The sequence below is a fragment of the Thioalkalivibrio sp. AKL12 genome, from assembly GCF_000377925.1.
Lineage (GTDB): Bacteria > Pseudomonadota > Gammaproteobacteria > Ectothiorhodospirales > Ectothiorhodospiraceae > Thioalkalivibrio > Thioalkalivibrio versutus.
The window spans coordinates 20,001-132,981 of the sequence record NZ_KB898896.1; the positions used below are offsets into that span (position 1 = coordinate 20,001).

General features: G+C 66.6%; 108 protein-coding genes, 1 tRNA gene, 1 other RNA gene and 3 pseudogenes (2 of these 113 only partly in view). 50 read left to right on the forward strand and 63 right to left on the reverse strand.

Translation table 11 applies throughout. From position 1 onward, the window contains the following. On the reverse strand, positions 1-282 hold the beginning of the coding sequence (tyrS, locus tag D579_RS0107725; RefSeq protein WP_018951617.1) for a tyrosine--tRNA ligase. 924 nt of this gene lie to the left of the window's left edge; the window shows 282 of its 1,206 coding nt (coding positions 1-282); the start codon lies at positions 280-282; its stop codon lies beyond the left edge, outside the window. A 141-nt stretch (positions 283-423) separates the two neighbouring features. On the opposite strand from tyrS, the gene D579_RS0107730 reads away from it, so the two are divergent. Further along, a complete protein-coding gene (locus tag D579_RS0107730; protein ID WP_018951618.1) occupies positions 424-1,560 on the forward strand; it encodes an anhydro-N-acetylmuramic acid kinase in 1,137 nt (378 codons plus the stop codon). Between the two features lie 89 nt (positions 1,561-1,649). Here D579_RS0107730 and erpA read toward each other — a convergent pair whose 3' ends face one another. The 4 genes from erpA to argC form a co-directional block, all read right to left on the reverse strand. Beyond that, complete coding sequence (gene erpA, locus D579_RS0107735; protein WP_018145294.1) at positions 1,650-2,024, reverse strand: iron-sulfur cluster insertion protein ErpA; 375 nt, start codon at positions 2,022-2,024, stop codon at positions 1,650-1,652. Between the two features lie 57 nt (positions 2,025-2,081). After that, on the reverse strand, positions 2,082-2,516 hold the full coding sequence (locus D579_RS0107740) for a polymer-forming cytoskeletal protein (protein ID WP_018937262.1): 435 nt from the start codon (positions 2,514-2,516) through the stop codon (positions 2,082-2,084). After that, entirely contained in the window at positions 2,513-3,175 is a 663-nt protein-coding gene (locus tag D579_RS0107745; RefSeq protein WP_018937263.1) for a DUF6776 family protein, read from the reverse strand. Before D579_RS0107745 ends, D579_RS0107740 begins: the two co-directional genes overlap by 4 nt. Positions 3,176-3,299: 124 nt before the next feature. Beyond that, complete coding sequence (gene argC / locus D579_RS0107750) at positions 3,300-4,355, reverse strand: N-acetyl-gamma-glutamyl-phosphate reductase (protein WP_018951619.1); 1,056 nt, start codon at positions 4,353-4,355, stop codon at positions 3,300-3,302. Positions 4,356-4,451: 96 nt separating this feature from the next. On the opposite strand from argC, the gene D579_RS0107755 reads away from it, so the two are divergent. Together D579_RS0107755 and D579_RS0107760 are read left to right on the forward strand one after the other, a co-directional pair. Further along, positions 4,452-4,967: a peroxiredoxin gene (locus D579_RS0107755; RefSeq protein WP_018145290.1), complete on the forward strand. Its 516-nt coding sequence runs from the start codon at positions 4,452-4,454 to the stop codon at positions 4,965-4,967. A 46-nt stretch (positions 4,968-5,013) separates the two neighbouring features. Then, entirely contained in the window at positions 5,014-5,526 is a 513-nt protein-coding gene (locus D579_RS0107760) for a CopD family protein (protein WP_018145289.1), read from the forward strand. A 36-nt stretch (positions 5,527-5,562) separates the two neighbouring features. Here the strand turns inward: D579_RS0107760 and ptsP are convergent, their stop codons facing one another. Next, positions 5,563-7,830, reverse strand: a complete 2,268-nt coding sequence (gene ptsP / locus D579_RS0107765) for a phosphoenolpyruvate--protein phosphotransferase (RefSeq protein WP_018951620.1) — start codon at positions 7,828-7,830, stop codon at positions 5,563-5,565. Between the two features lie 20 nt (positions 7,831-7,850). Then, positions 7,851-8,417, reverse strand: a complete 567-nt coding sequence (locus tag D579_RS0107770) for an RNA pyrophosphohydrolase (RefSeq protein ID WP_018951621.1) — start codon at positions 8,415-8,417, stop codon at positions 7,851-7,853. A 164-nt stretch (positions 8,418-8,581) separates the two neighbouring features. Here D579_RS0107770 and D579_RS0107775 point away from each other — a divergent pair, with 164 nt between their 5' ends. Beyond that, the gene (locus D579_RS0107775) at positions 8,582-9,247 is read left to right on the forward strand and encodes an HAD family phosphatase (protein ID WP_018145286.1); all 666 of its coding nucleotides are present in this window, start codon (positions 8,582-8,584) and stop codon (positions 9,245-9,247) included. Between the two features lie 10 nt (positions 9,248-9,257). On the opposite strand, the gene D579_RS0107780 is transcribed toward D579_RS0107775, so the two are convergent. Continuing rightward, on the reverse strand, positions 9,258-9,704 hold the full coding sequence (locus tag D579_RS0107780) for a hypothetical protein (RefSeq protein ID WP_018145285.1): 447 nt from the start codon (positions 9,702-9,704) through the stop codon (positions 9,258-9,260). Positions 9,705-9,787: 83 nt separating this feature from the next. On the opposite strand from D579_RS0107780, the gene thiD reads away from it, so the two are divergent. From thiD to D579_RS15310, 5 genes are all read left to right on the forward strand, one after another. Further along, positions 9,788-10,576 (forward strand): bifunctional hydroxymethylpyrimidine kinase/phosphomethylpyrimidine kinase, encoded by a 789-nt coding sequence (gene thiD, locus D579_RS0107785; protein ID WP_018145284.1) that lies wholly within the window; start codon positions 9,788-9,790, stop codon positions 10,574-10,576. Next, positions 10,566-11,210, forward strand: coding sequence for a thiamine phosphate synthase (gene thiE, locus D579_RS0107790; RefSeq protein WP_018951622.1), 645 nt, complete (start codon positions 10,566-10,568; stop codon positions 11,208-11,210). The genes thiD and thiE overlap by 11 nt, the downstream gene beginning before the upstream one ends. An 87-nt stretch (positions 11,211-11,297) precedes the next feature. Further along, entirely contained in the window at positions 11,298-12,575 is a 1,278-nt protein-coding gene (gene hemL / locus D579_RS0107795) for a glutamate-1-semialdehyde 2,1-aminomutase (RefSeq protein ID WP_018145282.1), read from the forward strand. 85 nt (positions 12,576-12,660) lie between these two features. Continuing rightward, positions 12,661-13,479 (forward strand): sulfite exporter TauE/SafE family protein, encoded by an 819-nt coding sequence (locus D579_RS0107800; protein ID WP_018951623.1) that lies wholly within the window; start codon positions 12,661-12,663, stop codon positions 13,477-13,479. Positions 13,480-13,882: 403 nt separating this feature from the next. After that, positions 13,883-14,089, forward strand: coding sequence for a hypothetical protein (locus D579_RS15310; RefSeq protein ID WP_155985605.1), 207 nt, complete (start codon positions 13,883-13,885; stop codon positions 14,087-14,089). A 238-nt stretch (positions 14,090-14,327) separates the two neighbouring features. On the opposite strand, the gene D579_RS0107805 is transcribed toward D579_RS15310, so the two are convergent. The 13 genes and pseudogenes from D579_RS0107805 to aceE all read right to left on the reverse strand — a co-directional run bounded on the left by D579_RS0107805 (position 14,328) and on the right by aceE (position 29,978). Then, positions 14,328-15,269 carry an AEC family transporter gene (locus D579_RS0107805; RefSeq protein WP_018951624.1) on the reverse strand — a complete coding sequence of 314 codons (942 nt, stop codon included), beginning with the start codon at positions 15,267-15,269 and terminating at the stop codon, positions 14,328-14,330. Between the two features lie 183 nt (positions 15,270-15,452). Next, entirely contained in the window at positions 15,453-15,839 is a 387-nt protein-coding gene (gene trxA, locus D579_RS0107810) for a thioredoxin (protein WP_018145279.1), read from the reverse strand. Between the two features lie 56 nt (positions 15,840-15,895). Further along, on the reverse strand, positions 15,896-16,498 hold the full coding sequence (locus D579_RS0107815) for an LON peptidase substrate-binding domain-containing protein (RefSeq protein WP_018145278.1): 603 nt from the start codon (positions 16,496-16,498) through the stop codon (positions 15,896-15,898). Further along, positions 16,495-17,130: a flavin prenyltransferase UbiX gene (locus tag D579_RS0107820; RefSeq protein WP_018937272.1), complete on the reverse strand. Its 636-nt coding sequence runs from the start codon at positions 17,128-17,130 to the stop codon at positions 16,495-16,497. The genes D579_RS0107815 and D579_RS0107820 overlap by 4 nt, the downstream gene beginning before the upstream one ends. Beyond that, complete coding sequence (gene mpl, locus D579_RS0107825) at positions 17,127-18,524, reverse strand: UDP-N-acetylmuramate:L-alanyl-gamma-D-glutamyl-meso-diaminopimelate ligase (protein ID WP_018951625.1); 1,398 nt, start codon at positions 18,522-18,524, stop codon at positions 17,127-17,129. Before mpl ends, D579_RS0107820 begins: the two co-directional genes overlap by 4 nt. Beyond that, on the reverse strand, positions 18,521-19,045 hold the full coding sequence (locus tag D579_RS0107830; RefSeq protein ID WP_018951626.1) for a hypothetical protein: 525 nt from the start codon (positions 19,043-19,045) through the stop codon (positions 18,521-18,523). Before D579_RS0107830 ends, mpl begins: the two co-directional genes overlap by 4 nt. Further along, entirely contained in the window at positions 19,042-19,830 is a 789-nt protein-coding gene (locus D579_RS0107835) for a VacJ family lipoprotein (RefSeq protein ID WP_038050279.1), read from the reverse strand. The genes D579_RS0107830 and D579_RS0107835 overlap by 4 nt, the downstream gene beginning before the upstream one ends. A gap of 42 nt (positions 19,831-19,872) precedes the next feature. Beyond that, entirely contained in the window at positions 19,873-21,828 is a 1,956-nt protein-coding gene (locus D579_RS0107840; RefSeq protein WP_018951628.1) for a diguanylate cyclase, read from the reverse strand. Between the two features lie 70 nt (positions 21,829-21,898). Then, on the reverse strand, positions 21,899-23,122 hold the full coding sequence (locus tag D579_RS0107845) for an argininosuccinate synthase (RefSeq protein WP_018169045.1): 1,224 nt from the start codon (positions 23,120-23,122) through the stop codon (positions 21,899-21,901). A gap of 57 nt (positions 23,123-23,179) precedes the next feature. Further along, complete coding sequence (locus tag D579_RS0107850) at positions 23,180-24,145, reverse strand: OmpA family protein (protein ID WP_026289471.1); 966 nt, start codon at positions 24,143-24,145, stop codon at positions 23,180-23,182. 6 nt (positions 24,146-24,151) lie between these two features. Continuing rightward, positions 24,152-25,939, reverse strand: a complete 1,788-nt coding sequence (gene lpdA, locus D579_RS0107855) for a dihydrolipoyl dehydrogenase (protein ID WP_018951630.1) — start codon at positions 25,937-25,939, stop codon at positions 24,152-24,154. 24 nt (positions 25,940-25,963) lie between these two features. Continuing rightward, positions 25,964-27,325 (reverse strand): annotated as a pseudogene (aceF, locus tag D579_RS0107860) (dihydrolipoyllysine-residue acetyltransferase); the annotation flags it as partial. Continuing rightward, on the reverse strand, positions 27,315-29,978 hold the full coding sequence (gene aceE, locus D579_RS0107865) for a pyruvate dehydrogenase (acetyl-transferring), homodimeric type (protein ID WP_018951632.1): 2,664 nt from the start codon (positions 29,976-29,978) through the stop codon (positions 27,315-27,317). The gene aceE and the pseudogene aceF, both read right to left, overlap by 11 nt. A gap of 297 nt (positions 29,979-30,275) precedes the next feature. On the opposite strand from aceE, the gene rnt reads away from it, so the two are divergent. Next, a complete protein-coding gene (rnt, locus tag D579_RS0107870; protein ID WP_018145268.1) occupies positions 30,276-30,962 on the forward strand; it encodes a ribonuclease T in 687 nt (228 codons plus the stop codon). 92 nt (positions 30,963-31,054) lie between these two features. Here the strand turns inward: rnt and grxD are convergent, their stop codons facing one another. The 10 genes from grxD to D579_RS0107915 form a co-directional block, all read right to left on the reverse strand. Then, positions 31,055-31,384 carry a Grx4 family monothiol glutaredoxin gene (gene grxD, locus D579_RS0107875; protein WP_018145267.1) on the reverse strand — a complete coding sequence of 110 codons (330 nt, stop codon included), beginning with the start codon at positions 31,382-31,384 and terminating at the stop codon, positions 31,055-31,057. A gap of 83 nt (positions 31,385-31,467) precedes the next feature. Further along, positions 31,468-32,562, reverse strand: a complete 1,095-nt coding sequence (gene ychF / locus D579_RS0107880; RefSeq protein ID WP_018937282.1) for a redox-regulated ATPase YchF — start codon at positions 32,560-32,562, stop codon at positions 31,468-31,470. Further along, positions 32,559-33,188 (reverse strand): aminoacyl-tRNA hydrolase, encoded by a 630-nt coding sequence (gene pth, locus D579_RS0107885; RefSeq protein ID WP_018951633.1) that lies wholly within the window; start codon positions 33,186-33,188, stop codon positions 32,559-32,561. Before pth ends, ychF begins: the two co-directional genes overlap by 4 nt. 24 nt (positions 33,189-33,212) lie before the next feature. Then, a complete protein-coding gene (locus D579_RS0107890; RefSeq protein ID WP_018951634.1) occupies positions 33,213-33,914 on the reverse strand; it encodes a 50S ribosomal protein L25/general stress protein Ctc in 702 nt (233 codons plus the stop codon). A gap of 139 nt (positions 33,915-34,053) precedes the next feature. Further along, a complete protein-coding gene (locus tag D579_RS0107895) occupies positions 34,054-34,992 on the reverse strand; it encodes a ribose-phosphate diphosphokinase (protein ID WP_196799408.1) in 939 nt (312 codons plus the stop codon). A 145-nt stretch (positions 34,993-35,137) separates the two neighbouring features. Further along, positions 35,138-35,262, reverse strand: a non-coding RNA gene (locus tag D579_RS14710) — RtT sRNA. Positions 35,263-35,295: 33 nt separating this feature from the next. After that, positions 35,296-35,370, reverse strand: a tRNA-Gln gene (locus D579_RS0107900). Positions 35,371-35,706: 336 nt separating this feature from the next. Continuing rightward, positions 35,707-36,561, reverse strand: coding sequence for a 4-(cytidine 5'-diphospho)-2-C-methyl-D-erythritol kinase (gene ispE / locus D579_RS0107905; RefSeq protein WP_051074770.1), 855 nt, complete (start codon positions 36,559-36,561; stop codon positions 35,707-35,709). Between the two features lie 26 nt (positions 36,562-36,587). After that, the gene (gene lolB / locus D579_RS0107910) at positions 36,588-37,253 is read right to left on the reverse strand and encodes a lipoprotein insertase outer membrane protein LolB (protein ID WP_018951636.1); all 666 of its coding nucleotides are present in this window, start codon (positions 37,251-37,253) and stop codon (positions 36,588-36,590) included. Then, positions 37,250-38,995 carry a tetratricopeptide repeat protein gene (locus D579_RS0107915; protein WP_018951637.1) on the reverse strand — a complete coding sequence of 582 codons (1,746 nt, stop codon included), beginning with the start codon at positions 38,993-38,995 and terminating at the stop codon, positions 37,250-37,252. Before D579_RS0107915 ends, lolB begins: the two co-directional genes overlap by 4 nt. A gap of 170 nt (positions 38,996-39,165) precedes the next feature. Between D579_RS0107915 and hemA the strand changes: the two genes are divergently transcribed. Genes hemA through prmC form a run of 3 tightly spaced genes read left to right on the forward strand, consistent with a single transcriptional unit; the run spans position 39,166 to position 42,400 of the window. Further along, positions 39,166-40,464, forward strand: a complete 1,299-nt coding sequence (gene hemA / locus D579_RS0107920) for a glutamyl-tRNA reductase (RefSeq protein WP_018145259.1) — start codon at positions 39,166-39,168, stop codon at positions 40,462-40,464. Next, positions 40,461-41,546 (forward strand): peptide chain release factor 1, encoded by a 1,086-nt coding sequence (gene prfA, locus D579_RS0107925; protein ID WP_018951638.1) that lies wholly within the window; start codon positions 40,461-40,463, stop codon positions 41,544-41,546. Before hemA ends, prfA begins: the two co-directional genes overlap by 4 nt. Further along, complete coding sequence (gene prmC / locus D579_RS0107930; protein ID WP_018951639.1) at positions 41,546-42,400, forward strand: peptide chain release factor N(5)-glutamine methyltransferase; 855 nt, start codon at positions 41,546-41,548, stop codon at positions 42,398-42,400. The genes prfA and prmC overlap by 1 nt, the downstream gene beginning before the upstream one ends. An 87-nt stretch (positions 42,401-42,487) precedes the next feature. Here the strand turns inward: prmC and D579_RS0107935 are convergent, their stop codons facing one another. Beyond that, positions 42,488-42,838 (reverse strand): hypothetical protein, encoded by a 351-nt coding sequence (locus D579_RS0107935; protein ID WP_018951640.1) that lies wholly within the window; start codon positions 42,836-42,838, stop codon positions 42,488-42,490. 169 nt (positions 42,839-43,007) lie between these two features. Between D579_RS0107935 and D579_RS0107940 the strand changes: the two genes are divergently transcribed. Then, positions 43,008-43,763 carry a molybdopterin-synthase adenylyltransferase MoeB gene (locus D579_RS0107940; protein WP_018951641.1) on the forward strand — a complete coding sequence of 252 codons (756 nt, stop codon included), beginning with the start codon at positions 43,008-43,010 and terminating at the stop codon, positions 43,761-43,763. Between the two features lie 20 nt (positions 43,764-43,783). Here the strand turns inward: D579_RS0107940 and D579_RS0107945 are convergent, their stop codons facing one another. The 5 genes from D579_RS0107945 to gatC all read right to left on the reverse strand — a co-directional run bounded on the left by D579_RS0107945 (position 43,784) and on the right by gatC (position 48,542). After that, complete coding sequence (locus D579_RS0107945) at positions 43,784-44,200, reverse strand: hypothetical protein (RefSeq protein WP_018951642.1); 417 nt, start codon at positions 44,198-44,200, stop codon at positions 43,784-43,786. Between the two features lie 165 nt (positions 44,201-44,365). Beyond that, positions 44,366-45,262, reverse strand: coding sequence for an Hsp33 family molecular chaperone HslO (gene hslO, locus D579_RS0107950; RefSeq protein ID WP_018951643.1), 897 nt, complete (start codon positions 45,260-45,262; stop codon positions 44,366-44,368). A gap of 30 nt (positions 45,263-45,292) precedes the next feature. Further along, the gene (gene gatB / locus D579_RS0107955; protein ID WP_018951644.1) at positions 45,293-46,726 is read right to left on the reverse strand and encodes an Asp-tRNA(Asn)/Glu-tRNA(Gln) amidotransferase subunit GatB; all 1,434 of its coding nucleotides are present in this window, start codon (positions 46,724-46,726) and stop codon (positions 45,293-45,295) included. Positions 46,727-46,737: 11 nt separating this feature from the next. Further along, a complete protein-coding gene (gene gatA / locus D579_RS0107960; RefSeq protein ID WP_018951645.1) occupies positions 46,738-48,192 on the reverse strand; it encodes an Asp-tRNA(Asn)/Glu-tRNA(Gln) amidotransferase subunit GatA in 1,455 nt (484 codons plus the stop codon). Positions 48,193-48,254: 62 nt separating this feature from the next. Beyond that, positions 48,255-48,542, reverse strand: a complete 288-nt coding sequence (gatC, locus tag D579_RS0107965; RefSeq protein WP_018169027.1) for an Asp-tRNA(Asn)/Glu-tRNA(Gln) amidotransferase subunit GatC — start codon at positions 48,540-48,542, stop codon at positions 48,255-48,257. Positions 48,543-48,683: 141 nt separating this feature from the next. On the opposite strand from gatC, the gene D579_RS0107970 reads away from it, so the two are divergent. From D579_RS0107970 to rnd, 5 genes are all read left to right on the forward strand, one after another. Continuing rightward, positions 48,684-49,730, forward strand: coding sequence for a rod shape-determining protein (locus D579_RS0107970; RefSeq protein ID WP_018142132.1), 1,047 nt, complete (start codon positions 48,684-48,686; stop codon positions 49,728-49,730). Positions 49,731-49,841: 111 nt separating this feature from the next. Then, positions 49,842-50,792 carry a rod shape-determining protein MreC gene (gene mreC, locus D579_RS0107975; RefSeq protein WP_018937293.1) on the forward strand — a complete coding sequence of 317 codons (951 nt, stop codon included), beginning with the start codon at positions 49,842-49,844 and terminating at the stop codon, positions 50,790-50,792. Continuing rightward, entirely contained in the window at positions 50,789-51,280 is a 492-nt protein-coding gene (mreD, locus tag D579_RS0107980; RefSeq protein WP_018169025.1) for a rod shape-determining protein MreD, read from the forward strand. Before mreC ends, mreD begins: the two co-directional genes overlap by 4 nt. An 81-nt stretch (positions 51,281-51,361) precedes the next feature. Further along, the gene (locus D579_RS0107985; RefSeq protein WP_018169024.1) at positions 51,362-51,664 is read left to right on the forward strand and encodes a DUF1244 domain-containing protein; all 303 of its coding nucleotides are present in this window, start codon (positions 51,362-51,364) and stop codon (positions 51,662-51,664) included. Next, positions 51,657-52,805, forward strand: coding sequence for a ribonuclease D (gene rnd / locus D579_RS0107990; RefSeq protein ID WP_018951646.1), 1,149 nt, complete (start codon positions 51,657-51,659; stop codon positions 52,803-52,805). The genes D579_RS0107985 and rnd overlap by 8 nt, the downstream gene beginning before the upstream one ends. Positions 52,806-52,836: 31 nt before the next feature. On the opposite strand, the gene D579_RS0107995 is transcribed toward rnd, so the two are convergent. Further along, positions 52,837-53,277, reverse strand: coding sequence for a hypothetical protein (locus D579_RS0107995; protein WP_018145243.1), 441 nt, complete (start codon positions 53,275-53,277; stop codon positions 52,837-52,839). 215 nt (positions 53,278-53,492) lie between these two features. Between D579_RS0107995 and D579_RS14715 the strand changes: the two genes are divergently transcribed. After that, complete coding sequence (locus D579_RS14715) at positions 53,493-53,951, forward strand: SprT-like domain-containing protein (RefSeq protein WP_231376847.1); 459 nt, start codon at positions 53,493-53,495, stop codon at positions 53,949-53,951. On the opposite strand, the gene D579_RS0108000 is transcribed toward D579_RS14715, so the two are convergent. Next, on the reverse strand, positions 53,922-55,220 hold the full coding sequence (locus D579_RS0108000) for a 3-deoxy-D-manno-octulosonic acid transferase (protein WP_018175614.1): 1,299 nt from the start codon (positions 55,218-55,220) through the stop codon (positions 53,922-53,924). The two genes, D579_RS14715 and D579_RS0108000, sit on opposite strands and share 30 nt — an antisense overlap. A 20-nt stretch (positions 55,221-55,240) precedes the next feature. Here D579_RS0108000 and lpxL point away from each other — a divergent pair, with 20 nt between their 5' ends. Together lpxL and D579_RS0108010 are read left to right on the forward strand one after the other, a co-directional pair. Further along, on the forward strand, positions 55,241-56,170 hold the full coding sequence (gene lpxL / locus D579_RS0108005) for an LpxL/LpxP family Kdo(2)-lipid IV(A) lauroyl/palmitoleoyl acyltransferase (protein ID WP_255346793.1): 930 nt from the start codon (positions 55,241-55,243) through the stop codon (positions 56,168-56,170). A 170-nt stretch (positions 56,171-56,340) separates the two neighbouring features. After that, a complete protein-coding gene (locus tag D579_RS0108010) occupies positions 56,341-57,102 on the forward strand; it encodes an FkbM family methyltransferase (protein WP_231362658.1) in 762 nt (253 codons plus the stop codon). A gap of 161 nt (positions 57,103-57,263) precedes the next feature. Here D579_RS0108010 and D579_RS0108015 read toward each other — a convergent pair whose 3' ends face one another. Then, positions 57,264-58,256, reverse strand: coding sequence for a mitochondrial fission ELM1 family protein (locus D579_RS0108015; protein WP_018951648.1), 993 nt, complete (start codon positions 58,254-58,256; stop codon positions 57,264-57,266). A gap of 28 nt (positions 58,257-58,284) precedes the next feature. Continuing rightward, entirely contained in the window at positions 58,285-58,956 is a 672-nt protein-coding gene (locus D579_RS0108020) for a 2OG-Fe(II) oxygenase (protein ID WP_018649642.1), read from the reverse strand. Positions 58,957-59,223: 267 nt separating this feature from the next. Here D579_RS0108020 and D579_RS0108025 point away from each other — a divergent pair, with 267 nt between their 5' ends. After that, entirely contained in the window at positions 59,224-59,934 is a 711-nt protein-coding gene (locus D579_RS0108025) for an FkbM family methyltransferase (protein ID WP_018649641.1), read from the forward strand. A 66-nt stretch (positions 59,935-60,000) separates the two neighbouring features. After that, on the forward strand, positions 60,001-61,107 hold the full coding sequence (locus tag D579_RS0108030; protein WP_018951649.1) for a glycosyltransferase family 4 protein: 1,107 nt from the start codon (positions 60,001-60,003) through the stop codon (positions 61,105-61,107). A gap of 64 nt (positions 61,108-61,171) precedes the next feature. Here the strand turns inward: D579_RS0108030 and D579_RS0108035 are convergent, their stop codons facing one another. After that, entirely contained in the window at positions 61,172-62,419 is a 1,248-nt protein-coding gene (locus tag D579_RS0108035) for an O-antigen ligase (RefSeq protein WP_231376848.1), read from the reverse strand. A gap of 251 nt (positions 62,420-62,670) precedes the next feature. Between D579_RS0108035 and D579_RS0108040 the strand changes: the two genes are divergently transcribed. Then, positions 62,671-63,495, forward strand: coding sequence for a hypothetical protein (locus D579_RS0108040; protein WP_231376849.1), 825 nt, complete (start codon positions 62,671-62,673; stop codon positions 63,493-63,495). Between the two features lie 53 nt (positions 63,496-63,548). Here the strand turns inward: D579_RS0108040 and D579_RS0108045 are convergent, their stop codons facing one another. The 3 genes from D579_RS0108045 to glnE are packed head-to-tail and all read right to left on the reverse strand — an operon-like array spanning position 63,549 to position 67,673. Then, positions 63,549-63,773 carry a zinc-finger domain-containing protein gene (locus tag D579_RS0108045; protein ID WP_018145221.1) on the reverse strand — a complete coding sequence of 75 codons (225 nt, stop codon included), beginning with the start codon at positions 63,771-63,773 and terminating at the stop codon, positions 63,549-63,551. A gap of 39 nt (positions 63,774-63,812) precedes the next feature. Further along, entirely contained in the window at positions 63,813-64,733 is a 921-nt protein-coding gene (locus D579_RS0108050; RefSeq protein ID WP_018951651.1) for a branched-chain amino acid transaminase, read from the reverse strand. 12 nt (positions 64,734-64,745) lie between these two features. Further along, complete coding sequence (gene glnE / locus D579_RS0108055) at positions 64,746-67,673, reverse strand: bifunctional [glutamate--ammonia ligase]-adenylyl-L-tyrosine phosphorylase/[glutamate--ammonia-ligase] adenylyltransferase (RefSeq protein WP_018951652.1); 2,928 nt, start codon at positions 67,671-67,673, stop codon at positions 64,746-64,748. 149 nt (positions 67,674-67,822) lie between these two features. Between glnE and D579_RS0108060 the strand changes: the two genes are divergently transcribed. The 5 genes from D579_RS0108060 (at position 67,823) to D579_RS0108080 (ending at position 77,983) form a co-directional block, all read left to right on the forward strand. Continuing rightward, positions 67,823-68,860, forward strand: a complete 1,038-nt coding sequence (locus tag D579_RS0108060; protein WP_018951653.1) for a Fe(3+) ABC transporter substrate-binding protein — start codon at positions 67,823-67,825, stop codon at positions 68,858-68,860. Between the two features lie 203 nt (positions 68,861-69,063). After that, positions 69,064-70,830 (forward strand): iron ABC transporter permease, encoded by a 1,767-nt coding sequence (locus D579_RS0108065; protein WP_018145217.1) that lies wholly within the window; start codon positions 69,064-69,066, stop codon positions 70,828-70,830. Next, the gene (locus D579_RS0108070; RefSeq protein ID WP_018649635.1) at positions 70,827-71,936 is read left to right on the forward strand and encodes an ABC transporter ATP-binding protein; all 1,110 of its coding nucleotides are present in this window, start codon (positions 70,827-70,829) and stop codon (positions 71,934-71,936) included. The genes D579_RS0108065 and D579_RS0108070 overlap by 4 nt, the downstream gene beginning before the upstream one ends. 75 nt (positions 71,937-72,011) lie before the next feature. After that, a complete protein-coding gene (locus D579_RS0108075; protein ID WP_018951654.1) occupies positions 72,012-73,835 on the forward strand; it encodes an autotransporter assembly complex family protein in 1,824 nt (607 codons plus the stop codon). Positions 73,836-73,843: 8 nt separating this feature from the next. Further along, positions 73,844-77,983, forward strand: coding sequence for a translocation/assembly module TamB domain-containing protein (locus D579_RS0108080; protein WP_018951655.1), 4,140 nt, complete (start codon positions 73,844-73,846; stop codon positions 77,981-77,983). 464 nt (positions 77,984-78,447) lie between these two features. Here the strand turns inward: D579_RS0108080 and D579_RS0108085 are convergent, their stop codons facing one another. The 5 genes from D579_RS0108085 to D579_RS0108105 form a co-directional block, all read right to left on the reverse strand. Next, complete coding sequence (locus D579_RS0108085) at positions 78,448-78,957, reverse strand: thioredoxin fold domain-containing protein (protein ID WP_018937311.1); 510 nt, start codon at positions 78,955-78,957, stop codon at positions 78,448-78,450. A 201-nt stretch (positions 78,958-79,158) separates the two neighbouring features. Next, positions 79,159-79,800 (reverse strand): OmpA family protein, encoded by a 642-nt coding sequence (locus D579_RS0108090; RefSeq protein ID WP_018168992.1) that lies wholly within the window; start codon positions 79,798-79,800, stop codon positions 79,159-79,161. Between the two features lie 449 nt (positions 79,801-80,249). Then, positions 80,250-81,914, reverse strand: a complete 1,665-nt coding sequence (gene groL / locus D579_RS0108095) for a chaperonin GroEL (RefSeq protein ID WP_018175630.1) — start codon at positions 81,912-81,914, stop codon at positions 80,250-80,252. 51 nt (positions 81,915-81,965) lie between these two features. Then, positions 81,966-82,256 (reverse strand): co-chaperone GroES, encoded by a 291-nt coding sequence (gene groES, locus D579_RS0108100; RefSeq protein ID WP_018145210.1) that lies wholly within the window; start codon positions 82,254-82,256, stop codon positions 81,966-81,968. Between the two features lie 152 nt (positions 82,257-82,408). Then, positions 82,409-82,891 (reverse strand): FxsA family protein, encoded by a 483-nt coding sequence (locus tag D579_RS0108105; RefSeq protein ID WP_018145209.1) that lies wholly within the window; start codon positions 82,889-82,891, stop codon positions 82,409-82,411. Between the two features lie 208 nt (positions 82,892-83,099). Between D579_RS0108105 and D579_RS0108110 the strand changes: the two genes are divergently transcribed. The 7 genes from D579_RS0108110 to ubiA all read left to right on the forward strand — a co-directional run bounded on the left by D579_RS0108110 (position 83,100) and on the right by ubiA (position 90,059). Then, positions 83,100-83,639 carry a thioredoxin family protein gene (locus D579_RS0108110; RefSeq protein WP_018145208.1) on the forward strand — a complete coding sequence of 180 codons (540 nt, stop codon included), beginning with the start codon at positions 83,100-83,102 and terminating at the stop codon, positions 83,637-83,639. Positions 83,640-83,675: 36 nt separating this feature from the next. Continuing rightward, positions 83,676-85,052, forward strand: coding sequence for a TolC family protein (locus tag D579_RS0108115; protein ID WP_018951656.1), 1,377 nt, complete (start codon positions 83,676-83,678; stop codon positions 85,050-85,052). Positions 85,053-85,090: 38 nt separating this feature from the next. Next, the gene (locus tag D579_RS0108120; protein ID WP_018951657.1) at positions 85,091-85,888 is read left to right on the forward strand and encodes an efflux RND transporter periplasmic adaptor subunit; all 798 of its coding nucleotides are present in this window, start codon (positions 85,091-85,093) and stop codon (positions 85,886-85,888) included. Between the two features lie 3 nt (positions 85,889-85,891). Further along, a complete protein-coding gene (gene cutA / locus D579_RS0108125; protein WP_018951658.1) occupies positions 85,892-86,233 on the forward strand; it encodes a divalent-cation tolerance protein CutA in 342 nt (113 codons plus the stop codon). Continuing rightward, positions 86,221-88,539 (forward strand): protein-disulfide reductase DsbD, encoded by a 2,319-nt coding sequence (dsbD, locus tag D579_RS0108130; protein WP_018951659.1) that lies wholly within the window; start codon positions 86,221-86,223, stop codon positions 88,537-88,539. The genes cutA and dsbD overlap by 13 nt, the downstream gene beginning before the upstream one ends. After that, a complete protein-coding gene (locus tag D579_RS0108135) occupies positions 88,536-89,102 on the forward strand; it encodes a TlpA disulfide reductase family protein (RefSeq protein WP_018951660.1) in 567 nt (188 codons plus the stop codon). The genes dsbD and D579_RS0108135 overlap by 4 nt, the downstream gene beginning before the upstream one ends. A gap of 87 nt (positions 89,103-89,189) precedes the next feature. After that, complete coding sequence (gene ubiA, locus D579_RS0108140; RefSeq protein ID WP_018951661.1) at positions 89,190-90,059, forward strand: 4-hydroxybenzoate octaprenyltransferase; 870 nt, start codon at positions 89,190-89,192, stop codon at positions 90,057-90,059. A gap of 19 nt (positions 90,060-90,078) precedes the next feature. On the opposite strand, the gene D579_RS0108145 is transcribed toward ubiA, so the two are convergent. Further along, a complete protein-coding gene (locus D579_RS0108145; protein ID WP_018951662.1) occupies positions 90,079-90,633 on the reverse strand; it encodes a ComF family protein in 555 nt (184 codons plus the stop codon). A gap of 240 nt (positions 90,634-90,873) precedes the next feature. On the opposite strand from D579_RS0108145, the gene D579_RS0108150 reads away from it, so the two are divergent. From D579_RS0108150 to bioF, 4 genes are read left to right on the forward strand one after another with little or no spacing between them, the layout of a single operon-like run. Continuing rightward, positions 90,874-91,332: a hypothetical protein gene (locus D579_RS0108150; RefSeq protein ID WP_024327561.1), complete on the forward strand. Its 459-nt coding sequence runs from the start codon at positions 90,874-90,876 to the stop codon at positions 91,330-91,332. Next, positions 91,329-92,324 (forward strand): biotin synthase BioB, encoded by a 996-nt coding sequence (gene bioB / locus D579_RS0108155; protein ID WP_018937323.1) that lies wholly within the window; start codon positions 91,329-91,331, stop codon positions 92,322-92,324. The genes D579_RS0108150 and bioB overlap by 4 nt, the downstream gene beginning before the upstream one ends. Positions 92,325-92,336: 12 nt before the next feature. Beyond that, positions 92,337-93,089, forward strand: a complete 753-nt coding sequence (locus D579_RS0108160; RefSeq protein ID WP_018951663.1) for a class I SAM-dependent methyltransferase — start codon at positions 92,337-92,339, stop codon at positions 93,087-93,089. Then, positions 93,086-94,267: an 8-amino-7-oxononanoate synthase gene (gene bioF / locus D579_RS0108165; protein ID WP_018951664.1), complete on the forward strand. Its 1,182-nt coding sequence runs from the start codon at positions 93,086-93,088 to the stop codon at positions 94,265-94,267. Before D579_RS0108160 ends, bioF begins: the two co-directional genes overlap by 4 nt. 193 nt (positions 94,268-94,460) lie before the next feature. Here bioF and radC read toward each other — a convergent pair whose 3' ends face one another. Further along, positions 94,461-95,132, reverse strand: a complete 672-nt coding sequence (gene radC, locus D579_RS15085) for a DNA repair protein RadC (RefSeq protein WP_018951665.1) — start codon at positions 95,130-95,132, stop codon at positions 94,461-94,463. A 57-nt stretch (positions 95,133-95,189) separates the two neighbouring features. Next, entirely contained in the window at positions 95,190-97,043 is a 1,854-nt protein-coding gene (ilvD, locus tag D579_RS0108175; RefSeq protein ID WP_018951666.1) for a dihydroxy-acid dehydratase, read from the reverse strand. Between the two features lie 81 nt (positions 97,044-97,124). Here ilvD and D579_RS0108180 point away from each other — a divergent pair, with 81 nt between their 5' ends. From D579_RS0108180 to argA, 3 genes are all read left to right on the forward strand, one after another. Then, entirely contained in the window at positions 97,125-97,397 is a 273-nt protein-coding gene (locus D579_RS0108180; RefSeq protein ID WP_018145194.1) for a heavy-metal-associated domain-containing protein, read from the forward strand. A 2-nt stretch (positions 97,398-97,399) separates the two neighbouring features. After that, positions 97,400-97,873 carry a DUF192 domain-containing protein gene (locus D579_RS0108185; protein WP_018951667.1) on the forward strand — a complete coding sequence of 158 codons (474 nt, stop codon included), beginning with the start codon at positions 97,400-97,402 and terminating at the stop codon, positions 97,871-97,873. A gap of 137 nt (positions 97,874-98,010) precedes the next feature. Next, positions 98,011-99,378, forward strand: a complete 1,368-nt coding sequence (gene argA, locus D579_RS0108190; RefSeq protein WP_018951668.1) for an amino-acid N-acetyltransferase — start codon at positions 98,011-98,013, stop codon at positions 99,376-99,378. Positions 99,379-99,395: 17 nt separating this feature from the next. Here argA and dksA read toward each other — a convergent pair whose 3' ends face one another. After that, positions 99,396-99,818 carry an RNA polymerase-binding protein DksA gene (gene dksA, locus D579_RS0108195; protein WP_018951669.1) on the reverse strand — a complete coding sequence of 141 codons (423 nt, stop codon included), beginning with the start codon at positions 99,816-99,818 and terminating at the stop codon, positions 99,396-99,398. Positions 99,819-99,981: 163 nt separating this feature from the next. On the opposite strand from dksA, the gene D579_RS0108200 reads away from it, so the two are divergent. The 3 genes from D579_RS0108200 to murU are packed head-to-tail and all read left to right on the forward strand — an operon-like array spanning position 99,982 to position 102,431. Then, positions 99,982-100,761: a metallophosphoesterase gene (locus D579_RS0108200; protein ID WP_018951670.1), complete on the forward strand. Its 780-nt coding sequence runs from the start codon at positions 99,982-99,984 to the stop codon at positions 100,759-100,761. After that, positions 100,758-101,753 carry an aminoglycoside phosphotransferase family protein gene (locus tag D579_RS0108205; protein ID WP_018951671.1) on the forward strand — a complete coding sequence of 332 codons (996 nt, stop codon included), beginning with the start codon at positions 100,758-100,760 and terminating at the stop codon, positions 101,751-101,753. The genes D579_RS0108200 and D579_RS0108205 overlap by 4 nt, the downstream gene beginning before the upstream one ends. A gap of 3 nt (positions 101,754-101,756) precedes the next feature. Beyond that, positions 101,757-102,431, forward strand: a complete 675-nt coding sequence (gene murU, locus D579_RS0108210) for an N-acetylmuramate alpha-1-phosphate uridylyltransferase MurU (protein WP_018951672.1) — start codon at positions 101,757-101,759, stop codon at positions 102,429-102,431. A 33-nt stretch (positions 102,432-102,464) separates the two neighbouring features. Here the strand turns inward: murU and D579_RS0108215 are convergent, their stop codons facing one another. Genes D579_RS0108215 through D579_RS0108225 form a run of 3 tightly spaced genes read right to left on the reverse strand, consistent with a single transcriptional unit; the run spans position 102,465 to position 104,355 of the window. Then, on the reverse strand, positions 102,465-102,953 hold the full coding sequence (locus D579_RS0108215) for a DsrE family protein (RefSeq protein WP_018175648.1): 489 nt from the start codon (positions 102,951-102,953) through the stop codon (positions 102,465-102,467). Between the two features lie 21 nt (positions 102,954-102,974). After that, positions 102,975-103,802: a hypothetical protein gene (locus tag D579_RS0108220; RefSeq protein ID WP_018175649.1), complete on the reverse strand. Its 828-nt coding sequence runs from the start codon at positions 103,800-103,802 to the stop codon at positions 102,975-102,977. Then, entirely contained in the window at positions 103,792-104,355 is a 564-nt protein-coding gene (locus tag D579_RS0108225) for an RNA polymerase sigma factor (protein WP_018175650.1), read from the reverse strand. The genes D579_RS0108220 and D579_RS0108225 overlap by 11 nt, the downstream gene beginning before the upstream one ends. A gap of 141 nt (positions 104,356-104,496) precedes the next feature. Here D579_RS0108225 and D579_RS0108230 point away from each other — a divergent pair, with 141 nt between their 5' ends. The 3 genes from D579_RS0108230 to D579_RS0108240 are packed head-to-tail and all read left to right on the forward strand — an operon-like array spanning position 104,497 to position 107,414. Beyond that, positions 104,497-104,952 carry a hypothetical protein gene (locus D579_RS0108230; RefSeq protein ID WP_018951673.1) on the forward strand — a complete coding sequence of 152 codons (456 nt, stop codon included), beginning with the start codon at positions 104,497-104,499 and terminating at the stop codon, positions 104,950-104,952. 3 nt (positions 104,953-104,955) lie between these two features. Further along, complete coding sequence (locus D579_RS0108235; RefSeq protein ID WP_018948106.1) at positions 104,956-106,395, forward strand: glutamate-cysteine ligase family protein; 1,440 nt, start codon at positions 104,956-104,958, stop codon at positions 106,393-106,395. An 8-nt stretch (positions 106,396-106,403) separates the two neighbouring features. Beyond that, complete coding sequence (locus D579_RS0108240) at positions 106,404-107,414, forward strand: M14 family metallopeptidase (protein WP_018951674.1); 1,011 nt, start codon at positions 106,404-106,406, stop codon at positions 107,412-107,414. 34 nt (positions 107,415-107,448) lie between these two features. Here D579_RS0108240 and D579_RS0108245 read toward each other — a convergent pair whose 3' ends face one another. The 6 genes and pseudogenes from D579_RS0108245 to atzF all read right to left on the reverse strand — a co-directional run. Next, positions 107,449-107,658, reverse strand: coding sequence for a hypothetical protein (locus tag D579_RS0108245; RefSeq protein ID WP_018168968.1), 210 nt, complete (start codon positions 107,656-107,658; stop codon positions 107,449-107,451). 94 nt (positions 107,659-107,752) lie between these two features. Further along, positions 107,753-108,454 (reverse strand): M15 family metallopeptidase, encoded by a 702-nt coding sequence (locus D579_RS0108250; protein ID WP_018951675.1) that lies wholly within the window; start codon positions 108,452-108,454, stop codon positions 107,753-107,755. Positions 108,455-108,929: 475 nt separating this feature from the next. Next, positions 108,930-109,247 (reverse strand): annotated as a pseudogene (locus D579_RS0108255) (transposase); the annotation flags it as partial. Positions 109,248-109,417: 170 nt separating this feature from the next. Next, positions 109,418-110,347: pseudogene (locus D579_RS14210) on the reverse strand (nucleotidyl transferase AbiEii/AbiGii toxin family protein). Continuing rightward, a complete protein-coding gene (locus tag D579_RS0108265; protein ID WP_155985606.1) occupies positions 110,331-111,158 on the reverse strand; it encodes a type IV toxin-antitoxin system AbiEi family antitoxin domain-containing protein in 828 nt (275 codons plus the stop codon). Before D579_RS0108265 ends, D579_RS14210 begins: the two are co-directional and overlap by 17 nt. 432 nt (positions 111,159-111,590) lie before the next feature. Next, positions 111,591-112,981: the 3' portion of an allophanate hydrolase gene (atzF, locus tag D579_RS0108270; protein ID WP_018951680.1), read on the reverse strand. The gene runs 409 nt beyond the window's last position; only the last 1,391 of its 1,800 coding nucleotides appear in the window; the start codon falls outside the window, past its right edge; it ends in the stop codon at positions 111,591-111,593.

The following is a 112,981-nucleotide window of genomic DNA, read 5'->3' on the forward strand; positions in this document are numbered from 1 at the left end:
CTCGGCGGACAGCGGCGGACGCGTGGCGTTCTTGCCCGAGGGATCCCCAATACGGCCGGTGAAATCGCCAATCAGGAACAGGATGTGGTGCCCCAGGTCCTGGAGCTGGCGCAGCTTGTTGATCAGCACCGTGTGCCCCAGATGCAGGTCCGGGGCGGTGGGATCGAATCCCGCCTTCACCCGGAGGGGGCGGCCACTCTTGAGGCGCTCGACAAGATCGTCCTCGAGCAGGATTTCATCGGTGCCGCGACGAATAACGGCCAGCTGGTCTTCGAGTTCCATGACGCCCCTTGGTCGAGATCAGAGACCGGCCGGGCTGGCCGATCGCGCGCAAGGATACCGCGACCCCCGAACGGACGCGAAATGCCGCGGTGGTCCAGAATGGACGCCGACCCATGTAATGCGCGCGCGAGGATCACCACTATGACGGAACGCTTTATCGGGCTGATGTCCGGCACCAGCCGGGACGGCGTGGACGCCGTGCTGACAGAGATCCGCGAGACCGGGCCGGTACGCGTGGTGGATCACTGCCAGCTGGGGTACCCCGACGACCTCGCCCAGGAGCTGGCGACGGCGGCCACCACTGAAACCCTGCGCTACCGGCACCTGGGCGCGCTGGATGCGCGGCTCGGCATGCTGTTCGCCCGTACCGTGCAAGCCCTGCTGGACCAGACCGGTCTGGCGCCGACCGCGATCCGGGCGATCGGCAGTCACGGCCAGACCGTACACCACGCCCCCGACGCCGATCCGCCCTTCACCTGGCAGATCGGCGATCCCTTCCGCATCGCAGAGGCCACCGGCATCGACACCGTGGCGCAGTTCCGGCCGCGCGATATTGCTGCCGGCGGCGAGGGGGCACCACTGGCCTGCGGATTTCACGCTACGCAGTTCGGATCCACGGACGAGACCCGCGCGATCCTCAATCTAGGCGGCATCGCCAACATCACCTGGCTGCAGCCGGGTCAGCCCGTGATCGGCTTCGACTGCGGCCCGGCGAATACGCTGATGGACGACTGGAATCGGCGTCACCATCAGACGCCGTTCGATCATGACGGCGCATGGGCCCGCAGCGGCACGCCCGACCCCGAACTGCTGACCCGGCTGCTCCAGGATTCGTTCTTCCACCGCCCTCCGCCAAAGAGTACCGGGCCCGAATACTTTTCGCCGGCCTGGCTCCGTGCCGGGGCTGGCGACCGCCTGGACCGAGCCCGGCCCGAGGACATTCAGGCCACCCTGGCAGAACTGACCGTGGAGGGCGTGCGGCACGCGCTGGAGCATCTGCACATGCAGCCGCCCGCCCGCTTGCTGGTGTGCGGCGGCGGCGCGCACAACCGCCACCTGATGAAGCGCCTCGCCAAGGCCCTGCCCGCGACCCTGGTGGAGACCACCGAACGCCATGGGGTCCCCCCACAGCAGGTGGAGGGTGCCGCCTTTGCCTGGCTGGCCGCGCGAACCCTTGCCGGCGAGCCCGGCAACCTGCCGGAAGTGACCGGCGCGCGCGGCCCACGCGTACTTGGGTGCATCATCCCCGGTGGCCCCCGGGCACCCGGGGGCCACTAGCGCGGGCCGTTCGCCCCGACCCGAAACAAATAAGGGCCCGATCCGGAATCCCGGATCGGGCCCTTTCTTGACCGCTTTTCAGCGTCTCTCTAGACCGAGAAGCTGGAACCGCAGCCGCAGGTCGTGGTGGCATTCGGATTGCGGATCACGAACTGCGCGCCCTCAAGACCTTCGGAGTAGTCGATCTCGGCACCCGCCAGATACTGGAAGCTCATCGGGTCGATCAGCAGGGTCACCCCACCATTCTCCACGAGGGTGTCGCCATCGCCGACGGTCTCGTCGAAGGTAAAGCCGTACTGAAAGCCGGAACAACCGCCCCCGCTGACGAATACGCGCAGCTTGAGGTTGTCGTTGTTCTCTTCCTCGATCAGCCCCTTCACCTTGGTGGCCGCGGCATCGGTAAAGATCAACGGGCTGGGCATTTCGATGTCCAGTTCCGCTTCGGACGTCATGGGCTCGGACATTCGGGGCCTCCTGTAATAATCATTTTCATTCACGCTACGGAAGACTGAGCCCCGGAGTCAAGAATGCTCATCTTCCGTGGGATTGGCCAGGGCCTGGGTCTCGCTCGTCCCGTCCAGCTCGCCCTCGAGGGGATGCTCCACCCGTTTGAGCAAGCCGTCGATCTGCGCGCCCTCTGCCATCTGCAGCACGGTGTAGTAGAGGTTACCGGCCAGACGGGCCGTCTCGCCAAGCTCCACGTGCTCTCCCACATGGACATCGCCACGCACCTCGCCGTTCATCAGCAGGTGCGGAACCGCGACATGGCCCTCGACCACGCCCCCACCCGCGACCACCAGAACGGCCGACGAATCGGTCGCGGCCCGGATATCCCCGATCACGCGGCCTTCGATATGCAACCCGCCTCCAAACTCGATATCACCGTGGACCACTGTATGGCGCCCCACCAGGGTATCCACTTTCCGCGCGCGGCGGCCTCGTTTGCGTCCCATCATTGCGTACTCTCCAGCAGGCGATCCCAGTCGGCCCATTCCGAAACCGGTTCAAGATCCTCGTCGTTCGCGGCGCTCGCCCTCAGCGTCAACCCGACCGGCTCGAAGCCCTCCGGAAGATGGATCCGGGCGCGCTGATTGCGCAACAACCGAAACCCCTCGACCAGGCGATCGTTCTCCAGCCCCAGCGCATCGGTCTCCAGGGTGGACAGCGCCTCTTCCCCGGTCGCATAGCCTTCGACCTCCAGCGCCCAGCGCAAATCCACCGAACGACTCAACCCCGGGCGGTAGAGCTGGAACACGACATCAAACACGCCCGACTGCCCCGTGCGCTGCAACTGCAGCGACCGGATGCCCAGGGCATCTTCACCCGCGCCCTCCGCAAGCCGCCGATAAAACGCCAACTCCTCGCGCAACTCCAGCAACTCGGCCTCCTGGCGCTCGATGTCGCCGGAAAAGGCCGCGAGCTCCGCGGTCTTCATTTCCAGCTGCTGCTCGGCGTGGCGGCGCGCCTCCTCGGCAGCCTGGCGCGCGACGAGCGCCTGCTCCAGGTCATCCCGCAGGCCCTCGATACCGCGTTGCGCATCGACCGTGTCCCGTATGTCCTCGCGCCAGTTCTCGACCAGCCAGGCTCCGCCCGCCACCAACACCAGGATCAGCATCAGCAGCCCCGCGCGCCACCACCCGCCGCGGCGTCCCGACCCGCTGCGCCGCCGCGCGGGAATGCGCGGAATCCGGGGCAGACGTGGACGCGGGACACCCGTAGTCATGTGGCAGGCCAGGACATCAGGGGAAAACCGGCAGCCCGTCCATACCGGCTGTCTCGGCCTGGCCGAACATCAGGTTCATGTTCTGCACGGCCTGCCCGGCCGCGCCCTTCACCAGGTTGTCGATCACCGACAGCACCATCAGCCGTCCGGAGTGCGGCGGCTGCGCCAGCGCAATGCGACAAAGATTGGTGCCGCGCACGCTGGCCGTTTGCGGATGGGCCCCCGGCGGCATCACGTCCACGAACGGCTCGTCGCGATAGCGCTGCTCGAAACAGGCCTGCCAGTCCGCGTCCGCCACCTGCGGGCGCAGATAGAGCGTCGCGTGAATACCGCGCGTCATCGGCACCAGATGCGGCTGGAAGATCAGCCCGACCGACTGCCCGGCCACGCCACTGAGCGTCTGGTGGATCTCCGGCCAATGCCGATGCCCGCCACTGGCATAGGCGCGGAAATCTTCCTGCACCTCGGCGAAAAGCCCGCCGATCTGCGCCTTGCGCCCGGCCCCGCTGACACCGCTCTTGGCATCCGCGATCACGTCCGCGGGATCGACCAGACCGGCCTCCAGCAGAGGCAGCACCGCCAGCGACACCGCCGTGGGATAGCAACCCGGCACCGCGATCAGTCGCGCATCACGGATCTGCGCCCGGTTCAGTTCGGGCAGGCCGTACACGGCCTCGTCCAGATACTGCGGCGCACCATGCGCCTGTCCGTACCACCGCGCCCAGAGCTCGGGATCGCGGATGCGGAAATCCGCCGACAGGTCGATGATGCGCGTGCCCCGCTCAAGCAGCGGCGCGGCCAGGCCGTGGGCCACCCCGTGCGGGGTGGCGAAAAAGACCACGTCGCACTCGCCCAGGGTCGCCTCGTCCGGGGCCTGGAAGACGGCATCCACCGCGCCGCGCAGGCTGGGGAACAAATCCGCCACGGGCGTGCCCGCCTCGCCGCGCGAGGTCACCACCTGAAGATCGGCCGCGGGATGCCGCGCCAGCAGGCGCAGGAGTTCCACGCCGGTGTAGCCGGTGGCCCCGACAACCCCGATGCGGATGGGTTTGCTGTTGGTTGCATTCGTCATGCTGCGGCATGATACCGCCTTGGCCGGAACCACGGAACGCACGCGGTTTCGGCCAGTCCACAAATGCAGGCTATTCGATCAACGGATCACACCCCTATGAGCAAAGTCAGGATCGACCGCAAGGCCATCTTCGGAGGCATCTTCATCATCGCGCTGGTCGCCGTCGCCGCGACCATCTGGTTGACCGACGACGGCATGCGCCCGGCACCCGCCTTCGCCGCCACCACCCTGGACGGCGAGCCGGTGGCCCTGGAAGACTACGAGGGCCGGCCGGTGATGATCTCCTTCTGGGCAACCAACTGCCCGTCCTGCATCCGCGAGATCCCGGAACTGATCCACCTGCATGACACCTACGCCGACAAGGGCTTCGAGCTGCTGGCGGTCGCGCTGTCCTACGACCCGATCAACCGCGTGGAGGCCATGCGCGAGGACCGCGGGATGCCCTACAAGGTCATCCACGACAGCGACGATGCCTTCTCCCAGGCCTATGGCGGCGTGCGCCTGACGCCGACCACCTTCCTGATCTCGCCGAATGGCCGCATCGTCTACCAGAAGCTGGGCGACCCGGACTTCGAACAGATCGAACGCCACCTGGAACGCTGGCTCTCCTGAGCCGCCCCGCGCAGGGACATCGCACCCGTTTTCGAGAAGGACCTCCATGCAAGCCTATAACTGGTTCCTCAGCCTGCACGTGATCTTCATGGTCACCTGGTTCGCCGGGCTGTTCTATCTGCCGCGTCTGTTCGTCTATCACGCGATGACCGAGGACGCCCTCGGTCACGAGCGCTTCAAGGTGATGGAGCGCAAACTATTCTACGGGATCATGACCCCCGGCGCGCTAATCACCATCCTTTTCGGCGTGATCATGCTGGTGGATCGCTCGTTCTATCTGGCCGAGCCGTGGATGCACTTCAAGCTGACGCTGATTGCCGTCCTGGTCGCCTATCACGTCTGGTGCGGCAAGATCGTGCGCGACTTCCGCGATGACCTGAACCGGCGCGATCACACCTGGTATCGCTGGTTCAACGAGATCCCGGTCCCGATCCTGGTGGGCGTGGTCGTGCTGGTGGTCAACCGCTCTATCGTGGATGCGCTCATCGCCATCGGCGTGGTACTGGGGATCTTCCTGCTGAGTGCACTGATCGCGCTGTGGCGGGCACGCCGCACCTGAGCTGCGTCCCCTGCCGGCCACGGGTGAGCGCCGCGGTCAGGTCTTGCCGGCGCGCACCAGCCCGCCCAGGCCGGCCTGGACCAGGGCATTGTTCAGCAGCGACCGGATCTGATCGGCGTTCTCCAGCAGCCGGCACTGCGCCAGCAACGCCTCGGCGCGGTCAGTGGAGAAACTGCGGATCACCCACTTCACCCGCGGGATCGAGGACACGCTGACGCTCAGGCTGTCGATCCCCATCCCCAGCAGCAGGATCACCGCGGCCGGGTCGGCCGCCATCTCCCCGCAAACGCTGACCGGCTTGCCCGCGCGGTGCGAGCCGTCGGTAATCGTCTCCAGCGCGTGGATGCAGGCCGGGTGCAGGGTGTCGTAGAGATGCGCCACGCGGGCGTTGTTGCGGTCCACCGCCAGCAGGTACTGGACCAGGTCGTTGGTGCCCACGGACAGGAAGTCCACCCGCCGGGCAAGCATCTCCGACATGTACACCGCCGCCGGCACCTCGACCATCACCCCGATGCGCGGCATCGGGATGCGGAAACCCTCGTCCAGCAACTCTTCGCGCGCCCGGTTGAGCAGGGTCATCGCGCCCTTCAGCTCGTCCAGCGCCGAGATCATCGGGAACAGGATCTGCAGGTTGTCGTGGGAGCGACTCGCCTTGAGCATCGCCCGCAGCTGGGTCAGGAAGATCTCCGGGTGATCCAGCGAGATACGGATCCCGCGCCAGCCGAGGAACGGGTTGTCCTCCTTCACCGGGAAATATGGCAGGGCCTTGTCGCCGCCGATATCCAGGGTGCGCAGGGTCACCGGCATCGGATCGAAAGATGCCAGCACCTGCTCGTAGAGCTGGACCTGCTCCTCCTCGCCGGGGAAGCGGTCGCGGATCATGAACGGCACCTCGGTGCGGTACAGCCCGACCCCCTCGGCCCCGGACTCCAGCGACGGCTTGATATCCGCCAGCAACCCCGAGTTCGCGAGCACCGGCACCGCGACGCCATCGCGGGTCTCGGCCGGGTCCTTGGCCAGCGCGCGCAGGTCCTCCGCCAGCTCGCGCTCCTCGCGCACCAGGCGCTCGAACTCCACGCGCAGCTCGGCGTTGGGGTTCACGAACAGCCGCCCACGATAACCATCGACCAGGATTTCGCGCCCTTCCAGGCGCCCCACCGGGAGCTCGGACACGCCCATCACCGCCGGGATGTTGAGCGCCCGCGCCAGGATCGCGATGTGCGAAGAACCCGTCCCCTTGGCCGAGACCATGGCCCCCAACCGCTCGATCGGAACCTCTGCAAGATGCGAGGCGGTCAGGTCATCCCCGACCAGGATGCCACCATCGGGAAATTCGTCCTGACTGCGATCGGCCGGCAGCAGGTGCGACAGCACGCGGCGACCCAGATCGCGCACATCCGCCGCCCGCTCGCGCAGGTACGGGTCCTCCATGTCCTCGAATACCCGCACGCTCTCGCGCACCGTGTCGCGCAAAGCCGCCGGGGCCCACTGCCCATTACGGATGCGCGTCTGGGTCTTGTGCACCAGAGAGTCGGAACCCAGCAGCATCAGGTAGGCATCGAACAGCACCTGCTCGTCCGGCCCCAGGGCCTCGCCCATGCGCTGCTTCAGGTCCTCGATCTCGGTGCGGGTCTCCGCCACCGCCCGCCCGAAATGCTCCAGTTCGTGATCCACCCCGGCGCCTTCGCGATCCGGGATGGAGTCCATGTCCGCCAGGCGGTAGGCCACCACGGCCCGGCCAATGGCCACGCCCGGCGAACCGGCAATGCCGGTGGCCTCGACGTTCACATGCCCGATCAACGGGGTCTCGGAGGAGATCTCGTCGTTGAACTCGGCATAGGCGATCGCCCCGGCCAGCTGCGCCGCCAGGGTGATCAGGAAGGAGACATGCTCGTCATCGAACTTGCGCGCCTGGTGCTGCTGCACGACCAGTACGCCCAGCAGGCTGCGCTGGTGGATGATCGGGACCCCCAGAAACGCGAGGAAGTGTTCCTCGCCGGTCTCCGGGAAATAACGAAAACGCGGGTGGTCCTGAGCGCTGTCAAGGTTGACCGGCTCGGCCCGCGAGGCGACCAGACCCACCAGACCCTCCGACGGGTCCATCTCGACCTGCCCGATGGACTCCTCGCGCAGACCCTCCGAGGCCATCAGCACCAGGCGCCCCGACTGCGGCGACTTCAGGTAGATCGAACAGACATCAATCTCCAGCGCCGCCTTCACCCGCGTAACGATGATATGCAGCGCTTCGAAGAAATCCGCGGCACCGTTCACTTCCTGCACCACACGGCGCAGGACCTCGAGCATCGAGGGCTGCTTCGGGACCGTCAACGCGAGGACACCGGCGAACGGGGCTGGGGCTGGGGCTGGGCCGGGCCACGGCGGCCGGAACGTCGCGCGCGCGCCTGCTCGAGTTCCGGGAACATCAGCGGCACCAGCTCGCACAGCGCACGGCGATAGACCTGGCGCTTGAAGTGCACGACCTCGCGTGCCGGACGCCAGTAGTCGATCCAGCGCCAGTCATCGAATTCCGGGGTTTCCATCGCATCCAGCACCACGTCGCTCTCGTCTCCGACCATGCGCAGCAGGAACCAGCGCTGTTTCTGGCCGATGCAGACCGGGCGTTGATGGCGCCGGACCATGCGCTCCGGCAGGCGGTAGCGCAGCCAATGGCGGGTACTGCCCAGCACCTCGACGTGCCGGGGGAACAGGCCCGTCTCCTCGTGCAGCTCGCGAAACATCGCCTCCTCGGGCGTTTCTTCCGCATGCACGCCCCCCTGGGGAAACTGCCAGGCCGCCTGCCCGACCCGCTTGCCCCAGAACAGCTGCTGTTCCGCGTTGCACAGGATGATGCCTACGTTTGCGCGATACCCGTCACAATCAATCACTTGCATCAGCCAGACGCTTCTCTATTACTGGCATTGTTCCACAGCCGGTGCCCCGGCGGCAAAGCCCCTACCATGCCTCCGGTGCCGGCCCCAAAAGGGGCCTGTGGCTGCAGCCGACGACGCCCGCCGGTACACTCGCGTCCGATCCAAGCCAACCCGAGAGCACCCTCATGGCCCTGGCCCTGTTCGACCTCGACAACACCCTGCTCGCCGGCGACAGCGATCACGCCTGGAACGAGTTCCTGGCAGAGGTGGGCGCCGTCCACCCGACCTGTCACGCCGAGACCAATGACCGCTTCTACCAGGAGTATGTGGCGGGCACCCTCGACATCCACGAATTCTGCCGCTTCGCCTTCAGCCCGCTGGCCGAACACCCGCGCGCGCAGCTCGAGGCCTGGAGGGAGCGCTTCATCGACACGCTGATCCGGCCAATGATCGCCCCCGGCGCCCCGCCCCTGCTGGCCCGACACCGCGAGGCCGGTGACGAGCTGGTCATCATCACCGCGACCAACCAGTTCGTCACCCAGCCGATCGCCGACCTGCTGGGCGTGGACCACCTGATCGCGACCCTGGCGGAGGAAGGCGAGGACCGAGAATTTACCGGCGAACTGACCGGGGTGCCCTGCTTCCAGGAAGGCAAGATCGAACGCCTGCGCCAGTACCTCGCGGATCATCCGGATCCCGAGGACAGCATCGCGCAGGCCAGTTTCTACAGCGACTCGCGCAACGACATCCCGCTACTGGAACGTGTGGGGCACCCCGTCGCGGTGGACCCGGACCCGACCCTTGCCGCGCACGCTCACAACCAAGGCTGGCCAGTCATCTCGTTGCGCTAGGGAGACGGCGTCAGCTGAAGACGCTGGCGATCTCGGCAAGGCGCTGCCCCGCAGGGGTATCCGCCTTGCCGGCCGCCGCGACTGCATCGCGATAGCCGGCAACCAATTCCGGCACCACGGCCACCACCTGCTTGCGCCGCAGGCGCGCAGCACCGGTCACCGGCCAGGTCGCCCGGAAGTCGCAGTTGTCCAGCGCATCGCAGACCCACAGGCTCCATTCGTGGCGGGTCACATCGATCTCGTGCTGACGGATGACCAGCCGATAGACATGCTCGGCCTGCATGTCCGCCATGCCGACGGCGGGCCCCACGTATTCCACCTGCAACTCGCCGGCGAGCCGGTTCAACTCCTGCTCCAGCGCGGCCAGGGCCTGATCGACCTCTGCGTTCAGCGTGCCACCCGCTTCGGCGGCGGCGGCCAGGGGACGGAGGGACTCGACTTCGAACTCGCTGCTCATGCTGCGTACACTCCCGGGATGCGGAACAAGAACGCCCCGGGGGTGCCGGGGCGCGCGCAACCTTAGCACGGGAGCCCCCATTCATGAATCATCCCCCGATCGCGCTGACCATTGCCGGCTCCGACCCCGGTGGCGGCGCCGGCCTGCAGGCCGATCTGACCACCTTTACCCGCCTCGGCGTACACGGGGGTACGGCCGTGACCGCGATCACCGTGCAGGACACCCGCAACGTGTTGGACTTCAGCGTGCTGTCTGCGGAACAGCTGCGCGCCCAGATCGAGGTCACCCTGGCCGATCTTGCCGTCGCCGCAATCAAGATCGGCATGCTGGGCTCAGTGGAAAACGTCAAAATTGTCGCGGCGCTGCTGGCCGAGCACCCGCACATCCCGGTGGTGCTGGACCCGGTGATGGTCGCCGGCGGCGGCGGGGCGCTCGCGACCGAAGCCGTGGTGGACGCGACCCGCGAGGCCCTGCTGCCACGCGCCACCCTGATCACGCCCAACGGACCGGAGGCCGCGCGCCTGGCCCGAACCGACGATGCCACCCAGTGGGGCCAACGGCTGCGCGAACGGGGCGCGCGCAACGTCCTGATCACCGGCGGCCACGAAGGCGGCGATCAGGACCCCATCATCAACCGCCTGTACCGCGAGGACGGGCACATGCGCGCCTTCGAGCTGCCGCGCCATCCGGCCGGCTTCCACGGCTCCGGCTGCACCCTGGCTGCGGCGATCGCCGCCTTCCTGGCGCGCGGCCGTGACCTGGAGCCGGCGGTGATCGAGGCCCAGGCCTTCATGAACGACGCCGTCGCACGGGGCTACGCCCCCGGCCACGGCCAGCACGTCCCCAACCGGCTGTGCCCACATGGCGACTGAGCATACCCCCCGCCTGCGCGGGCTCTATTTCATCACCCCGGCGGTCCCGGAGGACGCGAACCCACGCGCCACACACCTCGCCAATGCCAAGGCGGCGCTGCGTGGCGGTGCGCGCCTGATCCAGTTTCGCGACAAGACCCTCGCAGGCGCCGCACGCGAGGCAATCGCCCGCGAACTGGTCGCCCTTGCGCATGCGCACGGCGCGCTGTGCATCATCAACGACGACACCGAGCTGGCCGCGGGCGTCGAGGCCGATGGCGTGCACCTCGGGCGTGACGACCCGGACCCGGTCGCGGCCCGCGCGCGGCTCGGCCCCGGCGCGGTGGTCGGCGTCTCCTGCTACAACGAGCTCGAACGAGCCCGCTCGGCACAGGTGGCCGGCGCGAGCTACGTGGCCTTCGGCTCCGTGTTCCCCTCCCCGACCAAGCCCGACGCGGCACGCGCGGATCTCGAACTACTGCGCGAGGCGCGCACCACACTGGAGCTGCCGATCTGTGCGATCGGCGGGATCACGGCGGCGAACGCCCCCGAGGTCGTCACGGCCGGGGCAGACCTGCTCGCCGTGATCCAGGGCATCAGCGCCGCGCCCGACCCCGAGGCCGCCGCGCGTCAGATAAGCGGACTGTTCGACTAATCCCTTTGCACCCGCCCGCAGCCGTCGCTATGGTTGCCAGGCTTCCCGAATTCATCGACCCGAATCTAACAATCACAGGACACCGTCATGCAGGAAACCGAGCGTCTGTTCGAGGCCGCCAAGCAGCACATCCCCGGCGGCGTGAATTCCCCCGTGCGCGCCTTCAAGGGCGTCGGCGGGACCCCGATCTTCATGGACCGCGCCAACGGCGCCTACATGTGGGACGCCGACGGCCAGCGCTATATCGACTACATCGGTTCCTGGGGCCCGATGGTGGCTGGCCACGCCCACCCCGAGGTGATCGAGGCGGTGCGCGAGGCCTGCAACAACGGCCTGTCCTTCGGCTGCCCCACGCGGCTAGAGAACGACATGGCCGCGAAGGTCTGCGAGCTGGTGCCGTCGATGGACATGGTGCGCATGACCAACTCGGGCTCCGAGGCGACCATGAGCGCGATCCGCCTGGCGCGTGGCTATACCGGCCGCGATCGCATCGTGAAGTTCGAGGGCAACTACCACGGCCACGGCGACTCGCTCCTGGTGAAGGCCGGTTCCGGGGCCCTGACCCTCGGCCAGCCGAGCTCCCCGGGCGTGCCCAAGGAACTGGCCGCGCTGACCAGCACCCTGACCTACAACGACCCGGACGGCGTGCGCGCGTTCTTTGCCGAGAAGGGTGACGAGGTCGCCTGCATCATCGTCGAGCCCATCGCGGGCAACATGAACTGCATCCCGCCCGAGCCCGGGTTCCTGGAGACCCTGCGCGAGGTCTGCGACCAGCACGGCGCGGTCCTGATCTTCGACGAGGTGATGACCGGCTTCCGGGTGTCGAAGAACTGCGCCCAGGGCTATCTGGGCGTGACCCCGGACCTGACCACGCTGGGCAAGATCATCGGTGGCGGCATGCCGGTCGGGGCCTTCGGCGGCAAGCACGCCATCATGGAACACCTCTCGCCGCTGGGCCCGGTCTACCAGGCCGGCACCCTGTCGGGGAACCCGATCGCGATGACCGCCGGGCTGAAGACCCTGGAGATCCTGTCGCGCCCGGGCTTCCACGACGAGCTGGAGACGCGCACGAAGAAGGTCGTCGCGGGCTTCGAGGATGCCGCGCGCGAGGCCGGCGTGGCCGTGACCACCAACCAGGTGCCGGGCATGTTCGGCCTGTTCTTTTCGGAGCAGAAGGTCACCGACTTCGCCGGCGCCACGGCCTGCGATACCGCCGCCTTCGGCCGCTTCTTCCACGCGATGCTGGGCGAGGGGATCTACCTGGCCCCCAGCGCCTTCGAGGCCGGCTTCATGTCCAACGCCCATTCGGACGCCGACATCGACGCGACCATCGAGGCCGCCCGCAAGTCCTTCAAGGCGCTCTGAGCGCGCCCTCGCCTCTCCTGCGCAGTGAACCGGCGACCCCAGCGGTCCGCCGGTCCGCTGGGCCCTGACTCGCCACTACGCACGAATGACCGAGACACTGATCCAGTCACCGCTGGCGCTGGGGCTTCTGTTTGTGGCGCTGGGCCTGGTCGCGGGCATCCCGGCTGGCATGTTCGGCATCGGCGGCGGGCTGATCCTGGTGCCAGTGTTCGTCGCCGTATTTAGTCTGCTGGCCTTCGACTCGGCCAGCCTGGTGCAGCTCGCGGTCGGCTCCTCGCTGGGCGCGATCGTCCCCACGGCGATCCTGTCGGCGCGCGCCCACCACCGCCGGGGCGGCGTGGACGGCGCGGCGGTACGCCGTCTCCTGCCGGGCATCATCGTCGGCGCACTGATCGGCGCCTGGCTGGCCACGCGCATCGACTCCGACCACCTGGGGCGTATCTTCGGCGCCTTCGAGGTGGCGATCGGCATCTGGATGCTCCTGAACATCCAGCCACCGGAGGCCCCGGTACCCCGGCGCAGCGTCTGGCTGGGCGGCGGGGCATTGATCGGTGCGATCTCCTCGCTGATCGGCATCGGCGGCGGCACGCTGACCACGCCGTTCCTGGTCAGTCAGGGGCTGGAGCTGCGCCGTGCGATCGGCTCGGCTGCCGCCCTTGGCGTGCCCATCGCCATCGGCGCCAGCCTAGTGTTCGCACTGCCGCAATGGACCGACCCGACCTACCAGGCGCCCGAGTGGGCCCTCGGCTATCTCTACCTGCCGGCCATCCTCGGCGTCGTGATCGGCACATCCATCAGCGTACGCGGGGGCGTATGGCTGACCCATCATCTGCCGGTCGCCCACCTCCGCCGCGGCTTCGCCGGCGTCCTGATCCTCGCCGGCCTCCTCATGCTCATCCGCTAGCACTCGCCCAGGCCCAGACAGGTCTTCATTCGTCACCCGTGTTTACGGTGCCTTCGGCCCACCGCCTGCCTGATTGTGGCTGGTCCCGGTTCATCATCTGGTGTTTACGTGCCTTCGTCCGGCCGCCTGCCACGCGCTCTCTCGCGAGCGCACCGCGAGGTACTTCTTTGCTCGTGCAAAGAAGTACCCAAGAAACACGCCCGACTGCCGCGACCCCGGCCCGCTGCGCGGACCGGGGTTTCCCTCGCTCCGAGGCTTTTCGCGGGCGGCGCTGAACTCGCTACGCCTGCGGCTCCGCTCAGACATCCAGCGCCTTTTCTCCCGCGAAAAGCCTCTCCACTCGGCGCGACGACAACGGGGAGGAAGGTCCAAACAACGGCGATCCCAGCGTTCTTGCCAGTGGATGATGGCTAGGTCTTCGAGCATCTTCGGCACGCTCGGCCTTCGGCCATGGCGTGCCGCGCCCGCGAAGCGGGCGCCGGGGGTGTTCGGGCGGCGATGCCTATGGTTAGGCAGAAGCGTGGGGATACGTTCGGTTTTGACCTTCCCCGCCCGTATGGAGCCCCTTGCGGAAGGGTGCTCGGGCCGGGAGAAGGCGCTGGATGTCTGAGCGAAGCGCAGCGTAGCGAGTTCAGCGCCGCCGGTCCGAGGGCCCTGGAGCAAGGTTCCCGGGCGGAATCCGGGGGCCCTTCTTTGGGTACTTTCTTGGGCAAGCAAGAAAGTACCTCGCGGTGCGCTCGCGAGAGAGCGCGTGGCAGGTGGCCGGACGAAGGCACCGTAAACTCCAGACGATGAACCAGGGCCAGCCTAGCGGACATGCGAAAACCGACCGCACGGAGCCTCAATGGTTAGGCGATGAGGCGGGTGGCGAGAGCGAACCACAGGGGCAGGGTGACCAACGACAGCGCCGTGGTCAGCGTGACCGCGGCCGCGTAGAGCCCGGTATCCAGGCGGAAGCGATCGCAGAACACCAGACCCAGGACCATCGCCGGCATCGCCGCCTCCAGCACCGATCCGACACCGGGCACACCCTCGAGGCCGGTCCACAGCACCAGCCCCAGCGCAAAGATGGGGGCCAGGATCAATTGCACAATGGCCACTACCGCCAGCGGCCGGGCATCGCGTCCACGAAAGCGATTGAATACGAGCGCCAGGCCCAGCGAGAACAGCATCAGTGGGGCCACGCTGTCCGCCAGGAAGCCGAGAAAGACGTCCAGCCAGTCGAGCAATGGGACCCCGGCGAGATTCAGCGCCACACCCACCACCGCCGCCCAGATCGACGGCACCGCCGCCAGCCCGCGCAGTGGACTCCCGCCCCCGTACAGGCGTACCGCCTCGGGATCGCCGTAGCGCCGCGCCAGCAGCACGCCCAGTGTCAGTACCAGCGGGAGGCAGGCAAAGAGGTCGTACTGGATCGCCACCGCGCGGCCAGGCTCGCCGAACAGGCTGTCGAGCACCGGGAGACCGAGATAGGTGGCATTGGGCCAGGCAGCCGCCAGCAGCATCGCGCCGATCGCCGCACGCTCCGCCATGCAGACGCGACAGGCCAGCAATGTGACCCCGACCATCGCCAGAACCGTGAGGCCCGCCACCAGGGCGATACGCAGGGAGTCGAGCCCCAGCGGGGCCACCCACAGCACCTGCAGGACCAGCGCCGGAAGCAACAGGTAGTAGACCAGGGTCGTAAGGACCCGGCGCGTCGTATCCGCATCCAGACCACCCGGCTGCAGGGCGCGCCAGACCACGCCCGCGACGATCAGCGCCCCCATCTGGGTCATCACGCTCAACATGGCAGGCGTCCGGCCTCGGGGAGCTGGGGCATGGTGACGGCATCCTTTCGCGCATGGCACAGGGGTTTGCGGTCATTCTACGATCCTGGCACGCGCCCCACACAAAAAAACCCGGCGGGGCGACGCCCCGGCCGGGTTCGGTCTCGCAGGCTTGGCTCGCGAGAAACCGTTGTCAGAGGCGGCTTACGCGCCCCCGGCCTGCTCCTGTTCCTGCTGCTGGCGCTCGACGTCGGCGCGCACCTGCTCCATGTCCAGCTCGCGCACCTTGCCCAGCACCTCGTCCAGCTGACCGGCGGACAGCACGCCCGGCTGGGAGAACACGATGATCTGCTCGCGGAAGATCATCAGGGTCGGGATGGAACGGATCTGGAAGGCGCCGGCGATGGCCTGCTCCTCGTCGGTATTCACCTTGGCAAAGACCACGTCGGAGTGCTTGCCGGAGGCCTCCTCGAAGGTCGGGGCGAACTGCTGGCACGGGCCACACCAGGGGGCCCAGAAGTCCATGATGACGATGTCATTCCCGGTAATAGTGGATTCGAACGTGTCCTGCGTGAGTTCCTGAACGGCCATGATGGCGGGCTCCGGTTAAAAATGTCCCCGAACCTTACCAGCCTCCGCGGCCGCTTTCAGGATTTCGATGCTGCGAGCATGGCCGCTCGCAGGCGTTCCAGACGCTCGATCGGGTCGTCGGCCTCCAGCAATTGCTGCTTGATTTCGAGGTCGATCGGGAGCAGTTCGGTCAGCCGCGCGGCAACCCAGGTCGAGTCGTCGAAGCGCCGTTCCAGGTGCGACCAGGGCGTGCCCAGCTGGTCCAGCAAGCGCTCCAGCAGATCGGCCAGCGAGGCATAATCCACCGGCAGACTCACCTCGGGATACTCCGGCAAGGGCTCCACATCACCCAGCCACAGACCGTCGTCGGCGTGCCGGGCATTGTGGATGACCCGCCGGCCCTCGCCCTTGACCAGGATCCCCAGCAGCCCGTCGGGGCGCTGGTCCCAGTCCACGATGACCGCCTCGGTGCCGACACTGTAGAAGCTCGCGGAGGGATCCGTCTCGGACGGGAGTTCACCGGATTCGCGTTCCGGTTCGGTCGCCACGATGACAAAGCGACCATCACCGCGCAGGCAGCGCCGCACCATATCCAGATAACGGGTCTCGAAGATCCGCAGCGGCAGCAACCCCTCGGGGAACAGCACCGTGTTCAGCGGAAACAGCGGCAGCGTGGTCATGCATCCTCTCCCGGCTCCGGGGCCGCGCCCCAGCGCGGCACCAGGGCGTGCTCGACGTCGAGGTGATCCAGCACCCGCGCCACCATGAAGTCGATCAGGTCATCGATGGACTGCGGACGGTGATAGAAGGCCGGATTCGCCGGCATCACCACCGCGCCCATGCGCGCCAGACGCAGCATGTTCTCCAGGTGGATCTCGGAGAACGGCGTCTCGCGCACCACCAGCAGGAGCTTGCGGCGTTCCTTGAGCACCACGTCGGCGGCGCGCTCGATCAGCCCGCGCGAGGCACCGGTCGCAATGGCCGACACGGTGGCGGTGGTGCAGGGGCAGACCACCATGGCCTCCGGCACGGCCGAGCCGCTGGCGACCGGGGCGGTCCATTGCTCGGGCCCGTAACAGTGGATCTGATCGGGGGCCGCCTGATAGCGCTCAGTGAAGTAGCGCGCAATCTCCACCGGGCGGCCGGGCAAATTCAGGTCCGTTTCCAGCCCGAGGACGACCTGGGCCGGCTTCGACAGCATCAGGTGCACCTGGACGCCGGACTCGACCAGGCACTGCAACAGCCGCAAACCATAGGGCGCACCGGAGGCGCCGGTCAGGGCCAGAGAGATGCTGCGCGGGCGTTCGGTCATGCGGGCGTCCCCTGCAGGGCGTCAATCAGGCGCAGGTGCAACCCGTCGAAGCCTCCGTTGCTCATGATCACCAGCGTATCGCCGGATCGAACGGTGGCAAGAATCCCCTGCAGCAGGGATTCGATATCGCGCGCCACGGACAGGTGCTCGCCGAGTTGCTGTTGCAGGCCCTCGGTGGACCAGTCGATCTCCGGGGCATGGTACAGATGCACTGCGTCGGCCTGCGCAAGCGCCGTACCCAGGGCCTCGGCGTGCACCCCCATGCGCATCGTGTTGGAGCGCGGCTCGAGGATCGCCACCAGACACCCACCCGGCGCCACCTGTCCGCGCAGCCCTTCGAGGGTCAGGCGGATCGCCGTGGGATGGTGGGCGAAGTCGTCGATCACCCGGATGCCATCGATCTCGGCGCGCAGCTCCTGGCGCCGACGAACGCCGCGAAACGCCGGCAACGCGGCCAGGCCCGTAGCCAGAGGAACGCCGGCATGCCGAGCGGCGGCCAGGGCCGCCAGGGCATTCGCCAGGTTGTGACGCCCGGTCAGCGACCATTCCACCCGCCCCTGTGCCACGCCATCGGCCAGCACCTCGAAGACCGAGGCCTCGGGGTTCAGGGCGCGCGCGGCCAGCGCGGGGGTCGCATTTCCAGTGTCGCCTTCAGGGTTGGTCGCGAGGCGCTCCACCGGCGTCCAGCACCCCATCTCCAGCACCCTCTCCAGTGCGGCATCACCGGCCGGCATCAGGATGCGCCCCTGCCCCGGCACCGTACGCACCAGGTGATGGAACTGGCGCTCGATCGCGGACAGGTCGGGGTAGATGTCGGCGTGGTCGAATTCGAGATTATTCAGGACCAGGGTGCGCGGGCGGTAATGGACGAACTTGGCGCGCTTGTCGAAGAACGCGCTGTCGTATTCGTCGGCCTCGATCACGAAAAACGGGGCATCCCCCAGGCGCGCACTGACCCCGAAATTGCCGGGGACCCCGCCGATCAGAAAGCCGGGGCTCATCCCCGCGTATTCAAGAATCCAGGCGAGCATGCTGGCGGTCGTGGTCTTGCCATGGGTACCGGCCACCGCCAGCACCCAGCGATCACGAAGGATGTGTTCGGCCAGCCACTGCGGGCCCGAGGTGTAGTCCAGCCCGCGATCCAGCAGGGCCTCGACGACGGGCATGCCGCGGCGCATTACATTACCGACCACGACGGGCCCCGCGTCGGGCAGCGTATCGGGGTCGTAGCCCTCGTGGTAGGCAATCCCGGCCTGTTCCAGCTGATCGCTCATGGGCGGGTACAGCTTCTGGTCGGAACCCGTGACCGCATACCCCTGCGCGCGCGCCAACTGGGCCAGTCCGCCCATGAAGGTCCCGCCAATGCCGAGGACGTGGAGCTGCCCGCCGGTCACTGGAACAGCCCGATCGCGGTCTGGGTGGCCACGCTGGAGACCACTATATAACCAAGCGCGATCAGCATTCCCACCAGACGCGAACCCAACCCCAGCGCCTGCTGCAGGATGTGACCAAAGACGAGCAGCAACCAGGCCAGGAGCACCAGCATCCCGAACACGACCCCGGTGGCGACCTCCTCCGGCTCGCGCGCCGGATCGGGTCCGCCCGCCAGCACCATCAGCAACGCCATCAACAAGCCCAGGACCGCGCCGGTCCCCGCCATCGCGGTGAAGGTCTGGCGCCAGCGATCCGCTACGCCCTGCATGTTCAGCAGGATGGCGACAAAGGCATACAGGACCACCAGGTCCATCACGTTCAGTGCCAGCGCCTGGCCGAAGCCGTACAGCGGGATCCCGATCACCATGCCGGCGATCAGGGCGATGCCGACCCAGAAGACCAGCGTGCCGTTATCCGCCGGCAGGTCCTGCGGCCCGGCGTGCAGGCGCAGGATGTTCAGCATCGCGGCAAGGCCGTTCAACGTTCGCTCTCCTCGGCCTCCATGGCCTCCAGCGCCTCGAGCTCATCCAGTTCGTCCAGCATGGCATCGGCCTCGCCATCCGGCCTGCCGCCCCGCACCAGGAAGTCCCGGCGCTGCAGGTAACCCTGGCGCATCGCGATGTAGGGGTCGTCGGACAGTTGCGCCAGCATGCGTTCGGTCGGGATCAAGCCGGCGCGCATGTCGACCACGTCCAGTGCGATCAGGCCGATCCACCACCCGGTGTGATCGTCGCGCAGGTTAGTGTGATAGAGCGGGCTGGTGTATCCATCCACCAGCCGCGCCGGGGCATCCCGTGCCGTGCTCGGTCCGAGGAAGGGCAGCTGGAGGTAGGGGCCTCGCGCCACGCCCCAGGCGCCCAGTGTCTGGCCGAAGTCCTCGTTGTTCTTGTCCAGCCCCATGGGCGAGGCGACGTCGATCAGCCCGAACAGCCCGAAGGTCGAATTGAACATGATTCGCCCGGTATCCGAGGCGGCGTTTTCCAGGTTGCCCTGCAACAAGTTGTTGAACAGGACCGTGAAGTCATTGAGGTTGGAAAAGAAGTTGCCCACCCCGGTCTGCACCGGTTGCGGCAGGCGCTGGTACTGCACTGCGGCCGGGCGCAGCAGCGACTCGTCGAAGTCCTGATTGATCTCGAACACCGCCCGGTTGTAGGACTCCCAGGGATCATCGGGGTGGCGGTCCTCGCTGGGCACCGTCGCGCAACCGGCCAGGCCAAGGAACATCAGGGCCAGCAGGCCCGGGCGCAAACAGGAGACAACAGACATGTGATTCCTTAATTTTTCGATCCGGCGCCGAGCCGGTTACGCTCAGGCCCCCGTGATCGGGTAGATGTCCGCCTTGCGGGCAACCCCGACCTGACCGCGGCCCTGATCCTTGGCTTGATAACAGGCGCGATCCGCTGCGACAAAGGCCTCGTCCACCCCCGGCACGTCCGGTCCCAGCTCGACCACGCCCACCGAGGCGCCAATGGTGACGTCCCGGGCCTCCACCTGCAACGGCCGGTCGGCAAGGGCCGAGCAGATCCGCTGACCAAGGATACGCCCATACTCCGCGTTCGTATCGCGCGCGATCACGGCGAACTCGTCACCCCCAATCCGGGCCACGGCATCGTGACCCCGGGTCAGCTGGCGCAGCACATGAGCAACCTGGCGCAGCAGTTCGTCGCCGACCCGATGGCCATGGCGGTCGTTCACGTCCTTGAAGTAGTCGAGGTCCACCAGCAGCAGGCTGGCCACCGCACGGTTGTCGCGGGCGGCATGCATGGCAATCTCCAGCTCGCGCTCGAAGGCGCGCCGGTTCAACAAGCCGGTGAGGCCATCGTGGCTCGCCTCGTGCACCAGCCGATCCACCAGCCTGCGTTCCTCGGAGACATCCGTCAGCACCAGCAGGGTCCGCACGGAACTACCGGCTACCGGGTCAAGCGCGGTACGGGCGATACGCACGATCAATTCGTGACCGTCACGCCGGACCAGGCGGGCATCCGAACGCTCGCCGAGGGCCTGGTTCAGCGCTTCGCCCCGGGCATCCGCCGGCAGCAGGGGGCGGCCGGTACCCAGTTCGCGCAAGTCGAGCAGTTGATCCAGGGAACAACCCAGAACCTGATCCCGGGTCAGGCCCGCCAGCTCGCGGGCCGCAGGGTTCACGTAGGAGATCCCGCCACGTGCATCCAGGGTGATCACCGCATCCGGGATCGCGTCCATGCTGCGCTCGAGGTTGCGCCCGGAGCGGCGCACCCGGGTGTGGACCCGCGAGACATACAGCAGCGCCAGGAGCGCGACCACGGCCAGCGCCGAGACCAGCCACAGGATGTTGTCACGCAGCCAGACCAGGATATCGAAGGGCTGCGGCGCATACAGGCCAACTCCCAGTTCGTACATCAGCCCGTGCACGTCCTCGTAGGACCGGGGTGCTGCCCAGCCGCCGATGCCGGCCGCCTGACTTGCCGAATGTTCCGCATCCAGCGACAGGGTCGCCAGCAGGATGGCATGCGCCAGCCCGGTATCCAGGTCACCACGCATCGCCAGCGGCCACTCGGGGTACAAACGGGTACTGGCGCGGTAAGTGAACGATGGGAAGGCGCGCTCGCCGACCACCCGAACCTGCTCCACCCGTGGATCGCCACGTGCCTCCAGGTCCTCCAGGATGCCGGTCCGGAAGGTCGCGGCATCGACCTCCCCCTGCAGCACCCAGTCGAGGCCGCGGCCGACCGGAAAGCCGGTAAATACCACCGACGCCAGATCACTCTCGACGTCCAGCCCGGCCGCCTGCAATTCGCGCCAGGTCATCCACCAGCCCCCAAAGGCATCAGGATGCACCGCGGACAAGCGCTGCCCCCGCAGATCGTCCAGCTCCACCAGGTCATCCCGATCGGCGCGGGCGATCACGACGGCCCCGAACCGGTCCTCGTCACGGCCCACCTGACGCGGCTGCATGGTCGCGATGCGCGATATCCCGTGCTGCTGCTCCAACATCACGTAGGAACCGCTGTTGGTCAGGATCAAATCGAAGCGCTGGTCTGCTACCGCCGCCTGCAACCCGTCGTTGTCCACCGGCTCCAGCACGAAACGGGCCCCGTCGATCTGCTCTGACAGGTACTCGACGAATGGCGTCCAGCGTTGGCGTGCCACATCGTCGCCGCGGTGGGCGAGCACCCCGAAGACCAGGCGCTGCTCGTCCACCGCCGCCGTTTCCTCCGCGAACAAGGGCGCCGAGGGATACAGCAACAGAAAACCCACCAGGAACACCGCCAGGCCACCAGACATCCACGCGTTTCCCGGGCGCCGGAGCGGGGCAACCCTCAATGAGGAGCGCTGGCGGCCCGCCCCGCTCATTTCATGTCGGCTTGCGGTTGCGGCTGGCGGCGATACGCAGGCGCAGCGCGTTCAGGCGGATGAAGCCCTCGGCGTCCTTCTGGTCGTAGGCGCCGGCGTCATCCTCGAAAGTGGCGATGGCATCGTCGAACAGGGTGTCCTCGGAGCGACGCCCCGCGACGATCACGTTGCCCTTGTACAGGCGCAGGCGCACCTCGCCGTTGACCACGCCCTGGGTGTCGTCAATCGCGGCCTGCAGCATGCGCCGCTCCGGGCTCCACCAGTAGCCGTTGTAGATGATGCTGGCGTAGCGCGGCATCAGCTCGTCCTTCAGGTGCGCGGCCTCGCGGTCCAGGGTGATGGATTCCAGCGCCCGGCGGGCACGCAAGAGGATCGTGCCACCCGGGGTCTCGTAGCAGCCGCGCGACTTCATGCCGACATAGCGGTTTTCGACGATATCCAGGCGGCCGACACCGTGGGCCCCGCCGCGCTCGTTGAGCTTCGCGAGCAACTCCGCCGCGCTCAGGCGCTCGCCGTTGATCGAGACCGGATCGCCCTTCTCGAAGCCGATGGTCAGGGTCTCGGATTCGTCCGGCGCGGCCTCCGGGGAGACCGACCAGCGCCACATGTCTTCCTCGGCCTCGGTCCACGGGTCCTCCAGCGGGCCACCTTCGTAGGAGATGTGCAGCAGGTTGGCATCCATGGAATACGGCGACTTGGTGCCCTGCTTCTTGTAGTCCACCGGGATGTTGTGCTGCTCGGCGTAGGCCATCAGGCGCTCGCGCGAGTTCAGGTCCCATTCGCGCCAGGGGGCGATCACCTTGATGCCCGGCTTCAGCGCATAGGCGCCCAGCTCGAAACGCACCTGGTCGTTGCCCTTGCCGGTGGCGCCGTGGGCGATCGCGTCGGCTCCGGTCTCCTCGGCGATCTCGACCAGGCGGCGTGCGATCAGCGGGCGCGCGATGGAGGTACCCAGCAGGTACTCGCCCTCGTAGATCGTGTTGGCGCGGAACATCGGGAACACGTAATCGCGCACGAAGGTTTCACGCAGATCCTCGATGTAGATCTGCTTCACCCCCAGGGCCTCGGCCTTGGCGCGGGCCGGCTCGACCTCCTCGCCCTGGCCCAGATCGGCGGTGAAGGTGATGACCTCGCAGCCGTATTGATCCTCCAGCCATTTGAGGATGACCGAGGTATCCAGACCGCCGGAGTATGCAAGGACGACGCGCTTGATCGAGGAGCTCATAAGAATTTCTATCCTTTTCCTAAGGTAAAGATATAGTCGTTTTCGTGACCGGCGTCACTACCACGCCGGGGTCGCGGAGGGTGCGGCCGGGTCCGGAACGGGGCCGGGGGCGCGGCCCTCGGACCCTTCCGTGTCGGCGACGGGGGCGTCACCCGCGTCCGCATCGCCGCTGTCCAGCCACCAGATATCACTGCGCCGCGAGGCCTGGCGCGCGCCATCGGCGGCCGGGTCGACACCCGGGGCCTCGATCTCGACACCCGCAGCCGGGAGACCCGCCTCCACCAGTGCCTGACGTACCACCTCCGCACGATTGCGGCTGAGGGGACGGTTGATCTCCAACGGCCCGGCGGCATCCGTCCAGCCAACGACCCGAACGCGCGGGGTCTCCGTAGCCGTCAGGATGCGGGCCGCGCGCTCCAGAACCTCGCGTGCCTCGGGATCCAGACGATGGCTACCGGTTTCGAAGTAAACGCTCCAGCGATCCAGCGCGCCCCCGTCCGGGCTCGCGGCAGGCGCGTCCTGCCCGCCATAACAGGCGCGGAAATCGCGCGCACGGAGGGCAAAACGAATGCCGCGAAAGTGCACCGAGTCGTCACCATCGGGAAAATCGATGCGCACGTCATGGCCTGCCAGCAGGCGGGCCTTCAGGAGTTGGGCCGATCCCTGTGGCACCCGGAACAAGCGATCGTCACGGGCCTGCAGCCGCAGATCCAGGGGCGACTGGGTCGCCGGACGCAGCCATTCCGGCGCGCCGGTGCGCAGCCGCGGCGCGACGCCCGCCGGCATCGCGTAGGGAGCCTGCCAGAAGACTGCGGTCAACAGGCCCGGCCGGGCCTCGAAACGCAGCGTACCGCCGTGACGCACGGTCTGCTGGATGCGACAGGTGGCTTCTTCCTCGGTCAGCTGCCAGTCACTACGCTCCAGCGGTTCGCTGTAGGGCGCAGCACCCGCCGTGGCCATACCCACCCCCAGCAGCACCATCCCCGGGAGTGCGCAACGCAGCCACTGGCGCAAGCGGGCCACGACCCGCTAGCGCTTTTTCGGCGGCAGGATATCGGTGATCGAGCCGTGCGCGACCTCGGCGGCGAAGGCCACCGTCTCGCTGAGCGTCGGGTGCGGGTGCACGGTCAGACCGATGTCTTCCATCTCGGCGCCCATCTCCAGCGCCAGCATCGCCTCGCCGATCAGGTCGCCCGCGGACGGGCCGACGATACCGGCTCCGATCACGCGGCCATCCGCGTCGAACAGCAGTTTGGTCAGGCCGTCCTCGGCACCCAGCGCGATCGCCCGCCCGGAGGCAGCCCAGGGGAACACGCCCTTGGTGTATTCGATGCCGTCGGCCTTGGCCTGCTCCTCGGTCACGCCCATCCAGGCGACCTCGGGATGGGTATAGGCCACCGACGGGATGGCGCGGGCGTCGAAGTGGACCTTGTGCCCGGCGATCACCTCGGCGGCGACCTTGCCCTCGTGAGTGGCCTTGTGCGCCAGCATCGGCTGGCCGACCACGTCGCCGATGGCGAAGATGTGCTCGACGTTGGTGCGCTGCTGGCTGTCGACCTCTATGAAGCCGCGCTCACTCACCTGCACGCCGGCCGCCTCGGCCTTGATCTTCGCCCCGTTCGGGCCGCGGCCCACGGCGACCAGCACGCGATCGAAGGTGTCCTCTTCCGGCAGGCCCTTGGCCTCGCCCTCGAACTGGCAGACGACCCCGGCCTTGGTTGCCTTGGCACCGGAGACCTTGCTCTTCAGGAAGATATTCTCGAAGCGTTTCTTCGCGCGCTTCTCGAACGGGCGCACGATGTCGCGGTCCGCGCCCGGCATCAGGGTGTCGGACAGCTCCACCACCGTGACCTTCGCACCCAGCGACTCGTACACGCAGGCCATCTCCAGACCGATGATGCCACCACCGACCACCAGCATGCGCTCGGGGATCTCGGCCAGGTCCAGCGCGTCGGTGGAATCCATCACCCGCTCGTCGTCCCAGGGGAAGCCGGGCAGCTTGATCGCCTGCGAACCGACCGCGATGATCGCGTGCTCGAAGCCGATCACCTCGCGGCCGTCATCGCCCTCCACTGCGATGCTGTTGGCGCCGGTGAATTCGCCGACGCCCTGGACCACGCGCACCTTGCGCTGTTTGCACAGCTGCTTGAGCCCGCCGGTCAGCTTCTTGACCGTGCCGCCCTTGTAGCCGCGCAGGCCCTCCAGATCGATCTCCGGTTCGCCGAACTTGATACCCAACGCGGCGAAACGCTCGGCCTCGTGCAGCACCTCGCCGGCATGCAGGAGCGCCTTGGACGGGATGCAGCCGACGTTCAGGCACACGCCGCCGATCTCCGGGTAGCGCTCGACCATCACCACGTCCAGGCCCAGATCCGCGGCGCGGAAGGCGGCGGTATAACCGCCGGGGCCGGAACCTAGAACCAGCACCTGGCACTGGCTGTCGGTGTTCGGGTCGGCGGCCGCCTTGGGGGCCGCCGCCTTTTTCGGCTCACTCGCGGCGCCGGACTCCGCCTTCGCGGATTCGGCTTTGGCATCACCGCCGGAGGCGCCCTGCTCCTCGGTGTCCGCAGCGTCGCTGCTGGCCTCGAGATCCAGGAGCTTGCTGCCCTTGGACACCTTGTCCCCGACCTTCACGTGCAGCTTCTTCACCGTGCCGGCCTCGGGGGCGGGCACGTCGATGGTCGCCTTGTCGGACTCCAGGGTGATCAACGGATCTTCCGGGGCGATCTCGCTGCCCGGCTGCACCAGGACCTCGATAATCTCGACGTCCTTGAAATCCCCGATGTCCGGGACCTCGATGGTCTTGGTCTGGCTCATCCAATCGCTCCGGTTCGAATTCGGTTACAGCAGCATGCGGCGCATGTCGGACAACAGCCCACTCAGCGTGGTAGCGAAGCGCGCGCCCAGGGCGCCGTCGATCACCCGGTGATCGTACGACAGCGCCAGCGGCAGGATCAGGCGCGGCTCGAACTCCTTGCCGTTCCAGACCGGCTTCATGCTGGAGCGCGACACGCCCAGGATCGCGACTTCGGGGGCATTCACGATCGGCGTGAACTGGGTGCCGCCGATCCCGCCGAGGCTGGAAATGGTCAGGCAGCCGCCCTGCATGTCCGCCGGTTTCAGCTTCTTGTCGCGGGCACGCTGGGACAGGTCCATCAGCTCGGAGGCGATATCGACCAGGCTCTTGCGGTCCACGTCGCGCACCACCGGGACGACCAGGCCGTCCGGGGTGTCCACCGCGATGCCGAGGTTGTAGTACTGCTTGATGATCAGGTTCTCGCCGGTCGCGTCCAGCGAGGCGTTGAAACGCGGGTACTGCTTGAGCGCGGAGACCACCGCCTTCATCAGGAACGGCAGGAAGGTGACCTTCACGCCCTTCTTTTCGTACTCGGCCTTCAGCGACTTGCGGAAGTCCTCGAGCTCGGTGATGTCGGCCTCGTCGAACTGGGTCACGTGCGGGACGGTGACCCAGTTGCGATGCAGGTTCTTGCCGGTGAGCTTGTTGATCTTCGACAGCGCCTGGGTCTCGGTCGGACCAAACTCGGAGAAGTCGATCTCCGGCATCGGCTCGACCCCCAGCCCGCCACCAGCGCCCTGGCTCAAGGCGCGCTTGACGAAGCCCTGCACGTCCTCGCGCAGGATGCGCCCCTTGCGCCCGGAGCCGTCGACCTTGCTCAGGTCGACGCCCAGCTCGCGCGCGAACTTGCGCACCACCGGCGAAGCATGCGCCTTGCGGAAGGCCGACTCGTCACGGATGTGCTCGGTGGGCGACGGGCGCGGGTCGGCCCGGTCGGCGGCCTTCGGCGCCTCGGAGGGCTGCGGCTTTTCGGCCTCGGGGGCCGATTCGGCTTTGGCATCCGAAGAGGATGCTTCCTGCTTCGGCGGCTCGTCTTTCGCGGACTTGTCCTCGGCGGCACCCTCGTCGGAGGGTTCCAGCTCCAGGATCGGATCGCCCTCGTTGACGCGGTCGCCGGCCTTTACCTTGACTGCTTTCACGGTCCCGCCCTGCGGGGCCGGGATCTCGATGGAGGCCTTGTCCGATTCCAGCGTGATCAACGGATCCTCCGGGGCGATGGTGTCCCCCGGGCTCACGATCACCTCGATGATCTCGACGTCCTTGAAGTCACCGATGTCCGGTACGTGCACGGTAGTCGTGTTGCTCATGTCTGCTCCTGCCTCGGTACCGGCGGCCTCAGGCCTGCAAGGGGTTGGGCCGTTCGACGTCGATCTTGTACTTCTTGATCGCGTCGGTGACGGTCTTGACCTCGACGGTCCCGGCGTCGGCCAGGGCCTTCAGGGCCGTGACCGCGATGTGGTAACGATCGACCTCGAAGTGCCGGCGCAGCGCCGCGCGGGTGTCCGAGCGGCCGAAGCCGTCGGTGCCCAGCACGCGATAGTCGGCCGGCACGAAGGCGCGGATCTGGTCGGCGTAGGCCTGGACGTAGTCGGTCGCGGCGATGACCGGGTCGTCCGAGCCACCCAGGCACTCCTCGACCCAGGACTTGCGTGGCTTGGCCTCCGGATTCAGGCGCGCATGGCGGTCGGCATCGCGGCCGTCGCGGGCCAGTTCATTGAAGCTGGTCGCGCTCCAGACCTCGGCGGCCACGCCGAAGTCCTTGTCCAGCAGTTCGGCGGCGGCGATGGCCTCGCGCAGGATGGTGCCGGAGCCCAGCAGGCGCACCTTCTTTTTCTTGCGCCCGCCCGCCTGGAAGCGATACAGCCCGCGGCGGATGCCTTCCTCGGCACCCTTCGGCATGGCCGGCTGCGGGTAGTTCTCGTTCATCACGGTGATGTAGTAGAAGACGCTTTGCTGCTCCGCGTACATGCGGCGCATGCCGTCCTGCACGATCACCGCCAGCTCGTAGGCGAAGGTCGGGTCGTAGGCGATGCAGTTGGGGACGTTGGCCGCCATCATCTGGCTGTGGCCGTCATCATGCTGCAGGCCTTCGCCGGCCAGCGTGGTGCGCCCGGCGGTCGCGCCCATCAGGAAGCCCCGGGCGCGCATGTCGCCGGCGGCCCAGATCAGGTCGCCGATACGCTGGAAGCCGAACATCGAGTAGAAGATGTAGAACGGCACCATCGCCACGCCGTGCGTGGAGTAGGAGGTCGCGGCCGCGATCCAGGAGGACATGGAACCGGCCTCGTTGATCCCTTCTTCCAGGATCTGGCCCTTCTTGTCCTCCTTGTAATACATCACCTGGTCCTTGTCCTGCGGCTCGTAGAGCTGACCGACCGAGGAGTAGATCCCCAGCTGACGGAACAACCCTTCCATGCCGAAGGTGCGGGCCTCGTCGGGCACGATCGGAACCACGTTCTTGCCGATCTTCTTGTCGCGGGCAAGCAGGGTCAGCAGCCGCACGAAGGCCATGGTGGTCGACATCTCGCGCTCGCCGGAGGCCTCCAGGAGGCCGTTAAACGCATCCAGCCCGGGCACTTCGAGCGGCGTGGCCAGCGGCCGGCGCACGGGCAGATGCCCGCCGAGGTCGTTGCGCCGCGCGTTCATGTACTTCATCTCTTCGGAGTCGGGGTCCGGCTTGATGTACTCGGCCTTCTCCACCTGCTCGTCGGACAGCGGGATATTGAAGCGGTCGCGGAACTGCTTCATGTCGTCCGAATCCATCTTCTTCTGGCTGTGGGTGCGGTTCTGGGCCTCGCCCGCCGCGCCCATGCCATAGCCCTTCACGGTGTGCGCGAGGATCACCGTCGGCTGCCCCGTGTGCTCGGCGGCCGCCTTGTAAGCCGCATAGACCTTGACCGGGTCGTGCCCGCCGCGATTCAGACGCCAGATGTCCTCGTCGGACATGTTGGCCACCATGCGCTGGAGTTCGGGATACTTGCCAAAGAAGTGTTCGCGCACGTAGGCGCCGTCGCGCGACTTGTAATTCTGATAGTCGCCATCGACCGCCTCCATCATGCGTTTTTGCAGCAGGCCGTCGGTGTCCTTGGCCAGCAGCGGATCCCAATAGCGGCCCCACAGGACCTTGACCACGTTCCAGCCGGCGCCGCGGAAGATGGCCTCCAGCTCCTGCACGATCTTGCCGTTGCCACGCACCGGGCCGTCCAGGCGCTGCAGGTTGCAGTTCACCACCCAGGTCAGGTTGTCCAGCTTCTCGCGCGAGGCGAGGGTGATCGCCCCCAGGGTCTCCGGCTCGTCCACCTCGCCGTCGCCGACAAAGCTCCACACGCGGCGGTTCTTGGTCTCCGCCAGGCCGCGATCCTGCAGGTAGCGCATGAAGCGCGCCTGGTAGATGCTCATGATCGGACCCAGGCCCATGGACACGGTCGGGAACTGCCAGAAGTCCGGCATCAGCCACGGGTGCGGATACGACGACAAGCCCTTGCCATCCACCTCGCGGCGGAAGTGGTCCAGCTGCTCCTCGCTCAGGCGTCCTTCCATGAACGCGCGGGCGTAGATGCCCGGCGAGGAATGCCCCTGGGCAAACAGCAAGTCACCGCCGTGGTCGTGCGCAGGGGCGTGCCAGAAGTGGTTGAAGCCGACGTCGTACAGCGTCGCGGCGGAGGCAAAGGTGGCGATATGCCCGCCCAGCTCGGCAGAGACCCGGTTGGCCTTCACCACCATCGCCATTGCGTTCCAGCGGATATAGGAACGAATGCGATGCTCCACCGCGCCATCGCCCGGATATTCCGGTTCGAGGTGGGTGGGGATCGTGTTCACATAGGCAGTGTTGGCGGAGTACGGGAGGTAGGCCCCGCTGCGGCGCGCCTTGTCGACCAGTCGCTCGAGGAGGGCATGGGCCCGCTCCGGGCCATCCGTCTCCAGCACGGAGGCCAGGGCGTCGATCCACTCCTGGGTCTCCTGCGGGTCGATATCGTGTTCGATCGCGTTCGGGTCCATGCGCTCTACCCCTGAAAACGGGTTGGGAATCGGGTTGCCACTACGGGGCCGGGCCACCGGGCAGGCGGGCATTTGCTACCATGCGCCGGTGTTGGGCGGGCATAAAAGGCGCAAGTATCCCGACTGTCCCGCCAACAGGTCAAGCGAAAGCCCGCTATGGCGCCGATCGTCGGGGAAATCTGCGGGAACGTGCCCAAAGTGCGCGCAACCCGCCTAAACAGCCGGAACGCGGGACAATCCCCCGCCCGGCGCCGCCGACATCCCGAACCACCGCCGCACCCGAAACCGAGTACCTCAATGCCCGAAACTCTGCAGCTGGACCCCAATCACCGCCCGATGGCGAACCGCTTCCGCGGCTTCCTGCCGGTGGTCGTCGACGTGGAGACCGGCGGCTTCGACTGCCACCGACATGCCTTGCTGCAGATCGCTGCGGTGTTTCTGCGCCGCGACGCGAACGACCACCTGGTGCGCGACCGCACGGTCAGCGTGCATGTGCGGCCGTTCGAGGGTTCGGAAATGGACCCGAAGTCGCTGGAGGTCAACGGCATCGACCCCTACCACCCGCTGCGCGCGGCCTACCCCGAGGATCAGGCGATGGGCAAGGTGTTCAGCGAGGTGCGCCGGGAGGTGAAGGTCAACCACTGCAAGCGCGCGGTGCTGGTGGGGCATAACGCCCACTTCGACCTGGGCTTCGTGCACGCGACGGCCGAGCGCTGCGGCATCAAGCGCAACCCGTTCCACCCGTTCAGCAGCCTGGACACGGTATCCCTAGCGGCACTGGCCTTCGGCCAGACCGTGCTGGCGCGCGCGGCGGACGCCGCAGGACTGGGCTGGGACACCGAGTCGGCGCACAGCGCGGCCTTCGATGCGGAAAAAACGGCGGACATCTTCTGCCAGATCACCAACCGCTGGCAGGACGGGATCGGGGTGCCGCAAAACGCCCTGCGCCTGCCCGACCCGGAGGAGCTCCCGCCCGGGAGTTGAACGCAAAAAAACCCGCCGCCCGAGCCGCCACAAGGGCGCCCGGGTGACGGGTTATATGCCGGACGACCGTATGGCCGCCGGACCAGTTCAGCCTAGCTGGCCGCGCGCTTGGCGTGGGCCTCGTCGACCATCTTCTTCAGCTCGCCGCTCTCGAACATCTCGAGGGTGATGTCGCAGCCCCCGACCAGTTCGCCGTCGATATAGACCTGCGGAAAAGTTGGCCAGTCGGCGAAGCGCGGAAGATTCTGCATGACTTCCTGATCCGCGATCACGTTCACGTAGCCAAATTCCTGGTCGCAGCGCTTGAGCGCCTCCACCGCACGGCTGGAGAACCCACACATGGGGAACTGCGGGGTGCCCTTCATGAAGATCACCACCGGATTGTCTTCCACCTGCTGGCGGATGCGATCCATTACGTCCATTACTGTACTCCCGAAATTTGGTGCCAAAACAGGGCGCAGCCGCGCATCGCGGCACGCCCCAAACTTATTTCCTAGTATAACGCTCAGACATTGAAGCGGAAATGTACCACGTCGCCTTCTCTCAGCACGTATTCCTTGCCTTCGAGGCGCCATTTCCCCGCGTCCTTCGCGCCCTGCTCGCCGTTGTATCCGACGAAGTCGTCGTACCCCACTACCTCGGCACGGATGAAACCGCGCTCGAAATCCGTGTGGATCGCCCCCGCCCCCTGCGGCGCAGTGGAGCCCTGGCGAACGGTCCAGGCACGCACCTCCTTCTCGCCCGCGGTGAAGAAGGTCTGCAGGTTCAACAGGCGGTAGGCCGTCCGGATCACCCGGTCCAGCCCCGGCTCCTCGAGACCCAGGTCGGCCAGGAACTCGGTACGCTCCTCGGGATCCAGCACCGCGATCTCGGCCTCGATGGCGGCGCAGACACTGACCACCTCGGCGCCCTCCTCGGCCGCCTTCGCCTGCACGGCCTCGACCATGGCATTGCCAGCGGACAGCGAGGCCTCGTCAACATTGGCAATGTACATCGCCGGCTTGAGGGTCAGAAGGTGCAGGTCGTACAGGGCCCGCCGCTCGTCCTCGTCCAGACCCTGCGCCCGTGCCGGAATGCCCTGATCAAGGCCCGCCGACACCTTCTCGGCCGCCTGCAACTGGGCGATGGCGGTCTTGTCCTGCGACTTGGCCGCACGTGCCAGACGGGAAAGCGCCTTGTTCACCGTCTCGAGGTCCGCCAGCATCAGCTCGGTGCTGATGGTCTCGATATCCGCCAGCGGATCGACCTTGCCGGCGACATGCACAATGTCGTCGTCCTCGAAACAGCGCACCACCTGGGCGATCGCATCCGTCTCGCGGATATGGGCGAGGAACTGGTTGCCCAGCCCCTCGCCCTGGGCGGCGCCCGCGACCAGACCGGCGATATCCACGAACTCGACCGTGGTCGGCAGCGTGCGCTGGGGCTTCACGATCTCGGCGAGCCGCGTCAGCCGCGGGTCCGGGACCTCCACCACGCCCACGTTTGGATCGATGGTGCAGAAGGGGTAGTTCTCCGCCGCGATGTCCGCGCGCGTGAGGGCATTGAACAGGGTGGACTTGCCGACATTCGGCAGGCCCACGATCCCGCATTTCAGACTCATCGGGCTTCCTCGGAGTTCTTGGGGCCGGCCGGCTTCGACCCACCCCCATGCAGATTGCGCACGGCCTCGTCCCAGCGCCCGGCCACCAGGGCCGGGATCTGGTCCAGGGCCGTATCGATGGCCTCCTCGATGGCCCGGGCATCATCCCGCCCAGGGCGATCGAGCACGAACGGCACCACGTCGTCGCGATGCCCCGGGTGGCCGATCCCGACCCGCAGCCGGGCGTAGTCCGGCCCGCCCATGTGGCGGTGCAGATCGCGCAGCCCGTTGTGTCCACCATGGCCGCCGCCCAGCTTCAGCCGCACTACGCCAGGATCGAGATCCAGCTCGTCATGCACGACCAGGATGGCCGCGGGCGGGATGCGGTAGAAATCCGCGCACTTGCGTACCGGCAGGCCACTCTTGTTCATGAAGCTCATGGGCTTGAGCAGCCAGCAGTCGCCGTCCGGCAGGGTCAGACGTGCCGCTTCACCATCGAAGCGACTCTCGGGGCGGAACTCCGTGCCATGGCGGCGGGCCAGGGTGTCCACAAACCAGAAACCCGCGTTATGCCGGGTTTCGGCATAACGCGGGCCCGGATTCCCCAGCCCGACCACGAGACGGATCGGTTCGGGTTGGATCGCCATCAGTCAGGCGGCAAGCCGCAAGGCTTACTCCTTGTCCCCGGACTCCGACTCGTCGCCGGAAGCGGCCTCGTCGCCACCCTCGGCTTCTGCGCCACCTTCGGCTTCCGCGGCTTCGCCGTCGAGCTCTTCCTCTTCCGCCTTCGCGGAACGCGGCAGCAGCACGCTGACCACGGCGTAGTCGTATTCCTCGCCGTGCATCAGGGCCACGCTCTGCACGCCCTCCGGCAGCTTCAACTCGGAGATGTGCACGGTGTCACCGACATCCAGCTCGATCACGTCGAGATCGATGGACTCAGGCAGGTCGCCCGGCAGACACTCGACCTCGAGCTCGTTGATCATGCGGCTGACCATACCACCGCCCAGCTTCACGCCCTTGCACTCTTCCTCGTTGTGGAAGTGCAGCGGCACGCTGACGCGGATCGGCTGATTGGCGCTCACGCGCATCAGGTCGACGTGGTAGATGGTCGGCTTGAACGGATGGCGCTGCACATCTCGCAGGATCGCCTTCTCGGTCTTGCCGCCCAGCTTCACGCTCAGGATGTGCGAATAGAACGCATCTTCCTTGAGGTTGTGGACCATCGCATTGTGATCCAGCGTGATGGCCACGGCGTCCTTGTCCGCTCCGTACAGGATGGCGGGCAGCTTGCCAGCGCGACGCAGGCGGCGGCTCGCACTCGAACCCTGTTCGTCACGCTTTTCGGCTTCAATGGTAAAGCTCATGCTCATTGCTACGGTCTCCAAAATGAAAGGCGCTTCACCCGAAGCGCCTTGAACACACCCCGCCCGCGACCAGGCGGGGCGCTGAATGGGAGGCAAGCCTCCCGAAATCGGTTATCGCCGGTCCACAGCTCCAGCCCACACGGGCCTAGTCCATGAACAACGAGCTGACGGACTCCTCGAGGTTGATGCGGCGGATGGTCTCCGCAAGCATCTCCGCGACCGACAACTGACGAATCTTTTCGCAGGCCTGCGCATTGGGCTGCAGGGCCAGGGTGTCGGTCACCACCAGCTCGTCAAGCGCCGAACCGTTTATATTATCAATTGCCGCGCCGGAAAGCACGGGGTGCGTGGCATAGGCCATCACCGAGTGCGCCCCGTGTGCCTTCAGGGCCTTCGCGGCCTGGCAGAGCGTACCGGCGGTATCCACCAGGTCGTCAATGATGATGCAGGACTTGCCGCGCACATCCCCGATGATGTGCATCACCTCGGACTCGTTGGCACGCGGGCGGCGCTTGTCGATGATCGCCAGATCGGCGTCATCCAGCCGCTTGGCGATGGCGCGGGCACGCACCACCCCGCCGACATCCGGCGACACCACGGTCAGATCGCCCGAGACATGCCGCCAGACATCGCCCAGCAGCACCGGCGAGGCATAGATGTTGTCCACCGGGACGTTGAAGAAACCCTGAACCTGGTCGGCGTGCACGTCGATGGTCAGCACGCGATCCGCGCCCACCGCCTCGATCATGTTGGCGACCACCTTGGCCGAGATCGGCACCCGCGCCGAGCGCACACGACGGTCCTGGCGCGCATAACCGAAATACGGGATCACCGTGGTGATGCGTCCGGCCGAGGCGCGGCGCAGCGCATCCACCATGATCACCAGCTCCATGATGTTTTCGTTGGTCGGCTGCCCCGTCGGCTGGATCAGGAAGACGTCGCGGCCGCGCACGTTCTCCAGCAACTCGACCTGCACCTCGCCATCGCTGAAACGCCCCACGATGGCCTTGCCCATCGGCAGCCCCAGGTGCTCCGCAACGGCCTGGGCGAGACGCGGGTTGGCATTGCCCGCGAAGATCATCATGCGATTCTTGTCGACCACGGTTCGTCCCGGTCTGGATGGAGTGGAGCGAGCGCGCTAGAACGCCCGAGCTCCAAATTATAGACCCCGGATCGGGACCGGGGTCTTGGTGGTTTTGCTTCGCGCCCTTCTGGCGCGAAGCGGTTGTTGGCTGGGCCGGCAGGATTACGGCGCTGCGCGCCGCCCTTCGGGCCGCCGCCTGTGGCGGCGTTCTCTCGCGGCGATGCCGCTCGAGTCGAACCCGGTTCTCATCCTGCCGTCCCGGCAGTTTGGGTGACCCGCGCCCGAGGCGCGGGTCTGATTGTATGGCTGGGCCGGCAGGATTCGAACCTGCGCATGGCGGGATCAAAACCCGCTGCCTTACCGCTTGGCTACGGCCCAATATCTCGCTGGACTCTAATTGTACTGCCTGGCCGGCACCGTGCCCGGCCTATCCCGCGGATCGGCGTTGCCGATCCGGGCCGGCAGGATGATGGCGCTGCGCGCCACCCTTACGGGCCGTCACCTTCGGCGACGGTCGGTCGCGGCTTCGCCGCTCGCGTCGAACCTGCGCATGGCGGGATCAAAACCCGCTGCCTTACCGCTTGGCTACGGCCCAATATCTCCCTGAACTCTATTGTACTTCCTGGCCGGCGCCGTGCCCGGCTCACCCCGCGAATCGGCAAGGCCGATTCGGGCCGGCAGGATGATGGCGCTGCGCGCCACCCTTGCGTGGACTTATTCTTTTTCGCTGTTACCGCCGCACGGCGGTAACCAGGCCTGCAAGGGTGACGTGTTCTGCAACGTCGTCACCCAGCTTTTCCACGGGGCGGGCTGCGCGGACTGCGCTGCCCGGGCCGCCCCCTCATCGGGAAACATCCCGAACACACAGCCACCACTCCCGCTCAAATGCGCCCGGGGGCTTTGATCCGCCAGCCAGGCCAGCGCGTGATCGACCTCCGGATAGCGCGCCCGAACGACCGGTTCGAACACGTTCACGAACCGCTCGGCATCGATCGCGGACGAAATTGTCTCGGTGGCGCAGTCGCGTGTCAATTCCGCACACCCGAACATGGCCCCCGTGGCAACCGAAACGCCCGGATCAATCAGCAGAATCCAGCCGGTATCCGGGGCCACCGGCGCAAGCCGCTCACCCACCCCCTCGGCCCAGGCGGCATGTCCGGCGACGAACACCGGCACATCGGCGCCCAGCTCCAGCCCGATCGCCGCCAGTTGCTCGACTGGACACCCCAGATCGAACAGGTAGTTCAGGGCCACCAGCGTGGTGGCGGCATCGGAGCTGCCGCCACCCAGGCCGCCCCCCACCGGGATCCGCTTTTCGAGGTGGATGCGCACGCCGAAGGACTTGTCCGCCACCTCGGCCAGGCGCCGGGCCGCCCGCAGGCAGAGGTTGTCCTGCCCATCGATGGCCTCGCAGGCCATCTCGAAGCGCCCCTCGGGCAGGGGATCGAAGCGCAGGCGGTCTTCCAGCCCGAGGAACTGAAACACCGTCTGCAGCTCATGATAACCATCCGGCCGGCGGCCGGTGATGTGCAGGAAACGGTTGATCTTGGCCGGGGCCGGAAACGGCATCCCGAAGCCCCCGCCCGTCGCCGCACTCACCACGTCTCGTCCGGCCCTAGCTGCCACCGGCCGATGCGCGCGCGCAGCTCGACCTCGTCGCGTTCGAGGACCATGGCAACCGGCATCGAAACGCCGTCAACCTCCTCGAACTCGGTGTATTCGATGGCCCAGCCGGACTGGAGGATCTTCAAGGGGCGGCCGTCCGCATCGATATCCAGCTGGTAGGAGGCTTCCGGGTGCAGCAGGCCACGCACCCAGTAGATCATCCCGCTGACCGGGATGGATTCGCCCAGCACCCGGGCCACCAGGGTATCCGGGTCCTGCGCCTGAAAGCGCTCGCCGGACCGCGTGACCAGCAGCGCGCGCCCGTTATCCGAGAGCGTCAGACGCCCGCCGCCGCGCCCCATCGGGCCGGACAGGTCCAGCACATGCCGGCCTTCCTGCACCCGCCAGTTGAGCTGGGCCGACCAGTATTCCTCCCCGGAGGCCAGCCCCAGACGTGCCACCAGCCGCCAGCTGTCCAGTGCCGCCAGCTGCTCGGTGCGCTCCTCGAAGGCCGCCTCGGCCGCTGGCGAGGTGTCCGCCTCGGGCAGAGGGGCAGCACAGCCCGCGAGCAACAGCCCCCAGCCACCCACCAGCCCGGCCAGCCACCCCGCGCCCCGGATCCGCCGCGACTGTCGCGTCGTCCCGTGCCCGTTCATTCGATCAGATCGTTGCGCACGCGCTGCAGGCGCTCATGCCCGGGCTCGCGGTCCAGCGCGGCCTCGAGGACCTCCCGGGCTTCTTCACGCTCGCCACGCTCCCACAACACCACCGCCAGGTTGCTGGCGATCTCGCCGTCGTCCGACAGCGAATAGGCACGCCGCAGCTGGGTCTCGGCCTCTTCGAGACGGCCCAGGCGGTACAGGACCCAGCCATAGCTGTCGATGATCGCGGCGTCATCCGGCTCCCGCTCGTAGGCGCGCAGGATCAATTCGTAGGCCTCGTCATAGCGATCGGTTCGATCCGCCAGGGTGTACCCCAGGGCATTCAGCGCGGCGACATTCTCCGGATCGGACTCGAGGATCGTGCGGAAATCGGCCTCGGCCGCCGCGATGTCGTCCTCGCGCTCGTGCACCAGTCCGCGCAGGTACAACAACTGCGTATTCCCTGGAAACTGCACCAGGCCGCGGCTCAACCGGCTGCGGGCGTCGGCATACTCGCCCAGCTCGCGCAGGGCGTTCGCCTCGGCCAAATAGGCGCGCCGGGCCAGATCCTCATCCACGCCTTGCTGCATGGGGTCGAAAAGGTCACGAGCGGCCTCGGCCCCGTCGTGTTTGAGTGTCAGGCGCGCGCTGCGCAGGCGGGCATCCTCGGCATGGTCACCGGCCTCCACGCGGGCGTAGGCGCCCAGGGCGGCCTCCGGCTCGTCGGCCATCTCGTGCAAGCGCCCCAGGTAGTACGCGACGTCGTTCTCGCGCTCGCCCAGGGCATCCAGGCGTTCGAGGTAATCCCGCGCGGGCCCCAGCTGCTCCGCCTCGAGATTCATCAACGCCAGCGCCAGCAGGAGCTGCGTATCCTCCGGCGCCATCTCCACCAGACGGTCCATCTCTTCGCGGGCGAAGACGTCATCCTCCATCTCGGTCAGGACCCGCGCGTATCCCAGACGGGCCTCGCGATTGTCCGGGTGCGCCTCCACGGTCGCGCGCAGGGTCTCGACCGCCGCATCGTCATGCCCGGCCTCGCTCTGAGCCCGTGCATGCAGCAAACGCAGCTGGACCGATTCCGGGAAGCGCTCGGCGGCCCGCTCGGTCACCGCAAGCACCTCCTCCCCTGGCTCGCCAAAGCGCAGCGCGGCCTCGGCCTGCACGCGATGCACGCCCACGTCGTCGCGGCGGCGCTCGGCCAGCAGGTGCATGGTCTCCATAGCCGCCTGCTGGTCCTGAGCCTGACCAATCACACCACCCAGGGTCGCGTAGGGGTCGCCGCCCTGCACCACGACGCGATTCATCAGCGAATCCAGCTGTTCGGCCGCCTGCCCGGCATCACCGGCGTTGATCCGCAGGACCGTCGAGACCTGGCTGGCATCGGTGCTCTCGGGGGCCAGACGCAGCCAACGGTCGGCCGAACGCTGTGCGTGTTCCGGCTCGCGCGCGAACAAGGCGATCCGGGTGGCACGCTCGGCGATGGCCGGATCGTCGCTCAGCAACGCCGCGGCTCCGTAATAGCGCGCCGCCTCGGCATGCTCGCCGGAGCGCACCGCGATCTCGGCGGCCAGGACGCTGAACATCAGCACAGCCTCCGGATCCTGGGTCTGCATCAAGGGCAGAACCTCGGGGCGATCCGACTCCGGCGGTTCGGAGGCGTCCAGCGGGGTATGCGCACAACCCACCAGGGAGAACACGGCGGTGAGCGCGAGCAGGCTTCGAATCATGTTGTGTCCAATCGGGATCATTGCGGCCATATCGGATGGGACGGGGCAGCGGCCCCCAGGGTTCCACAGCGCAGGTTCCACACAACGGGTATACGGAGACGTCCGGCCGGCGCGCGCCACCTCCTGCTAACCGTACAGCACAGTACACTATCGGGAAATTCGGCCACGCGCCCGCGTTTTCCGGCACAATACGCGCCAGCATGCTGTTCACACTCGGGATCAATCACAAGACGGCTCCGGTCGCCATTCGCGAACGGCTCTCCGTCAACGAGCACGAGCTCGGCGAGGCCCTGCACTCGCTGCGCTCAGGCGTGCTATTGCCGGAAACCGCGATCCTGTCCACCTGCAACCGCACCGAGGTGTACTTCCGCGAGGACGATCAGCAAAGCGAACAACGCGTCATCGACTGGATCGGCGGCTACCACGGCATCGACCGCGACGAGCTGAAACCCTACCTTTACCTGCACCACGACGGCTCTGCCGTGCGTCACACTCTGCGCGTGGCCAGCGGGCTGGACTCCATGGTCCTCGGCGAGCCGCAGATCCTGGGGCAGATGAAGACCGCCTACCAGCACGCCCACAACGCCGGCACGCTCGGGCGCTCGCTGGAGCGTCTGTTCCAGCACGCCTTCGCCACCGCCAAGGACGTGCGCACCCAGACCGCCATCGGTCAGAGCGCGGTCTCGGTCGCCTTCGCTGCGGTGTCACTGGCACGCCAGATCTTCGGCGACCTGAAGCCGCTGACCGCCCTGGTGATCGGCGCCGGCGAGACCATCGAACTGGCCCTGCAGCACCTCTCCGGGGGCGGCATCGGCAACGTCATCGTCGCCAACCGCACGGTGGAGCGCGCCCGCGCCGTGGCCGGACGCTTCGATGCCGAGGCCATCAGCCTCGACCAGCTCCCCGACCGCATGGCCGATGCCGACATCGTCATCTCCTCCACCGCCGCTCCCTTGCCGATCCTGGGCAAGGGCGCGGTGGAACGCGCCCTGCGCAAGCGCCGGCACAAGCCGATGTTCATGGTGGACATCGCCGTGCCGCGCGATATCGAGCCCGAGGTCGGCCAGCTCGAGGACGTCTACCTCTACACCGTGGACGACCTGCAGGAGGTCATCGACGAGAACATGGCCTCGCGCCAGGCCGCTGCCGAACAGGCCGAAGAGATCATCACCCAGCGCGCCGGCGAGTTCATGCGCTGGCTGCGCGCCCGCGACTCGGTGGACAGCATCCGCCAGCTGCGCCAGCGCGCCGACAGCGTGAAGGCCGAGGCGCTGGCCAAGGCCGAGGCCATGCTACGCGCCGGCAAGTCGCCCGAGGAGGCCATGCAGCTGCTGGCGCACAACCTGACCAACAAGCTGATGCACGCCCCCTGCAAGTCGCTGAACACCGCCGCGCACGAGGGCGACGCCCGCCTGCTGGAGGCCGCGCACCGGCTGTTCCAGCTGCCCGCCCCGGAAGACGACCCCGGCGACGATTCCGACTCCGGCGCCCGTTCGTGAAGGCCTCGTTCCGCACCAAGCTCGAGGGCCTGACTGAACGCCATGCCGAGATCGCGCAGCTGCTGGCCACCCCCGACGCCGCCGAAGACCCGGACCAGCTGCGCCGCCTGTCACAGGAATACAGCCAGCTGGAACCGGTGGCCGAGGCCTGGAAGGCCTGGCACGACAACCACGCGGCGCTGGAAGAGGCGCGCGCGATGCTCGAGGACGACGACGCCGATCTGCGCGCCATGGCCGAGGCCGAGATCGAATCCCTGACCGAACAGACGGAGGCGCTGGAGGCGGAGCTTTATCGCCACCTGATCCCGAGCGACCCGCACGACAACGCCAACGTGTTCCTGGAGATCCGCGCCGGGACCGGCGGTGACGAGGCCGCGATCTTCGCCGGCGACCTGCTGCGCATGTACACCCGCTACGCCGAAAACCAGCGCTGGAAGCTGGAGATCCTCAGCGCCAGCGAGGGCGAACACGGCGGTTATCGCGAGGTCATCGCGCGCCTGGCAGGGCAAGGCGCCTACTCGCGGCTCAAGTTCGAATCCGGCGCTCATCGCGTGCAGCGCGTCCCCGAGACCGAATCCCAGGGCCGCATCCATACCTCCGCCGCAACGGTCGCCATCCTGCCGGAACTGGAGGAGGTCGAGATGCCGGAGATCAACCCGGCCGACCTGCGGGTGGACACCTTCCGCGCCTCCGGCGCCGGCGGACAGCACATCAACAAGACCGACTCCGCCGTGCGCCTGACCCACCTGCCCACCGGCATCGTGGTCGAGTGCCAGGAAGAACGCTCGCAACACAAGAACCGGGCCAAGGCGCTCACCTACCTGGCGGCGCGCATCTTCGAGACCGAGCGCGAGGCCCAGGCGGCCGCGCAGAGCGCCGAACGCAAGGGTCTGGTCGGCAGCGGCGACCGCTCCGAGCGCATCCGCACCTACAACTTCCCGCAGGGCCGGGTGACCGACCATCGCATCAACCTGACCCTGTACAAGCTGGAACAGGTGATGGCCGGTGACCTCGACCCGGTCATCGACCCGCTGATCCACGAATACCAGGCCGAGCAGCTCGCCACCCTCGCGGAGGCGTAATGGAGGCCCCACCCACGCTGGATACCCTGTTGCAGGGCCTGCGTACCCGCCTTCAGCAGGCGGGCGTCGAGAGCCCGGGGCTGGAGGCGCGCATGCTCCTGAGTGCCACTACCGGCCTCGACACCGCGCAGCTGATCGCGCGCGGTAGCGACCCCGCCAGTACCGCACAGGCCGCCCACGCCGAAGCGCTTTGCCAGCGCCGTTGCGCCGGCGAGCCCATGGCGCACATCCTGGGTCGCCGCGCCTTCTGGACGCTGGAGCTGGGCGTCTCCCCCGTCTGCCTGATCCCACGCCCCGAGACCGAGCTGCTGGTGGAACAGGCGCTGGCCGTGATCGACGAGCTCGACACCGACGCACCCCGCGTACTCGATCTGGGCACCGGCCCCGGCACCATCATCCTGGCGCTGAAGAGCGAACGCCCGGACATCCAGGCCTTTGCCAGCGACCGCAGCGAGGGCGCCCTGCAGCAGGCGCAGACCAATGCGCACGCGCTGGGGCTCCCGGTTCAGCTCTGGCAGGGCGACTGGCTCGACGCACTGACCCCGCAGCCGCACTTCGACGTCATTACCTGCAACCCGCCCTACATCGACCCGGACGACCCGCACCTGACGCGCGGCGACCTGCGCTTCGAGCCACGCACCGCCCTGGCTGCGGCGGAACACGGCCTCGCCGACCTGCACCGGGTGATCGACAACGCCCGCCCCCACCTGAAGCCCGGCGGCTGGCTGCTCCTGGAACACGGCTTCGACCAGGGCGAACGCGTTCGACAACGGCTGCAGCAGGCAGGCTATCGGGACGTCCACACCCAGAAGGATCCCGCCGGCCACGAACGGACCAGCATGGGGAGACACTGAACGACATCAACGTGACCCGCATGCCCCGACCACAAAAAAGGCCCCGACCAGATGGCCGGGGCCCAGCGTGTGACAGTCTCTCTCGGGTCAGAACGGCAGACGCAGGTGCAGGTTGACCGAACCGGCGGGGGAAGACCGGTGGCGGTAGTGGCTCGAACGATGGTCGTAGTAGTGATAGTGATGATGCTCGTGACCACGTGAATGCTTTTGGTGGCCACGCCCACGACTCTTCGCACGCTTCGCCTGCTTGTGCCCCCGCGCGCCGGGATGGCCACGGTAGTCCTTGTGCCCGCTCGAATGGCCGTGACGCACGTGCTGCAGGGCACCCGCATCGAAGGTCGAGGCACCCGCCGCCGCGACCGGATGGGCCGCATGCGTCGGGGCGGACAGGGCGAATGCCAACAGCGCGGCCGGCGCCAGAATGGCGAGTCGTTTCATGAGGGATCCCTCCTTCCATGCAGGCCGCCTTGAGAGAGCATCGACGGCCCGGGGTTGTGGCAGGATTGCCAGGATCAAGCGTATGCAGCGTTCCTGAATGGCTCCTAACTGAGCCCGTCCACGAGCGTGACGCCGGTTACAATTTCGGCCTTACCCCGGAGATTGCCCCATGGATGACGACCAACTCCTGCGCTACAGCCGCCAGATCATGCTCCCCGGCGTGGGCATCGAAGGGCAGGAATCCCTGCAGCAGGCGCATGCAGTGATCATGGGGCTCGGCGGGCTGGGCTCCCCGGTGGCCGCCTACCTGGCCGCAGCCGGGGTGGGCCGGCTGACGCTGGTCGACCCGGATCATGTGGAGGTAACCAACCTTCAGCGCCAGATCCTGCATACCGATGCGGACATCGGCCGCGACAAGGTGGCCTCGGCCGCCGATCGCGTGGCGGCCATGAACCCCGGCTGCCAGGTGGAGACGCGCGCCGAGCGCCTGGATGACGCGGCGATGACCCGGCTGTTCGCCAGCGCCGACGTCGTGCTGGACGGGACGGACAACTTCGCCGCGCGCGGGGCCATCAGCCGCGCCGCACTGGCGGCCGGCACGCCGCTGGTCTCCGGGGCGGTAATCCGCTTCGAGGGACAACTGACCACCTTCGACTACCGCGATCCGGAGGCGGCCTGCTACCACTGCCTGTACGGCGAGGGGGGCGGCGACGAGGACACCTGCGCCGCCAACGGCGTGCTGGCCAGCCTGCCCGGTGTGGTCGGCAGCCTGCAGGCAACCGAGGCCCTGAAGCTGCTCATGGGTCTGCCGATCCTGAGCGGCCGGCTGCTGATCCTCGACGGGCTCGCCATGCAGTTCCGCGAGATCCGGCTGCGCCGCGACCCCGCCTGCCCGGCGTGCAGCCACCGCCACGCCCCGGCCTGAAGCGAACGGATACGCGCGGATCAGGCGCAGGAGCGGGGATGAAAGGGCAGGACCTTGCCGAGTGAGGGCGGTGGGGCAACTTCGGCAATCGCCGCGCTCAGCTCCGCCTCCATCGCAGACAGCGCGCGGTTCATCACCATGCTGGCCATGGCATGGAACAGCAACAGCTCGCAGGCGACCGGGCGATGCAGGCTGCGCCGACCACGGGAATGGAAGGCCGTCCAGGCAACCACCGGCATATCGTTCAGCACCCGGTCCACGACGATCCAGGCATCGCGCTGGAGGATCAGGTCCAGTTGTTTGAGCCCCGACGGCGACAGGCGGATCTCCGGTCCCAGCCGAGCCAGGGCGCGACGCACCTGGTTGAAATAGCGCGCCTCCACCAGCCAGCCGGGGCGGACATCCAGGGTCGGGATTTCGGTGTGCCGGGAATACATCGCGCCCTCGTCTGCAGACTGCTGCAAGGTCAGTCTGTTCTATAGCAAGGCCGGGGGACGATGGGGACCACGGGTCCCTGCGGCAGAGTTGCCGAACGTCACGACAGGCTAACGAGGGGAGTCCGGGAAAGGCTTCGGGATCGGGGGCACCCCGGAAAGCCCTGTCTACTGGCGGGTGTCCGGGATCGGCGGCTGGGCAACCTCGGGCGCACAAAGGGCCTCGGCGTCGACCGGATCGAAGTGGTAATGCGCGTTGCAGAACTCGCAGGTCACCTCCACCGCGCCCTGCTCCTCGATGATGCTGCGAATCTCGTCACGCCCCAGACTGCGCAGGGTTTCGGCGATGCGCTCGCGCGAGCAGGGGCAGTGGAAAGTCACCGGCGTGCCGTCGAACAGGCGCACCCGCTCTTCGGCGAACAGCCGGCCCAGCAGGGCACCAGCGTCCAGCTGCAGCAACTCGTCGGCGGTGGTGGTCTCGGCCAGGATCGTGGCGCGGTTCCACTCCTCCGAGTCGCGCGTCACCGCATTGCCACCCTCGGCCGGCAGCGCCTGCAACAGCAGACCGGCGGCGGCCTGCGCCCCGCTCGCCAGCCACAACCGGGTCGGCAGCTGTTCCGAACGCTCGAAGTAGACGTTCATCGCCTCCGCCAGCGAGTCGCCCTCCAGCTCCACGACGCCCTGATAGCGCTCGCTGCCGTCGCCCGGGTCCAGCGTCAGCATCAGCCGTGCGTCCTCGCCGGCGCATTCGGCCAGGGTCGCGCCCTCCGGCGGGGTCTCGCGAAAGCGCGCCAGGCCACGCAGCCGCCCCTGGCCATCGGCCTGGGCGACGATCATGTGCACCGGCCCGGGGCCGGTGATCTGCAGGATCAGCGAGCCGTCGAACTTGAGCGTGGCGGCGGTCAGGGCAACGGCCGCATAGGCCTGGCCCAGCAAGTCGCGCACCACGGGCGGGTACTCGTGCAATTCCAGCAGGGCCTGCCAGGAGGCGTCCAGGTGCACCCACTCGCCGCGTACCCCGGCCTCCTCCAGCATGAAGCGGTGGAGGGTATCGGTCTCACGCATGGTGGCAGGACTCCGAAATACGCAACGGCATCAACCGTCCAGCTTGGACTTGAGGCGCTCGTTGACCTGGGCCGGGTTGGCCTTGCCCTGGGTCGCCTTCATCACCTGGCCGACAAAGAAGCCGAACAGCTTGTCCTTGCCGCCGCGATACTGCTCGAGCTGCTGCGGGTTGTTGGCCATGACCTCGTCGATGATGGTATCGATCGCGCTGGTATCGGTGATCTGCTTGAGCCCCTTGGCCGCGATCACGGCGTCGGCGTCGCCTTCGCCGTTCCACATCGCCTCGAAGACTTCCTTGGCGATCTTGCCGGAGATGGTCTCGTCCTGAATGCGCGCGAGCAGGCCGGCCAGACCCTCGGCATTGACCGGGGCATCCGCCAGCTCGACCTCGGAGCGGTTCATCGCGGCGGAGAAGTCGCCCATCACCCAGTTGGCGGCCAGCTTGGGCGCGCCGCAACCGGCAGCCACGACCTCGTAGAAATCGCCCATGTCGCGCGCGGCGGTCAGTACGCCGGCGTCGTAGTCGGACAGGCCGTACTGTTCGACAAAGCGCGCCCGCTTGGCATCCGGCAGTTCCGGCAGCTTCTCGCGCACGGAGTCGATGAATGCGTTATCCACGACCAGCGGCAGCAGGTCCGGATCGGGGAAGTAGCGGTAGTCGTTCGCCTCTTCCTTGCTGCGCATGGAGCGCGTCTCATCGCGATCCGGGTCGTACAGGCGAGTCTCCTGCACCACCGAACCGCCGCCTTCGATCAGGTCGATCTGACGCTCGACCTCGAAGTTGATGGCGCGCTCGACGAAGCGGAAGGAGTTCAGGTTCTTCAGCTCCGCGCGGGTGCCGAACTCGGTCTGGCCCTTGGGCCGCACCGAGACGTTGGCGTCACAGCGGAAGCTGCCTTCCTGCATGTTGCCGTCGCAGATATCCAGATAGCGCACCAGCGAGTGCATCTTCTTCATGTAGGCGACGGCCTCCTTCGCGGAGCGCAGCTCCGGTTCGGAGACGATCTCGATCAGCGGGGTGCCGGCGCGGTTGAGGTCGATACCGGTCATCGCCTCGAAGCCCTCGTGCAGGCTCTTGCCAGCGTCCTCCTCGAGATGGGCGCGGGTCACCCCGACGCGCTTGATGGTGCCGTCTTCCAGTTCGATATCCAGATGCCCCAGGCCCACGATCGGCAGTTCGAACTGCGAGATCTGGTAGCCCTTGGGGAGGTCCGGATAGAAGTAGTTCTTGCGCGCGAACACCGAGCGCGGGGTGATCTCGGCATTGATCGCCAGCCCCAGCATCACGGCCCGCTCCACCGCACCCTGGTTCAGCACCGGCAGTACGCCGGGCATGCCCAGATCCACCGGGCAGGCCTGGCGGTTGGGCTCGGCGCCGTAGGCGGTGGGCGCCCCGGAGAAGATCTTGGAGACGGTATTGAGCTGGGCGTGAATCTCCAGCCCGATGACGGTTTCCCATTCCATGTGCAGGGCCCTCAGGCGAAGGCCGCCGGCACGCGCGCGTGCCAGTCGGTCTCTTGCTGATACTGGTGAGCAACGCCCAGCAGGCGCGCCTCGTCAAAGTAGTTGCCGATCAATTGCAGCCCGACCGGCAGGCCGTCGATCTCGCCGGCCGGCAGCGACATCGCCGGCAGCCCCGCGAGGTTCGCGGCGATGGTGTAGATATCCGACAGGTACATGCTGACCGGGTCGGCCTTGGCACCCAGCGCGAACGGCAGCTCCGGGGTGGTCGGCGCCAGCAGCACGTCGACGTCCTCGAAGGCGCGACGGAAGTCGTCGGCGATGATGCGCCGGACCTTCTGCGCCTTCAGGTAGTAGGCGTCGTAGTAGCCGGCGGACAGCACGTAGGTGCCGACCATGATGCGGCGCTTCACTTCGTCGCCAAAGCCCTCCCCGCGCGAGCGGGTGTAGAGGTCCATCAGGTCCTCGGGATTCTCGCAGCGGTAGCCGTAGCGCACGCCGTCGAAACGCGCGAGGTTGGAGGAGCACTCGGCCGGGGCGACCACGTAATAGGCCGGCACCGACAGGTGGCTGTTCGGCAGGCCGACCTCGCGCACCTCGGCGCCGCGGCCCTTGAGCACCTCGATGGCGGCGTCGATCACGCCGCGCACGCGCTCGTCCAGTCCGGCCTCGCCGAAGAATTCCGTCGGCAGGCCGATACGCAGGCCCTTCAGGTCCTGCTCCAGTCCGGCGGTGAAGTCCTCTTCCGGGCGCTCGACGCTGGTGGAGTCGCGTTCGTCGAAGCCGGCCATGGCGTTCAGCATCCGCCCGCAGTCCTCGGCGGTCGCGGCCATCGGGCCACCCTGGTCGAGACTGGAGGCGAAGGCGATCATGCCGTAGCGCGAGACGCGGCCGTAGGTCGGCTTGAGCCCGGTGATGCCGCAGAATGCGGCCGGCTGGCGGATCGAACCACCGGTGTCGGTACCCGTGGCGCCCGGCACCAGGCGCGCACCCACCGCGGCGGCGGAGCCGCCGGAGGAACCGCCCGGGACGCGCTCGGTGTCCCAGGGGTTGCGCACCGGGCCGTAGAAACTCGTCTCGTTGGACGAGCCCATCGCGAATTCGTCCATGTTGGTCTTGCCCAGCATCACCGCACCGGCGGCATTCATGCGCTCTACGACGGTGGCGTTGTAGGGCGAGACGAACGGATCCAGCATGCGCGAGCCGCAGGAGGTGCGCACGCCCTCGGTGCAGAAGATGTCCTTCTGCGCGACCGGCACGCCCAGCAGCGGGGTCTTTTCACCCTTCGCCAGGCGCGCATCGGCCGCATCGGCCTGCGCCAGCGCCTGCTCGGCGGTCACGGTGATGAAGCTGTTCAACTGCGGATCGAGACGCTCGATCCGGTCCAGATACAGCTGGGTCAATTCGCGCGAGCTGATCTCGCGGGCCTGGAGCTTGCGCACCCAGCCGGACAGGGTTTCCTGGGCCATGGTTTCGGGGACTCTTGCTGGCTAGAAGCGTGACGGGTTCAACAGAACGGCGACCGCGCGGATCATTCGATGACGCGCGGGACCAAGTACAGACCACCCTCGACAGCCGGGGCGATGGCCTGGAAGACCTCGCGCCGATCCGGCTCGGTCACCGCATCCGGGCGCAGGCGCTGCTCGGCGTCCAGCGGGTGGGCCATCGGCTCGACACCCTCGATGGCCGCACCATCCAGTTGTTCGACAAAGTCAAAGATGTCGCTCAGCCCACCCGCGAAATCCCGGGCCTGGTCATCGTTCATGGCCAGACGGGAGAGATGGGCGATGCGCCGGACTTCGGAGGTATCGACGGACATGGCGGCGTGGGTCCTGTAGCGTTCGGATTCATTGGGCGAAACGGAGCGCAAACTTACCACAAAGCCGTTGTTGCCCAAACCCCGGGCGCTTGCTAGAGTCGACGGCTTTCCCGCCCGCCCACTCAAGCAGGTTTCTTCTTCATGTTCAAACGCCTTCTGGGGTTGTTCTCCAACGACATCTCCATCGATCTCGGCACCGCCAACACCCTCATCTATATGCGCGGCCAGGGCATTGTCCTGAACGAACCCTCCGTGGTCGCGATTCGTCAGGACCGCGGCCCGGGCGGCCCGCGCTCCATCGAGGCCGTAGGGATCGAGGCCAAGAAGATGCTCGGCCGCACGCCGGAGCACGTGGTGACGGTGCGCCCGATGAAGGATGGCGTCATCGCCGACTTCACCACGACCGAGAAGATGCTGCAGTACTTCATCAAGAAGGTGCACGAGCGGCGGATCTTCCGCCCCAGCCCGCGCGTGCTGGTCTGCGTGCCCTGCGGCGCCACCCAGGTGGAACGCCGAGCGATCCGCGAATCCGCCTTCGGCGCCGGGGCGCGCAAGGTCTATCTGCTGCAGGAGCCCGTGGCCGCAGCCATCGGCGCCGGCATCCCGCTGGACGAGGCGGTCGGCTCCATGGTGCTGGATATCGGCGGCGGGACCTCCGAAGTCGCGGTGCTGTCGATGAACGGCATTGTCTATTCCGAATCCGTGCGCATCGGCGGCGACACCTTCGACGAGGCCATCATGGCCTATGTACGCCGCAACTACGGCGTACTGATCGGCGAGGCCACCGCCGAACGCATCAAGCACACCGTCGGCTCGGCCTATCCGGGCAAGGAACTGCTCGAGATCGAGGTCAAGGGCCGCAACCTGGCCGAGGGCGTGCCGCGCTCGTTCACCCTGAACTCGAACGAGATCCTGGAAGCCTTGCAGGATCCGCTGTACGGCATCGTCTCTGCCGTACGCACCGCCCTGGAGCAGACCCCGCCGGAACTCGGCGCGGACGTCGCCGAGCGCGGCATTGTGCTGACCGGTGGCTCCGCCCTGCTGCAGCAGCTGGACCGTCTGATCATGGAAGAGACCGGCATCCCGGTGGTCATCGCCGACGACCCGCTGACCTGCGTCGCCCGCGGCGGCGGCCGGGTGCTGGAGATGCTCGACGAGAAACGGGTCGACTTCCTCGCAATGGAATAAGGCCGGACCACCCCGCCCGCGTCGCCACGGCGCGGGTCTGGTTCGGGTTACACTCCGGGCCGCAACAGGTCGGCAAAGCCGCACGGGACGGGGTTCCGCAGCGGCTTTGCCTTGTCGACGCGATCCGGAACCGGAGGTCACGCCATCAGCAAGCCGCTGTTCAGACTGGGTGTCTCGCCCACTCTGCGCCTGCTCGCGGTGATCCTGCTGGGCCTGGCGCTGATGGCGCTGGATCACCGCGTCAACGAACTGCAGTTTGTCCGCGGCGCCCTGGCCACCGTCACCTACCCGCTGCAGGTCGCGGTGGACGCACCGGTCCGCGCGGTCAGCCGGGTGTTCGAGTCGTTCACCAGCCGCGAAGACCTGATCACCGAGAACCGCATCCTGCGCAGCGAGAATGCCGAGCTGCGCGCGCGTCAGCTGCGCTTCGAGGCCCTGCAGCTGGAGAACGACCGCCTGCGCGCCCTGCTGAATACCGCCGAGCAGGCCGAAGAGCGGGTCGAGATCGCCAAGCTGCTGGCCGTGGATCTCGACCCCTTTCGCCAGCAGATCGTGCTCAACAAGGGGCGCAATGACGATGTCTATGCCGGCCAGCCGGTCATCAATGCCGACGGCGTGATCGGTCAGGTTCTGTCGACCCGTCTGACCAGCTCGATCGCTCTGCTGATCTCCGACCCCAGCCACGCGCTGCCGGTACTGAGCGCGCGCACCGGGCTGCGCGGTCTGGTGGTCGGCACCGGCAACCCGCAACGCCTGGAGATGCGCCACGTCCCGCTGCAGGAGGATGTGGAGCCCGGCGACCTGCTGCTGACCTCCGGGCTGGGTGGCCGTTTCCCGGCCGACTACCCAGTGGCCCGGGTCACCTCGGTCGAGCGGCCACAGGGCCAACCATTCCTGAGCATCGAGGCCGAACCGCTGGCGGCCCTGGACCGCTCCCGCGAGGTCCTGTTGCTGTGGACCGACGGCGCCGTTTCAGCGATCGCCCCGCTCAATCTGGACAACGACCTGGAGGCGGCTCCTCCGAACGCGCTCGAATCAGAACCGGCCGAAGGGACACCGTGACCCGTGCCATCGGCATCCCCTGGCCGGTGGCGCTGACCCTGCTGGCAGCTCTGGCCCTCGCCATCGTGCCGGTCCCGGATATCCTGCGCCCGGCGCGCCCGGAGTGGCTGGCGCTCATCCTGATCTACTGGGCCATGGCCTTCCCGTCGCGCATCGGCATCCTGACCGCCTTCGTCGCCGGCCTGTTGCTGGACACCCTGCAGGGCCAGCTGCTGGGGCAGAACGCCATCGCCCTGGCAGTGGTCATCTACATCGTGCTGCAGATCCACCCGCGCCTGCGGGTCTATCCGGTCTGGCAACAGATGATGGTGGTCGCCATCCTGATGGCCCTGTTCAAGCTTCTGGCCCTGTGGCCACAGGGCATCACCGGGTTTCCGCCGGGCAGCCTCTGGTACTGGGCGCCGGTCCTCACCAGCGCCCTGGTCTGGCCCCTGATCTTCTCCCTGCTGCGCGACCTGCGTCGGCGCTGGCTGCTGCACCTCACCTGAGGAAAACGCCGACCCCATCCCGGTCGAAGCAAACCGGGACTGTCACGCATACTGTGTCCGAACCGAAACAAGGAGCCTTGCATGGACCCGAACAAGCAAACCGAGATCGAAGCCGCCGTGTTGCGCCGCCTGCTGCAGCACCTGGACGAACGCAAGGACGTGCAGAACATTGACCTGATGAACCTGGCCGGCTTCTGCCGCAACTGCCTGTCCAAGTGGTACGTGGCCGCCGCCGAAGAACGCGGCGAGTCCATCGACTACGAGGGTGCCCGCGAGATCGTCTACGGCATGCCCTACAGCGAGTGGAAAGAGCGCTACCAGAAGGAGGCGACGCCGGAGCAGAAGGCGGCCTTCGAGGCCAGCCAGAAATCGCCCCATGCATGATCACGGCCTGATCGAGAGCCCGGAGGCCCTGCAGGGCTTCCTCGACACCATCGCCGGGACCGACTGGATCGCGCTGGATACGGAGTTCATGCGCGAGAAGACCTACTACCCGCGCCTGTGCCTGATCCAGCTGGCAACTCTGGACCAGATCGCCTGCGTCGACCCGCTGCAACTCGACATCAAGCTGCTGGAACCCCTGCTGTTCGATGCCGGCGTAACCAAGGTCTTCCACTCGGCCTCGCAGGATCTCGAGGTCCTGTATCGCGAACTCGGACGCGTGCCTGCCCCGGTGTTCGACACCCAGATCGCTGCCAGCATGCTCGGCCACGGCGAGCAGATCGGCTACGCCAACCTGGTCAAGGCGATCCTCGATCGCGACCTCGACAAGAGCCAGACCCGCACCGACTGGGCACGCCGCCCCCTGAGCAAGGAACAGATCCTTTACGCCGCCGATGACGTACGCTTCCTGGCCACCGTGTTCATGCGCCTGCTGCACGAACTGGAAAGCCATGACCGCATGCACTGGCTGCGCCCGGAGATGGAGGCCCTGAGCGACCCGGGCCTGTACGAACCAAACCCCGAGGCGGCCTGGCAGCGGGTCTCCGGGGCCAAGCGGCTCAAGCCGCGCGAGCGCGGCGTACTCAAGGCCGTGGCCGCCTGGCGCGAACGCGCGGCACAGGCGAGCGACCGCCCACGCCGCTGGATCCTGGCCGACGACATCCTGATCGATATCGCCCGGCGCACGCCGGAGGACGCCGCCGCCCTGCACCAATTGCGCGGCTTCCCCGACGGCATGAAGCCGCCACGTCAGGAAGAGCTGCTGGAGGCGATCCGCGAAGGCCAGGCCCTGCCCCGCGAGGAATGGCCACAACTACCGGACAAGGCCAAGCTGACCGAGGCGGAAGAGGTCCTGGCGGACATCGGCATGGCCCTGCTGCGCGAGTGCGCGCGACGCAACCAGATCACCGCCGGCGCGATTGCGCAGCGCAAGGACGTCATCGAACTCCTGAAGGGCGACGGCACGAGCGGCCGCCTGGGCAGCGGCTGGCGTCACGAGATCGCCGGAAAGACCATCGCCCGCTGGTTTGCGGGCGATGGTGAGCTGACACGTACGGAGGAAGGGCTGCAGATCCGCCCGTAACCGCCGTCCTGGCGGATCTGCAGCGGTAGCGTCAGGCGGCCTTGTAGATCCCGCGGCGCGGCGAGGTCAGGCGACCCTGGCGCTTCAGGTAGGCCAGGGTCTGGCTGATGTTCTTGGTATCCAGGCCGGCCTTCTCGGCCTGTGCCTTGATCTCCTTGATCCCCATCTCCGGCTGGGTGGCGACGATATCGCAAAGCTTCTGGCTGATGGACTCGCCACCGGCCCGGCGCCCGCGACGTCCGCCGCCCGCGGTCCGGCCCACGCGCCCGCCCAGTTCACGGATCTGGCGCTCGAGCTCGCCGAGTTCCTTGCGATGCCGTGCCACCATCTCCTTGCGCTTTTCCATCAGCTTCTCGCGCTTCTCGCGGCGTTCGGCTTCCTTGCCCTCGGCTTCTTCCTTTTCCCGCTGGCGCGCGAGGGCGTACAGTTCTTCGGCCGACAGATCGGAGGCCTTCTTGTTATCCATGCTCATACAGAACTCCCGGGTTCTTAAAACGGATGCGATTACAGGTTAAGACCAAAGGGTTTCCGGCTATTCAGTCTAGCCTCTAACATTTGATCACCATAGAATAGTACCACCCCATGGATAGATGCTGTAACGACCATAATAAAGCGCACACGGCACAAGAGCGACCACACGCACTTTCTGGCGAAAACCGCACACTCATACGAGAAGAGGTCGCCCGATTGTATAACCAGGCCGCGGGCACGCGCGCATCCGATCCTCCCGCCGTTCACTTTGACTTGAAAGGCCGGGCGGCCGGCCAGTGGCGCCTGAGAAAGAACACGGAAACCCTGCGCTTCAATCCGGAAGCCTTCAGTCTGGACTGGAATCAACATTTCCCGGAAACAGTGGCACACGAAGTCGCCCACTCTCTGGTATATCGCACCTACGGCGTGCGCAGGGTTCGGCCTCACGGCCCTGAATGGCGGGGGTTCATGCAGGCGATGGGGTTTCAAAAGCCCCGGGTCACACATGCGACCGCGCTGACCACACGCAAGATGCGCCAATATAACTACGAGTGCGCCTGCGGCCCTCAACTACTGAGCGCGCGCCGGCACTTTCTTATTCGCAAACGCGGCTACCACTACCAGTGCCGCCAATGCGGCGAATGGCTAAAGCACGCCGACGGCGGAGCGCCCTGAGGAGCCACCATCATTCCGGGCCGCGTGGCTGTTGATATAGTCAACCAGCCGCACCGTTGCCCCCTGATGCTCCGCAATAAAAGCGGCCGAACGGCGCCGCAAGGCCTCACGCCCGGGTTCATCCATTACCAGCAATGCCCGAAGACGGGTAATGGCCTCGTCGGCGTCGGCCGCTCGCCCCAGCACATTCGCAGCCTGCATGCGCTCCACCAGGAGTTCGAAGTTGTCCACGTGCGGACCCATAACAACCGGGCAGTGCCACAACACCGCCTCCAGCGGATTGTGCCCGCCCACCGAAACCAGCGACCCCCCTATGAAGGCCGCATCGGCCAGCCCGAAGAAGCGCTTCAGTTCCCCGAGGGTATCCAGGAGCCAGAAATGGGTGGCGGCGTCCGGCAGACCTTCACTGCGACGCACGAAGGTGTGACCGGAACGCTCCAGCAAGTCCGCCACTGCGGGAAACCGCTGCGGATGGCGTGGCGCCACCACAACCAGGAGGCGCGGATACTCGGTGCGCAGTGCGCGCAGTCCCGAGAGCAACTGGGCCTCTTCGTCGGCATGGGTGCTGGCAAGAACGACCACCGGGCGCCCATCAACCACCGGGCGCAGGGACTCGACTTCCTGACGATCGGTTTCCTCGACGCGGATATCGAACTTGATGTCGCCGTTGACCGTCACGCGATCAGGCACGGCCCCGAGCGCGACGAAACGCTCGCGGTCCAGCGGATTGCGACAGGCAATCCAGTCAAACCCGCTCAATGCCGGCGTGATCAGCCGCGGGAGCCGCGCATAACGCCGGGCCGAACGCCCGGACATACGGGCGTTCGCCAGCACGACCGGGATACCCATCCGTCGGGCCGCCGCCAGCATATTCGGCCAGATCTCGGTCTCCATCACCACGATGCACTGCGGCCGCAACGCTCGCAGGAAGCGCCCCTGTAGCCAGGGCAGATCCAGTGGCATGAAGCGATGCATGACGCGATCGCCGAGCCTCTCGGTCAGCATCGCGGCGCCGGTCGGCGTCGTCGTGGTTACCAGGATGCGACGCGGGCCGGGCGCCAGAAGCTGGCGAATGAGCGGTTCCGCCGCCAGCACTTCACCGACCGAAACCGCATGGATCCAGATCTCCGCCGGCTCCGGCGGAGGGGCCCACCCCATCACCTCGCCCGGACGCACACGCACCGATGCCCGACGACTGCGCAGTCCGTGGCGGATCAGCAGCAAGGGGGTCAGCAACGCAAGCAGCGCCGTGTAGACTACGCGGGTCATTCGCAGGGAGACTCCGATCCGTGACGGCCCGCCCCGAACATCCGAGCGCGACCGAACGCCCGCCCCGCGGCCCCGCTACCTGGCCCATGTGGGCGGTGATCGGCCTGGCTCGGCTGGTCATCCAGTTGCCCATCCGCTGGCAACAAGCGCTTGGGCGCGGCATTGGGCGGCTGTTCTACCGTTACGGCCGCAAGCGGCGCGCGATCGCCCGCACCAACCTCGAACTGTGTTTTCCCGGCCAGCCGCCGGAACGGCGCGAACAGTGGCTGCGCGAGCACTTCGAGGCGGCCGGAATGGGTGTCCTGGAAATAGCCATGGCCTGGTGGGGACGCGACGCGCAACTCAAGGGGCATTACACAATCCACGGGCTGGAACATCTGGACAAGGCACTGGAGCAAGGCAAGGGGGCCCTGCTGGTCAGCGCCCATTTCACCACACTCGAGCTTTGCGGGCGCCTGCTGGCGCTGCACCGGGAGTTTGCCGCGATGTACCGCCCCAACGAACGCCCGCTGATCAACTACCTGTTCAAGGTCAATCGCAACCGCCACACGGCCGGCGTGATCGCACGCGACGACGTCAAGGGACTGCTGCGCACCCTGCGCGAGAACATGCCGGTGTGGTATGCACCCGACCAGGCCACCAGCGGGCGCCAGACCGAGCTGGTCCCGTTCTTCGGCGAACCCGCGAACACGCAGACCGCCACGCATCGCATCGCCCGGGTCAGCGGCGCCCCGGTCCTCCCCTTCTTCGGCTACCGGCGCGAAGACGGCCACTACGTCGTGACCATCCACCCCCCGGTAGAGGGCTTCCCCACCGAGGACGCCCACGCCGACACCCTGCGCATCAACCACATCATCGAAGAAGCCGTGATGGATGCCCCGGGGCAGTACTTCTGGACCCACAAGCGCTTCAAGAAACGCGCGGGCCTGCCCGACCCCTACGCGCCCTAGCGTGGAATCTCGAAGGCTGCCTCCGAGCAGGAGACAATAAGCCAGCCACAATGATCATGGCGAGCCGCCTGCCGTTATACTGCCCGGGCCATTGCAAGAGCCCCTCCGGAAGGCTCCAACTCCGGCACTCACCCGCAAAGGTGCTGGCCGTACTCCTTACCCAAACCCTAATGGATAACGAAGCGATGGAATTGCCCAAAGAGGCTGTTTACTCCCACTGGCGCCAGCGCTTTGCCTGGTGGCTGCATTATCTCAAGGCCCGCCAGAACCCCAAGGAGCGCCCACGAGTACGTCGCCTTGCAGGCTTCATTCCCGAGGGAGGGGTAATCTTTGATGTTGGCGCACACTTTGGCTATCTGGCCAAAGAGTTCGCCGTGATCCACAACGGCAGCTGCATGGTCCACTGCTTCGAGCCGGTACCATACACTCGCTCCATCCTCGAACGAGTGGTCGATAGATTCCAAAACGTCCATATCGAATCACGCGCGCTTTCAAATCAGGCGGGGCACATGAAGCTAAGCATTCCCATAAAGGAATCCGGGCGCTTGGGTATCGGACTTGCGCATTTTGGCGACGAGGTGCGGCGAGACTACATCGTGGAGCCCGTGGAAACCCTCACCCTGGATGCCTATGTAGCCGAGCAGGGGCTAGCGCGCCTCGACTTCGTCAAGATGGACGTGGAGGGGGCCGAATTCCAGATCCTCCAGGGCGCAGAAAAGACCTTGAAAGAGCTTCAACCTCATGTCTACTGTGAGCTGATTTCCACTTCCACCGCACGTATGGGGTACAAACCCGAGACAGTGTTCGATTTCCTAACCAACCTCGGCTATCGAGCCGCCGTGATCGAAAGGTCAGGAGAAAAGCGCCCCGTCGAGGGTTTGATCGAGGGAGAGGAGGACTACCTCTTCTACCCGGAACGAGCCGAAAAGTAGCCCGGGTGGCTCCGAAGCGCCCCCGTACGACCTCTCTATTGGACACAAGCGGATAGACTGTCCAATTTTGGAGCTGGTATTTTTCTCCGGCCCTCAGTTTTCGTGGCCACAAGCCAAAAATTGACACTTCCGGAAAACCCCGTGGACACCCCACCTAGAAATCACGGCGAGAGAGACACGGATTCTGGTGCGGCACCAGCTTCTAGCCCCAGTTCGCGGCGGATATGTGCCGCCACCTTCGGCGTGTCATTCACTGGCGTGTAGGCCCACTGGTCAAGCGCGCCGGTGAATGGCCGGGTTACCCCTTCCGCCTCCAGAGCGGAATGGAAGGCCTGCAGGCGACGACCGAGTGGCCCCAGGGCCACCGTGTACACCGGCACACCGGTCGCCGCCGCTTCCGAGACCATGGATACAGAATCGGCACTGACCACGATGTGGTCGGACGTTGCCAGCATCGCCATGAAGGGGTTCTCTCCCTGCCCGCCCCAGACAAACCCCGGGACATCCGCCAACCCCTCCACCAGTCGTCGGGTACTGGCCTCGCCCGTACGCCGCGAAGGGGTCACCAGCACGCTACCCCCAGAGGCTCCGGCCGCCGAACGCAGGTCACGGATCAGGGCATCCAGCCGCTCCTGGCCCAGATCTCCCCGCTGGGTGGCACCCCCGATCAGCACCGCGATCCAGGGCCGGGGAAATGCAGCCCAGGCATCCCCCAGGTCCGCACGCGCCGCCTCCAGCCGCTCGGCCGTCACCCGGTGCAGGGCGCCGCGCGTCGCGATCACGTTCGGGCCGGTCAGCCCATCGTGGCGCGGCGGCACCACCCAGTCGAAATGCCGCGGGGCGATCTGTGGATCCTGAATATGCACGGTCATGATGGCACCCCCGCTGGCGCGCCGCAGTGCCACGGCCACCGTGGCACTGCGGCGCCCGCAGGAGATCAAGAGGCGCGGCCAGGGCGGCGCCAGGGAATCGCTATCGGATGTGAGCCCTCGCAATACGCCGGGCGCGAAGGAACCGCGCATCCAGCGCCAGGGCGGACGCAGCCCCACTGTCTTGTGTTCGTAGGGCAGCCCCACGGCTTCGGCCAGGCCACGGACCTGACTGGTCATCCCGGCCTCGCCGGTCGTCAGTGTCCAGCAGTAAGCCTCGGTCACAATGAAGCGTTCGTCGCCTGGCCTGCGGTCACGCCGGCACGCGGCGCTGCACAGGTGTGTCGGGAGAGGCCAGTTCGTGGCGGTTGCGCCACTCTTCGGTCACATAGTTGATGATCAACGAGCGTCGCACACCTTCCAGGGGGCGAAGGTGGTAGCCATGCCAGGTGTTGTCGGCCGGCACGAACACCAACGCACTGTTGTATGTGCCCGGCGCCGTCTCGTAGTGCGTGTCCGCGTCCACGTACACGTCCGTGCCCCAGCTCTCGTAGCCGGGGTCGGTGGACAGGTACAGCAGCATGGTGAATTTTTTCACGCCAAGATCGGTATGTGGTGCCAGCCAGAAACCCTCGGTATCCAGGCAATGCTCGATGCGCAGGTAGTTGCCGCTGACGTCCACGCCGCACACCTCGTAGATCGCATCCAGCACCTGCGGGCTCTCGAACGCCGCTGCAACGCTTTCGCACACATCGGAGGCCCGCCGGTTCTCGACGTCGAAGAAGCGCCGCGAGCTGTTGTGCGTCTCACGCTTGCCCTCGGTGTCACCAATCGCGGGCGGCTCGAACGGCAGCGCCTCCACCGCGCGCGCCGCCGCCTCGGGCAGTATCGCCTGCGGATACCACCGCCGATACGGATACGCCTCCGACCGCGCGCGCCGAAGCGACGCCTCGACCTGACTTGCTACTTCAGCGGCGGTATCCATTTCTTTTTCCACTAAATTCAACAACGCCGCACAGTGTAGTGCAAACTAGGGGGATTCCACAAAAAACAGCGTTCAAACAGGCTGCTAGACTGGCGACAATTCCGATATCGCACCCCCCAAAGATCCACCGTTACCCAGGCCAACGCCATGACACCTTCAGACGGGCCCTTATCGGACCCTGATACAACCCCGTTTGGCACATATCGCCCCAAGGGGTTTGCCCACGCCTTACTCTGGATCGTGCGTCTAGGGCTGGCACGAGGCACGTTGTCGCGCCAGCTCAGAAGATTCTGGAACAGCCGCCTTCCAACCACCGTCGATATCGAACGACGAGGCATCCGGTATCGGCTCAACGTTCGGGACAATGTCACCGACGCGAAAATACTCCTTTCATCGAAGGTCTACGACCGCGAGGAACTGGAGCATCTCGCGAACGCATGCGATGACGGCACGTTCATCGATATCGGCGCCAACACCGGATACTACAGCCTGCACGTGGCGGCCGCCGGGGCACGCCAGGTCCTAGCCATTGAGCCCAACCCTCCGACATTCCGTCGACTTCTGTTCAACCTGGAATGCAATCGCTTTGCCGAGGCAATTCAAGCCCTCCCGCTGGCCATTGGCCCAAACGGTACCGCCATGCTGCACTTGGCCGAAGGACTGGGTTCCGCCTCGCTCAATCCGTCGGAACAGTCACGGGGCAACACGGTTGAGGTCCAGACCGAGCCCCTTCTGGATGTACTCACCAATGCCGGAATCGAACGCATCGACGGCCTCAAGATCGACATCGAAGGATACGAGTACCAGGCCCTGGAACCGTTTTTCCGGGACGCGGCTCCATCGCTGCATCCTAGATGCATCGTTATAGAAAGCTGTCACGGGCACATCTGGGAAAAAGACGTCCTGGCCCTGCTTCGGGAGCATGGTTACCAAATCCAGAGCCGCTCACGGTCCAACTCGATCCTGTACCTGAGTTAGACCCGACCTCGGGCACCAGAACAATTAGCGCAAAGAAACGCACTACTCCACGAGGAAGCCAGCCCCATGGCAACTATTCTGCAAGTCTTGCCCGCCCTGGAATCCGGCGGCGTGGAACGCGGTACCCTGGAAATGGCTCGTGCCATCCAGGCTGCAGGAGAACGCTCCCTGGTCATGTCCGGCGGGGGCAGCATGGCTCCTTCGCTGGAAGCCGAAGGGAGCCAGCACTTCACCTGGCCGGTGGGCAAAAAGTCCCTGCGGTCATTGCGCCTGGTGCGCCCGCTGCGCAACTTCATACGCGAACAGGAAGTAGACCTGGTACACGTCCGCTCCCGCGTACCCGCATGGATCGTATGGCGCGCGTTACAGGGCATGCCCCGGACTGAACGCCCGGCCCTGGTCACGACCTTCCACGGGTTTTACAGCCCCGGCCGATACAGCTCGATTATGACCCGCGGGGACCGCGTCATTGCCGTCTCTACGAGCATCTCGGCCTACATTCAGAAGCACTTTCCGGCATGCCCGACAGAACGTATTCGCGTCATCCATCGAGGCGTGGATCCCAGTGAGTTCCCTTATGGCCATAAGCCAGGCGATGACTGGATTGAGGGCTTCTTCCAAACCCTTCCGGCGCACGCCCGCGATCGAGCGCTTATAACGCTCCCCGGTCGCATCACGCGATGGAAGGGGCAACTGGATTTCGTGAAGGTCATGGATTCCCTAATCAAGCGGAACCTCCACGTCCATGGCCTTGTTGTGGGAGGAACGGAAAGACGCCGCCAGCGCTACGAAGCCGAAGTGCGCCAGGAAATCCAAGAACGGGGACTGGAATCCCACATCTCCTGGCTGGGACAGCGTTCCGATCTTCGGGAGATCATGGCGATGTCGTTCGCGGTACTTTCGCTCTCGCGCGAGCCAGAGGCTTTTGGCCGGGTCTCGCTCGAAGCTCTATCCCTGGGGCGACCCGTGATTGCCTACGATCACGGAGGCGTGGGTGAGCAGATGGCCGCTTTGTTCGGCGAGGGAACAATCCCGCCATGCAGGCCCGAACTGGCAGCAGACAGGATATCTGATTGGCTGAAAGGCTCCGCCCCGCGGCCAGCGCATCTTAGGGGGTTTACGCTCGACGAGATGCAAGGACAAACCCTCGACGTCTACCGAGAGCTTCTTTAAGACAAGCCGGACTCAGAGGGTGGACATGTTGGTCACACGCGATCACGCCAGTCGGAGGCGCTGCTCATTCTTGGTGGCCACCCGCGCCAGGCCCGGTTCTCTCACCCATCCCCTCGCCGCCGCGCTCAGGCACGGGCCTCTGATTGCTTGATTGAATGAGCGGTGCCAGCGCAAGAGCGACCACCAGCCAGAGAACCGCTGTCGTGTATGAACTGTAGACAGTCCAGTGGACGTTGATGGGGTTAAGAGCCACAAAGATCGCCACACCGGCTACGAGAACATCAGGAGAATCAACGGCCCCATGCTCTCTCGCACGCCGCCACAACGCCGAAAGAATCCCTAGCAATGCCGCGAGGTAGGCGAACAATCCCACAGCCCCGGTCGAGACCAGGACATCAAGAAAATACAGATGGATATGCGCGAATGGCATGTCAGAGTAGCCTCGCGCCTCCGCCACCGGCTCGACCCCTCGCACACCCACGCCAAGGATCGGCTCATCCATCGCCACGCGCCAGGAAGCAAGCCAGATCGTCCCGCGCTTCGCCGTCGCCTGATCCAGACCCTCAAGACTGAACTCGGACATCTTGGAGATGACCACCAGCCGGTCCCGGGTTTCCGGTGACACCCACAGCGCCAACGCGACGCCCAGCACAAGCACCAGGGCGAAGGCTGACACGGTCCTAATTCGCAAGCGGTAGAACCAGATCAGAAAGGCGCCGTAGGCAACCAGCGTGATCAATGTCGCCAGCATGGCAGCCCTGGAACCCGAGAGGAGAATCGCGATGACCACGATCAGGGGCAATACCGCGGCCAGGCGATTGCGAGAAGCCAACCGGCGGGATGCCTCCAGGACGAACGGAAGCAAGTGGGCCAGCACAATGCCAAGGCGCATGTTCGGGTGAAACAGACCGTCGATCCGGCGCCCGTTGTACGGATAGCCCAGCACGTTTGCACCAGTAACAAACTGAAAAACCCCGTCGAGCGACCAGAATACGGCCAGCGCCAGCACAACGTATAACAGGGGTGTAGCCACATCACGGCGACGGGCAACCCACAGCAGAGGAAGTATCGCAATCGCGAACAATGGATAGGTCAGGGCTGTCCGGAGGGCTCGGTCGAAATCGACCGCCACGGTCAGTGACACCAACTGCGGCACCCAGAGCGCCAACAAGAGCAGCAACGCCCAGCGAATCCAGCGCTCCACCCAGATCGTGCGGGAGTGCCGGGCCGCCAAACCCAATCCCCCGAGCGCCAGAAACACAAGCGGAAGAAAAACCCCCGTTCCAAACGGAAGCGCAAACAATGCAAACATCGTGAGACCTAAGACCGCGAAATATTGACGGTCTAGCTGACCTCGCGCATCTATCCAAACTTGGCCAGCATTCAAGCTCATACCTGACGATACCCGGACATTTAGTGGCGGACGATCATATCTCCCAAGCCGCCGACTTTCCTCATGCCCCTGACACATCGACACGCTTGGGGGACAATCCGGGGAGAAACGACTCCAACGTCGAAAGTCGCGCGAGCCTCCCAGTTTGTCCGAAGGAGCCCCACAGAATTATGGAACGGAATGATCACACCCTCAAAGCCACACCTTCCCCGAAACAAGTGCTGTGCATGAAGTGGGGGACAATGTACGGGCCGGACTACGTCAACCGGCTTTATGCGAGCATCCGCCGGAATACGGCCGGCCCCCTTCGCTTTGTTTGCCTCACAGACGATCCGAATGGCATTCGACCGGAAGTGGAGACCCACCCCTGCCCCTCGATCGACATCCCCGAGCCATGGCGATACGGAACATGGCGAAAAATGGCGCTTTACCTTGATTCCGAATCCCTCTCGGGCCTTGGCGGCGACTGGCTTTTTCTGGACCTGGATGTCGTGATCACCGGCAAACTCGACCCGTTTTTCGAGTACGAACCCGAGCACCCCTTCGTCGTGATGCAAAACTGGACCCAGCCCGGGAAAGGGATTGGCAATACGTCCGTGTTCCGATTCCGCATGGGGGTTCATGGCTATCTGCTCGAACGGCTACTGGGGGACTTCGACCGCTTCCGCAGGCAGTATCGCAACGAGCAAACCTACATCAGCCGCGAGATCGATTCCCTGCTGTTCTGGCCGGACGCGTGGTGCGCTTTGTTCAAGGTCCATTGCGTCCCGGCCTGGCCCGCTCGCTTCTGGCGCACGCCGGCGATACCCGACGGAGCCCGTGTGGTCGCATTCCCGGGATCGCCTAACCCTCCGGACGCCTTGGAGGGAAAGTGGCCGGAAAAACGCTGGCGGAAAAGGCTCTACAAGAAGATCCGCCCAACTCCCTGGATCGATACCTATTGGGCGCGAGCCGAAGAGGCCTTGGCAGCGGAAATAGCGAACTCCCGGGACTGACCGAGGTAACTGACAGGGACCGGATCTGGCCCGCGCCCCCGGTCACGCGGAAATCAGTCGTCGTCTTTCAGGATGAACTGGGTGCCGCAGTAGGGGCACAGGTAGCGGCCGTCGGGGGTCTCGTCGATCGGGAGAAAGACGCGCGGGTGCGAGGACCACAGCGCCATCGTCGGCGTGGGGCAGTGCAGCGGCAGGTCCTTGCGCGTGACGGTGATTTCGGTCTGCGCGTTCGCGGTCGGGTACTGATCCTGGTGGTGGGCGGTATCGGGGTTCACCATGGTTTTTCTCGCATCCGGTTGACGGAAAATTTGGGCGTCTCAGACGAAGGTCAGCCAGCCCTCGTGGCGGCTGTCCCGGCCCTGCACCACATCGAAGTAGCGCGACTGCAGGCGCTCGGTGATGGGCCCGCGGGTACCGGAGCCGATCGGGCGATCGTCGACCTCGCGGATCGGGGTCACCTCGGCGGCGGTACCGGTGAAGAAGGCCTCGTCGGCGATGTACACCTCGTCGCGCGTGATGCGCTTCTCGATGACCTCCAGCCCCTCCTCGTGCGCCAGCTCGATGACCGTGCGGCGGGTGATGCCGTCCAGCGCGGAGGTCAGGTCCGGGGTGAACAGCATGCCGTCGTGCACGATGAAGATGTTCTCGCCACTGCCCTCGGCCACGTAGCCCTCGGTATCCAGCAGCATGGCCTCGTCGTAGCCGCAGCGGGTGGCCTCCTGCAGGGCCATCATCGAGTTCATGTAATTGCCATTGGCCTTGGCCTTGCACATGGTCACGTTCACGTGGTGCCGGCTGAAAGAGGAGGTGCGAATGCGAATCCCCTTCTCGATACCCTCGTCGCCCAGGTAGCTGCCCCAGTGCCAGGCCGCAACCATCGCATGCACCAGGAGATTGTCCGCGCGCAGGCCCATCCCTTCGGAACCGAGGAAGCACATCGGACGCAAGTAGGCGCTTTCCAGCCCGTTGTCGCGCACGGACGCGATCTGGGCATCGTTCAGCACCTCGGCGGTATAGGGGATGGTCATGCCGAGAATCTTGGCCGAGTTAAACAGCCGCCGGGTGTGGTCCTGCAGGCGGAAGATCGCGGGGCCGCGCTCGGTCTTGTACGCGCGCACGCCCTCGAACACCCCCATGCCGTAGTGCAGCGTGTGGGTGAGCACGTGGGTCTTCGCCTCGCGCCAGGGCACCATCTGCCCGTCCAGCCAGATCACCCCGTCGCGGTCGGCCATCGACATTGTCTTGTTCCTCTATGTGGTCTCGTTCGCGGCCGATTCCGGCTCGCCGAACAGGTCATTCCAGGCATCGATCACGCCATCGCGCACGGCGCAGAGCTCGTCGTCGGGCTTTTCGACCCGGGCGTCCAGGCCCGCCAGCGTCAGGCGGTGGATGCGGTTGCGCAGATCGCGGTAGGCATCCGCCAGCGACTCGCTCAACGCCGCGTCGATCACGCCCTCGCGCCCCAGTGCATCCAGCGTGCGGATCTTGTCCGGCCAGTCACACACGGCGGGATGATCGTGAGCAGATACCAAAACCCAGTATTGAACCATGAATTCGATATCAGTGATACCGCCCCGGTCGCGCTTGAGATGGAAGCCGTGGCCCCGCTTCGAGGCGTGCTCGGCCAGCATGCGGTTGCGCATCTCGACCACCTCGGCGCGCAGTGCATCGGTATCCCTTTCACGAGTCAGCACCTCGCGACGCAGGGCATCGAACTGCTCGCCCAGTTCGGTATACCCGGTTACGAAGCGCGCACGCACCAGCGCCTGATGCTCCCAGGTCCAGGCCGACTCGTCCTGGTAACGCCGGAACGCCTGCAAGCCGCTGACCAGCAGACCCGCGGTCCCGCTGGGCCGCAACCGGGTATCCACCTCGTACAGGCGCCCCGCCGGGGTGAAGGCCCCCAGCAGGTGCACCACCCGCTGGGCGACGCGAGCGAAGAATTCGGTGTTGTCGATCACCTTGGGCCCCGCGGTCTGCGCCTCGTCGCCCTCGCTGTCGTGCAGGAACACCACGTCCAGATCCGAACCATAGCCCAGCTCGAAGCCACCCAGCTTGCCGTACCCGATCACCGCAAAGCGCGCGACGCGGCGCGCATCCGTGGCCCCGCACTGCGGCTCGCCGTGGCGCTCCACCATCTTGTCCCAGGCCAGCTGCAGCACCCGCTCCAGAAGCACCTCGGCCAGCCAGGTCAGATGGTCGGAGATCTTCATCAGCGGCAGAAAGCCCATGATGTCGGCAGCCGCCACGCGCAGCGTCTGCACCTGCTTGAACTGGCGCAGCCGGTCCAGCATCTGCTCGTGGTCCTGCCCGGGGAACTGCGCCAGCTCGGCCTCCAGCTCCTCGCGCAGCCCGTCACGATCGGGCGGCGCGTACAGCGCGCGCGGGTCCAGTAGCTCGTCCAGCAGCACCGGGTGGCGGGTCAACTGCTCGTTGATCCACGGGCTGGCGGCCACCAGCTTGACCAGCTGCGACAGCGCCAGGGGGTTTTCCACCAGCAGCGACAGGTACACCGAGCGCCGGGCAATCGTGCGCACCATCTGCAGCGCTCGCGGCAATACCGCATCCGGCGTATCCATCTCCGCGATCGCCCCGATCAGCAACGGCATCAGGCGGTCCAGGCGCTGGCGCCCGGTCACGCTCATCGCGCGCACGCCCGGACTCTCGCGCAGATCGGCAATCCCGCGCAGAGCCTCGTCCGCATCCTGAAAGTCCATCGCCTCCAGCACCGCCCGGGCATCCGCCTCCGGCAGCGAGCCCTGCCACAAACGATTGAGCTGCTGCTCGCGCCCGGTCTCGGGCGAGGCCTCCATGGCCTCCCCGTCCGCACGCTGCGGGGCACTGAATACCTGCTCGAAGTGAGCATGCACCCGCCGCTGCTCGCGCAACAGCGCCATCTCGAAGGCCGCCTCGTCGTCGAACCCCAGCGACAGCGCCAGTCGATGCCGGTCCTGGCCATTGGAGGGCAGACGGTGGGTCTGCTGTTCATTCAGCATCTGCAAACGATTTTCTACCCGACGCAGGAAGCGATAGGAACGTTCCAGCTGCTCGACGGCGTAGCCGGGCAGCAGGTCGCGCTCCTGCAATGCCGTCATCACGCCCAGCAGGTCACGCCGCTGTAGCCCCTGGTCGCGCCCCCCGCGGATCAACTGGAACGACTGCGCGATGAACTCGATCTCGCGGATCCCACCCTCGCCGTGCTTCACGTCCTCGAAGCGACCGCGCCGCGCCGACTCGTCGTTAATCATCTGCTTCAGCTCGCGCAGATTGGCCAGCGTGCCGTAGTCCAGATAGCGCCGGTAGATGAACGGGCGCAGCCGGCGCATCAGGCGCGCCCCGGCCTCCGGGTCGCCCGCCAGCGGACTCGCCTTGATCAAGGCGTAGCGCTCCCACTCGCGGCCGTGGGCCTGGTAGTAGTCCTCCATCGCGTCGAAGTGCATCACCAGCGGTCCGGAATCCCCGAACGGGCGCAGGCGCATGTCCACGCGATAGCAAAAGCCGTCCGCAGTCACGTCCGACAGCGCTGCAATCAGCTGGCGCCCCAGGCGCTGGAAGAATTCCTGATTCTCGATCACGCGCTTGCCATCGGTCTCCCCCGCCTCCTCGAAGGCGAAGATCAGATCGATATCGGAGGAGAAGTTGAGCTCGCTGCCACCCAGCTTGCCGAGCCCCAGGACCACCATGGACAGGGCCTCGCCCGCGGGGCTGCGCGGCTGGCCGTAACGCTCCTGCAAATGGCGGTCCAGCCATTGCAGGCCACCCTCGATAAGGGAGCGGGCCAGACGGCTCAGGTCGTGCATGACCTCGTCGAGGTCGGCGTGCCCGGCCAGGTCGCGCCAGGCGATGCGGATCATCTCGCGATGCCGCGTTTCGCGCAGCGCGTGACGCAGCCCGGCATCGTCGGTCACGGCCTCCAGGCGCGCCTGCAGCGTGCGCTCGAAGTCCGCATCGTCACAAGCCGGTATTTGGCCGTGTGGATCCAGCGCCTCGAGCAAGTACCCCGGATGCTGACGCACTGTCTGCACCAGGTAGTGACTGAAGGCGAACGGGGCCGGGGTCGACGCCAGGAAGGTGTCCGGCCAGGCGAGCTTTTCGTCCAGCTCGGCCAGCAGATCGCGGACCTCCTGCTCCAGCGGCGACGACAGGCGAGCGGGGGATTCGGGCAGGGGCTTGTCCATGTGCCAAGCGTATCAGCGTTGCGACCCGGGGAGGCCACCCCATGCCACGTACCGGTCGCGGGGTATTGACTTGGATGAGAACACAAATAACAATCGTTCTCGTCTACACGGCTATCCGCCGCATGAATCCACACGAGGGTCCGCTCGCCATGAACTTTCGCCCGTTTGCCTGGCTGATCGCCACGGCCGCCGCCATCGCCGTCAGCATGCCCCTGGTCGGCTGCAGCCCCGCCGACCAGGACGAGGTCAACCTCTACTCGGCGCGCCAGGAAAACCTGATCAAGCCGCTGCTGGACGACTTCACTGATCAGACCGGCATCCCCGTCAATTTGGTGACCGGCGGGGCGGACAGCCTGCTGCAGCGCCTGCGCCACGAGGGTCGCAACTCACCCGCCGATCTCTTCATCACCGTGGACGCGGCGCGTCTGCACCAGGCCAGCGAGGCCGGCGTGCTGCAGGCGGTCGAATCGGACGTGCTGCGCGAGAATATCCCGGAGCGCTACCGCGACCCGGACGGACAGTGGTTCGGCCTGTCGTCGCGCGCGCGCCCCATCCTCTACCACAAGGACCGCGTGGATCCGGCGGAACTCTCCACCTACGAGGCCCTGACCGATGCGCAATGGGAGGGCCGGATCTGCATCCGTTCCTCCAGCAACGTGTACAACCAGTCGCTGGTGGCCGCGATGATCGCCACCGAGGGCGCCGAGGCCGCCCAGGACTGGGCCGCCGGGATCGTGGCCAACATGGCACGCCAGCCGCAGGGCGGTGACCGCGATCAGATCCGCGCCGTGGCCGACGGGGTCTGCGACGTCGCGATTGCCAACACCTACTACCTGGGCCTGATGCTGGACGGCGAGGGCCGTGATCGCGAAGTCGCCGAGCAGATCGGGGTGTTCTGGCCCAACCAGGACGGCCGCGGCACGCACGTCAATATCAGTGGCGCCGGCGTCACCGCGCATGCCCCGAACCGGGACAACGCGGTTCGCCTGCTGGAATTCCTGTCCTCCACCGAGGCGCAGGAGTGGTACGCCGAGGTCAACCAGGAATACCCGATCCGCGACGACGTACCGGCCAGCGACATCCTCCAGAGTTTCGGCGAATTCCAGTCCGACGACATCGAGCTCTACCGTCTGGGCAACCACAACGCCGAGGCCGTACGCATCATGGACCGCGTCCGCTGGCGCTGATGCTCGTCCACGACACCCCACTCACTCTCGCCCCCGGTCCTCCGGGGGCGTTCTGTTGGGCACCACAGAACGCGGGGAGGGCACAGGGCCGGGCATGAGGCGCGGTGTAGCGACCGGGGTCGCGGCACATGGCCTCGACAATCCGCCAGTCACAAGGCGGCCATAGTGGTATTCGAAACAAGAACCTTTATTATTCGCAATCCATGACCGCCCAGACCACCAACCCGCCCGCGACGCCTGCGAACCCCGCGGTTCGCCAGCGCCTGCCGTTCAGCCCGTGGTCGGCAGTCGCCATCGTCGTAGCGCTGACACTCGCCCTGCCGATCCTGGTCATCTTCGGGCACGTGTTCATCCCCGCCGGCGAGGTCTGGACCCACCTGCGCGAGACAGTCCTCGCGGACTATGTCGTCAACTCCCTGGCCCTGCTGATTGGCGTCGGGATCGGGGTGCTGGTGATCGGGGTGCCGGTTGCCTGGCTGGTCAGCGTGTGCGAGTTCCCCGGCCGTTCGATCTTCCAGTGGGCACTGATGCTGCCGCTGGCCATGCCGGCCTACATCATTGCCTACACCTACACCGGCATGCTGGATTTCAGTGGTCCGGTACAAAGCCTGATCCGTGAGCTCACGGGACTGGGATACGGCGAGTACTACTTCCCCGAGATCCGCTCGCTGGGCGGCGCCATGGCCATGCTGACGCTGGTGCTCTACCCCTATGTCTACCTGCTCAGCCGCGCCGCCTTCCTCGAGCAGTCGGTCTGCGTGCTGGAGGTCTCCCGCACTCTGGGCGCCGGCCCGTTCGGTGGCTTTCGCCGGGTCGCCCTGCCGCTCGCGCGCCCGGCCATCATCGCCGGGTTGACCCTTGCGCTGATGGAAGTGCTGGCCGATTACGGCACGGTCGCCTACTTCGGCGTGAGCACCTTCACCACCGGCATCTTCCGCACCTGGTACGCCCTGGGCGACCCGGCCGCAGCGGCCCAGCTCGCGGCCGTGCTGCTGACCTTCGTATTCGTACTGATCGTGCTGGAACGCTGGTCGCGGGCCAAGGCGCGCTTCCATCACACCAGCCGCCGCTATTCGACCCTGCCGCGTTACCAGCTACGCGGCTGGAAGGCCACCGCGGCCTTCCTCGGCTGCCTGTTTCCGGTCCTGCTGGGCTTCCTGCTGCCGGCCCTCCAGCTCGGACTGTGGACCGTGCAGACCACCGAACAATGGATGAACCCGGCCTTCGGGCGACTGGTCTTCAACAGCTTCTGGCTGGCCATCGCCGCGGCCGTGATCGCGGTCGTCCTGGCCCTGGTCCTCGCCTATGCACGGCGCATGGAGGGCGGGCGTTTCACCGCGGCTGCCGTGCGCGTCGCCGGGATGGGCTACGCGGTACCCGGCATCGTGATCGCGATCGGCGTGATGATCCCGTTCGCCGCCTTCGACAACGCCCTGGACGGCTTCATGCGCGACACCTTCGGGGTGTCCACCGGCCTGTTGCTATCGGGCACGCTGTTCGCCCTGCTGTTCGCCTATGCCGTGCGCTTCCTCGCCGTCTCGCTGCAGACGGTCGAGGCCGGGCTGGGCAAGATCCAGCCGAGCATGGACGATGCCGCCCGCTCGCTGGGGATGCGTCCACTGCAGACCCTGACCCGGGTACACCTGCCGATCATGCGCGGCACCCTGCTGACGGCATTGCTGCTGGTTTTCGTCGATGTCCTGAAGGAGCTTCCGGCGACGCTCATCCTGCGCCCGTTCGACTTCAACACCCTCGCGGTGCGCGCCTTCGAGCTGGCCAGTGACGAGCGCCTGGCCGAATCCTCCAGCGCCGCCCTGGCCATCGTGCTGGTCGGGCTGGTTCCCGTTATCCTGCTGTCCGTGACCATCGGCCGCTCGCGCCCCGGCCAGCAGGGCCCGACCCGCGCGGCGGACGAAGAATCGCCGCAAAAACCCCTCGCCATGCCCGCAGGCACGACGAATACGCCATGACCCAGCCCATCGAAACCACACTGCAGGTGCCCCATACCCCGCTGATCGCCCTGGATCGAGTGGATATCGGCTATGACGGTACCGCCGTGGTCCATCAGGTCTCCCTGGCCCTGCCCAAGGGCCAGATCGGCTGCCTGCTGGGCCCCTCCGGCTGCGGCAAGACCACATTGCTACGGGCGATCGCCGGCTTCGAGCCCTTGATGGCGGGGAGCATCCAGCTGGACGGGCGCAGCGTCAGCGATGCCCGCAGCACGATCCCGCCGGAGAAGCGCGGGGTAGGCATGGTGTTCCAGGATTTCGCCCTGTTCCCGCACCTGAGCGTGGCCGACAACATTGGCTTCGGCATCCGCCACTGGAGCCGCAAGGATCGTGACGAGCGCATCCGCTCGCTCCTCAAGCTGGTGGGGTTGCCGGGCTATGGCGAGTCCTACCCGCACGCCCTGTCCGGTGGCCAGCAGCAACGCATCGCCCTGGCCCGGGCCCTGGCCCCGCGGCCCAAGCTGCTGTTGCTGGATGAGCCGTTTTCCAGCATGGACGTGGAGCTACGCAGCGAACTGGCCCGCGAGGTCCGGCGCATCCTGCGCGCGGAGAACACCACCGCCATCCTCGTGACCCACGACCAGAACGAGGCCTTCGCCTTCGCCGATCGCATCGCGGTGATCCACCAGGGCCGCGTGGCCCAGTGGGACACTGCCTACAACCTCTACCATCGCCCGGCGGATCGTTTCGTCGCAGACTTCGTCGGCGAGGGTACGCTGATCCCCGGCATGGTCTGCGCCGAACACGTGGTCGATACCGCCTTTGGCCAGATCGAGGGCACGCTGTCGGAACAGCTGCCGCCCGGCACCGCCGTGGACGTCCTCGTGCGTCCGGACGACATCGCGATCGACAACGAAGCGGGCACCATCCGCACCGAGATCCTCGACAAGGCCTTCCGCGGGGCGGACTTCCTCTACACCCTGCGCCTGCCGGACGGCCTCAGCGTGCTGTGCATGGCGCCCAGCCACGACAATTTCGTCATCGGCGAGCACGTGCGCCTGCGCCTCGACTTCACCCACCTGGTAGTGTTCTCGCGCGGCAGCGGGGTCGACTGCCCGGCCTCCTGACCCTGGCGCGCTCCGCAGCCCGCCAGGGTCGTTGGTGCAGGCCCAGCGGGAACTCGCGTGATTTCGCGCGTTCCGATGTCGACACGCTCCCCATTCCGCAACCGCTATCATCGTTTCATGACCCACGCCCGCGCCCCTGTTGTCCGCCGCCCGGCCCGCACCGGGCTGGGCGTGGTTGCGATGCTGCTCGTCGCACTGGCGGGCATCCCGGGGGCGGCCGGTGCGCAGGATGGCTCCACCCCCGGCTTGCAGATCGAGGGGGGTACCGACGCTCAGCGCAGCAATATCCGCAACAGCATCAACCTGGCTCGCCACCCCTGCGACTTGCCCGGGTTTCGTGAGGGCCGCGTGTTGCGCGACACCGCGGCGCGCGCCACCGATGCCCTGCGGGCGATCGGTTTCTACGACCCCGAGCTGGATCTCGATTTCGAACGCCACGAGGCCTGCTGGGATATCCGCATCACCCTGGATCCCGGCCCGCCGACCACGGTGGAGCAGGTGGACCTGCAGATCACCGGCGAGGGAGCCGGTGATCTCGGCTTCGAGGCCGTGCTCAGCCAGACCGAGATCCGCGAGGGCGACACCCTGCGCCATGATCGCTACGAGGCCCTGCGCAACCGCATGACGCGGATCGCGTCGGATCGCGGCTATTTCGACGCCGATCTCCACACCCGACGCCTGGAAGTGGACCGCGACACCCGCAGCGCGACCATCCGCCTGCACATGGATACCGGCGATCGCTACCGCGTGGGGCGGGTCCACATCGACCAGGACATCCTCTCCGAGGACTTCGTCCAGCGCATGGTGCCGTTCGCGGCGGGTGACCCGTACAGCTCGGCGCAGATCATCGCGCTGCAGCGCAATCTGAACGACAGCGGCTACTTTGGCGGCGTCCGTGTGCGCCCGCAACGCGACGCGGCAGAGGGACTGCAGGTCCCGATCCTGGTCGAACTGGAGCCGCGCAAACGCCATAGCTACGAGGCCGGCATCGGCTACTCCACCGATATCGGCCCGCGTATCCGGCTGCGCTACGAACATCGCTACGCCAACCGGATCGGCCATCGCTACCAGGCCGAGATCGAGGCGTCGCCGGTGCGTTCCGGGATCGGCTACAACTACGAGATCCCGCTGCGCGACCCGCTGCGCGAACGCCTGAACCTGTTCACCACCTATCGCACGGAAGACACCGACACCCAGCAGTCCGATCGCTTCCAGGTCGGCGCCAACCGGGTCCTGCAGCGCCGCAGCGGCTGGCAGACCACCGAGGGGCTGCGCTACGAGTACGAGGACTACACCGCCGGCGAGGATGACAGCGGGCGCAGCAACCTGCTGATCCCGTCCTACCGGATCAGCCGCATGGAAGCGGACGAACCGATGACCCCGCGCCGCGGCTACCGCTTCGAGACCACCGTTCAGGGCGCGCGCGAAGAGATCCTGTCCAGCATCTCGTTCGCCCAGGTCCTGGCCAGCGGCAAGGTGGTCCGCGGCCTCGGCACCGGCCGGGTGCTGGCCCGCGTGGATGCCGGCTTCACCGACGTGGACTCGGTCAGCGACCTCCCCAGCTCTCTGCGCTTCTATGCCGGGGGCGATGCCAGCATCCGTGGCTACGGCTACCAGCGGGTCGGGCCACGCAACGACAGCGGCGACGTGATTGGTGGGCGCCACAAGGTAGTGGGCAGCCTCGAGTACGACTACCCGGTCGTCGGCAACTGGAGCGCCGCGGCCTTCGTCGACGCCGGCAACGTCGTCAACGAGTGGGACGAGTTCGACCCCGTCTACGGCGTCGGGGTCGGTGTGCGCTGGCGCTCCCCGGTCGGCCCGCTCCGCGTGGACCTGGCCCACGGGCCGGACTCGGACGATGACTTTCGCATCCACTTCTCCATGGGTCCGGACCTTTGAGACCCCTGTTGCGCGGCACACTGTGGGGGCTCTCCACGGTCCTTACCCTGGTGATCATCCTGCTGGGCACCCTCGGGGCCCTGCTCGCGACCGAATCGGGGACCCGCTGGCTGGTCGAACAGGGCGAGCGCCTGGCCCCCGTCGAATTCCGCATCGACCGGGTCGAGGGGACCTTGTTCACCGAGCTGCACCTGCACGGATTGCACCTCGCGCTGCCCGACGGCGCGGTGATCGACCTGCCCACCGGGCGCGTCGGGATCAGCGCCCGCAGCCTGCTCCGCGGCGAGCTTAACATCCGGATACTGGCCGCCACCGGGCTGCGCGTGGACCTGCCACCACCCGACCCGGATGCGCCACCCGCGGACGAACCCTTCGCCCTGCCCGATTCCTTCCGGCTGCCGCTGGCGGTGCGCCTGGGCCAGCTCCAGGTGGAGGACATGGAGATCCTGCTGGCGGGCGAACCCCTGGCCTCGATCACCCGCCTGACGGCCGATGCGCGGGCCAGCGGCTCGCGCATCGAGCTACACGCGCTGGAGCTGGACATGCCGGAGGTCCGGGCCCGACTGGCCGGATCGCTCGAGGCCGATGGCGACTACCCCGTGCACCTGCGGGGTCAGTGGCAGGCGCCCCTGCCCGTGGCCCTGGCCGAGGGCCTGGGCACGGACGAGGCGCGCGGCAAGCTGGAGATCACCGGGGCCTTGCGCGAACGTGTGCAGCTCGAACATGACCTGCGCGCCGGGATCGAGCTGAACCTGCAGGCCAACGCCCACGAACTGTTCACCACCCCTGCGCTGGAACTGGCGGCGCAGTGGCAACCCTTCACCTACCACCTCGACCCGGAACAGGACATCGCCCTGGAGGGCGGCCGCCTCGACCTGCAGGGGACTCCGGAGGACTGGGCGCTGAATCTGCAGACCGCGGCCACCCTGACGCCCTGGCCCCGCCTGGCGCTGAACACCCGGGCGCACGGGGACCTCGAATCGCTGGAGATCGAAGCCCTGGATATCGACTCCGAGGCCGGGCGGGTCACGCTCGCCGGGCCCATTCGCTTTGGCGACACCCTGGACTGGGACCTCACCCTGGAGGCCGAGGACCTGACCCCCGCCGGAATGGGTTTGGAGTTCAATGCCGGGGTCGAACGCCTGAAGGGACGGTTGCAGGGCACCCTGCCGCTGGGAACCGACACCCCGCCTCTGGCGGCCCTGGACGCGAGCGTCACCCTTGACGAGCTGACCGGGCACTACGAGGGTGAACCCATCACCGGCAGCCTGAACGCCTGGCTGGTCGATGGTCAGGCGCGGATCGAGGACACCCGCCTGACGATCCGCGATACCGCACAGCTGGACTTGAGCGGTTCGGCCACAGGCCTGGCGGGCGACTTGACCGATCCCGACCACCGCGTCGTCTTCGACCTCGGGCTGGATCTGAAGGCCCCGGATTTGGCGCGCCTGCACTCGGAGCTGGACGGGCAGATCGAGCAACTGCGACTCGTGCTGGACGGCAACTACGCCCCCGCCAGCGGCGCCCTGAGCGCGCAGCTTGCCCTGGACCCATTGCGCGCCCGACTGCGCGGGATCGACATCACGGGCGATGCACTGATCGCGCTGACCGAGACGGGTGGCGAGATCGAGCGGCTGCAACTCGCCACCGACACAGGTGCCCGGCTCGCCCTGAATGGGGATCTCGACTGGTCCGAGGGCCTGCGCTGGGACCTCGCACTGGAAGGCGACGGGCTGGATCCGTCGCTGGTGGTCGCCGAGGCCCCCGGCCAGATCGCCCTCGCCCTGCTCAGCCAGGGGCACCTCGACGCCGACGGCACCCCCCGCGTGCAGGCCCAACTCCAACGGCTGGAGGGTACGCTGCGCGACCAGCCCGTATCCGGTCAGGGCCAACTGCAGCTGGAGGGGGAGAATCTACGAGTGGACCAGCTGGACCTGGCGCTGGGCCGGAACACCCTGACCGCCCACGGCGAATGGACCGAGGCCCTGGACTTCGAGCTGCGCCTGGATGCCCCGGAGCTGGACCGGCTCTGGCCCGACCTCGCCGGCCGACTAGAGCTCGACGCACACATCACCGGAGAACCCGATCGGCCGCGCGTGGCGGCACGCGGAACCGGTGCGGGGTTGCGACTCGCGGATATCACCCTGGAGCAACTGGAGCTGGGGGCCGACGCCGGCCTCGAGGTCGCCGCCCCGGCCGAGATCGACCTGCGCCTGACCGGCCTCGGGCTGGCCGACGGCACACGCGTGGAGACCCTGCGCCTAGGCGCCTCCGGTCGTATCGACGGGCATCGCGTGACACTGGCGGCCGATGCCGGGGATCTGGGCTCGCTGGATCTGGCGCTGCAAGGCGAACTGAACCCCGACACCCTCCACTGGCGCGGCCAGATCGCACGGCTGAATCTGGACCAACCCGCGGGGGGCCCCTGGCAACTGACCGAACCGGTCGCACTGGAAGGCGGGCCGGAAGATGCACGGCTGGAGCGCCTGTGCCTGGCACGCGACGACGGACGGCTGTGCGTCGAGGGGGATTGGGATGCGGCGACAGGGGCCGAGTTCGCCGCCGAGGCCCGGGCGGTGGACCTGGCCTGGCTGGAACCCTTCCTGCCGCCGGAACTCGCTATCGCGGGCCAGCTGAATGCTGACGCCAGCGGCCGTATGGAAGCCGATGGCACCGTGACGGCCGACCTGACCGTGACCCCGACCGATGGCCACCTGGTCGTGCGCGACGAGGACGGAGACCTGGAGGAGGTGCCCTACCGCGATGTGCGGCTGACCGCCCGGGTGCGCGATCGCGACGTGGACGCCTCCCTGCGGCTCGACTTCCTGGATGGCGGGACGGCGCGCAGCGACATCCAGCTGCGCCCGGACGGCGACGACCTGCGTATTGACGGCGACTTCGAGGCGCACCTCGATAACCTGTCCTGGCTCGCGGCTCTGAGCCCCGAGATCCAGCGCCTGCGTGGCTCGCTCAACGCCCGCCTCGACTTCGGCGGACGACTGGACGCGCCACTGGTGGAGGGCGAAGTGGCGTTCCGCGACGGCGGGGTCCTGATCCCCGAGGCCGGCATCGATATCGTCATTCCCGAGATCACGGCCCGGGTGGTCTCGGCCGAACAGCTGACCCTGACCGGCCGCCTGGAGTCGGGGGACGGCGGTATCGACCTCGACGGTCGCGTGGACCTCGGCGACGCCGGGCCCCGTGCCGAGCTGAACCTGACCGGCGAGGACTTCCTGGTGGTCAATCGGATCGACGCCGAGGCACGCATTACACCGGACCTGCAGCTGGTCTTTACCCCCGACGACGGTATTCGTGTGCGCGGCGAGGTCTTTCTGCCCTGGGCGCGCATCCGTCCGCCGGATCTGCCGCCCGGAGCGATCCGCGTCTCCGGCGACGAGATCATCCTCGGGGAGGAGATCACGGAGGCACAGGGACTCAAGACCGACATCCGCATTCGGATCCGTCTGGGGGATGACGTGCGCTTCGACGGCTTCGGCCTGACCGCACGCTTCGCCGGCGAGGTGGATGTCGAGGAGGTCACCGGGCAACCGACCCAACTGTTCGGCGAGATCACGATCCCCGAAGGCGAGTACAGCGATTACGGCCAGGACCTGCGGGTGGAACGCGGCAGCCTGGTCTTCCAGGGGCCGGCGGAGAACCCGGAACTGGACCTGCGCGCGGTACGCACCGTGCGCGAATACAACGTGACCGTCGGGCTGGAGATCCGCGGCACGCCGGACAACCTGAGCTCGCGGGTGATCTCGGACCCGCCGATGGACGAGACCGAGGCGATGTCCTACCTGCTGACTGGACGCCCCCTATCCGGCGCCTCGCAATCCGATGGCAACATGATCGCTGCTGCCGCAGCCGCCTACGGGCTGGAACAAGGGGCCGTGATTACCGAACGCATCGGCCGCGAACTGGGCCTGGACGAGGTGGAGCTGGACACCGAGGGCGGGCTGGACGAAAGCGCGCTGACACTGGGCCTGTACCTCTCGCCGCGCCTGCTGCTGCGCTACTCCATCGGGCTGTTCGACAACACATCGAAGGTCTTGCTGCGCTACGAACTGACCCGCAACCTGAGCGTCGAGACCGCCTCCGGGACGACGGAGCAGTCGGTAGACCTGATCTATCGATTCGAGCGCTAGGGAGACGCTGCGGACTAAGGATCAAAGGCCTTTTTCACCACGAAGCACACGAAGAAGATCCATGCCGGTTTAACCACAGAGGACACGGAGTTCACGGAGGCGCTCAAACCTGCTCTCGGTGGTGATCGGCGCTCGAATGATTTCACCTTGAAGATCTTCTCAATGCCGGTGCTGGCCCGTCATCGCGAGGCGCGAAGCGCCGTGGCGATCTGCCTGGAAGCCTCTCTAGAGTGCCCCGGGACTGCCGCCCTGAGCCGGGAAGGACCGGCCTTGTTGCTTTCTGCGGGTGCCAGGGAGACGCTGATTGAATCGCACGTTCGCGTTGGTGCCCCCTGTTTTCCGAGACAAGGCGCGTCGTGCAGCGGGTAGTGGTTCTACCCGCAAGCAGCGCAACGCAGGATCGGGGAACAGGGGGCACCAACGCGAACGTGCGATTCAATCAGCGTCTCCCTAGGATCGAGCGGCTAGCTCGAAGTATCGCGAGCGCCGTTGCGTGCGGCGTCGATGCGTACCCGGATCTGGCTGCGATAGAGCTGCTCGTTGGGGATGCCCACCAGGGGACGGCCGACCGGCTGGCCCTCGGCATCGAACGCCATGATCGTCGGCACCACCCGCACGCCGTAGGCACGACCCAGCTCACTCCCCAGCTTGGTCGTGCCATCGAAATCCCGCACCTCCTGGCGATCCAGCATGACCTTGCGGATGTTCACACCCTGGAGAGCCGGGTCCTCGGTCATCGGGCCAAGATAACGCTGTTCGGCACGATCACAGTAGGGACAGCTACTCGACGCGAACATGATCACGGTCGCCTTGCCATCACCCTGGGCGCTCAGCGCCTGGAGGTCCGTTGAACGTTCTACGCCGCCCGCCGCGACCGCAGTGGCCAGCAGCATGCCGACCAAAAAGGCCCCGGAGCGCAGCAGCATCGGGCCGAACGGGGAGCGGGGAAGGTTCGTATTCAGGTTCATGGTCATCATGGATCCTTGGGTGTTTGGAACCAGTCTAGGGCTGCCACATTAACGCAGGCTGAAGGGCCCGCAATCGCGCCTCCGCGTCCGGCCGAGCCGAAGGTCCGCCGAATGGCGCCCGCGAGTTGCCCACAAAAAAGGCCCCGCCGGAGCGGGGCCTGATTCCAACGCGCCGGCGAACCGGCGGTCAGGGTCTTGCCGGCGACCTTAGTCGGCGCGCTTGCGCACGTCGGAGGTCACTTCCACGCGGCGGTTGGCTTCGCGGCCTTCCTGGGTGGAGTTGTCGGCGGTCGGACGGTCTTCACCGTAGCCGACGGTGCGGATGTCACTTTCACGCACGCCTTCGCTGGCCAGGAAGTCGGTGACTGCCTGGGCGCGACGCTCGGACAGGCCCTGGTTGTAGTCGGCCGGGCCGATGGTGCAGGTGTGGCCTTCGACCAGCACCGAGCTGTACTCGGCGTCGTCGGAGGTCAGGCTGCGGGCCAGATCACGCAGGGCGGAACGACCTTCGGAACGCAGGTCTGCGCTGTCAAAGTCGAACAGGGCCTGGGCGCTCAGCGTGGTGGTGGTGAATTCCGGCTCCGGCTCCGGCGCCGGGGCAGCCGCCGGCTCGGGCTCGGGGGCCTCGGCAACTTCTTCGATGTAGCCCGCGCAATGCGGGAACTTCACGTTTTCTTCCGTCCAGGAGCGCGTACGCACACATTCACCGGAGCGATCGACCACAACCTTGCCGCTACGGTCGGTCACGTTGGCGGCCGGCGGTTCCTGCGCCACAACCTGCCCGGCGGCGCCGAGCACCAGCGAGGCCACGGAAGCGGCCAGAAGATTCTTAACGAGCTTATGATTCATTGCAAAGCCTCCTTGTAAAAACAATAGACGTCGGACCCGGGTTGAACCGCGCGACCACCATGGTACGCGCCGCGACCGCAATCCAAAGCAGCGAGCTCCTTGCGCCAAGCCCCCTACAGTACCCTGATAGTGGCACACAAGTTCGGGTTTTGCACGCATCGGAACGCAAATTATGTGTCGACATCACAACATCGTCACATTCCGTAAATTTCCGAATATCCAGTGACTTTCGACTGCCCTGTTTCGATATTGCAACAGACAGAACCCGAATCGCACAGAGACATTCCGGCAAGCTGTACTCCGGAAGACACACAACCCTGCTAAGGGTTCCTGAAACCGCGGATTTGGCACCCGAACTCGGACCCCAGGAAACGGTACCGGTCAGACAAAAAGACCCCGCCGAAGCGGGGTCCCTAGGTACATCAACGATGCACGGGTAAAGCGGCGAATTACATCATGCCGCCCATGCCACCCATGCCGCCCATGCCACCCATACCGCCCATGTCGTCGCCACCGGCGCCGCCACCGTCATCCTTCTTCGGGATGTCGGCAATCATGGCCTCGGTGGTGATCAGCAGGGCAGCGACCGATGCGGCGTTCTGCAGCGCGGAACGGGTCACCTTGGTCGGGTCCAGGATGCCCATGTCGATCATGTCGCCGAACTCGCCGCTCGCGGCGTTGTAGCCGTAGTTGCCCTTGCCTTCCAGGACCTGGTTGAGGACCACGGACGGCTCGTCACCGGAGTTGTAGACGATCTGGCGCAGCGGCTCTTCCATCGCACGACGGCAGATGTTGATACCGGCGGTCTGCTCGTCGTTGTCACCCTTGAGCTTGGTGATCGCGGCGCAGGCACGCAGCAGGGCCACGCCACCGCCGGGGACCACGCCTTCTTCCACCGCCGCACGCGTGGCATGCAGGGCGTCTTCGACGCGGGCCTTCTTCTCTTTCATTTCGATCTCGGTGGCAGCACCGACCTTGATGACGGCCACACCGCCGGCCAGCTTGGCCACGCGTTCCTGCAGCTTTTCCTTGTCGTAGTCGGAGCTCGCTTCCTCGATCTGCGCACGGATCTGGTCAACGCGGCCCTTGATGTCCTTGTTGGACCCCATGCCGTCGATGATCGTGGTGTTCTCCTTGGTCACCTGCACCTTCTTGGCGCGGCCCAGGTCTTCCACCGTGGTCTTCTCCAGCGACAGGCCAACCTCTTCCGAGATCACCTGGCCACCGGTCAGCACGGCGATGTCCTGCAGCATGGCCTTGCGGCGATCACCGAAGCCCGGGGCCTTCACGGCGGCGACCTTGACGATGCCGCGCATGGAGTTGACGACCAGGGTCGCCAGGGCTTCGCCTTCGATGTCCTCGGCGATGATCAGCAGCGGCTTGTTGGCCTTGGCCACGCCTTCGAGGATCGGCAGCAGATCACGGATGTTCGCGATTTTCTTGTCGAACAGCAGGATGTAGGCATCCTCCAGCTCGGCACTCATGTTCTGCTGGTTGTTGATGAAGTAGGGCGACAGGTAGCCGCGATCGAACTGCATGCCTTCGACGACATCCAGCTCGTTTTCCAGCGAGGAGCCTTCCTCGACGGTGATCACGCCTTCCTTGCCGACCTTGTCCATCGCATCGGCAATGATCTCGCCGATCGCGGTGTCGGAGTTCGCGGAGATCGAGCCCACCTGGGCGATCGCCTTGTGCTCGGTGCACGGCTTGGAGAGCTTCTTCAGCTCTTCGGTGGCGGCCTTCACGGCCTTGTCGATGCCGCGCTTGAGGTCCATCGGGTTCATGCCGGCGGTGACGGCCTTCATGCCCTCGCGGACGATGGACTGGGCCAGCACGGTCGCGGTGGTGGTGCCGTCACCGGCGGTGTCGGAGGTCTGCGAGGAGACTTCCTTGACCAGCTGGGCGCCCATGTTCTCGAACTTGTCTTCCAGCTCGATTTCCTTGGCCACGGACACGCCGTCCTTGGTCACGGTCGGGGCACCAAAGGCCTTGTCCAGGACCACGTTGCGGCCCTTCGGACCGAGGGTGACCTTCACGGCGTTGGCCAGGGTGTTCACGCCCTTGGCCATGCGGGTACGGGCGTCGGTACCAAAGCGTACTTCTTTAGAGCTCATGATTCGTTCTACTCCTGAAAATTCGTGTTAGACGGTCGCGGTTCGGGGCGTTCAGCCCTCGATGACGGCCATGATGTCGTCTTCGCGCATCACGAGGACTTCGTTGCCATCGACCTTGACCTCGGTGCCGGAGTACTTGCCGAACAGGACCGTGTCGCCGGCCTTCACGTCCAGGGGACGGGCTTCGCCGTTGTCCAGGATCTTGCCGTTGCCTACTGCAACCACTTCGCCACGGATCGGCTTCTCGGCCGCGGAATCCGGGATCACGATGCCGCCGGGGGTGGTGCGTTCTTCTTCCATACGCTTCACGATGACTCGATCGTGCAAAGGACGCAGGTTCATGGCGCGAACTCCTTAATAGAATGTCTCAAACAGGAAAATTGGTTTGTCGGGCGGGCACCCTGTTAGCACCCACCCCTGACGAGTGCTAATAATAGGGGCACACAAGGGCGAGTCAAGAGCGCGCGTTACGAAAGCGGGGCCAGAAACGTGAATCAGCGACGGTCGTCGTGGTCCAGACGGTCGTCGGGCGTCTCGGGGCGGTCGTCGTGGTGGCGGAATTCGCCCTCGATGGTACCGCCGCCCGGCGGCCCACCAGGGCCACCGGTCCGCGTGCGGACCATGCCGCGGCGCAGGATGCCGGCAGCCGCCCAGCGCCGCAGCGGCGGAATCAACAGCACGAAGCCGGCGGCATCGGTAAAGAACCCCGGCAGCAACAGCAGCACGGCGGCCGACATCAGCAGCCAGCCCTCGACCAGCCCGCGCGCCGGAACCTCCCCCCGCGCCAGGCTTTGTTGCAGCCGTCGCCAATGGTAGAAGCCCTGCAATCGGAACAACATCAGCCCGGCCGCCGCCGTGACGATCACCAGCACCACCGTCATCAGGGCGCCCACGGCATCGCCCACCCAGGCGAAGCCGAAGATCTCGAGCAGCACCAGACCGAGAAAGACAAACAGGGGAAAGAGGGGGTTGCGCATCGAAGGGGTTCCGCAGATCAGGCCTGTTTATTGGAACATGCGCCCCGGGTGGTGTCGATTGGAACCCCGCTGATGCGCGGACACTCCAATCTCCAGGCACCTGCGGGGAGCCCACCCCTTTTGTCCTTGCACAGCAAAGGGAATTAAGCCAGTCTCCTGCACGTCATTGGTGCATACGGCTATCTACATATTCGGAGAGTGACGGCTCATGTTGCGTAATCCAATCCTGATGCTGGCCCTGCTGGCCTTCCTTGTCCCCGCTCTGGCAACCGCCGCGGTCGAAGACCCGCGCGATCCGACACACCACTTCTTCGACCCGACCTTCGGCGAGTTCCCCGAAGAGCTGGAAGACGCGCGCGCGGCCGGCAAGAAAGGCATCCTGATCTTCTTCGAGATGGCCGACTGCCCGTTCTGCCACCGCATGAAGAATCAGGTGCTCAACCAGCCCGAGGTCCAGGAATACTTCAGCGAACACTTCCGGGTGTTCAGCGTCGATGTCGAGGGCGCCATCGAGATCGTCACCTTCGAGGGCGAGACCAAAACCCAGATGGACTGGGCCACCCGCGACTACCGGGTGCGCGCCACACCGGTGTTCCAGTTCTTCAACCTCGAGGGCGAACCGATCGCCCGCTTCACCGGGGCCACCCGCGACTCCCGCGAATTCCTGCAGCTAGGCGAGTTTGTCGCCGAGGGGCATTACAAGGACCAGAACTTCACGCGCTTCAAGCGCGAGCAAGACGGTCGCTAAACCCATCTTCTTGCCACTCCCGAGGATCGACGCCTGATGTCGCCGATGCACCCCCGCTCGTCCTGCACCGGACGCCGGCGGCCCCTGGCTCGCCTGCTACTGACCAGTCTTCTCCTGTGGCCCCTGGCCGGGCCGGCGACCGCCCAGGAAGCCGGCGGCGCAACCGGCCTCGGCCCGCTGCCCAACCCGATGCGGGTGGGTGACGCCCTGGAACGAGTCGACGCCCTGCACCCCCGGGTGCGTCAGGCGCGCGCCGACCGCGAACAGGCCCGCGCCGCCCTGGAGGCGACTCGTGCCGAGCGTGATGCGCGCGTGGATGCGCGGCTCGAGGCTCGCTGGATCGAGCCCAACGACCTGATTGCCGACCGCAGCCGCAACGACTCCCGCGCCTCCATCGTCGCACGCAAGCTGCTGAGCGATTTCGGGCAGTCGCATGCGCGCGAATCCGCAGGCGAACAGCGCCTCGAGGCCGCCCGCCAGCAAGAGGAACTGACCCACGCCCGTCACCGCATCCACGTCCTCGAGCGCTACTTCGACGTGCTGCTGGCAGATCTCGCCTTCGCCCGCGACACCGAGGCCATGGCCGCCGCCTACGTATCCAAGGAACGGGCCGAGGAGCGCAACCAGCGCGGTCAGGTCTCGGACATCGAGGTCTTCCGCCTGGAATCCGAATACCAGACCCTGCGCGTGCAACGTACCCGCGCCCTGCAGGACCAGGCCCGCACCCGGGCCGCGCTGGCCGAAGCCCTGAACCGCCCGGACCGGCGCGTGCGTACCGTACTCGCCCCCATGCTGCCCCTGGATCTGCCCGAACTGCCCGAACTGGATGCGCTGCTCGCCGAACTGGATAACACCAGTCCGCGCCTGATGGCCGAGCGCCGCCACGTCGAGGCCGCCAGCCGCGAGGTGGCGGCCTCGCGCGCGCAGCGGCGCCCGCGCCTGTATGCCGAGGCCGAATCCGGCTGGTGGCACCGCGACCTGGGCGGCAGCGATCGCAACCCGTTCGCCGCCGGCCTGGTCCTGGAAATCCCGCTGTACGAAGGCCGCCGCCACGACAGTCGGGTCGGGCAGGCCGTCGCCGCCCGCCATCGAGCCGAGGCCGAGCTGGGCGAGGCCCGCATCGAGGCGCGCAACCGCCTGCGCGAGCTGTACGACGAGATCCGCGCACTACGAACCCAGCGCGACGAGGCCGCCTGGCGCATGGACTACCGCGAGCTGTACATCGACCGCGCGCGCTACCTGTACGACATCGAGGACCAAGCCGACCTGGGCGACTCGATGGTCCAGCAAAGCGCCGCGGCGCACTTCAATGCAAGCACCGAATTCCAACTGGCCCTGGCCTACGAGCGCCTGGCCCTGCTGAGCGGGCGCGACGAGCTGAGCCCGTTCCGCGCCACGGACGAAAACCCTTGAGCCGCCCAACCGCCGGCGACCGGACGGGAGACCTGACCATGCCCCGCGTATTCCATGTCCCATCCCTGCTGACCACCGGCGGCCTGCTGGCCCTGCTCGCCCTGGCACCCATGCCTCTACTGGCCGAGGAAGGCTTCGCGGCCCAACTCGACTGGGGTGAGCGCCACCGCATTACTGCCCCGATCGCGGGCCGCATCGAGGCAATCGAAGCCCGCGCCGGCGACCGGGTCGAGGCCGACGATGTCCTGTTCCGGCTGGATACCCGGCGCAGCGATGCCGACCTGCGCGCCGCCCGCGCGACCATGGAACGCCTGCAGATGGAGCTGGACGAAGCCGAGCGCGAGCGCGACAAGGCCGAGGATCTCTACGACCAGACCCTGATCGCCGCCCGCGAACTGGAGTTGGCACGTATCGATTACGCGACCGTCGCGGCCCGCCTGGCCGAGGCCCGCGCCCAGCGCGACCGCATCCGCGCCGATCTCGAGGACGCGACCATCCGCGCCCCGGCCAGCGGGCGCCTGGTGCGCCTCGACGCCAACACGGGGCAGTACGTCAATCCGGCGTTGCTGCCGCCGGTCCTGGCGATCCTTGGCACCATCGACCCGATGCGCGCCGTGGCCACCGTCCCGGCCGCCACCGCCGCCGACCTGGAACCCGGGGAGACCGTTACGGTCGTAGTCGGCGACCAGCGTCTTTCCGGCACCATTGCGACCATCGGCTGGGAGCCGACCAGCGACGAGCCCGAGCGGGGTTACCGCGTCGAGGTCGAATTCTCTCCGATGGACGACACTCCACTGCGCCCGGGTCAGCCCGCACGGATCGAACGGGACTCCTGATACATGAGCAATGAGCAATCGCCATCCAGCGCCCGCGCCTGGCTGGTCATTACCACACTCGACGAACCGGACACGGCTGACAGCCTGGCCGGCGCCCTGGTGAAGCAGGGTCTGGCCGCGTGCGTGCATATCCTCCCGCCCGGACGCTCGGTCTACATGTGGAAAGGGAATATCGAAACCGACTCCGAAGTCACTCTACTGATCAAGACCTCGCCCGCGCGCCTGAACGATCTTCAGACCCAGCTGGCTGAACAACACCCCTACGACACACCCGAGATCATCGCCCTGCCGATTGAACGCGGGCTGCCCGATTACCTGGACTGGATAACGCAATGCACCTCATGAATCCGCGCACCTGGCTGGCAACCCTGCTGGTCGCACTCCTGCTGGCCCCGGGACTCACGCATGCCCTCTTCGAGGACGACCTGCTGGACCCGGATGACGCCTTCGCCCTGAGCGCCGAGGCGATCGACGCCGACACGGTACGGCTGACCTGGGACATCGCGGACGAGTACTACATGTACCGCGAGCAGTTCGACTTCACCCCCGAAAGCGACGGGCTGGAACTGGGCGAGGCCGAGATCCCGGATGGCGAGGTCAAGGAGGACGAATTCTTCGGGCGCGTCGAGACCTATCGCGGCCAGGTGCAGGTGGAGCTGCCGATCAAGGCGGCCGACAGCACCAGCATCGAGCTGACCGCGCGCTCGCAGGGCTGCGCGGACCTGGGCGTGTGCTACCCGCCGCACTTCCAGACCGTGTCCATCGAGCTGCCTGGCCTGCCCAGCGGCAATGGCGAGACCCGCGTGGACGAAGATGCCGGGGAAGAACGCAGCGCGCTGGGTGACCTGGGCAACCTGTCCGGCGACCTCGGCGCCGCCGATGACCTGCTGGAACCGGAGAAGGCCTTTGCCGCCTCGCTGGAGGCGATCAGCCAGAACGCGGCGATCCTGCGCTTCGACATTGCCGAGGGCTACTATCTCTACCGTGAGCAGCTGGATGTGCGCATCGCCGAGGGCGATGGCATCGAGCTGGGGCCGGTCAACCCACCGGACGGCGAGCTCCAGGAAGACGAGTTCTTTGGCGAGAGCCAGGTCTACCGGGGCCAGGTCGAGATCCTGGTTCCGGTCCTGCGCGACGCGGATGACGTCTCCGAGATCACGCTGGCGATCGACTACCAGGGCTGCGCCGACGCCGGCGTGTGCTACCCGCCACTGACCCAGGAGGTCTCGGTCTCCTTTGCTGCCGATCTGGCCGCCGAGGCCGACACCGACGCCCTGCCGGAAACCGGCGACGGGGCTGCGGAAGACGACGAGGCCGCGGCACCGGTCACCCAGCAGGACCGCATCGCGGCCCAGCTGGCAGACGGCCAGATCTGGCTGGTGGCCCTGGCCTTCTTCGGCTTCGGGCTGCTGCTGACCTTCACCCCCTGCGTGTTCCCGATGATCCCGATCCTGTCGAACATCATCATCGGGCAGAAGAACCTGACCACACGCAAGGCATTCCTGATCTCGCTGGTGTTCGTGCTGGCCATGGCGCTGACCTACACCATTGCCGGCGTATTCGCGGGCCTGGCGGGTGCCAACCTGCAGGCGGCCTTCCAGAACCCCTGGATTATCGGGACCTTCGTGGCCATCTTCATCGCGCTGGCGATGTCGATGTTCGGCTTCTACGAGCTGCAGATGCCGGCCGGCGTGCAGAGCAAACTTTCGCAGATCAGCAACAAGCAGGAAGGCGGCACCTACGTCGGCGCCGGCATCATGGGCTTCCTTTCCGCCCTGATCGTCGGCCCCTGCGTGACCGCACCGCTGATCGGGGCGCTGCTCTACATCAGCCACACTGGCGATGCGGTGCTGGGCGGGATCGCGCTGTTCGCGCTGAGCATGGGCATGGGTGCGCCGCTGCTGGTCATCGGCACCTCCGCCGGTCGCCTGCTACCGAAGGCCGGTCCCTGGATGGATACCATCAAGGCGGTGTTCGGGGTCGGCCTGCTGGCCATCGGCATCTGGCTGCTCGAACGGGTGATCCCGGGCGAGGTCGCGATGTTCCTGTGGGCGATCCTGCTGATCGTGACCGCCGTATACATGGGCGCACTAAGGACCCTGCCGGACAATGCCTCCGGCTGGTACAGCCTGTGGAAGGGCCTGGGTGTGGTGATCCTGATCTACGGCGTGCTGCTGATGCTCGGCGCGGCGACCGGCGGCAAGGACATCTTCCGCCCGCTGGCCACGTTCAACCAGCCCGCGGTGACGGCCACGGGCGAGCAGTCCGGGCCGACCGAGATGGAGTTCACCTACATCGACAGCCTGGAGGACGTGGAGCGCGAAGTCGCACGGGCCCGCGAAAACGGTCAGTCCGTGTTCCTCGACTTCTACGCCGACTGGTGCGTGGACTGCGTGCGTCTGGACCGCACCACCTTCCAGGACCCGCGCGTGCTCCGAGCGATGGGCGACGTGCACCTCCTGAAGGCCGACGTGACCGACAACACCTCCGAGCACCGCGACCTGATGCGTCACTTCAACCTGTTCGGGCCGCCGGCCATGATCTTCTATGACACCGACGGCAACGAGCTGCGCAACTACCGCAATGTCGGCTATCTGAATGCCGACCGCTTCCTGGCACACGTGGAAAGCGCCATCGGGGTGACGCCATGAAAAACCGCAAGCACACACTCGCAGGGGTGGTGGTCGCCACGGCCAGCGCCCTGATCCTGACCGCCTGTGGTGACCCGGAACCCGAGATGGACGCCGGGGCAACCTCTGCCAACGCGGCCACCGAGGTCGCCGCCGAGGCGACCCAGGGCAATCAACGCATCGACTTCACCCTGCCCGACCTCGCCGGTGAAGAACGCCAGTTCAGTGAGTGGGACGGCGACCTGATCGTGCTGAACTTCTGGGCCACCTGGTGCCCGCCCTGCAAGAAGGAGATGCCGTTGTTCCAGCACACCTTTGATGCCAACCGCAAGGATGGTTTTACCATCGTCGCGGTCGCCGTGGACGAACAGACAGCCACGCAGCATTTCGTCGACGATTTCGGCATCGAATTCCCGGTACTGATCGGCCAGGACGACGCGGTCGCGATCGGCCGGGAATACGGCAACCGCATCGGCGCCCTGCCCTACACCGTCCTGATCGACCGTGACGGCACCATCCTCGACACCCATCGTGGCGAGGTGGAGCCCGCTGACCTGGATGGCTGGCTGGAGGCGCACCTGTAACGCCCCCACAAGGACGCCAAGGGAGACGCTGATCAACTCGCACGGCCGCGGGCCCCTTCCGCAACAAGGCTGGTAAGCTTGGCCGCCATGACCGAGCGCGAACGCCTGTGGGAACTCGCCCGCCTGATCCGGCTGGATCGCCCGGTGGGCATCTACCTGCTGCTGTGGCCCACCTTCTGGGCCCTGTGGGTGGCGGCCGAGGGCTGGCCGCCGGCCTACCTGATCTTCATTTTTGCCGCCGGCGTGGTACTGATGCGCTCGGCGGGCTGCGCGATCAACGACTACGCCGACCGCGACTTCGATGGACACGTGGCGCGCACCCGCGACCGGCCGCTGGCGCTCGGCACCATCACCCCGCGCGAGGCGCTGGGAACCTTCGTGGCCCTCAGCGTGGTCGCCTTCGTCCTGGTGCTGTTCACCAATGTACTGACCATCCTGTATTCCCTGGTGGCGGTGGCACTGGCCGGCACCTACCCGTTCTCCAAGCGTTTCCACCACTTCCCGCAGGTCCATCTCGGCGCCGCCTTTGCCTGGGCCGTGCCCATGGCGTTCACCGCCGTCACCGGCGAGCACCCGCCCGAAGTGGCCTGGCTGTTGTTCGTAACCGTGCTGGCGTGGACGGTGGTGTATGACACCTTCTATGGCATGGTGGATCGCGAAGACGACCTGAAGATCGGGGTGAAATCCACGGCCATCGCCTTCGGCGAACTGGACCGCCTGATTACCGGCGGGCTGCAGGTGCTGGTGTGGCTGGGGCTTTATCTTGTTGGCCAGCACGCCGATTTCGGTGGCTACTACACCGCCGGGCTCGTGGTGGTGGCAATGCTGATGTTCTACCAGCAGTTCCTGATCTTCGAACGCGAACCCGCCGACTGTCTGCGCGCCTTCAAAAACAACCACTACCTGGGCGCCGTCATCCTTCTGGCGATGATTGCCGACCACCACCTGGGGGCCTGAATCCCGAGCGCGCACACCCTCAGGCGCGCGCGAGGACCAGCCCCTCCACCCGTGCGGCACCCTCGCGGCGCAGCACTTCGGCCAGTGCGGCCAGCGTCGCGCCCGTGGTCGCCACGTCATCCACCACCAGCACATGCTGCCCGGCGAGGCTCGAACCGTCCCAGGCAAACGCACCGTGGACATTGCGCCGCCGCGCCTTGCGACCCAGCGCCTGCTGCGACCCGGTCGCGCGGATGCGCCGCAGTCCGCGGGTATCCAGCGGGACATCCAGCACCCCCGCCACACGCCGCGCCAGGTAGTCCGACTGATTGAAACCCCGCTCGCGCAGCCGCCTGCCATGCAGCGGCACGGGGAGCACCCGATCGGGCGGATCGCCGTTCTCGCCCACCAGACGGCCCGCCACCTGCTCCGCCAGGGCCGCGAGGATGCGTTCGGCCCGTGCATTGGCGCCGTGCTTGTAGGCCAGGATCAGCTGATCCAGCGGCCAGGCATAGGCCCAGCCGGCATGCAGTGCATCCAGGACCGGCGCTCGGCGGATGCAAGCCGGGCATACGCCGGCGACCGGCAGGGGCAACGCACAGGTGGGGCAGGGGTGCGCGAGCGGCGCAAGATCCGCCCGGCAATCCGCGCAGATCGCCGGACCGGGGGCCAGGCACAGTCCGCACTGACCGGGGTACAGAGCCTCCCCCAGCCAGTCGACACAGGCCGCAGCCCGGGCCCTCAAGCGCGCGGCCGGAGACCGCCTGGAAACGGGTCGCAATGAAGGGTCCGGGGCCATAATGGTATGCTCTGCTTTTTGCATGCAGGGTAGACCATGGCCACCAGGACCGTCTCCGGGCGCAGCTCGCGGCGCGCCGCGTCGATGTTCGATATCGGCAACCTGATCAGCGTGTCGATTGCCGGCATCCCGCTGTTCCTGGTGAGCAGCGAGGGCGTCGGGGTCGGTTTCATCATCGCCGCGATCATGGGCATCGTGCCGCTGGTACTGTGGTTTGGCGGCTCGATGCTGGTCTACGCCCTGAACAAGCACCACCCCGATCCCCGCGTCGGCCACTTCACGCAGTGGGCCGCCTATCGCTACTACGCCCTGATGGGCCTGCTGATCGGGGTCGCCACCTTCTTTCCGCCGGATCTGAACTACTACCGCGCCTACTGGGCGATCGCCGCCGCCATCCTGTTGCCGTGGACGATCTACGCCCTGTTCAATATCTATCGCGAGCCCTGGACGGACGTCGAGATCCCCGCCGAAGCCGACAAGGAACATCATCTATGAGCACGCCCCGCCACGACTGGAACACCGACGAGGTCGAGGCCCTGCTCGACCTGCCGCTGAATGACCTGATCTTCCGCGCGCAGACCGTCCACCGCGAGCACTTCGACCCGAACGCGGTCCAGGTGAGCACGCTGCTGTCGATCAAGACCGGGGCCTGCCCCGAGGACTGCGCCTACTGCCCGCAAAGCGCGCACCACGAGGTCGAGATCGAGCGCGAACGCCTGCTGCCGCTGGACGAGGTGCTGGAGGCGGCCCGCAACGCTCGCGCCCAGGGCGCGACCCGCTTCTGCATGGGCGCGGCCTGGCGCAACCCCACCGACAAGAACCTGGAGCGCGTGATCGAGATGGTCCGCGCAGTCAAGGACGAAGGCCTCGAGACCTGCATGACCCTCGGCATGCTGAAGGCCGAGCAGGCCAAACGCTTGTCCGAGGCGGGACTGGACTACTACAACCACAACCTCGACACCTCGCCGGAGTTCTACGGTCACATCATCAGCACGCGCACCTACGACGATCGCCTCGAAACGCTGGAGCACGTACGCGAGGCGGGCATGAACGTCTGTTGCGGCGGCATCCTCGGCATGGGCGAGTCGCGCCGCGATCGCGCCCGGCTGCTGCAGCAGATGGCCAACCTGCCAAAACACCCGGAGTCGGTGCCGATCAACCAGCTGATCCAGGTCGAGGGCACGCCACTGCACGGCATCGAGCACCTCGACCCGCTGGAGTTCGTGCGTACCATCGCGGCCACCCGCATCCTGATGCCGGCCTCCTACGTGCGCCTGTCCGCCGGGCGCACCGAGATGTCCGACGAGATGCAGGCCCTGTGCTTCCTCGCCGGTGCCAACTCGCTGTTCTACGGCGACACCCTGCTGACCACGCCAAACCCCGGCGAGAACCACGACCTCGCGCTGTTCGAGCGCCTGGGCCTGCGCCCGGAGACCGGCCCGGAATCCCCCGCGCAATCGGACCAGCCGGCGTCCGCGTCGGCCTGAGCCAGACCGGCGGTGAGCGGCGGCTTCCCCGACCATTTCTCGGCGGTGGCTAACGCTTACGCCCGCCACCGCCCGGACTACCCGGCCGAGCTGTTTGACTGGCTGGCGGCGCACACTCCGCACCACGAGCGCGCCTGGGACTGTGCCAGCGGCAACGGCCAGGCCGCGCGGGGCCTGGCGCCCCACTTCTCGCACGTCTTCGCCACGGACGCCGCCCCATCGCTGCTGGCCACACTGCCGGATCACTCCTGGATCGACCGCGTCGCCTGTGCCGCCGAGGCCTGTGCCCTGGCCGATGGCTCGGTCGACCTCGCCTGTGTCGCCCAGGCCGCGCACTGGTTCCGCCACCCCGAGTTCCACGACGAGGTCGCCCGCGTCCTGCGCCCGGGCGGACTCCTGGCGATCTGGGGCTACGGCGTGCTGCGGGCCGAGGACCCGGCACTGGACCGCCTACTGATCGACTTCCACGACACCACCCTTGCGCCCTGGTGGCCGGAAGAGCGCCAGCACATCCGCAACCACTACCGCGACCTGCCGTTTCCCTGGCCCGAGATCGAGGCGCCCGAGTTTCGCATCACGCGCGAATGGGACCGCGCCACCCTGCTGGGCTATCTCGGTACCTGGTCCGCGATCCGCCGCGCCCGCGCCGCCGGCCAGGACCCGCTGGCCGCGCTGGCACCGGCCCTGCAAGCCCTGTGGTCCAACCCGAGCATGCCGGCACGGGTGCACTGGCCGATCTTCCTGCGTGCGGGCCTGCGCCCATGAGCGACTCACTCGATCACTACCTGGAGCAACGCCTGAGCACTGTGCGCGACGCCGGGCTATGGCGCCGCACCCGCATCCTCGACGGCCCACAGCGGCCCGAACAGGTTATCGACGGCCACCGCGTGATTGCCTTCTGCTCGAACGACTACCTGGGCCTGGCCGGTGACCCGGCGGTCGCCGCCGCCGCTCACGCGGCGCTCGACCAGTACGGTGTCGGCGCTGGTGCGGCCCACCTGATCAATGGCCACACCCGCGCCCACGACGAACTGGAACAGGCCCTGGCCCGCTTCACCGGGCGCGCTCGGGCACTCGTCTTCTCCACCGGCTACATGGCCAACCTGGCCCTGGTCCAGACCCTGGTCGGTCGCCACGACATCGTCTTCGAGGACCGCCTGAACCACGCCTCGCTGATCGATGCCGTGCGCCTGTCGGGCGCGCGCAGCCAGCGCTACCGCCACGCCGAGCCCGAACACCTGCGCGAGCGCCTGGAGAAGGCGCCCGCGACCGGCCAGCGCCTGATCATCACCGACGGCGTGTTCTCCATGGACGGCGATATCGCCCCGCTTCCGGAACTCGCCGCCCTGGCGCGCGCATACAATGCCTGGCTGATGGTGGACGACGCCCACGGCCTGTCAGTGCTGGGCGAAACCGGCGGCGGCACCTGCCAGCACTTCGGTCTCGGCGGCGACGACGTACCGGTCCTGATGGGGACGCTGGGCAAGGGCTTCGGCACCGCCGGGGCCTTCGTGGCCGGCTCCGAACGGCTGATCGAGACCCTGATCCAGACCGCGCGCCCCTACATCTACACCACCGCGATGCCGGCCGCCCTGGCCGCCGCCACCCTGGCCTCGGTGCAAATCGCCGCGTCCGCCCACGACCGCCGCGCGCACCTGCAGAACCTGTTGCGACGCTTGGGCGACGGGCTGGATCGCCTCGGCCTGCCACACCCACCGCCCCTCACACCCATCCAGCCTGTCACCCTGGGCACCGCCACTCGCGCGAACGCCGTCGCCGAGCGCCTGTTCGAGGCCGGCTTCCTGGTCCCCGCGATCCGCCCCCCGACCGTCCCGGAAGGCGAGGCCCGCCTGCGCATCACCCTGTCCGCCGCCCACACCCAAACGCAGGTCGACGCACTGCTGCAGGCGCTGGAAAAGGCTCTCAAGGACACACCGGCGTAACGCGGCGCGCAAACTTCTAACCGTCATTGCGAGGAGCAAAGCGACGAAGCAATCGCCATCCGGATGCCCCCGGGCAGAATATTGGCAGATTGCCTGCCCCGGCAGATTGCTTCGTCGCCTTCGGCTCCTCGCAATGACGACTTGGTCGTCTCACCGCGTTGCAACGCAGACGTGCGACTGGGTCAGCCTCCCCCTACAGCTCGCCGCGTTCGGCGAGGGAGACGGCCTCGTCGGCGATGATCACGTGATCGAGGACGCGGATGTCGACCAGCCCCAGGGCGTCGGTCAGGCGGCGGGTGATGGCGACATCCGAACGCGACGGCTCGGCCACGCCCGAGGGGTGGTTATGGGCCAGGATCACAGCCGCCGCGTTGTGGTGCAGCGCGCGCCGCACAACCTCGCGCGGGTGCACAGAGGCACCGTCGATGGTGCCGCGAAAGAGCTCCTCAAAGGCGATCACGCGGTGGCGGTTATCGAGAAACAGCACGCCGAAGACCTCGCAGGGATAGTCGCGCAGACGCGCCGCCAGGAACTGCCGGGTGGTCGCGGGCGAGGTCAGTGCATCGCCGCGCTCCAGATCGGCCGCCAGGTGGCGGCGCCCCATCTCCAGCACGGCCTGGAGCTGGGCGTACTTGGCATCCCCCAGCCCCGGGGCGGCGCAAAACCCCGCCTGATCCGCCTGTAATAAAGGCCGCAGCCCGCCGAAGCGGCTGAGCAGGTCCCGCGCGACATCCACCGCGCTCTTGCCGGCCACGCCGGTGCGCAGAAAGATTGCCAGCAACTCCGCATCCGAAAGCGCGGCCGCGCCGCGTTCGATCAGCCTCTCCCGCGGGCGCTCGGCCGCGGGCCAGTCGGTAATCGCCATCACCACCTCCCTGTGGTTGCGTTACATGCGTTCGCTTTTTTCGGTTTGGGCCCTGGGCTAGTCCTCGAAGCGGGAGATGTCGCGCACCGCGCCGTAGGCGGCGGAGGTCGTCATCAGGGCGTAGGCGCGCAAGGCCTGGGTGACGGCCCGCTCCCGCGACTCGGGCTTCCAGGCCTTCGCGCCACGGGCCTCCATGGCCTCGCGCCGTGCGGCCAGCGTGGCGTCGTCGACGTCGATGCGGATCTCGCGACCGGGGATGTCGATCACGATGGTGTCGCCTTCCTCGATCAGGCCGATCGCACCACCCTGCGCCGCCTCCGGCGAGACGTGACCGATCGACAGCCCGGAGGTGCCGCCGGAGAAGCGCCCGTCGGTGACCAGCGCGCATTCCTTGCCCAGGCCCTTGGACTTGAGATACGACGTCGGGTAGAGCATTTCCTGCATGCCCGGACCGCCCTTGGGGCCCTCGTAGCGGATGATCACCACGTCGCCCGCCTGGATCTGGTCGCCAAGAATGGCCTCCACCGTCGCGTCCTGGCTCTCGAACACGCGGGCCGGACCCGAGAATTTCAGGATGCTGTCGTCCACCCCGGCAGTCTTCACAATGCAACCGTCCGGGGCCATGTTGCCGTAGAGCACGGCCAGGCCACCGTCCTTCGAGTAGGCATGCTCGATGTCGCGGATGCAGCCGTTCTCGCGGTCGATGTCCAGGCTGTCCCAGGTCTTGTCCTGGCTGAACGCGACCTGGGTAGGCACGCCGCCCGGGGCGGCCTGGTAAAGCGTCTCGGCCTCGGCGGCGTGGCGCATCACGTCCCACTGTTCCAGGGCCTGGCCCATGGTGTCGGCATGCACGGTGGGAATGTCACGGTGGAGCAGCCCGCCGCGGTCCAGCTCCGCGAGGATGCCGACCACGCCACCGGCGCGGTGGACATCTTCCATGTGGTAGAGCTGGGTGGCCGGGGCGACCTTGCACAGGTTCGGCACCTTGCGCGACAGGCGGTCGATGTCGGCCATGGTGAAGTCGACCTCGCCCTCGCGCGCGGCCGCCAGCAGGTGCAGCACCGTGTTGGTGGAGCCGCCCATCGCGATATCCAGGCTCATCGCGTTCTCGAACGCCTCGAAGGTGGCGATGGAACGCGGCAAAGCAGATTCATCGTCCTGCTCGTAGTAACGCTTGGCCAGTTCGACCACGCGCCGGCCGGCCTGCTCGAACAGGCTCTTGCGCCCGGCGTGGGTGGCCAACAGCGAGCCGTTGCCCGGCAGCGACAGCCCCAGCGCCTCGGTCAGGCAGTTCATCGAATTGGCGGTGAACATGCCGGAGCAGGAGCCGCAGGTGGGGCAGGCGGAGCGCTCGATGGCCTCCACCTCTTCATCACTGGCACTGGAGTCGGCGGCCTTGACCATCGCGTCCACCAGGTCCAGGTGGATGACCTTGTCGCTGCCCGGGGCCTGTACCTTGCCGGCCTCCATCGGACCGCCGGAGACGAACACCACCGGGATGTTCAGGCGCATCGCGGCCATCAGCATGCCGGGCGTGATCTTGTCGCAGTTGGAGATGCAGACCAGGGCATCGGCGCAGTGCGCGTTGACCATGTACTCGACCGAGTCGGCGATGATCTCGCGCGAAGGCAGCGAATACAGCATCCCGCCGTGACCCATCGCGATCCCGTCGTCCACCGCGATGGTGTTGAACTCCTTGGCCACGCCGCCGGCCTTTTCCACCTCGCCGGCCACCAGCTGGCCCAGGTCCTTCAGATGCACGTGCCCGGGCACGAACTGGGTGAAGGAGTTGGCAATGGCGATGATCGGCTTGCCGAAGTCGCCATCCTTCATGCCGGTGGCGCGCCACAGGGCGCGGGCACCCGCCATATTGCGGCCGTGGGTAGTGGTGCGGGAACGATAGGCGGGCATGTATATTCTCGTGAACGATTACGGTGAACGCAGATCGTACATAATGAGTCGTTCAAACCCCAGTACCCCGGAGCACCTGCAATGAAAATCGAAGTCGAGAACATCAAGTGTGGCGGCTGTGCCAGCTCCATCCGCAAGGGCCTGCTGCAGGTCGAGGGCGTCACCGACGCCGAGGTGGACGTGGAAGGCGGTGCGGTTGATATCGAGGCGCCCGACAGCGCCCGCGAGGCGGTCGCCGCCAAGCTCGCCAGCATGGGTTACCCCGAGGTCGGTTCGGTCTCCGGCCTGCGCTCCGCCAGCGCCAAGGCCAAGTCGTTTGCCAGCTGCGCCGTGGGGCGCATGAGCGGCGAATAGGCTTGATCAATACGTCGCGGTGGCGCGCGCAGCCCGGCCTTGTCGGGCTGGTGCTGCTGTTCGTCCTGGGCACGGGGCTGGCGCAGGCCGAAAGCGGGCTGCCGACCGCCGAACTGCAACTCGGCGAACAAGCCCTGACGATCGAGATCGCCGCGACCGACCGTAGCCGCCGGATCGGGCTGATGCACCGCGACCACCTGCCCGCCGACCACGGCATGCTGTTCATCTGGCCACGACCGGCGCACTACGGCATGTGGATGCAAAACACCCGCATCCCGCTGGACGTGGCCTTCATCGATGCCGACTTCACCATTACCAACATCGCCAGCATGACGCCCCACTCCACCCGCATACACGAGGCGAAACGGCCGGTGCGCTACGCCCTGGAGGTCAATGCCGGGTGGTTCAAGGAGCACGGCATCGCGCCCGGCGCCTCCGTCCCGGACCTCGAACGCCTCGTGGGCGAGACCGACTAGGGAAACACTGATCAATGTTTCCCTAACACCCCTTCCCGCAGGATCGGGCCAGCAGGCCTGACTGATCCCACGTGTACATTGATCCGTGATTCCCTAGACTGTCTGCTCAAGGACATCACCAGGAAACGGACACGCCCGTGACCGCCACATCCAACCCAGCCGCCCGCAATCACGCGCCCTCGCGCCGAGCCCCGCAGCCCGGGGAGCTCGCCTGGTTCCGTGATTCGGTGCCGTACATCGCCGCCCACCGCGGGCGCACCATGGTGATCGCGCTCGCAGGCGAGGCCGCTCAGGCGCCGGAGTTTCCGGCACTGATGCGCGATATCGCCAAGCTCAATGCCCTGGGTATCCGGGTCGTGCTGGTCTACGGGGCGCGCCCGCAAATCGAGGCACGGATGAGCGAGCGCGGACTGACCCCGGCCTACGCCAACGGGTTGCGCGTAACCGATGCCGCGGCGCTGGAAGCCGTGCTGGATGCGGTCGGTCGGCTGCGCCTGCAGATCGAGGGCCTGCTCTCGCGCAGCCTCGGCCAGCCGGGTACCGGCAACGCACGCCTGCGCGTGGCCAGCGGCAACTTCGTCACCGCGCGGCCATTGGGCGTGCGCGACGGCGTGGACTTCCACTACACCGGCGAGGTGCGCGGGGTGGACACCACCGCACTCGCGGCCCTGCTGGACCGCGAGCAGGTGGCCCTGGTCTCCCCGCTCGGCTACTCCCCCACTGGCGAGGTATTCAACCTCTCGGGCGAGGATGTCGCCACCCAGGTCGCGATCGCGCTGAATGCCGACAAGCTGATCTTTCTCACCGAAGCCGGGGTGTTGCGCGATCCCGAACACGGCGTGCTGGACCAGCTCACCGTGCCGGCCGCCCAGAAGCTGCTGGAGACCGCCACCGACCTGCCGCAGGAACTGGCCAACCATCTGAAGAGCGCGCTCGACGCCTGTCGCCAGCGCGAGATCCGGGTGCACCTGATCGACCGTCGGGACGACGGTGGGCTTCTGACCGAACTGTTCACCCGTCTGGGAATCGGCACACTGGTCTCGCGCGAGCCACTGGAACGGCTGCGCCCGGCCACACTCGACGATGTCGGCGGCATCCATGCACTACTGGAACCACTGGAGGCCGAGGGCATCCTGGTGCATCGCGCGCGGGAGCACCTGGAGCTGGAGATCGACCGCTTCCAGGTGCTGGAGGCCGACGGCCTGATCATCGGGACCGCCGCGCTCTACCCGTTCGAGGCGGATGCCGCGGAGATCGCCTGCCTGGCCCTGCACGCGGATTACCGCGGGAGCGGCCGCGGCGACCGTTTGCTGCAGGCGATGGAACACCTGGCGCAGGAACAGGGAATCCGGCGGGTATTCGTGCTCACCACACGCACCGCCCAGTGGTTCCAGGAACGCGGTTACACGCCAGGCAAGGTGGACGATCTGCCCGTCAGCCGGCAGACCCGCTACAACCAGGCGCGCAACTCGCGGGTGTTTACCCGCGCGCTGGCCGGCGAGTAACCCGGACCAGACAGGCCCTATTCATAGCGGGCCTCGTCGCGCTCATGGGCCTCCTGGGCCACCACGCTCAGCGTGGCAACCGGGCGCGCCTCAAGCCGAGCGATGCCGATCGGTTCACCGGTCTCCTCGCAATAGCCGTATTCGCCCTGCTCGATGCGCGCCAGCGCCGCGTCAATCTTGTTCAGGAGCTTGCGGTACCGATCCCGGGTTCGCAGCTCCAGGCCGGCATCGGTCTCGTGACTGGCGCGGTCATTCGGGTCCGGCTCCTGCCAGCTCTCGCTGCGCAGGTGCTCCAGGGTCTGTTCCGATTCCTCGATCAGCTCGGCACGCCAGGCCTCGAGCTTGGCGCGAAAGTAGTCCAGTTGACGCGGATTCATGTAGGGTTCGTCCTCGGACGGACGGTACCCGGAATCCGGGCGGGTCTTGGCTTCTTGGCTCATCTTGGACCCCTCGCCAGACCCCCTCTCGCCCCATGCGGGAAGGCCCCGGCGCATTGCACGGTACACCCGATCGAGTATAGGGCAATAACCCTGCCGGGCGGCAAACACGAAAGCGCGCCCGAACGCACACAACCGGCACCATACGGAAGACGACACCGGCCGCATGCAGCACATCCTTCAGATCAGCGACACCCACCTCGGCCGGGAGCCGGGCCCCATTCGACCGGGTTATCCCGACAGCGACCGCCAGCTCGCCCGCGTGCTCGAGGCCCTGCGCCGGAACGAGGCCCGGCCGGACCTGCTATGGCTCACGGGCGACCTGGCCGAAGATCCGGATCCGGCGGCCTACACTCGACTCCTCGCAATGCTCGACGAACACGTGAAAGGCTGGCCGCTCGCCGGCCTGGCGGGCAACCACGATGACTGGACCCTGCTGCACCGCGCCTTCACGGGCGCCGGACATGCCCTGGACGGCCACCGGCTGCTCGGCGACTGGCTGCTGGTCGGGATCAATTCGGCGGTTGCGGGGCAGGCGTCCGGGCGCATCGAGCCGGCCGAGTTGTCGCGCCTGGATCAAGTACTGACCGCACACCCTGATCACTGGGGCATGGTCGCCGTTCACCACCCGGTCGTGCCCGTCGGAAGCGCATGGATGGACCGGATCGGCCTGACCAATCCCGACGACCTGTTCGCGATCCTGGATCACCACCCGCGCGTACGCGCCTGTCTGTTCGGCCACATCCATCAGGATTTCCGCGCCGAGCGCCAGGGCGTCGAACTGCTGGGCTGCCCCTCCACCTGCGTCCAGTTCGCCCCCGGCTCCGAACAGTTCGCGCTGGATCCCGAACATGCCGGCTACCGCGTACTGGCACTGCATGCCGATGGCCGCATCGACACCCGCGTCGAGCGTCTATCCGGCGAATTTCCCGAGGCCCGTGCATGATCCCGGACGATCGCCGCAGCGAGCAGCTCCAGGCCTGGCTGAAGGACCAGCCGGGCAAGTTTACCGACCTGGCACTCCTGCGTGCAGATGCCAGTTTTCGGCGCTATTTTCGCCTGTGCCGCGACGACCAGCCGGTGGTGCTGATGGATGCGCCACCCGAGCGCGAGGCCACCGAGCCGTTCGTGGAGATCGCGCGACTGCTGGAATCGCTGGGGCTACGCCCGCCGCGCATCCTTGCGCACGATCCAGCCACCGGCTTCGTGCTGCTCGAGGACCTCGGCGACCGAACCTTCACCCGGGCCCTCGCCGAGGGGGCCGCGGAAGGCCCATTGTACGACCGCGCCATCGACACCCTGATCCATCTGCATCGCGCCTGGCCAGCGCAGGCCGCGAAGGCCCCGGACCTCCCCGCCTACGATTCCCCGCGCCTGCTGGACGAGGCCGCCCTGTTTGCCGACTGGTACTGGCCGGAACAACGCGGCACCCCGATGAGCGCGTCCCTGCGCAACGGATTTCTCGCAGCCTGGCGGGAGGCACTGGAAGACCTGCCCGTCCTGCCCGGGACACTGGTGCTACGCGACTTCCACGTGGACAACCTGATGCTGCCACCCGGCGAGGATGGCGATTGTGCCGTCCTCGATTTCCAGGATGCCGTGATCGGCAGCCCCGCCTACGATGTCGTCTCGCTGCTGGAAGACGCCCGGCGCGAGGTGTCACCCGCTACCGTGGAGCGGGCATTGGAGCGTTATGCCGCGGGAACGGCCTGGGACCCCGAGGTCTTCCTGCAGCATTACCGCGTCCTCGGCGCCCAGCGCACCACCAAGATCCTCGGGATCTTCGTGCGCCTGGCGCACCGGGATGCCAAACCGCGCTACCTGGAACACCTGCCGCGCCTGCATCGACTCCTGGCGCAGGGACTGTCACAGCCAGAACTGACAGCGGTGGCAGGCTGGTTCCACACCCACATGCCCGAACGGATGCGGGAGGATTAAGCCATGCGCGCAATGATCCTGGCCGCCGGGCGCGGCGAACGCATGCGCCCGTTGACCGACCACTGCCCCAAGCCGCTGCTGCCGGTCAGTGGCCGGCCGCTGATCGGCTACACGCTGGATCGTCTGGCGACCGCCGGGTACCGCGAGGTAGTCATCAACCTCGCGCATCTGGGCGAACAGATCCGCGCCACCCTGGGTGAACGCCAGTCAGGCCTCGCCATTCGCTACTCACCGGAGCCCGAGGGTGCCCTGGAGACCGCGGGCGGGATCCGCCAGGCCCTTCCTCTTCTGGGGGAGGAACCGTTTCTGGTGGTCAATGGCGATGTCTGGTGCGACCACCCGCTGACACCCCCGGCGACGATGAACACAGCCGCCGACCGACCGCTCGCGCACCTCGTACTGGTCGCCAACCCCGACCATCACACGCAGGGCGATTTCGCCCTGGACGGGGAGCGGGTGGCCCTGGAGGGGAACGAGTTGCTGACCTTCAGCGGCATCGGCTGGTACGACCCGGCGCTGTTTCGTGATCTGCCACCGGGGCGCCGGGCCCTCGGCCCCTTGCTGCGTCAAGCCATCGAGGCCGGCCGGGTGACCGGCGAACACTACACCGGCGCCTGGCGCGACATCGGCACACCGGAGCGCCTGGCGGCGCTGGACACCGAGCTTGAGGGGCGCTGATCACCCAACGCAGGGGGGATGCGGCCGGTCCGGTCAGGGCTTGATGTAGGTGTAACCGGAGCGTTGCAGGCGGGTCAGTTCCACGATGCCACTGGGGACCACGTCCCTGTCCGACACCTCATGCAGATCGCTGCGTTCGAGCCCGCGCGATTCCAGCGAGTTGCCACACACCAAAAAACGCACATCCTGCAGCTTAAGGGTATTCACGGTACTGCGCAGGTCCGGATCGGTACGGGCGTGCTGCAGCAGACTGATGCCGCTGCCATGAGTCAACACCTTGATCCTGAGCGAAACATCATCGGGGCTACCGTCGATATGATTCTGCAGGTTGCGCAGGGCGTTCAGGTGGAGCTCCAGGTCATCGGTGTTGATGTGATAGACCACCCGCAGCGGCTCTTCGGCCGCCGGCGCCTTGGCGACGGCGCCCATCAATACAGCAGTCGCGCCGCCTGCCGCCAGCATCAACAAGAGCGCCCCGGCCAGGAACCAGCCGGGGCGCAGCACTTGTGGGTCGACTTGCATCGAGACTCCGGCCGTGCCGAATCAGACCTTGATGTAGATCCAGCCTTCCGCCTGACGGCGGGCCGCCTCGGCGACGCCGGAATCGATCAGTTCAGCCTGTGGCAGGATATCCACCTTCTGGCCTTCCTCGCGCGCCAGGCGGTTGAGGGTCTGGGCACAGGCGGTAAAGCGCAGCGTGGGGTACGCCTCCGCCATGCTCGCGACGCGTTCCGGATAGGGTGCGCTGTCGGTTCGCAGCATGCCCATCGCGTTGTTGTGCACCACCACCTGCACGTTCAGGTCGCGCCCGACCGTGGCCGCCTCGCGATACATGCTCTCGATGTCGTCCAGCAACTCGGCCATCGCACGGGTATCCGCCTCGTTGATGTGCAGCAGAATCTGATCGGTTTCGGTTGCCGAAAACACCTGCTGCGGGGCCGCGGCCCCGCCGGGCGCGTTATCGCTGGCAGCCATTTGCGCCAGGGCCCCGGACTCCTGGCCGGCCGCAGCAGCATGGTCGCCCCCGAAGAAACCGGCATCGCGAGTGATCTCGTATCCACCCAGCGAACCCACGACCAGCGCGAGCACGCCGGCCGCCACCGACGGGAACCAGGCCGAACGTCCACCACGCGATAACCGGCAACGGCCACCGGTGGTGCCGGCCGCGCGCCCGGCCGGGACGTCTTCGTAGGCCATGTTCACCAGCTCCTTGAGCTGGTGCATGTCGCAGACTTCGCGACTCAGATGCTCACTGGAGGCGATCGTCTTCAACGTAAACAGACGATCCTCCGGCGAGAACTCGCCGTCCACGAAGGCATTGAGAATCTCCTCGCTGGGTCGATTCTTTGCACTCAGTCGTTCATTCGACATGCCGATTCCTCACTACCTTGAGATAGGGTGTATCGGCCGCTGTCCCCGTGTCGGCCTGCTGCTCCAGCAGCACCTTCTTCAACTGCGCCCGAGCCCGGCTCAGGCGACTCATCACGGTGCCGATCGGTACGTCCAGCACCTCCGAGACCTCGGAGTAGGCAAAACCCTCCAGGTCCACCAGCGCGACCACCTGCCGGTGATCGGTACTCAGTTCGGCCATGGCCCGGTGAACATCCGCGACCATGCGATTGCGCTCGGTCTGCTGCTCCGGGCAGTCCTCGCAGGACAGCTCCATGCTGTCCACATCCACCGTGTCCTTCTGCCGCCGGCCCCAGTCGCGGTAACAGTTGGTCATGATGCGGAACACCCAGGCCTTCAGGGCGTTCTCGTCCTGCAACGACTTCAGCCGGGTCAGGGCCTTCATCATTGCCTCCTGCACCAGGTCATCCGCCAGCGCGGCATCGTGACACCACGCGAATGCCATGCGGTACATCTGTGGCCGCAGGTCGCACACCTTCTGACGCAGCCTGCGCTGCGCGAACCAGGTCGCCATGTTGTCGATTCCTCCATCCGCAGGCCGTACATGCGGCCTTGCTTGTTCTTGTACCCTGTAGGACGCTACGGGGCGCGAGGCTATTCCGGCCCCTCCACCGCAGACGCCGCACATCCCGGGCTTCGTCGATCAGGATACCCAATGCCATTCGATCCGCAACAACTGGAGCGCGCTTTCGCCTTTGACCCCGATACCGTGCGGGATCTGCGCGAACGCTGGGCGCGCCTGATCACCGATGCCGTCTGGGGCGAGCTCAAGACCGGCACCATCGGCGCCGTCCCGCGCCTGCGCAAGCGCCTGCTGGAACTGGGTGAGAACCTGCGCTCCATGCTGTCGGACCGCGCCTGGATCCCGCACGAGCGCGAACGCGTCAAGGGTGCGATGGCCGCCAGCCTCAACCTGCGTGACAGCCTGCAGCAGACCGACCGCGCTGCCAAGCTGCTCAATGGCGGGGCGGACTTCGAAGCCTTCGAGGCCGACTATCTCGCCTTCCGCAAGAGCCTGCTGACCTTCATCGAGCACCACGAACAGATCTGGGGCGATCTTCTGGAGAGCCTCTATGACGACGCACCGGACGACGACCGGGACGAGGACTAGGCCTTGGGCCGCGAGATCCGCGAGGAGCACTTCGGCGCGGCAGACTTTGACCGCTTCCACCAGGCCCTCGCGGACGAGACGGCCCAGCTGCTGGACTGGCTGCGCACGCAACCGCCCGAGGACCCCGCCCCACCCCCGCGGCTGGGCTTCGAGATCGAAGCCTGGCTATGCGACACCCAGGGGCGACCGCTACCGGTCAATGACGCCTTCCTCGCCGCGATGGACAGCCCGCTAGCCACCCTTGAACTGGCGCAGTTCAATGTCGAACTGAACAGCGGCGTCTTCCGCGCCGGTCCCGGCTGCTTCAGCGCAATCCTCGACGAATTGAACGAGACCCTGCGCCGCGCGCGCCGGGCCGCCCGCCACGCCGGGGCGGAACTGCTGATGGCCGGCAGCCTGCCCACCCTGGAACCGGACGACCTCGGGATCCACCACATGTCGCAGCAGGCCCGCTACCGGGCCCTGAACAGCGCGATCCTGGAACAACGCGCCCAGCGCCCGCTGCAGGTGGATATCGTCGGTCACGAGCACCTGCAGCACCGCCACGCGGACGTGATGCTGGAGGCCGCGGCGACCTCCTTCCAGGTGCATATCGAGACCCGCCCCGAGGTCGCCCACCGCGCCTACAACGCCTCTCTGGTCGCCGCGGCACCGGTGCTGGCCGCCGCCGGCAATACGCCCTACATCTTCGGCCACGACCTGTGGGCCGAGAGCCGCATCCCGTTGTTCGAGCAGTCGGTGGAGGTCGGCGGGTTCGCCAACTCGGCGCGTGGCCCGATCCGCCGCGTGACCTTCGGCACCGGCTATCTGCACGCATCCATCGGCGAGTTGTTCACCGAAAACCTCGAGCACTTCCCGGTGTTGTTGCCGGTAGCCCTCGACGAGCCGGCCGATCAACTGGCCCACCTCGCCTTCCACAACGGCACGATCTGGCGCTGGAACCGGCCGATCGTCGGCTGCGACGCGGATGGCCGACGCAGCCTGCGCCTGGAGTTTCGCTGCCTCCCGGCCGGCCCGTCGCTGATCGACATGCTGGCCAACACCGCCTTCACCCTGGGCCTGATCGAGTACCTGGTGGCCGAATCGCCCAACGGAACGCTGGAGACCCCGTTTTCTGAGGCCCGCGACAACTTCTACAATGCCGCCCGCTACGGGCTGGATGCTCGCCTGCGCTGGGGCCATCGCGACCCCGTCCCGGCGCCACGCCTGATCACGCGGGAGCTGCTCCCCCGGGCGGCCGAGGGTCTGGAGCGCCTGGGCATCGACCGCAGCGAACGCGACAACCTGCTTGGCATCATCGCTGCGCGCGTCGCCAGCCGCCAGACCGGCACGCACTGGCAACGCGACTGGGTCGCGCGCCACGGCCGCGACTGGCCGGGCCTGGTCCACGCCTACCGCGGCTGGCAGAACACCGGCGCGCCGGTTCACACCTGGGGACTTTGAGGAAACCCGTGACTCTCTCGATCAACGAATACTTCGAACTACCCGACGGCTTCCTCGAGGCCACGCCCGCCACCCTGCACCAGTACGTGCCCGGGCCGGCGCTGATCCACCTGGAAGGCCAGCGCGAGCCTGCGGTGGCCGTGGTCCTTCTGCTGCACGGAAACGAGCCGGTGGGCCTGCACGCGGTGCAGCAACTCCTGCGCCACTACACCGGGCGCCCGCTGCCGCGCGCGCTGACCCTGGTCGTGGGCAACCCGCAGGCCGCAGCGCTCAACCAGCGCCACCTGGACGACCAGCCGGACTTCAACCGCATCTGGCCGGGGACCGAGCAGGGCGGCTCTCGCGAGGCCGACGTCTTCGCCGAACTCTGCCGGCGCCTGGAAGGACGCGGCCTGTTCGCCGCAATCGACCTGCACAACAACACCGGGCGCAATCCCCATTACGCCTGCATCAACCGTCTGGAGGCGCCGTTTCTCAATCTGGCCGCGCTGTTCGGACGCACGGTGGTCTACTTCACCCGGCCGCGCGGGGTCGCCTCCATGGCACTGGCGCGTATCGCACCGGCCGTCACAGTGGAATGCGGCCACCCCGAGGACGCGGCCGGCGTGGACCACGCGCGCGAGATGATCGATGCAGTGCTGCACCTGGACCACTTCGCCCAGGAGCCGCCGCGGACGGGCGCCATCGAGATCTTCCACACCGTGGCCCAGGTACGGGTGCGCCCCGGACTACAGGTCGGACTGGACGCGCAGCACGACGTCCGCCTGGAACCCGACCTGGACGGCCTGAATTTCCAGCTACTGCCCGCCGGCTCGCGCCTGGTGAATGTGCACGCGGACGCCCAGGACCCGCTGATCGCGATCGCCGAGGACGGTTCGGAGGTGACCGGGGAATATCTGGAGCGGGCCGGTCAGGAGATCCGCCTGAAGCGCCAGGCGATGCCGTCCATGCTCACGCTGGACACCCGCGTGATCGCCCAGGACTGCCTGTGCTACCTGATGGAGCCGCTGACGCTCTGATCCCGCCGCTGTTCGCGACGGATTCGAATCCGGCTCAGGCGTCGCGTTCGACGCGCTCGAGGACCTGGGCGACGTGATCGCCCTTGCGGTAATTCGGGAGGTCGCGCTGCATGTCCGCCAGCGCCTTGTCACGCTCCAGCGCGCTGTCGTACCAGCGATAGGATTCCCAGTCCGCCCCCAGCAGGTGCGGCATGGAAAGGGTGCTGCCTTCCGGCAGGCGAATGCGGATTCCGTAACGTTTCATGGCGTTCATCCGAGGTTGGTCCCAGTGAGCCGGGCCGGCCGGCGCGCAGTCTAGCCGAGCCCCGAACAGGCGGCAATAAAGCCCCCCGGCGCGCCTATTGGCCCCGGCCGACCACAAAATCGAAATAGTGATCCGGAAAGGGCTCGTCCGCCAGGGTGAAATGCCACCACTCCTGCTCGTAGGGCTCGAAGCCCGCCTCTACCATCAGCCGCTGCAGAAGCATGCGATTGGCCCGCTGCTGTGCGGAAACACCGTCATCCCCGGGCCAGGAGCGCGGACTGAACCGGTCAAAGCCGGTGCCCATCTCCAGCGCCTCGCCGGAATCGCGATCAATCAAGGTCAGATCGACCGTCGAGCCACGCGAGTGACTCGACCGGGCCGCGATATAGCCATGCTCGAACAACTCGTCCTTGGCAACTTCCGGGTAATACCGTGCCTGCATGCGGGTATCGCCGAGGTCCTCAGCCCAGCGCACGAAGTGCGCGACGGCCCGCGCGGGCCGATAGCAGTCGAATACCTTGAGACCAAGCCCGAACGCCGCGAGACGTTCCTGCACCCGGGCGAGGGCATGGGCGGCCGGGGACGTCAGGATGCAAACGGGGGACTCGTAACCATCGATCCGTTCGCCCACGAAGTTGTCGTCGCCAAAGTACCGGATCTCCTCGACCAGGTCCGTTACCACGTCACCCGCCGCAACAAACCCTGCCGGGCGCCCATCATCCGCGATCGTGGCCCCACTTGCCGCCATTGCGACCAGCAGCCCAAGCCCCGCCAGAATCGTCCGCTTGCTGCGCATACCGCCCCCTTGCCCACGCCTTCGTCACTGCCAGGATACGCAAAGCCAAAACCGGTAGCAGCGCCCAACACCAAAAAGGGCTGCCGGAAGGCAGCCCTTTTGGAGAATTCGGTGGTGGCTACGCCCTGATTCGAACAGGGGACCCCATCATTATGAGTGCGCACCCTCAGATCGTTTTTCAGCGCGCCGAATGGGTCTAAAACGGCTCTATGGAGCCACTCCGAAGGCCATGGAGACCGGCCGATTCGAAACCAATTGGTGTCGATTCTGGTCCCTGGAGGCACAGAAAACTGTACTGGCCTGGCCCAGAATCTGTGCCAGTCTGGCGCTGAACCACCCTCAGATCATCCGCCGCGGCATCCACGAGGACCTTCCTGACCAGCGTTTCGGGCGCCGTTTCGCGCCCGCGAAACAACCTCGGTTGCCGGGACCGTTCGACGAGTTATGGCCAATTCTGGTGCATGAGCACTGAGAGTCAGGCGTCGCTCCGGTCGGTGTTGGATGGCTCGGTTTGCTCGACGCCATCAATGAACTGAACTCCGCGCTCGAGCTTGTCGAGCCGCTCGCAACCCCGAAGTCGGCGCCAGCGCTTCTGGACGCTCTGACCGAGCTTGAACGTCAGTCTCAGGATGGTGTTGCGAGTAAAGCAACTGCGGGCTTTGGTGGTGCGCAAGCGCACGGTGGCGAACGTCGATTCGATGGGGTTGATCGTCCGGATCGATTGCCAGTACACGGCCGGGAAGTCGTAGAACGCCAGCAGGGCCTCGCGGTCTTTGAGCAGCGTCTCGACGGCGGACAGCTCAGATTCGGCTAGAGACAGCTATCGGCAGGCGCGGCCGAAACCCGCGACTCACCTTGGGAATCGCAGTGTCCGGAAGCTGAACGACTACGGGCGTTCACGGCGGTGGCCCGGACATCAAACCCGGCCCACCCTGCTCGCTACCAAACCCACGGTCCGACAGACTACGAGATGCCGCAGAGATGTTCGAGAGCCGCGCGCTGCGCGGCATGCTTGGCTGCGTTCTCGTTCGCAAGCTTTTTCAGGTTGAAGAGTTTCCAGCGGACGGCTGGAAGGGTTTGTGCCTGCGGCAGGCCGATCGCTCTGAAATCAGGTTCGCCGTCATGCAGGCTCAGTAGGAATTGCGCTGTGTTGCCGCGCAGGCGACCGCGGATATCGGCGATAAGCCGGACTCTGGTCGCTTCGAGCTCGTCGAGGGTGATCGGGCTGGTCGTCATGCCGACGAATTCCCTGGCATAGGGTTCGTTCAGATCGCTCAGTCCAGGCGCGAGCAGTTCATGCACCGGACGCGGCGAGCTGGCGACATAGACCAGGAAGGTACGGAACAGCGCGTCGGTCAGCCCTTCGTGTTCGTAGAGCAGCTTGATATCGAACAGGTCGCGGGGGTGTTGGCGATCGACCGCCGCATGGAGTTTGCCGCCGAACAAATCCTCAAATGACACGACCTGGACAGTGGCATAGCCGAATTCATCTTCGACCGTTGGGGATACGGCGCGGCGTTCAGGATCGTGCACGACGCCGCGCGTGACGGGTGAGATTTCGATTTTGACTTCGGCGCCGTCGAGCCGTACTAGGATACGGGTGGCGCCGCCACCGCCGCCTTCGATACGTTGCGCCCGGAGACGCGGAATGCCGGCGTTGGCCGCGTCCATGATCCTGCCGAGCGTCGCGTTGATCTCCCTCAGACTTTCCGCTCAGTCTCTGACCGGCAGGTAGGTCAGGTCAATATCTACCGACAGGCGCGGCATGTCGCGGTAGAACAGGTTGATGGCAGTGCCGCCCTTGAGCGCGAACACGGGTTCCGCCGCGATAAAGGGCAGCAGGCGCACCAAAAGCGCTACCTGTGCACTATAGGCGTCACGGGCCATCGGCATCTTCCGTTGGGGTATCGACGAATTCCGGCGGGACCACGATGCGGTAGCGCGGATGGATCTTGCCGCCCGTTATCAGGGCGCGGTCACCCGTACCGAGGTTGAAGTCGTCGGGGTTAATGCGCTCGCGCCAGGCATGTTTGTGGCGGTCGGCGAAGACGAAAAATAGACGTCTGAGCTTGATCTTGCGGCAGCTCTGCAGCAGCGCCGCAAGCTGGCGAGGCCGCATCGTCGCCAGCCCCTCGAACACCATGTCAAGATTATGGAAGCTCTCTTGCGTGGGCAGTTCGTCAAGTGCTTCGAGGATCGCGCGCTCCGGCGAGGATATTCGGAGCGCCCAGCCCCAGGGCAGAGTTGGGGCATTGCCGTTTTTGTATTCCGTCAGACCAAGCGACGGGTCATCGAACAGGGACAGGGGGCGGCTTATGAGTGGTGCGTCGAGGGTGAGGCGCGAAAGCCAGGTTGGTGTGTCACTGCCGTAGAGCCACACGGGCGGATGCGCGCCCAGCGGGAGATAGTGCCGGTAGCCCTGGAGGTCAAGGGCGGACATGCCGCCGACATGGACGTGATAACCCATGATTTTTTGGAGAGATAGGACGCAACTCTTCCAGTCCGGAGGGACTGACTGCGGCGAGGGGCGACGGAAGACACCGCGCTCCAACCGCTCCAGCCAGCCGCTATCTACATATTTCCGGGTGAGGAACCGGCTGACGCCGTGGTTCTCCAGCCAGCGCGCATCCACCATAAAGCCGGCGGGAACCGCTTCTAATACACTCTTTAGCTTGTCCGATCTTTGCGCACCCATAGTGCACATTATAGCGAAATCTCGAAGATTGCAGCAAGACTACTTCGGGATTTCAAAATTCAGGGTGCCATAGGTGCACTAATTAGGATAATTCGAAAGCGCTATGTCACGCGTTTTGTCTCTGACAAGGCTTTGGTAGCTTCGCGCCAAGCCCCGCGCAGCATTGGGCGAAATCGGGTCCTGCTGCGGATTCCGGCCCATCGTGACCGCCCATTCCGATTGATCGTGACCGCGGATTCCGGCGCCAGGGCCAAAATCGGTCACGTTCCGACCGGAATCCGCGGTCACGATCACCGGAATACGCACGGAGACGTCCAGTTTTCAATGGACCGAATTTGCCGGAAGGCGACATTCGGCTCCAATGAAGTTGTCACCGCCCCCCAGTTTGAGAGGCATACTCATCGACGGATCAGCGGACTGTCAGGGCAGCGTGGTTTCCGTTCAGTGGTGGCGTCCCTGCTCCAACCATACGCGCCAATCGCCAAGGGAAGTAATGTCGTCAGCGCCTTCGACCCCGGTTGCCTCGCAGATAAATCCCGCAACCTCACGCCCATCTTCCAGACGCACCCGACCAATCCCCAACGGCGCGGGTATAGAAGCCACGAAGGAGCCAAAGCGATCACTCGGCACATCCCACACCTCAAGGCGTATCGATTGCCCTCCCGTCTCGACATGCAGTAGCCCCGGACGAGACGGCGGCCCACCGGGCAGGGCATAGAACCGGTATTCCGGGGCCGTTCGCGCCGCCTCGCGAAAACGCGCCTGGCGTTCTTCGAGCTGGTGACTCAATGGAAGCCCTTGCATGTGCGCACCGCAGACAGCTACCGGAATGCTGTGTCCGTGCCGCACTCGAATCGACGGCTCCTCGGGCATGGGATTGGCCGTCGCGCCCAACGGGAGATCTTGCGCGCCATGCAGCCGGTCGGCGATGGCCAGGAGGTCCTCGTCGTAGAACGACGGCGCGAACAACGTGACACCAAAGGGAAGCCCATCGGGCTGAAATCCTGCCGGCACGGCCACCGCGCTGAAGTCCAGCAGGTTCATGAAGTTGGTGTAGTAGCCCAAATCACTGTTGCGAGCGACCGGGTCGGACGCGACTTCTTCAATGGTGTAAATCGTGCCCGTTGTAGGTGTAATCACCAAGTCGACATCCGACCAGAGTGCTTCCGTACGCCGACGCAGCGTCTGCAAACGGTATTGGGCTGCAAAGGCATCGGCCGCCAGGGGTGTCGCCCCTCCCTGGATGATCTCGCGCGTAACTCCAAAAAGCGATTCCGGCTGACGCTCGACGAACTCGCGGATCGCGGCGTAGCGTTCGGCCACCCAGGGGCCTTCGTACAGCAGGCGGGCGGCCTCAAGGAAGGGCTCGAAGTCCACTTCCATCGGCGTGCCTCCCAGCTGCTGCAGACGTTCCACGGCGCGCTCGAACAGCCTGGCTCCGGCTTGATTGCCGAAGTACTCAAGCTGATCGCGGCGCGGAACTCCAAAGCGGAAATGGTCTGGCGCGATCGTGGCGTGGCCTAATTCGGGCACTCGATCCTGGCGCGCATAGGCGTCCTGCTCATCGTAGCGGGCCGACACCTCCAGCACCCGCTGGGCGTCAGCCGCGGTGGCAGCAAAGACCGAAATGGTATCCAGGGTCCGGCAGGCGGGCACCACGCCACGCGCACTCAGGAGCCCACGGGTGGGCTTGAGACCAACGAGATTGTTGAAGGCTGCCGGGACACGGCCGGATCCGGCCGTGTCCGTTCCCAGCGCAAACGCGACCTGACCGAGGGCGACGGCGACCGCCGATCCGGAACTCGAACCACCCGCAATGTAGAGGGGGTCAA

Bases quoted from the DNA above. Each gene is read 5' to 3' on its own strand.
- D579_RS0107730 (WP_018951618.1), top strand. From the start codon at position 424: ATGACGGAACGCTTTATCGGGCTGATGTCCGGCACCAGCCGGGACGGC.
- erpA (WP_018145294.1), bottom strand. From the start codon at position 2,024: ATGTCCGAGCCCATGACGTCCGAAGCGGAACTGGACATCGAAATGCCC.
- D579_RS0107740 (WP_018937262.1), bottom strand. From the start codon at position 2,516: ATGATGGGACGCAAACGAGGCCGCCGCGCGCGGAAAGTGGATACCCTG.
- D579_RS0107745 (WP_018937263.1), bottom strand. From the start codon at position 3,175: ATGCTGATCCTGGTGTTGGTGGCGGGCGGAGCCTGGCTGGTCGAGAAC.
- argC (WP_018951619.1), bottom strand. From the start codon at position 4,355: ATGACGAATGCAACCAACAGCAAACCCATCCGCATCGGGGTTGTCGGG.
- D579_RS0107755 (WP_018145290.1), top strand. From the start codon at position 4,452: ATGAGCAAAGTCAGGATCGACCGCAAGGCCATCTTCGGAGGCATCTTC.
- D579_RS0107760 (WP_018145289.1), top strand. From the start codon at position 5,014: ATGCAAGCCTATAACTGGTTCCTCAGCCTGCACGTGATCTTCATGGTC.
- ptsP (WP_018951620.1), bottom strand. From the start codon at position 7,830: ATGCTCGAGGTCCTGCGCCGTGTGGTGCAGGAAGTGAACGGTGCCGCG.
- D579_RS0107770 (WP_018951621.1), bottom strand. From the start codon at position 8,417: ATGCAAGTGATTGATTGTGACGGGTATCGCGCAAACGTAGGCATCATC.
- D579_RS0107775 (WP_018145286.1), top strand. From the start codon at position 8,582: ATGGCCCTGGCCCTGTTCGACCTCGACAACACCCTGCTCGCCGGCGAC.
- D579_RS0107780 (WP_018145285.1), bottom strand. From the start codon at position 9,704: ATGAGCAGCGAGTTCGAAGTCGAGTCCCTCCGTCCCCTGGCCGCCGCC.
- thiD (WP_018145284.1), top strand. From the start codon at position 9,788: ATGAATCATCCCCCGATCGCGCTGACCATTGCCGGCTCCGACCCCGGT.
- thiE (WP_018951622.1), top strand. From the start codon at position 10,566: ATGGCGACTGAGCATACCCCCCGCCTGCGCGGGCTCTATTTCATCACC.
- hemL (WP_018145282.1), top strand. From the start codon at position 11,298: ATGCAGGAAACCGAGCGTCTGTTCGAGGCCGCCAAGCAGCACATCCCC.
- D579_RS0107800 (WP_018951623.1), top strand. From the start codon at position 12,661: ATGACCGAGACACTGATCCAGTCACCGCTGGCGCTGGGGCTTCTGTTT.
- D579_RS15310 (WP_155985605.1), top strand. From the start codon at position 13,883: ATGATGGCTAGGTCTTCGAGCATCTTCGGCACGCTCGGCCTTCGGCCA.
- D579_RS0107805 (WP_018951624.1), bottom strand. From the start codon at position 15,269: ATGTTGAGCGTGATGACCCAGATGGGGGCGCTGATCGTCGCGGGCGTG.
- trxA (WP_018145279.1), bottom strand. From the start codon at position 15,839: ATGGCCGTTCAGGAACTCACGCAGGACACGTTCGAATCCACTATTACC.
- D579_RS0107815 (WP_018145278.1), bottom strand. From the start codon at position 16,498: ATGACCACGCTGCCGCTGTTTCCGCTGAACACGGTGCTGTTCCCCGAG.
- D579_RS0107820 (WP_018937272.1), bottom strand. From the start codon at position 17,130: ATGACCGAACGCCCGCGCAGCATCTCTCTGGCCCTGACCGGCGCCTCC.
- D579_RS0107835 (WP_038050279.1), bottom strand. From the start codon at position 19,830: ATGTCTGTTGTCTCCTGTTTGCGCCCGGGCCTGCTGGCCCTGATGTTC.
- D579_RS0107840 (WP_018951628.1), bottom strand. From the start codon at position 21,828: ATGTCTGGTGGCCTGGCGGTGTTCCTGGTGGGTTTTCTGTTGCTGTAT.
- D579_RS0107845 (WP_018169045.1), bottom strand. From the start codon at position 23,122: ATGAGCTCCTCGATCAAGCGCGTCGTCCTTGCATACTCCGGCGGTCTG.
- lpdA (WP_018951630.1), bottom strand. From the start codon at position 25,939: ATGAGCCAGACCAAGACCATCGAGGTCCCGGACATCGGGGATTTCAAG.
- aceE (WP_018951632.1), bottom strand. From the start codon at position 29,978: ATGGACCCGAACGCGATCGAACACGATATCGACCCGCAGGAGACCCAG.
- rnt (WP_018145268.1), top strand. From the start codon at position 30,276: ATGCCCGAAACTCTGCAGCTGGACCCCAATCACCGCCCGATGGCGAAC.
- grxD (WP_018145267.1), bottom strand. From the start codon at position 31,384: ATGGACGTAATGGATCGCATCCGCCAGCAGGTGGAAGACAATCCGGTG.
- ychF (WP_018937282.1), bottom strand. From the start codon at position 32,562: ATGAGTCTGAAATGCGGGATCGTGGGCCTGCCGAATGTCGGCAAGTCC.
- pth (WP_018951633.1), bottom strand. From the start codon at position 33,188: ATGGCGATCCAACCCGAACCGATCCGTCTCGTGGTCGGGCTGGGGAAT.
- D579_RS0107890 (WP_018951634.1), bottom strand. From the start codon at position 33,914: ATGAGCATGAGCTTTACCATTGAAGCCGAAAAGCGTGACGAACAGGGT.
- D579_RS0107895 (WP_196799408.1), bottom strand. From the start codon at position 34,992: ATGATGATCTTCGCGGGCAATGCCAACCCGCGTCTCGCCCAGGCCGTT.
- ispE (WP_051074770.1), bottom strand. From the start codon at position 36,561: ATGCCGTTTCCGGCCCCGGCCAAGATCAACCGTTTCCTGCACATCACC.
- lolB (WP_018951636.1), bottom strand. From the start codon at position 37,253: ATGAACGGGCACGGGACGACGCGACAGTCGCGGCGGATCCGGGGCGCG.
- D579_RS0107915 (WP_018951637.1), bottom strand. From the start codon at position 38,995: ATGGCCGCAATGATCCCGATTGGACACAACATGATTCGAAGCCTGCTC.
- hemA (WP_018145259.1), top strand. From the start codon at position 39,166: ATGCTGTTCACACTCGGGATCAATCACAAGACGGCTCCGGTCGCCATT.
- prmC (WP_018951639.1), top strand. From the start codon at position 41,546: ATGGAGGCCCCACCCACGCTGGATACCCTGTTGCAGGGCCTGCGTACC.
- D579_RS0107935 (WP_018951640.1), bottom strand. From the start codon at position 42,838: ATGAAACGACTCGCCATTCTGGCGCCGGCCGCGCTGTTGGCATTCGCC.
- D579_RS0107940 (WP_018951641.1), top strand. From the start codon at position 43,008: ATGGATGACGACCAACTCCTGCGCTACAGCCGCCAGATCATGCTCCCC.
- D579_RS0107945 (WP_018951642.1), bottom strand. From the start codon at position 44,200: ATGTATTCCCGGCACACCGAAATCCCGACCCTGGATGTCCGCCCCGGC.
- hslO (WP_018951643.1), bottom strand. From the start codon at position 45,262: ATGCGTGAGACCGATACCCTCCACCGCTTCATGCTGGAGGAGGCCGGG.
- gatB (WP_018951644.1), bottom strand. From the start codon at position 46,726: ATGGAATGGGAAACCGTCATCGGGCTGGAGATTCACGCCCAGCTCAAT.
- gatA (WP_018951645.1), bottom strand. From the start codon at position 48,192: ATGGCCCAGGAAACCCTGTCCGGCTGGGTGCGCAAGCTCCAGGCCCGC.
- gatC (WP_018169027.1), bottom strand. From the start codon at position 48,542: ATGTCCGTCGATACCTCCGAAGTCCGGCGCATCGCCCATCTCTCCCGT.
- D579_RS0107970 (WP_018142132.1), top strand. From the start codon at position 48,684: ATGTTCAAACGCCTTCTGGGGTTGTTCTCCAACGACATCTCCATCGAT.
- D579_RS0107985 (WP_018169024.1), top strand. From the start codon at position 51,362: ATGGACCCGAACAAGCAAACCGAGATCGAAGCCGCCGTGTTGCGCCGC.
- rnd (WP_018951646.1), top strand. From the start codon at position 51,657: ATGCATGATCACGGCCTGATCGAGAGCCCGGAGGCCCTGCAGGGCTTC.
- D579_RS0107995 (WP_018145243.1), bottom strand. From the start codon at position 53,277: ATGAGCATGGATAACAAGAAGGCCTCCGATCTGTCGGCCGAAGAACTG.
- D579_RS0108000 (WP_018175614.1), bottom strand. From the start codon at position 55,220: ATGACCCGCGTAGTCTACACGGCGCTGCTTGCGTTGCTGACCCCCTTG.
- D579_RS0108010 (WP_231362658.1), top strand. From the start codon at position 56,341: ATGGATAACGAAGCGATGGAATTGCCCAAAGAGGCTGTTTACTCCCAC.
- D579_RS0108020 (WP_018649642.1), bottom strand. From the start codon at position 58,956: ATGGATACCGCCGCTGAAGTAGCAAGTCAGGTCGAGGCGTCGCTTCGG.
- D579_RS0108030 (WP_018951649.1), top strand. From the start codon at position 60,001: ATGGCAACTATTCTGCAAGTCTTGCCCGCCCTGGAATCCGGCGGCGTG.
- D579_RS0108035 (WP_231376848.1), bottom strand. From the start codon at position 62,419: ATGTTTGCATTGTTTGCGCTTCCGTTTGGAACGGGGGTTTTTCTTCCG.
- D579_RS0108040 (WP_231376849.1), top strand. From the start codon at position 62,671: ATGGAACGGAATGATCACACCCTCAAAGCCACACCTTCCCCGAAACAA.
- D579_RS0108045 (WP_018145221.1), bottom strand. From the start codon at position 63,773: ATGGTGAACCCCGATACCGCCCACCACCAGGATCAGTACCCGACCGCG.
- D579_RS0108050 (WP_018951651.1), bottom strand. From the start codon at position 64,733: ATGTCGATGGCCGACCGCGACGGGGTGATCTGGCTGGACGGGCAGATG.
- glnE (WP_018951652.1), bottom strand. From the start codon at position 67,673: ATGGACAAGCCCCTGCCCGAATCCCCCGCTCGCCTGTCGTCGCCGCTG.
- D579_RS0108060 (WP_018951653.1), top strand. From the start codon at position 67,823: ATGAACTTTCGCCCGTTTGCCTGGCTGATCGCCACGGCCGCCGCCATC.
- D579_RS0108065 (WP_018145217.1), top strand. From the start codon at position 69,064: ATGACCGCCCAGACCACCAACCCGCCCGCGACGCCTGCGAACCCCGCG.
- D579_RS0108070 (WP_018649635.1), top strand. From the start codon at position 70,827: ATGACCCAGCCCATCGAAACCACACTGCAGGTGCCCCATACCCCGCTG.
- D579_RS0108075 (WP_018951654.1), top strand. From the start codon at position 72,012: ATGTCGACACGCTCCCCATTCCGCAACCGCTATCATCGTTTCATGACC.
- D579_RS0108085 (WP_018937311.1), bottom strand. From the start codon at position 78,957: ATGACCATGAACCTGAATACGAACCTTCCCCGCTCCCCGTTCGGCCCG.
- D579_RS0108090 (WP_018168992.1), bottom strand. From the start codon at position 79,800: ATGAATCATAAGCTCGTTAAGAATCTTCTGGCCGCTTCCGTGGCCTCG.
- groL (WP_018175630.1), bottom strand. From the start codon at position 81,914: ATGAGCTCTAAAGAAGTACGCTTTGGTACCGACGCCCGTACCCGCATG.
- groES (WP_018145210.1), bottom strand. From the start codon at position 82,256: ATGAACCTGCGTCCTTTGCACGATCGAGTCATCGTGAAGCGTATGGAA.
- D579_RS0108105 (WP_018145209.1), bottom strand. From the start codon at position 82,891: ATGCGCAACCCCCTCTTTCCCCTGTTTGTCTTTCTCGGTCTGGTGCTG.
- D579_RS0108110 (WP_018145208.1), top strand. From the start codon at position 83,100: ATGTTGCGTAATCCAATCCTGATGCTGGCCCTGCTGGCCTTCCTTGTC.
- D579_RS0108115 (WP_018951656.1), top strand. From the start codon at position 83,676: ATGTCGCCGATGCACCCCCGCTCGTCCTGCACCGGACGCCGGCGGCCC.
- D579_RS0108120 (WP_018951657.1), top strand. From the start codon at position 85,091: ATGCCCCGCGTATTCCATGTCCCATCCCTGCTGACCACCGGCGGCCTG.
- cutA (WP_018951658.1), top strand. From the start codon at position 85,892: ATGAGCAATGAGCAATCGCCATCCAGCGCCCGCGCCTGGCTGGTCATT.
- dsbD (WP_018951659.1), top strand. From the start codon at position 86,221: ATGCACCTCATGAATCCGCGCACCTGGCTGGCAACCCTGCTGGTCGCA.
- D579_RS0108135 (WP_018951660.1), top strand. From the start codon at position 88,536: ATGAAAAACCGCAAGCACACACTCGCAGGGGTGGTGGTCGCCACGGCC.
- ubiA (WP_018951661.1), top strand. From the start codon at position 89,190: ATGACCGAGCGCGAACGCCTGTGGGAACTCGCCCGCCTGATCCGGCTG.
- D579_RS0108150 (WP_024327561.1), top strand. From the start codon at position 90,874: ATGGCCACCAGGACCGTCTCCGGGCGCAGCTCGCGGCGCGCCGCGTCG.
- bioB (WP_018937323.1), top strand. From the start codon at position 91,329: ATGAGCACGCCCCGCCACGACTGGAACACCGACGAGGTCGAGGCCCTG.
- bioF (WP_018951664.1), top strand. From the start codon at position 93,086: ATGAGCGACTCACTCGATCACTACCTGGAGCAACGCCTGAGCACTGTG.
- radC (WP_018951665.1), bottom strand. From the start codon at position 95,132: ATGGCGATTACCGACTGGCCCGCGGCCGAGCGCCCGCGGGAGAGGCTG.
- ilvD (WP_018951666.1), bottom strand. From the start codon at position 97,043: ATGCCCGCCTATCGTTCCCGCACCACTACCCACGGCCGCAATATGGCG.
- D579_RS0108180 (WP_018145194.1), top strand. From the start codon at position 97,125: ATGAAAATCGAAGTCGAGAACATCAAGTGTGGCGGCTGTGCCAGCTCC.
- dksA (WP_018951669.1), bottom strand. From the start codon at position 99,818: ATGAGCCAAGAAGCCAAGACCCGCCCGGATTCCGGGTACCGTCCGTCC.
- D579_RS0108200 (WP_018951670.1), top strand. From the start codon at position 99,982: ATGCAGCACATCCTTCAGATCAGCGACACCCACCTCGGCCGGGAGCCG.
- D579_RS0108205 (WP_018951671.1), top strand. From the start codon at position 100,758: ATGATCCCGGACGATCGCCGCAGCGAGCAGCTCCAGGCCTGGCTGAAG.
- murU (WP_018951672.1), top strand. From the start codon at position 101,757: ATGCGCGCAATGATCCTGGCCGCCGGGCGCGGCGAACGCATGCGCCCG.
- D579_RS0108215 (WP_018175648.1), bottom strand. From the start codon at position 102,953: ATGCAAGTCGACCCACAAGTGCTGCGCCCCGGCTGGTTCCTGGCCGGG.
- D579_RS0108220 (WP_018175649.1), bottom strand. From the start codon at position 103,802: ATGTCGAATGAACGACTGAGTGCAAAGAATCGACCCAGCGAGGAGATT.
- D579_RS0108225 (WP_018175650.1), bottom strand. From the start codon at position 104,355: ATGGCGACCTGGTTCGCGCAGCGCAGGCTGCGTCAGAAGGTGTGCGAC.
- D579_RS0108230 (WP_018951673.1), top strand. From the start codon at position 104,497: ATGCCATTCGATCCGCAACAACTGGAGCGCGCTTTCGCCTTTGACCCC.
- D579_RS0108245 (WP_018168968.1), bottom strand. From the start codon at position 107,658: ATGAAACGTTACGGAATCCGCATTCGCCTGCCGGAAGGCAGCACCCTT.
- D579_RS0108250 (WP_018951675.1), bottom strand. From the start codon at position 108,454: ATGCGCAGCAAGCGGACGATTCTGGCGGGGCTTGGGCTGCTGGTCGCA.
- D579_RS0108265 (WP_155985606.1), bottom strand. From the start codon at position 111,158: ATGTGCACTATGGGTGCGCAAAGATCGGACAAGCTAAAGAGTGTATTA.